The organism is Novosphingobium sp. YAF33, assembly GCF_052113265.1.
In the GTDB taxonomy this organism is placed as follows: Bacteria; Pseudomonadota; Alphaproteobacteria; order Sphingomonadales; family Sphingomonadaceae; genus Novosphingobium.
The window spans coordinates 1-92,078 of record NZ_JBFRCW010000018.1; the positions used below are offsets into that span (position 1 = coordinate 1).

Sequence of the window (92,078 nt, forward strand, 5' to 3'; positions counted from 1 at the left end):
CGCGGTACATGACGCTTGAAACGATGGCCCCGCTCAGCGACAATCCCATTGTCATGCTGTCGGCAGTACCCGGCTCATGATCGGCTCAGGCTGAGGCCGAAAAGCAAGGTGGTCCAGAAAAGCTACACCACCTCTCGGGACACGATCCCTTCATGCTACGCGCGCGCAGCTAATGGCGGGACCTGCGTTGGACCTGCCCGGATGCCTTGCAGCGGCCGGAAAAAAATTTTTCGAGGCTGCGCTCGGCTACCCACAATTGGGGAAATTCGACCTGCGAATCATCGGCAGTCGTGACGCCCGGTCGGTGAGAATGCCGAATCGGATTCGGCGCGCCTTGTCGGCTGTTCCGGAGTTCGGCTGCGTCTAGACGGCAACCCGCCCGCAAGTCAAAAATTGACTGCAGCGGCAACGTACCAAAACTGGAACGGCAAAGCTGGTGGCATGCGGGATCGGCGCTTGACCGGGGAACCATCCCCTCCTGAAACGGCCTGGCGCGGCGCTGTTGTTTCGACATTGGAAGCCACGAGACAAACTTCGGCCGAAACCGGAGTTGGATCGAAAAGAGGATGATCGCTGGCGATGCAACTCGACGATTACCGCCTGCTGGGGCGCTCCGGCCTGCGGGTCTCGCCGCTGGCCTTGGGCACGATGACCTTTCGCGTGGGCGCGGGCGCGTGGGGCAGCAGTGACGAGGAGGCGCGCCGGATGGTCGATCTCTATATCGATCGCGGCGGCAACTTCATCGACACCGCAGACTTCTATGGCCAGATGGGCCAGTCCGAAGTCCTGCTGGGTGAACTGCTGAAGGGCCGGCGCGATCGCCTGGTGGTCTCCACCAAGTACTCGCTGACGACGAGGCCCGGCGACCCCAATGCCAGCGGCAATCACCGCAAGAACATGATCCGCTCGGTAGAGGACAGTCTCAGGCGGCTGGGTACCGACTATATCGACTTGCTCTATCTCCACATGTGGGACTTCAACACGCCCGTGGACGAGATCCTGCGCAGCTTCGACGATCTCGTCCGCCAGGGCAAAGTGCTCTACATCGGCCTGTCCGACACGCCGGCCTGGCAGGCCTCGCGCATGCAGGCCATTGCCGAGTTGCGCGGCTGGACGCCGTTCTGCGCGCTGCAGATCCCCTACAGCCTGATCGAACGCACCGTCGAACGCGAGCTGATCCCGATGGCCCGGGAGATGGGCCTGGGCGTTTCGCCCTGGGCGCCGCTGGGCCAGGGCCTTCTCACCGGAAAATACACGCGCGCCGATCTTGGCGGCGGCGACATGGACGAACTCGGCTCGCGCAAGGCGATCAATGCCGCCACGGGAAAGCTGACGGCACGAAATCTCGATATTGCCGACCGGGTCGTCGAGATTGCCGGCGAAATCGGCTGCACCCCGGCGCAACTCGCCCTGGCCTGGACCCTGACTCATCCGGCCGTCGCCTCGCCTGTGGTCGGGGTGCGCACCCCGGGGCAGCTTGAGGACAATCTCGGTGCACTGGCATTGGAAATCGCGCCCGAGCAACTCGCGAGGCTCGACGCGGCCAGCGCGGTGCCGCCGGTCTTCCCGATCGATGTGCTGCAGGGACCAGCCCGGAGCATGATGTTCGGCAACGTGAAGCTGCGTGATCGGGTATAGGCGCGGATCGGAATCCTAAGCGGCGGAGAGCAAACGCGCGGCGCCAGCCAGTTGGCCGCCGAGCAGCGCGCGACGTTCAGGGCCAAGGCGCTCCGAAGGGCCGGTCAGCACCAGAGTGCCGAGCGGTCGCTCGTCCGGCCCGAGCACGGCCGAGGCGATGGCGACCGCCCCGGCGACGATGTCCCCGTCATTCACGGCATAGCCCCGCGCACGCGTTGCCGCGAACTGTGCCTGCAGATCCGCGTCCGGCGGCGCAGAGAGCAAGTCGCGCTGTTCCGGCGCGCTCAGATAGGGCAGCACCGCGCGCGCCGTGGCGCTCCCGTGCGAAGGCACGACCATGCCGACCGGGGGTGCCATGCGCAGCACTTGCGGGCTTTCCAGAGCATCGATCACCACGAAATGGCCGCCGTCGGGCACGGTGAGATAGGCCGTCTCCCCGGTTGCCGACCGCAGCGTTTCGAGCACCGGGCGGGCGCGCTGGCGCAAGTCGTTGCTGGAGTGCGGCGTGCGCGCCAGGGTGAGTATGCGCAGCGTCAATTCCCACTTCGCATCGCCTGCGGAGCGGATCCAGCCCGCATCGGCCAGCGTCATGAGGTCACGCTGGACCGCGCTTTTGTCCGCCGCCAGCAGGCGCGCCAGCGCACTGACGCCGATCGGCTGCGCGGCGGCCACCGCTTCGAACACCTGCAGCATGCGGCCACCACTCTGGCCCCGCTTGACGGCCATGGGGGGAATCTCCTATCATGTCACTATTCAATACATCGTATCACTAAGTAATACAATAAAGTGAGCGTTGCAAGGAGAGTGTTGCATGACCAGGCCTCACGCATTCACCGTCGGCCCCCTTGGCGAGGGTATTCCTTTCGGCATCCGGATCGGCGCCCTCACGCTCGCCATGCTGGAGGATGCCGATACCCGCCAGCAGATAGACGCCCTGTTCGTCGAGCATGGCATGATCGTGTTCGAGGACGTGGAACAGAGCGACGAGATGCAACTGGCGATCAGCAGCTGCTTCGGCCCGCTCAAGGAGCATCCGGTCAAGGCGGTCAGCCGCGTCGATTCCAGCCGGCTTCCCGGCGTGATCGAAATTCGCAGCCGCCGCGGGCAGGGCATTGTCGAAGTCGACGGCAAGCAGCTCTCGCACTGGCTGCCGTGGCACTTCGACCATTGCTATAACGACGAGCTGAACCGCGCGGGCGTGCTGCGTTCCGTCGAGCGGGTGGAAGAAGGGGGCATCACCGGCTTCCTCGACGGCGTGGCGCTATACCGCATGTTTCCCGAGGACTTGCGCGCGCGGATCGAGGGCACGGAAGTGGTCTACAAGCTCTCCACCCAGTACGACCGGCTCAAGTTCGGCAAGCCGGCCCGATATCGCATGGTCGAACCCAAGCCGATCCCCGCATCCTTCGACGAGCAGGTGGCCAGGATGTCGCGGGCGATCCACCCTTCGGTCTGGACGCGCGCCAGCGGCGAGAAAGTGCTCCATGTCTCGGCCTATATGGCCGAGGGCCTTGTCGGCAACGAGACGCCCGAGGGCGATGCCCTGCTGGAAGCGGTCTGCCAGGAAATCAACCGCCTGGGCGGCGCCTGCAGCTACCATCACAAGTGGCGCGAGGGCGACATGGTGATCTGGGACAACACGCGGATGCTGCACTGCGTTTCGGGCAACGACCCGGACGAGGAGCGCCTGATGTATCGCACCACCATCGCCGGCGATTATCGCCTCGGCCGCTGGGAAACGACGCCGGTGGAACAGAATTCCGCCGACGCCATGGCCTGACGGCGAAACAGCGAAGAAGCGGGAGAGCATCGATGGCCAGGATCGACGTGAACGGGCTCATGCTGGACTACGAGCTGCTCGGCGAGGAAGGCGCGCCTTCCTTGGTCATCACGCCGGGCGGGCGCTACGCACGCGACACGGCCGGCGTTCCGGAACTGGGGGCGGAACTGGCGCAGGCCGGCTACCGGGTGCTGCTCTGGGACCGTCCCGGTTGCGGCGCATCCGACATCGCCTTCACCGCGCCTTCCGAATCCGTGATGAACGCGCAGGCGCTGGTCGGGCTGGTCGAGGCGCTGGGGCTCAAGGACATCCGCATGGCGGGTGGATCTGCGGGTTCGCGGATAACGCTGATGGCGGCGGCGCGCATGCCGCAGAACGTCCGCAAGATCGCGATCTGGTGGCTCAGCGGCGGACCGGTGGGGCTGGCCGGGCTCGCCTGGTTCTATTGCGGAGACCAGATCGCCGCCGCCTCGAAAGGCGGGATGGAAGCGGTGGCGGCGCTGCCGAGCTGGGCCGACCAGACCGCGCGCAATCCCCGGATCCGCGACATCCTCCTGGCGCAGGATGCGGAAGCCTATATCGATACCATGCAGCGCTGGGGCAAGGCATTCGCCTATAGCGACGAGACGCCGATACCGGGCATGACGCCTGCGGACTTCGCGGCGCTGACGATGCCGGTCATGACCTTCCGCTCAGGAAAAAGCGACATGGCCCACACGCGGCGCACCTCCGAATGGGTGCACGAGCTGCTGCCTTGCTCTTCGCTGGTGGAGCCACCGTGGAGCGATCAGGAGTGGAACGACGTCTCCACCTTCCCGATCGACACCGCGAAGCGCCGCGGCCGCTTCGAACGCTGGCCGCTGCTTACACCGATGCTGACCGAATTCTTCCGGGACTGACCGGGCCGCCCTCCGCCCCCAATACGTGATCGAGCGCAGCCCCCAGATCCGCCTTCGACCAGAGCGTCAGCAACACGGTATAGATGTGCAGGACGGTGCGGAGGCCCTCCTCTTCCGCCACCAGGGGGTCGTGCGGGCCCAGGATCGCCGCCCCGCCGGGCAGCCGCCGCAGCAGCACCTTGTGGAGCGCCAGCACCCGCGCTGCGCCCATGACCCCGACGTGGACGAAGAAGTGGCGCTTCAGTTCCTCGGCGTCGATCCCAGCGCCGCCCTGCGCGCGGTATTCCTGCAGGAACAGCATGAGCAGCGCGTCGAGATCGTTCTCCAACATCCCCGTATGCGCCGCGCTCAGACAGCCCCAGAGCGCGGATCCGAAGGTAATCTGCGCGACCCCGCCCCAATCCAGCAGCCCGCAATGAAGAACCTGCCGATCGTCGCGCCAGAACCAGGCATTGTCGATATGGGCATTCCAGTGGCAGAGCGCGATCAAGTCCCGATTGCCGAGCAGATAGGCCGCGAGCCTGTCACGGTTTTCCCCGATGCGCAGGACATCGCGCAGGACGCGGTCGTAGAATTCGGGCGCCCGTAGCGCCGGCGGCAGAAGCTGCGGCAGGTCCGCCGCGAACTGGCGGCATCCCTCCACTGTCCTGCGCAGCGCTGCCGCGTCGCCGGTCACGCGCTCGACGCCGGCGCCAGCGGGATCGAAGGGGAAGCGCTGCTCCATATCCGCGGTCAACCGCCCGGCCTTGTGCGCAGCGGCGAGGCGCGCGAGCGCGGCGATCAAGGCGCGATAATAGGGCAGCGGATCGTCGATCTCGTGATCCCGGCATTTCTCGCGCTGCGGCTCGATGTCGTCCCGGCCGAAAGCCACGCGCGCGGTGATGAGCAGGCCGGTGCCGCTGGCATGGTCGAAGTCACCAAAATAGGCCCTCGGCACATGAATGGGAAAACCCGGCGCGCGCGAGACGGATGCGAAGCGCGCCTCGCTTTCCATCTCGTGGCGCGCATGATCGCGGCGGCTGTCGGTGAAATCGCGCGAGAACTTCACGAAGAGATCGCGCTGCAACCCCGGCTCCTCCAGCGCATAGGCCACTGACAGGAACAACTTGTGCCCGGTGCTGCCACCCGGACAAGGCTCCAGCCGGATGATCCGGGTGACGCTGTTGGCAGGAGAGATCGAACCGAAGGCGTGAAAGGCCCGCGTGAGGAACGCCGCGCCGCCAAGACGCAGCGCCGCCTCGTGCGCCGGCATGAGGACGCCGGTGTCGTCCCCCCGCGCATGGCCGGTCGCCTCTACCGCGCCGCTGACGGCGCCAATTTCCGCTTCGCCCATGCGGTCAGGCAGACGGTCGAGGCGGAAGTCGCAATGGGCGGCGGTCTGCTGCAGTTCGATCACATTGCCCTCGGGGTCGCGGCCATAGACCGATTTGACATGTCCCATATCGATCGGGGCGGGCGCGCCGAACGTCATGCCCAGCGCTTTCAGGCGAGCGTATTCGCCCTCTATATCGTGCGTCACGTCGATGCAGAAATGCGTATAGCCCCTGTCCTGCGGGGAAAGCGGCTCGGTGCGACCCGGCGGCGCCTGGAACTCGAACAGCTCGACATAGCAGTTCCCCGTCCGCAGCATGGCCCCTCGCGCCGCAGAGCCGAGCACGTCGATCAGAGCGTCCAGCACCGGCTCTTCCTTCCAGCCGAAGGGCTCGCCCACCAGTTCGAAACCGAAGGCATCGCGGTAGAACGCGATCATCCGTTCGAGATCGCGGACGTGGACGGAAACGTGGTGAATTCCTCGGATCATGGCTGCCTCTTGCGGGTCCTGCGTCCCGTCGATTGCCCCAGCCCCCGCCCCGGAACAACCGTGTCGCCGCGTGCTGGCGCGGGCAGACAAGTCGCGGTGCATGTCCCGTCATCGGGCAGCGAGGCGCCAGCCGGTAAAGGATGATCCGGTAAGCCGATGGAGAAAGGTCATCCAATGGGCAGCACAGTGATTCAGGGCGCCAGCATCTGGGATGGCACCGGCGCCGATCCGTTCACCGGAGACGTGCTGATAGAAGGCAACCGTATCCGCGCCGTCCTGCGCGGCGGCGGACCGTGCCCGCCGGGAGCGGAAATCGTCGATGCTTCCGGCCTGTTCCTCATGCCCGGCATGACCGAGGGCCATACGCATCTTTCCTTCGAGAACGTGACGCGCACGGAGGATCTCATCACCCCCTCGCCGGAGCGGCAGGTCTTCACCGCCGCACGCGGCGCCAAGGCCCTGATCGATGCGGGTTTCACCAGTGCCTATGGCGCTTCGGAAGCGAAGCTGCGGCTTGCCGTGGCGGTGCGTGACGAGGTCGAGGCCGGGCGGCTTCCCGGCCCCCGCATCCGCGCGGGCGGGCTGGAGATCAGCGTCACGGGGGCAATGGGCGACGAGGGCAAGGAACACGATCCGCGCATTGGCCCTGCCACGATCGTCGACGGTGTGGAGGAGATGCGCCGCGCCGTGCGCCTCCATTGCCGCGAGGGCGTGGACAATGTGAAGCTCGATGTCTCCGGCGATCCCTTCTATCCCTCCACGCCCGCCCACACCACGCCGATGACGTTCGAGGAAATCCGCGTCGCGGTGGAGACGGCGCATGCCTATGGCCGCAAGATCAACGCCCACACGCGCTCGATCGCCGGCTCCAAGGCCTGCCTGCGCGCCGGGGTCGATGCCCTGTTCCACTGCGAATATGCCGACGAGGAACTGCTGGACATGATGGAGGAGGCCCGCGACCGGATGTTCGTGGTACCCACGGTCGGGCTGTTCCACCAGATCCTCAAGGGCGAAGCCTCCGCATTCGGCCTCACGCCCGAAGTCGGCGGATATATGAACATTCCCGAGCTGATGGAAAACTCCATCCGCACGCACACGGAACTGCGCAAGCGCGGCGTGCGCCACCTGATCGGCGGCGATTACGGCTTCGGCTGGAGCAAGCAGGGCGCACAGGCGCGGGACCTGCAGTTCTTCGTCGAATACTACGGCTACAGCCCCGCCGCTGCACTGGTCTGCGCCACCCGCAACGGCGGCCTGGCCATGAGGGCACAAGGCGATCTCGGCACCCTGACCGAAGGGGCGCTGGCCGACCTGATCCTGGTCGACGGCGATCCACTGGCGGACGTCTCCGTGCTGACGGAAACCGCCAGGCTTCTCCTGATCATGAAGGACGGCCAGATGCACAAGAACGACAGCGGCGCCCGCGCGAAAGCATCGCCCGCCGGCCGCAAGGTGGAGAAAGTGGGATGAAGCCTGAGCCAGACACTCTCGCGCTTGGCGAGGCGCGCTGCCCTGCGGAAAGCACGCAGGACATCATCGCCCGCGACCGGGTTCCCGCCCCGGACTGGGCGACCTCGCAATCCTACGAATACCTGGGCAGCCAGGACATATCGAAGGATCGCTACGTCGATCCCGCGTTCCAGAAACAGGAATTCGACAAGCTCTGGACCCGCACCTGGCAGATGGCCTGCCGCGAGGAGCACATTCCCGAAGTGGGCGACTATTACGTCTACGACATCGGCCCCTACAGCTTCATCGTCACCCGCGTGGCCGAGAACGAGATCAAGGCGCATTTCAACGCCTGCCTTCATCGCGGCACCAAGCTGAAACCGTCGAACACCCTGGGCAGCGGCAACCAGATCAAGTGCCCGTTCCACGGCTGGAGCTGGAACCTCGACGGCACCAACCGGAACATCCCCTGCCAGTGGGACTTCGCCCATGTCGACCCGGAGCGGATGCGCCTGCCCGATGCCAGGGTGGAGTGCCTGGGAGGCTTCGTGTTCATCAACATGGACCCCGACGCGCCCACGCTGGCAACGTACTTCGGCCCGGAAATCATGAAGCATTTCGAGGCCTGGAAACTGGAGGACCGATACATCTATCTCCACGTCCAGAAGAGCTATCCGGCGAACTGGAAGCTGACGGTGGAAGCCTTCCAGGAGGCTTACCATGTGCTCGACACCCATCCCCAGGTCGCCCCGGCCAACGGCGACGTGAATTCGCAGTACGACGTCTATGGCCAGCATGTGAACCGATTCATCTCCACGCTTGGCGTGGTCAGCCCGAACCTGGCCGGCAAGTACAGCGAACAGGACATCATCGACAATTTCACGCTGGGAGACAGCTCCGCGCTGGGCGGCAGCAAGCCGCGGCTGGCCCCGGGCGAGCGCGCGCGGCAGGTCATGGCGGACATGTTCCGCGCCATGTTCGAAAAGGCTGCCGATGCCGACCTCAGCCAGGTTTCCGACACCGAGCTGCTCGACACTTATTCCTATACGATGTTCCCCAACCTCTACGTCTTCCCCGGCATTTCCCTGCCCATGCTCTACCGCTTCCGGCCCGACGCCCGCGACCATCGCCGCTGCATCTACGAGGTCATGTTCATGCGGCCGATCCCCCGCGGCGGACGCCGCCCGGAAACCGCGGAAGTGCAGATCCTGGACGACGACCAGTCCTTCGCCGAAGCCGAAGGGATGGACCCCGGTTTCGGCCGCATCCTCGACCAGGATACCGACAATCTCCATGCCCAGCAGGAGGGCCTGGAAGCCAGCGCCAAGCCCGGCATAACGCTTGCCAACTATCAGGAAATCCGCATCCGCCACTTCGAGGACGCCGTGGACAGGTACATGGCGATGGAGCCGTTCAGGCCCCAATGGTAATGCGGGAAAGCGCGCAGCAGGGCGGCGGAAGAGGCACGACGCCGCAGCCCAGGGGAACCGAAACACCGGGGCCTTGCCCGAAGGACTTTGCGTGACCAAGTCCGTCGCCGCCTTGCAGGACCGGTTCGAGCAGACCTCGGGGCAAGTGTTCCTGACATCGATGCAGGCGCTCGTGCGCCTGCCGCTCGACATGGCGCGGCGGGACCGGGCCGCCGGGCGCGACACGGCAGGCTATGTCACCGGTTATCGCGGATCGCCGATCACGACGCTCGATGCGCAATTGTGGTCGGCCAAGGCCTTGCTCGACGCGCACCGGATCCACTTCGAGCCCGGCCTGAACGAGGAACTGGCCGCCACCAGCCTGCGCGGGACCCAGCAAGTGGACTGGTTCGGCAAGCCGCGCTTCGATGGCGTGTTCGCCCTCTGGTACGCCAAGGGCCTTGGCGTCGACCGCGCCTGCGAAGCGCTGAAGCTGGCAAACTTCGAGGGCACTCACGCAAACGGCGGCGTGCTGGTGGTTGCGGGGGACGATCATGCGGCCAAGTCCTCGGCTTCCGCACACCAGTCCGAACACACGCTGATCGCCGGATTCCTGCCGATCCTGGCGCCTTCCACCACCGACGAGATCATCGCCTATGGCCTGCTCGGCTGGGAGATGTCGCGGTTCAGCGGCCTCTACGTCAGCCTCAAGGCCGTCACCGATACGCTGGACCTGACCTCCTCGGTCATCCTGCCCGATCTGCGGATCGAGCGGCCCGACCGTCCGGCAGGGGTGGATCTCAACATCCGCCGCAGCCTGCCGCCGCTGACACAGGAATCGCTGGTGGTGAACGAGCGCCTGCCTGCGGCCGTCCAGTTTGCGCGCGCAAACGGCCTCAACCGGGTGCTCATCGCGCCCGAGCGGCGCAACCTGGTGATATTGACCGCGGGCAAGCCCTATCTCGACGTCTGCGAAGCCTTGCTGGCGCTTGGCCTCGACGCCGCCCGATGCCAGGCCCTCGGCATCGCGCTGGTCAAGCTGGGCATGACCTGGCCGATGGACGAGGCGTTCCTGCGCAGCACCTGCGCCGGCGCGCGCGAGATCCTGGTGGTGGAAGAGAAGCGCCCGGTGATCGAGGAGCAGCTGGCCGCCGCCCTATTCGCCATGCCCGGCCCGCGTCCCCTCCTTCTCGGCAAGCGGGACGAGCAGGGCCGCGCGCTGCTGCCGCTCGACAATGTCCTGGATGCGGGACTGGTGCGACGCGTCCTCGTTTCGCGTCTGGCGGGGCTCGGCGTTCTCGATGGGGCTGCCCGCGACGCCGCCGAGCGGCTTGCCACTCTGGAAGCGGCAGCGGCGGAGCCAGCCCGAGCGGTTCGCCCGGCCTACTTCTGTTCGGGCTGTCCCCACAACACCAGCACCCATGTGCCCGAGGGCAGCCTGGCAATGGGCGCAACGGGCTGTCATGGCCTGGCCGCCTTCATGCCCGAGCGCCGCACGATGAATGTGGTCGGCATGGGCGCCGAAGGCCTGCCCTGGCTGGGCGCCCAGCATTTCACCGAGACCGGGCATGTCTTCTCGAACATGGGCGACGGCACTTATACGCATTCGGGCATATTGGCGATCCGGGCAGCGCTGTCGGCCTCGGCGAACGTGACGTTCAAGATCCTCTACAACGATGCCGTGGCGATGACCGGGGGCCAGCCGCTGGAAGGCAATATCCAGCCGGAGCAGATCGCCGCCGAATTGATCGCGGAAGGCGTCGATCCGGTGGTCCTGGTCTCGGACCGGCCCGAGCACTGGCGCGGCAAGCTCCCGGCGCAAGTCCGCGTGCTCGATCGCGACCGGCTGGACACGGTCCAGCGCGACCTGCGCGCGGTGCCCGGCGTCTCCGCCATCCTCTACGAGCAGACCTGCGCCAACGAGAAGCGCCGCCGCCGCAAGCGGGGCGATGCGCCCGATCCGGACATGCGGCTCTACATCAACCCCGCCGTCTGCGAAGGCTGCGGCGATTGTTCGCGCCAGTCCAATTGCGTCAGCATCACCCCGCTTGAAACCGCCTTTGGGCGCAAACGCGCCATCGATCAGTCCGGGTGCAACAAGGACTACAGCTGCGTCAAAGGCTTCTGCCCCTCGTTCGTTTCCGTGCGCGGCGCCCGGGTCGCGCGGCGCGGCGCCGATATGGGCGCGCTCGAACCGCTGATCGCAAGCCTGCCCGAACCGGCGCTCGCCGCTGTCCCGGATAGCTATGCCATGCTGGTGACGGGGATCGGCGGCACCGGCGTGCTGACGGTGGGCGCTGTGCTGGGCATGGCCGCGCATATCGAGGGCAAGGCGGCCAAAGTGCTCGACATGACGGGCATGGCGCAAAAAGGTGGCGGGGTGATGAGCCACATCCGCTTCGCCGCGGATCCTGCGCGCATTCCGAGCGCCCGACTGGGYACCGGCCAGGCCGACCTGCTGCTCGCCTGCGATCTCGTGGTCGCCTCTGCCCCCGATGTCGTCAGAACCTTGCGACCGGACAGTCGGGTGATTGCGAATGTGGATGTCGTGCCGACCGGCGAATTCCAGACCCGCAAGGACCTGGACTTCCGCGCCGCCACCTTCCTGCCTGCCATCGCCACACGGGTCGGGGAGGGAAACGTCGCATCGGTGCGCGCGCTCGCCCTCGCGGCCCGGTTGATGGGCGACACGATCTTCACCAACCTGCTGATGGTCGGCTTCGCCGCGCAGAAAGGGCTTTTGCCGGTGAGCGTGAGCGCCATTGCCGTGGCGGTGCGGCTGAACGGCACCGCCGTGGAGGCCAACTTGCGCGCGCTGGCGCTGGGCCGGATCGCTGCGGCGTTCCCCGAGGACCTGGAACCCGTCGCCAGGCTCGATCCGGTTTCGCCCATGCCCGCCGATCTGGAAACCCTGACGGAAAGCCGCAGCCGCCACCTCGCCGCCTATCAGGACGAGGCCCTGGCGGCAGACTATCGCGCGTTCCTGCATGACATCTCCGGGCGGCTGGCGGCGCGCGGGATCGCCGATCCGCAGCCGTTTCTCATGGCCGCGGGAGAGCAGCTTGCCCGCCTGATGTCGTACAAGGACGAGTACGAAGTGGCACGGCTCTACACCGCGCCGGCGTTCCGGGCCGGACTAGCCGCGCAGTTCGACGGCGACTACCGGCTGGAGGTCAACCTGGCCCCGCCCCTCCTCGCCTTCCGCAAGGATGCGAAAACAGGAAGACCGCGCAAGATCGCGATGGGGCGCTGGATCTTCCCCCTCTTTGCGCTGCTCGCCCGCATGAAAAGCCTGCGCGGCACCCGGCTCGACCCTTTCGGCATGACTGCGGAGCGCCGCATGGAGCGGGCGCTTATCGGCGAATATCGCGGACTGATCTGCTCGCTGGCGGATTGCATGACCGAGGACGGACTCGCCACCGCGACCGAAATCGCCGCATCGGCAGCGCTGATCTGCGGGTTCGGGCCGGTGAAGATGGCCGGAGTCGCCGCCTATCGCGAACAGCTCGGCCCCTTGCTGAAACGGTTCGATGCCATCGCCACTGGCGCGGCGCCGAGACAGGCGGCGGCCTGACCGCTCAATAGCCGTTAGGCGCCACTTCGACGCGCAGCCCGTCCAGCTCTTCCCGCAAGCGGATCTGGCAGGAGAGCCGGCTGTTCGGCTTCTGGAATTCCGAAACGAGGTCGAGCATTTCCGCCTCGATCGCATCGGCACTGCCGACTTTCTCCATCCAGGCATCGTCGACATAGACATGACAAGTCGCGCAGGCGCAGGCGCCCCCGCAGTCGGCCAGAATGCCGCTCACGCCGTGCGTGCGGCCCACTTCCATCAGGGATTGGGACGGCTCCACGCCCTCGAACTTCCGCTCCGCGCCGCCTTCCTCCACGAATGTCACTGTCACGCCCATCGCCATCACGCCCCTTCGCCCAGAGCCGCGGCACGCGCTGCCATCAGCTCCCTGAAATGATTGACCGGATCGCCCGCGGATATCCCCCCATCCACGGCGAGCACGGTGCCGGTGATCTGGGCCGACCGGCCGCCGGCGAGGAACAGGACCGCCTGCGCCACGTCTTCGGGCGTACCCTGGCGCTTCAGCGGCTTGTTCGCATCCCACACCGGCTTCATGGCCACCTGGATACGCGCGGCCGCCTCGAGCGATGCGCCCGGGGGCGCGAAGGCATTGAGATCGGTGGGAATATGACCGGGGGCCAGGCAGTTCACCCGGATGCCATATTGCGCCAGATCGATCGCCATGGACTTGCTGGCATGGATCGCGGCCACTTTCGAGGTGCGATAGGCGAGCATGGCCAGACCCGGAATGAGCCCGGCGATGGACGTGTTGTTGATGATAGACCCGCCGCCGTTCCTGGCCATATGCCGCGCGGCGCGCTGCGTCCCCAGGATCACCCCCAGCACGTTGACGCGCATCACCTGTTCGAAATCCACAAGATCGTCGTCGAGGAAATCGGCGCTCGGCCTGCACGAGACGCCGGCATTGTTGAACATCACGTCCAGGGCGCCGAACCGGTCGACGGCCGCCGCCACCAGCGCGTCGATGTCTTCAGTCCGGCCGACATCCGCCTTTCGGAAGATCGCGGCCTCCCCCAGGGCAAGGGCGGCGGCCTGTCCGGCCTCCTCGTCGATATCGCCGATCACCACCCTTGCGCCTTCGGCCACGAACAGCGCGGCGGTCGCGCGGCCGATGCCCCGCGCCGCGCCGGTGATCACGGCGACTTTTCCTGCCAGCTCCTGACCCAAGTGCCGCTCCCTCATGCCCGCTTGGAGAAGGCGATCGGCAGGCACTCGATCGAATGCGTGGCGACCGTGGGCAGGTACTTCAGGTCCCCCGCCGGAACGGTCAGCCTGAAATCCTCCATGCGCCGGATCACCTCGCGCGCCGCCACCCGGATCTCCATGCGCGCCAGCGACAGCCCGATGCAGCGGTGCGAACCGCCTCCGAACGAAACGTGACGGCCCAGGTTGGAACGCTCCATGTCGAACGTGCGCGGACAGGGAAACACGTCCTGCTGGTCATTGGCCGAGGCATACATGAGCAGCAGGTGCGCGCCTTCGGGCAGGCTCCTGCCGCCCAGTTCCACCGGCCGCGTGGTCATGCGCGAAAGGCCGCGCACGGGCGGCTCGATCCGCAGAAGCTCCTCCACGAAGCGCGAGAGCAACCGGTCATCGTCGGCGGATTCCTTCAGCAGTTCGGCGACCTCCGGCTGCGTGGCCAGGATGTAGAGCATGTTCGACATCGCCGTCGCCGTCGTTTCGTTGCCCGCGATCATCAATGCGCGCACCAGCGAGACGGCTTCCCCGAAAGCAAGGGTGGGGTTGTCCTCCCCTTCCGCCCGGGCGTGGACGAGATCGGAGATCATGTCCTCGCGCGGGTTCGCCTCACGGTCGCGCATATGGGCGATCAGGAAGTTCTGGAGGTCGCAGATGTCCCTGGCATTGGCGATCATCTGCTCGCGGTTCTGCATGCGGCCGATCTGCTGAGTCACGGCGATGGACCAGCGCTGGATCTTGTCCGCGTCGTAGACGTCGATGCCCAACTGCTCGCAGATGACGCGGATGGTGACCGGCACCGCGAAGTCCTTCACCCCGTCGCACTCTCCCCGATCGATGAAGCCCTCGATCGTCTCGCGCACGATGGTCTCGATCAGGGGTTCCAGCTGCCGGACACGGTGGGCCGAAAAGGCATTGTCCATCAGCTTGCGGATGCGTGTGTGGTAAGGCGGGTCGGACATGATGGCGTCGGGAAAATAGCCCTGTCCGTCGCGTTCCAGGATCTGCTGGAACTCCTCGAAGAAGCCGGCCGCATATTGCGCCTTGTAGCCATGCTCAACCGAATAAGTGATCGGATCGCGCTGGACGGTCTGGATGTCCTCGTAGCGCGAGACCAGGTACATCCGCAGCTTCTCGTCGTAATGGACGGGATCGAGCGCCCGCATCGCATCGTAATAGGCCGTGGGCTGGGCCGAGATGGCCGGATCCGTCAGCGAGGCACTGCCCAGAAGCGCCGATCCCTGCGCCGCGGGGCATTGTCCCGCCTCACGGGGAGCGGGGCCGGTGACCTGAGTTTCAGCAGCAGCCATGTCGTATCTCCGCTTTTCAGAGGCTTGCAGCGGCACCGGCCGCCTGCGGAAGCACGCGGTCCGCGACGAGCGCCTCGGTTGCCAGGAACTTGGTGGTCGTCCAGCCGCCGTCCACGGCGATGGATTGTCCGTTGATGTAACTGCCCTCCGGCGAGGCCAGGAAGAACACCGCATTCGCCACGTCCTGAACCGTGCCCTCGCGGTCGAACGGGGTCATTTCCTGGTTGAGGCGCCGGAATCCCTGCAGGTCCCAGTGGTCGCGGGTCATGTCGGTCTTGATGACGCCGGGCGCCACCAGGTTCGAGCGGATGCCCTGCGGTCCGTACTGGGCGGCCAGCGTCTGCGTCAGCCCCACCAGCGCCGCCTTGACGGCACAGTAGATGCCTCCGTCCAGCCCGCCGATCAGGCCGAAGGTCGAGCCGACCGTGACGATCGCCGAACCCGGCCCGAGCGCGGGCACGGCCTCTCGGCAGAAACGGAACGTGGCCTTGAGGCTGATGTCGATCACTTCGTCCATCGCTGCGTCGTCGGTCTGGTGAACGGGCGCCCAGCGGCCGGAACCGGCGTTGTTGACCAGGCAGTCGAGCCGGCCGAACCTGTCGAGCGCAAAACGGACGGCGCGGGCGGCGCTTGCGGGCTCGGCCACGTCGAGCGAGAGAGTCTCCACTTGCGTCAGGGGCGACAGGGTGCGCGCCAGAGCATCCAGCTTTTCCTGCCGCCGCGCCACGGCGACGATCCGGTAGCCCGCCGCCGCGAAACGATGCGCAATCGCCTCGCCGATGCCGGCGCTGGCGCCGGTGATCAACACGACCGGCGCGGATGCCGGATGATGCCCCGAACCCTTGCCCAAGCCCGCTTGCTCCCTCATCCGCCATCCTGCTCCGTGCTTCCGGTTTCCGGACGCAGCGCCTGCCTGCAAGGGCTTGGGCCACGTCCCCAGTGCCGCCACTTAGCCCGAGGGAAGAAGACATCGCCAAGGCAAAACGTGCCTTCGCAGAGCGCTGACAGGTCAGAGCAATTGCCATGGCAGTTTCCGGCAAGGCCCATCGATCGCGCGGCGGTATCTCGCCCACAGGCGCTTGCCGTTGCTGATGCAGGCATAGCGGATCACTCTGGGGCAACTTAGAGTCGAACCGAACTGGGGAAGGTTCCGGCAAGGACAACTTGCGGAAAATGCCAGGCGGGGAGGACCATCTGAAGACCTATCGCAGCCGCTCGCACGTTTCCGGCACAGGCACGGCCGGTCTCGCTTCGCCGACGGCCATGGCCGTGGCTATGGCAATCACCGCGCTGACGCCTGCGCCGGCTGTTGCGCAGGAGGAGCAGCCGACCGCCACCGCCCCGATCGGTCCCGACGAAAGCGGCGTCATCGTCGTCACGGCGCGACGGCGCGAAGAAAGCCTGGCCGACGTGCCGATCTCGATCACGGCAATCGGAGCCGAGGATCTCGTCTCGCGCGCGGTGGTGACCGATGCCGATCTCCAGCGGACGGTACCCGGCCTGACGATCCGCCAGACGCAGGGCAACAATTCGCTGACTTACTCCCTGCGCGGGCAGAGCGCGGACATCTTCAGCGGCTCGCCTTCCGCAGTCGTCACTTACCTGAACGAAGTGCCCATGCCGGTGAGCGGCGCCTCCACCTTCTTCGACCTGCAATCGGTGCAAGTGCTGAAAGGGCCGCAAGGCACGCTGTTCGGCCGCAACGCAACGGGCGGCGCCGTGCTGTTCACGTCGGCCCGGCCGACCGACAGGTTCGAAGGCTATCTGCGCGGCCGCTACGGCAATTACGACCGCCGCGAAGTCGAAGGCGCGATCAACATACCGCTGGTGGCGGACAAGGTGCTGCTGCGCGCCGCCTTCAACCTGACATATGCAGACGGATATATCCGCGATCTCTACACAGGGGAGGACCTCGGCAGGGTCAATCGCGAAAGCGGCCGCATTTCCCTGACGCTCAAGCCCACGCCCGACCTCGTCAATACGACGGTGGTGCAATATGCGCGCAGCGGAGGGAACAATACCGGCGCCTCCTATACCTACAGCGTCTACGGCTGCGGAGAGACGAACAACGGCTTTGCCCTGTCGTGCAGCGCGGGCCTGCTGTTCGGCCCCTCGCTGGACGGCGTGCTAGGTCCGGGCGCCTGGGCACGGTACCTTGCCGCGCATCCGAACGCCTATGCTCCGGGCCTGATCGCCTATGTCGAGGAGCAAAGACGTCTCGGCCTCTACAAGACCAACCACCCTGCCGGAGCCGATCATTTCGGCGAGAACTGGAACGCCTCGAACACGACGGAGATCGAGCTGGGCGGGGACTTGCGGCTGCGCAACATCTTCGGCCTGGTGGATTCCTACACGGATTCGCAGCAACCCCAGCTCGGCGCGCCCTTCGCCACCATCCTCACCGCCAATGCCCCCGCAGGCGAGTTCGGAAACGTGGAGGACCTGCGCTCCTATTCGGAGGAACTGCAGCTACAGGGCAAGGCTGCCGACGGCGCGCTGGAATTCATCGTCGGGCTCTATCTCCAGCGGCAGAACACCAGGTCGCTCTATCCGCAGACCTATTTCGATCTCTCCCCCAATCCCGGTTTCCCGACTTATGCGGTCAACCATTTCCGCATCAAGAACCACACCGACGCGCTCTACGCGCAGGGCACTTACGATCTCGGACGCATCGGTGCGCCGGGCTTCCGGCTGACGGCCGGGCTGCGCTACACGCGCGAGCGGGTCTACGGGGTGCAGCTTGCCGGATCGGACAATTTCGGCCCGCCCCAGCAGAAGCGCACCTACCAGGATCCGAGCTGGGAAGTCGGCCTGGAATACAAGCCCGATGCCGACTGGCTGCTCTACCTCAAGACGCGCGGCAGCTTCCGCAGCGGCGGCTACAACGGCACGCTCGATCCGGTAGGCATCGTCACGCTGGGCGGCAGCAACTTCTTCGATTCCGAAACGACGCAGGACATAGAGGCCGGCGTCAAGTACGGCGGCCGCGCCTTCGGCCGGCCCGCCTCGCTGAGCCTGGCGCTGTTCAACCAGTGGATCCAGCACGTCCAGCGCGTGGAGTTTCCGGATCCCGACGGCCCTGCAGGTCCCCTTGCCTCCATCGCCTTCACCACCAATGTGCCGGCCGAGCGGGTGCGCGGCATCGAGGCCGAGGGCACGGTGATGCCCATGGAATGGCTGCGCCTCGGCGGCCAGCTGGCCCTGACCGATGCGGACTTCACCCGCAACCAGGTGGAGCTGTTCGGCAGCACCTACTTCTACGGCCCGGTTGGCGACACGCCCAAGGCCTCTGGCACCGGCTGGGCGGAAGTGATCCTGCCGGTGGCGCAGGATGCCGGCGAGATCAGCCTGCGCGGCGAAGTCTATGCGCAGACCGGCCAGTATTTCTCGAATGCCGCGGCCAGCGTCTCACCGCGCACGAAGCTGCCCGGCTATGCCCTGGTGAACAGCCGCCTCAGTTGGAAGAAGATCATGGGTTCGGACTTTTCCGCGGCGCTCTATGGCGAGAACCTGTTCGGAGAGGACTATTTCGTGGGCGGCATGCAGCTTGCCGTCGCGCTGGGCCACAACGGCGCCGTCGTGGGCAAGCCGCGTACCTACGGGCTGGAGCTGTCTTACGCATTCTGACCGGGCCCACGACCGGGCCTCACGACCAGCCTACTGTCGCCGGGCCCACGAATGAGCTATGGTAGATCACAATGCCGCAAGAGCATTTCGGAGAAGGATAAGCAGATGCCCGTTCTCGCGTTCGACATGACCACGGCGAACCACGAATCCCGGCGGTTCGAATTTCGAGGCACGAACAAGGCGGACTACTACGACGGCGATCTGGTGCCCCTGTCGTCGCATAATATCGACGTGCGGATCGAGAAGAGCCTCGCGGGCGAATACACGATCTGCAAGGAAGTCTCGCGCTCGGGCCTCGCGTTCCGGCGCTCCTGGGGCCACATCCGCAACGACAAGACCAATCTGGTGATCTTCTGGTTCCTGCGCCGGGGCCAGATGACCATCTCCCATGCCGGCGGCCGGCACGTCGTGAACGCCGGCGAATGTGCGATCACGCGCTCCACGCGGCCGTTCTACATGGAGCTTGTCCCGCCCGAGAACAGCGAGCTGGAGGTGATGCACGTCGTCGTCCCCTCCCACAAGATCTACGCGGTCCTCAGCGAGAACATCGAAGCGGGCCGCGCCTTCCCGGCCTCCAGCGGCGAACTGGCCCTGACCGACCGCATACTCGAACTGGTGTTCGAACAGGACGACCAGATCGACCAGGACATGGCGGAGCAACTGGTGCAGGCGCTGCTCACCGGCATCAGCAAGACGATCACGCGGCTTTCAGGAAACCCGCCCGCGCGCGAAACCATCTGCGACAAGCGGATCGGCGACATCACCCGCTACATCAACCAGAACTTCGCCAATCCCGATCTCAATGCCCGGATGGTGGCGGACAGCTGCGGCATTTCGCTCCGGTACTTGTGCCATGTGCTGAAGAAGAGCGCGCTTTCGTTCTCCAACCTGATCTGGGACAAGCGCATGACCACCGCGCACGACTGGCTGGGCGACGAGAAGATGCAGCACTACGCGATCAGCGAGATCGCCTATCTGGCCGGGTTCAAGAGCAGCGCGCATTTCAGCCGCATGTTCAAGTCACGCTACGGCCTCGCTCCGCGCGAGTATCGTGGCCATCCGTCCATCCCGGCATAACGGCAACGGACCTGTCGAGCCTCTTCCAGATGGTAGCCTAAGGCATTTCCACCTCGATCCATCCTTCGACAAGGCGAACCGCATAAGTAGCGATGGGGCGTTTTGCCGGCGGGTTTCTGGGCTTTCCGCTTGCCAGATCGAAGCGCGCGCCGTGGATGGGACAGGCGATCCAGCCATTGCCCATCCGGCCACACTCCAGCCGCTCCTCCGCGTGGGAGCAGATGTTGGACACCGCGAAGAACCGGCCGCCGACATGGCAGATCAGGATGGACCTGCCTGCCAGGTCGACGGCTTTCTTCTCGCCCGGCGGCAGGTCGTTTTCGTGCAGGGCGCGCAGGAATGTGGGCTCGGTCATAGGATCGCAGGTTCGCTCGCCATGGCTGGGTCGCCTCAGCGCTAGCACGGGCCGGGCCTTGCGCGCTGTGCTGACGTTGCACTCTGTCTTGCCGGACGTTGCAGCCGCTGCGGCACTGCTTGCGGGGCCGGAAATGGGGCCGTAGCGACCGGATGCAGAAGCTGCGCGATCGCGCGATGCTCAGGAGGGAGGACAGGATGCGGCGAAGCCCAAGATCCGCAGGATCCGGTCGCGAGAAGCGCGGCGCCGCCAGGCCGAAGCAGCCCCCCGTGGTAGCCGGCGAAGTCGATCTCGGCCTCGCGCTTTCCATCTACGGCAAGCGGGAGGACGGCTCGCTGGTGGAGATCGGCGATCCCGCCTCGCCGCTGGCCCATCAATCCGCCGCCGGCACCTGGCCGACCGAACAGTGACGACCGAACAGTGACGAGCGAACAATGAGGAGCAACTGGCACCGTGTCCTTTGAACTCAACCGCAAGCTCGCGGCCCAGCGCGCTCCTCTGCCCACGGGGGCCGGGATCGACGCCGTCACCGCCGAGATCATCCGGGGCGCCTTCGAGACGGTGTGCTTCGAGGCCGCGACCCATCTCGGCCGCGCGGCGTCCTCGCCGATCATAAACCAGTCGAACGAGCGCAATGCCGCGATCGTGGATGCCCACGGCCGTCTTGCCATGGGCGCCATCGGCACGCCGCACCTCACTTTCGTCAACCCGATGATGGTGCGCTGGGGCCTGATGAACTTCGAGGCGTTCGACTGGGGGCCGGGCGATGTCTTCCTCGCCAACGACCCCGACCACGGCGGCGGTCATCTGCCCGATTACTGTATCTATGCGCCCGTTTTCGACGATGCGGGCGAGCTGATCGTGGTGCAGACGCTTCAGGCCCACCAGGGCGACACCGGCGGCAAGGACCCCGGCGGTTTCACGCTGGAGGCCACCGACATCTTCACCGAAGGCGTCTCCTATCCCTGCCTGAAGCTCGTGCACCGCGGCGAGCCGCGCAAGGACGTGCTGCGCATGGTGGAGCGCAACAACCGCTTTCCCTCGTTCGCAGGCGATCTCGCCGCCATGATAACCGGCGTCCAGAAAGGGGCGGCGCGGTTGCAGGGTCTGATCGGCCGCTATGGCTCGGACCGGGTGAAGGCGGCGATCAATCACTCGATCGCTCACACCGCCGCGCGTTGCCGCGAGGAAGTGTCCGGTTGGCGGGACGGCACGTACGAGGCCGCCGTCTTCATCGACCACGACACGGCGGGAACCAAAGACATCCGGGTCCAGGTCGCCTGCCGCGTGGCGGGGGACCGGCTGACGATCGACCTCACCGGAACCGACGCGCGGCCCGAACTGGTGGGCGTGTGGAACACTTTCGCGAACACGCGCAGCTATATCATGACGCAAGTCGTGGCGGCGATGGCGCCGGACATCGTCAAGAACGAAGGCTTCTTCGATGCCGTGGAGATGATCGTCCCCGAAGGCTCGATAGCACAGCCGCCGCCGAACAAGCCTGCCGCGCTCGGCTCTTTCCATCCGGCCTGCGAGATCACCGAAGCCGTGTGCCTCGCACTCAGCAACGTCGCGCCGCAGCGCTCCGCCCCCCAGCTCTACAAGATCGGCATGCCCAATGCGGTGATCGGCTTCGACGAAGCCGGCACGATGTGGATGGACCAGGGCGTCGATTGCCGCTCGATGGACGTATCCGCCGTGCCGGGGATCGACGGCTGGGGATCGTGTCCGGTCAGCCTGGGCAGCCTGATCCTGTCCGAGGCCGAGGATGCCGAAACGCGCTATCCCATCCTCAACATCAGCCGCGAGATGACGACCGACGCCGGCGGCGCCGGGCAGTGGCGCGGCGCGCCGGGCAGCCTCAACGTCAAGCAGGTGCTGCAACCCGTCACGGCGATGGCCTGGATGGTCTCGGCCGACCACCCCTTGCGCGGCATGTGCGGCGGCGAGGACGCCATTCCCTATTCCAACCGGTTCGAGGTGGGCACGCCGAACGAATACCGGATCGAGCAAACCGCCCAGGCCATGCTCCCGGCAGGCGCGGTGATCGCCTATCAGCATGGCGGCGGCGCGGGGTTCGGCCCGCCGCTGGCGCGCGATCCCGAAGCGGTCAAGGAGGACGTGCTGGACGAATACGTCAGCATCGAGGCCGCGCGCAGCCGCTACGGCGTGATCCTCAAGGGAAGCATCGAGGAATACGACCTCGAAGTGGACCACGATGCCACGGCGGCGCTGCGCCGGAACATGACCATGGCTGCGGCTGCCTGAGGGGGGAAACGATGGGCTATCGCGTCGGCATCGACATCGGGGGCACGTTCACCGACTTCGCCCTGCTCAAGGGTACGGAGGTCCGCCTCCACAAGAACCTCTCCACGCCGGAAGACCGCTCGCTAGGCGTCATGACCGGGCTGCAGAAGCTGGCCGACATGGAAGGCCTTGCGCTCGGGGACTTTCTGGGCGCCTGCGACACCATCGTCCACGGCACCACCGTCGCGGACAATACCCTGATCGAGATGAACGGCGCCGTCACCGGCCTCATCACCACCGAGGGATTCCGCGACGAGGTGGAGTACCGCCGGGGTTTCAAGGAAGACATCTGGGACGTCCGCCTGGAGCCGCCCATCCAGATCGCCCCGCGCCGCCGCCGCCTGACGGTGCCCGAACGCATGTTGCATGACGGGACGGTGCACAAGCCGCTCGACGAAGCGGCGGTGCGCGAGACTTGCGCGCGGCTGCGAAAACAAGGCGTGGAATCGGTGGCGATCTCGCTCCTGTTCTCCTTCGTGAACCCCGCCCACGAAAGGCGCATCGCGGCGATCCTGGCCGAGGAACTGCCCGGCGTGCAGGTCTGCGCCAGCCACGAAGTGCTGCCCCGCGCGCCGGAATATGACCGGACCAGCACCACGATCGTCAACGCCTATGTCGCCCCGCGGGTCTATTCCTATCTCGAAAAACTGGTGAACCGCGTCAGGGACGCCGGCTATGCCCGGCAACTCATGGTCATGCAGGCGAGCGGCGGGGTCATGACCGTGGACTATATAGAAGGCGCGCCGATCCGCGTGCTGGCCTCGGGGCCGGCGGGGGGCGTGATCGGCTCGGCCCATGTCGGATCCGCCAAGGGCTACCGCGATATCCTGTGCGTCGACATGGGCGGAACCTCCTACGACATCTCCGTCGTGCGGGACGGCAGCGCGCCGGCCGAGGCGGGCTGGAACATGCACCACCGCTACCTGATCGGCGTGCCCATGGTGAAAGTGGAGACCCTGGGCGCGGGCGGCGGTTCGATCTGCCACGTCAGCGGCGGCGCGCTTCAGGTCGGCCCTGCCTCGGCCGGATCGGAGCCGGGACCGATCTGCTACGGGCGCGGCGGCAGCGAACCGACGATCACCGATGCCCTGGTCATGCTGGGCATCCTCTCGACCGACGCGGGTTTTGCCGGGGGCAGCTTCTCCCTGTCGCGCACCGGCGTGGACGAAGCCTTTGCCGCGCTGGGGCGGGAACTGGGCTACGGCGCGGAGCAGGCCGCCTTCGACTGCTGGCGCATGGTCAATGCCAGGATGTCGCAAGGCGTGCGGCGGATCACCGCGGGCAAGGGCATGGATCCCGCCGGAATGGTCATGCTGGCCTATGGCGGGAACGGCCCGGTGTTCGCGGCGATCCAGGCCGAGGATCTGGGCATCGCGCGCGTGCTCGTGCCCAAGGCCTCGCCGACGTTTTCCGCCCTCGGGACGCTCGTGGCCAATCCGAGCATAGACGAGGAGCGATCCTACATCGTGCCCGCGCTTGCCGCCGACAAAGACCGCCTGCGGGCGATGTGGCGGGAACTCTCCGATCGGGCGCAGCGCCATTTCGAAGCCGCGCAGTTCGCCGCCGAACGGATCACCGCGCGCTACCAGATGAACATGCGCTATCCCGGGCAGAATTTCGCGCTGACTTTCGACATCCACGCCGGAGACCGGCTGGGCGACCTGGCCTTCGTCGATGAAGACCTGCCCGCCCGCGCCATCGCGCTGTTCAACCAGCGCCATCAGGAAGAATACGGCCACATTCGCGAGCACGAACTGCCCGAGATCACCGGCGTCCGTCTCGCCAGTTCGGTGGAGACGCCCTCTCCCGCGGTAGGCAGGGGAACCAGCGTCGCCGCCCATGCCCCCCAGCCGGCCCTGATGCGCCGCGCCAACCTGGGCCAGGGCTTCGAGGAAACGCCGATCCACCGGGGTGCCGAGCTTGGGCCGGGGCACGAAATCCTTGGCCCCGCGATCATCGAGGAAACCTTCACCACCATCGTCGTCTACGCCGGCTGGAAGTGCCTGGTCGACGATGCGGGCGATTACGAACTGGTCAAGACGAGCAAGAGCAGCTGACGCAATCCCGCGCTGGGGACAAACCTTTTCGCGCGGGTTCTCAGCGCAAGGCACCTGCTTCGTGGAGGCAGGCCTGCTCTTCCGCCGAAAGCCCCATGATCTCGCCCAGCACATAGCCATTGTGCTCCCCGAGGCGGGGCGCCGCGAGCGTGATCGCGGCCGGGTCCGACATGCGCCATGACGGGCCGAGAACCGCGCGCGGCTGACCGTCCTGATCCTCGACATGACGGTAGAACCCCCGCACCCAGAGGTGCCCGTCGCCGATCAGGTCCACCGAATTGGCGCTCTTGGCGGCAGCTATCCCCGCCGCCTGCAACGCAGCGGCAAGCGCGGCGGCATCCTGCTTGCGCGTCCACTGCGCGATCAGGCCGTCCAGCGCGGCCTCGTTGGCCTTGCGATCCGCAAGCGCGGCGAAACGCCGGTCCTCGGCCAATCCCGGCACGCCGATGCGGGAAGCCAGCGCCCGCCACTCCGCATCGGACTGGACGGCCAGCGCAATCCAGTCCTCTCCGGTGCAGCGATAGAGGCCGTGCGGCGCCATGTCCGCATGGCGATTGCCGTCGCAGGCAGCCACCCTGCCGTTCAGGCTGAAATCCATGACCGTATCGCCGATCAGGCTGGTCAGGGTCTCCACCGCGGAGACGTCCACGAACTGGCCTTCGCCGGTCGCCTCGCGGTGACGCAGCGCAACCAGCGAGGCGAAGGCCGCCGCCGCGCCGAAGCTGGAATCGGCATAGCGAACATTCATGCCGGAAGGCGCCTCGCCTTCGTAGCCGACCAGCGAACTCATCCCGCTGAGCGCCACGAAGCACGGCGCATAGCCGGTCTGGTAGGCGAGCGGCCCATCCGCCCCATACATGCTCATCGATGTGAGAATGATGTCCGGACGCACCGCCCTCAGGGCCTCGTAGCCCAGCCCCAGCCGCTCCAGCGCGCCGGGGCGCATGTTCTCGAGCACGATGTCGCATGTACCCGCCAGCCGCTTGAGCAGCGCCCGTCCCGCCTCGCTCTTCATGTCGATCTGGACCGACAGCTTCTGCGGATTGACCGCCATGAACCCCGGCGCCTTGTTCACATCGCTGACGCCGTAGCTCCGCGTCACGTCCAGCGAGCCCAGACTCTCCACCCGGATCACCTCGGCGCCCAGGAACGCCAGCAGCTTGCCGGCGTAGGGTCCGGCCCAGACTTTGGTCAATTCCAGCACACGGACCCCGGCGAGCGGCCCCTTTCCGGCCGCCTTGCGGGCTGGCGGTCGCGGCGGGCGATGATCCGGCGGGCAGTGGTCCGGCGGGCAGTGGTCCGGCGCGGCGCTCCCCAGTTCGGGAGCCGCCGCCACGATCCTGGCGGGGGTTGCCGCGAGCCGGTAGCCGACGGTCGGGAACAGCGCGCTTCCCGCCCCGCCCGGCAGTTCGGCGCGGGTGAAGTAGTTCCGGTGGCGGACTTGCGGCGATTGGCCGAGATCGCCCATGTCGTTGATCGGGACCAGCGTGATGCCGCTGGCCTGCGCCGATGCCGCCGCCTCGTCCTTGTCCAGCCCGGCCAGCCAGCCCACCATGTGCTTGCGGCAAGCCGCGATGCGCTCCGGCGATAGCCCCCGCTCCAGCCAGTCGGCCGGGAAGTCGCGCAGTTCCTCGGGGTCTCCCATCAGGCCGCGCAGCGCATGCCAATGGCCCGGCGTGGTCAGGAACACGTAGATGAACCCGTTGCGGCACGGGAAGATGCCGCCCGGCCCGCCAAGGTCGAACTGCCGCCGGCTCTCGCTGACGTCCATGTCCCCGGCGATCATCTGGCCGAGCACGTAATCGAGCCGTCCCGCGAGCACCTCCTGCGCCGAGACGTCGATGAAGGTCCCCTGCCCCGTTCGCCCCTGCCGGTGCAGCGCCGCGGCAAGGCAGAGCGCGCTTTCGAGGCCCGCCTCGTAGCTGGCCAGGAAGCGCCCTGGCCCCTTCAGCGGCGGCCGCTCGGCATCGGCGGCGCTGGGCGTATGATAGCCCAGGCCGCTGGCGTGCGTGACGATGAGGTCCGTCGCATGGGCGCGCTCGGGTGGTGGGTCCAGCCCGAACGGCGTCACCGAGCATAGGATCAGGCCGGGATGCTCCTCGCGGAACGTGGCGGGAGAGAGGCCGAGCGCGGTGAGCCAGGCGCCGCCGTGGTCGTCGATCACCGCGTCGGCGCCGGCCAGGAGCCGGTCCAGCCGCAGACGCCCCGCACGCGTCGTCAGGTCCAGCACCAGCGACTGCTTGTTGCTGTTGAGGTAGGCGAAAAGCCCGCTGCATCCACTTTCCGGCCGGTCATGCAGGAACGGGCCGAGGCGCCGGGTCGGGCTGCCTGCGGGACGCTCCACCTTGATGACTTCCGCGCCGAAATCGGCCAGCAGCTTGCCGCAATATTCCCCCGCGACCTGCTCGGCCAGTTCGACGATCCTTAGCCCCTTCAAAGCCGACACGTCCGCTCCCCCTGCGCGCTGATGCTGTCTCGTCTTGCGGTATAGGCCGGGGCCGGGCGGGCATAGTTGTCCTGATTTGCAGCCGCACCAGCCCGAGAACGCAGTGAGTGAAGAAGGGCAGCGAAGGCGCGGCCGATCATGGCTAGGCCAGGCAGGGAACAGAACGGGAGGATGGCGATGAGCGACATTTTCGACGTGATCGTCGTCGGTTCGGGTGCGGCCGGGCTGACTGCCGCCCTGCGCGCGCACGATCTCGGCCTGCGGGTATTGGTGGTGGAGAAGGCGCACAAGTACGGGGGCACGTCCGCCACCTCGGGCGGCGTCGCCTGGATCCCCAATCACGGGCTGGGCGGCACCAGCGACACGCGCGAAGAGACGCTGACCTACCTCGACGCCGTCATCGGCGGGCCGATCGATCGCGACCGGCTGGAAGCCTATGTCGACACCGGGCGCGAGATGCTGGACTGGCTCGGGCGGGAGGGCATCGCGATGATGCCGATGCCCTGGCCGGACTACTTCGCCGAACTGCCCGGATCGCGCAGCGACCGCAGCCTGGTGATGCCGCCCTGGGACGGTCGCCTGCTGGGAGACAGGTTCCCGCTGGTGCGCGAGCAATATCCCCGCTTCAAGCTGTTCAACCGCTATGCGATGAACCTGGAGGAAACCTTCACCATCGCCGCCCGCAGTGCCGGCTGGAAGCGCATGATCGCCAGGGTTGTCGGGCGCTACTGGAAGGATCGCAGCACCCGCAGGATCACTCGCCGCGACCGGCTGTTCGTTTCCGGCGCGGCGCTGATCGGCCCGCTGCTCGCCAGGCTCTTCGAGAAGGGCGTCGAGATCCGGCTGGAGACCGGGCTGGAGCGGCTGCTCGTCGCAGACGGCAAAGTCACCGGCGTCGCGGTGAGCCATCGCGGCCGCCGCCATGAGATAGAGGCCCGCCACGCCGTGGTGATCTGCGCGGGCGGGTTCGAGTGGAATCAGGCGCTGCGCGATCGCTTCTATCCGGTCAGGACCTCGATCTGGTGGAGCAGTACGCCGCAGGGCGCGAATGCCGGCGAGGCGCTGATCGCCGCCGAAGCCATCGGCGCGGCCACCGAACATACCGGCGAAGGCTGGTGGGCACCGACGATGATCCTGCCCAGCCGCTCCGCATCCAATTTCGAGGAAGTACACCAGGCGGTGTTCGACGTGGGCCGTCCCTACAGTGTCTGCGTCAACCGCGAGGGGGACCGGTTCGTCAACGAAGCCTGCTCCTACGATCGCTTCGGCGCGGCGATGGTGGCCGATCAGCGCGCGACCGGTGCCAACACGCCGTGCTGGCTGGTGTTCGACGCCGCCTTCCGCAGGAAGTTCACGGCGGGCGGCATCCTGCCCGCCGCGATCATGCCGGACCGCGCGATCCCGGTCGACTGGTGGGATCACTATATCTTCCGGGGTGACACCGTGGGCGAACTGGCGCGCAGGATCGACGTCGATCCGGTCAAGCTGGAAGACGTGACGCGCCGGATGACCGAGTATGCCCGCAAGGGCGAGGACCCCGAATTCGGCCGCGGCTCGACGATCTATGACAAGACCTTCGGCGACCCTACCTGCAAGCCCAATCCCGCACTGGGCGCGATCCGCGAGGCGCCCTTCTACGCGGTGCAGATCCACCTGGGCGATCTGGGCACCAAGGGCGGTCTGAAGGCGGACCGCCAGGCGCGCGTGATCGATACCGGGGGCACACCCATCGCCGGCCTCTATGCGGCCGGAAACGCCGCCGGAAGTCCATTCGGCCTCAACTATCCCGGCGCCGGGGGGACGATCGGCCCGGCCATGGTGTTCGGCTACATCGCCGCGAACGACATCGCGCGGCGGGCCGCCATGCGCGAGGCCGTGGACGTGCGGGAACCGGCGACAATCTGAGCGCGATCCCATTCTTGCAGGAGGGCCCATGGCCTCTATCACCGTCGAAAGGATTGCGAACCTGGCCGTGGTACGGCTGGCCCGCGCCGAGGCGCGCAACGCGCTCACCGTCGCCATGGCGCAGGAGCTGACCGCTGCGCTCGCCGGCGTGAGCGCCGACGATGCGTGCCGGGTCGTCGTGCTGGCGGGAGACGGCGCGACGTTCTGCGCGGGCCTAGACCTGAAGGCGGCGATTGCGGAAGGGCCGGAAAACGCGCCGGAATGGATGGCGCTTCAGGAAGTGTTCTCGGGCCTGATCCGGCAAATCCGCAAGATGCGCCAGCCGGTCATCGGGGCGATCCAGGGGGCGGCGGTGGGCGCCGGTCTGGGCATCGCGCTCGCCTGCGACGTGCGCATCGCCGCGCCGTCTACGCAGTTTATGGTCGGAGCCGTGAAACTGGGCCTCAGCGCGGGCGAATGCGGTATCAGTTATCACCTGCCCCGCCTGATCGGCGCCGGCCGGGCCTTCGAAATCATGCTGACCGGCCGCCCCGTAAACGGCGAGGAAGCGCTGGCTATCGGCCTCGTCAGCCATCTGGCAGAACCCGGCAGCCTGTTCGACCGTGCGCTGGAAGTGGCACGAACGATCGCGGCCAACGCGCCTTATGCCGTCAAGCACACCAAGCAGGTGATGTGGGCCAATCTCGATGCCCCGCTCCAAAACGCCCTGGAACTGGAGAACCACGTCCAGGTCCTGGGGTTGCTAACCCAGGATTTCGCCGAGGCCGCCCGAGCCTTCGCCGAAAAGCGCGCGCCCGTTTTCACCGGCCGGTAGCGGCGGGATGGCGCGAAGAGGGTGGTGTCAGTTCACTGCCAGTCATTGCCGCCGCAGGACCGCAAGCCGAGTGATGGGCCGAAGTCGGCCCGACATCTGGACGGGCCGCCGAATGAGCGTCCTTGCGCGAAAAGGAGAAGACGATGGCTGAAGCGGATCGCCCGAACCCGGAGGACATCATCCTCTACGAAAAGGATCCCGCCACCAAGATCGCCACGATCACGCTCAATCGTCCGGACCTCCTGAACGCACCCACCACCGCGGCGCGGCTGCGCTATGCCGATCTCATCCACCGCGCGAACGTGGACGATGACGTCAAGGTGCTGGTGATCCGCGGCGCCGGCAACAACCTGGGCGGCGGCGCAGACCTTCCCGAGCAGGAAGAGATGCTGGCCGCGGAAGGCGAATATTCGCTGCTGCACGAATTCCGCATCGGTGCGGGGGAAGACGTCCGCTACCCTCCCAAGGGCAGCTATCGCTATCTGGCGCAACTGACGCAGCTATACGCCAATTCGAACTTCGGGTGCCGCACGCTGCAGGACTTCAAGAAGATCAGCATCCTGGAGGTGAAGGGCTATTGCTACGGCTGGCACTTCTATCAGGCCGCCGATGCCGACCTGGTGATCTCGTCCGACGACGCGCTCTTCGGCCACCCCTCGTTCCGCTATGTCGGCTGGGCCCCGCGCATGTGGCAGTGGGCCCAGATGATGGGCCTGCGCAAGTTCCAGGAGATGGTCTTCACCGGACGCCCCTTCACCGCAAAGGAGATGCAGGACTGCAACTTCCTGAACAGCGTGGTCCCGCGGGACCGGCTCGAGGCGGAAGTCGCGAAATATGCCCATGCCTGCTCGATCACGCGGCCTACCGATGTCGTCTTCATGCAGAAGACCCTGTTCGAGACCTACAAGCAGCAGCAGGGCGAATACATGGGCTCGATCATGACCGCATGGCTGGAATCGATGCTGGCCCAGGTGAAGAACGATGCCGACGAATTCACGCTCAACAAGGAGACGTTCGGCCGGGGTCTCAACAATGCCGTGAAGGACAACGATTCGCTCTACCCGCCCGAATGGCGCCTGAGCAAAGGCGGTCGCAAGGCGGCGGAGTGAAACGAGCCGGTCAGTAGGGAACCGCTGCGGCGGCGAGGGTTGAAGAGTTCGGCGCCGAAGAGTTCGGCGTTGGGGCATTCGCTACCGGGGCTATCGAAACGGGCGCGCGGGGGGCTTCCAGCTCGCCCACTTCGGCTTCCTTGACTTCAGCCGCTGCCCGTGCGGCGGCGGCCGCGGCTTCGGAGGCTTTGTCCGGTGATGCCGATCCCGGATCGTCGGACAGCGGATATTCCGCTGCGGAATAGGCCTCGTCGAAGCTCTGCCCTTCGGCGCCATATGTCGCAGCCTGCCAGAGCTGGCCGTCCGCGCCTGCGCCATGGTCGTCCTGGCTTTCCAGCCATCGCGGCATGCCCTGGCCGGTGAAGCCGGTGTCGCTGACGAAAGAGGCTCCGCTTCCCGATTCGCCATAAGCCGGATCGTAGGCGGGCAGCGCATCCGAAGAACCTGGCCGTTGCGCGGCTTCCTCCGGCATCTTCATATGCGTGGGAATCACGCTGGTCGCCGCGAACCCGAGGGCGGCAGCACCCAAGGCACCCGCTGCGACTAGAACGTAACTGGGCAAAGCATCGGCTCCGGCTTGCCCCCCTCCTCCCTCTCAACGCGGCTTGCGCCCGGCCGTTCCTGGGCCGCTGCAATTCGCCTAGTGCGCGCTGGCGCCTGCTGCGCCGATCCCGGTTTCCGACCGGATGCGCTGTGCCGGATAGCCGCTTCTATCCACCGCCGCCCGCCCGGACCGATCCAGCAGCGAGACGATCCAGATGGTGAAGAAGGCCAGCGGCATCGAGAACAACGTGGGCGAGGAATAAGGGAACACCGGCTCTGCATTGCCCAGCACCGTCACCCATACCGTGGGCGAAAGAACCGTGAGCACGAGCGCGAGCGCCAGGCCGAGCGAACCGCCCCAGACGACCCCGCGCGTCGTGCAGCCCTTCCACAGCACGGACAGAAGCAGCACGGGGAAATTGCCGGAAGCCGCCAGGGCGAAAGCCAGGCTGACCATGAAGGCCACGTTCTGCTTCTCGAAGAGAATGCCCAGCACGATCGCGATTGCGGCGAGAACCAGCACCGTACGCCTGGAAATGCGCAGTTCTTCCGCCGAGCTGGCCTGTCCCTTGCGCAGGACCGAGGCGTAGAGATCGTGGCTCACCGCCGAAGCACCGGCCAGCGTCAGCCCCGAGACGACGGCCAGGATCGTCGCGAATGCCACGGCGCAGACGAAGCCGAGGAACAGATTGCCGCCGATCGCGTCGGCCAGATGGAGAGCCGCCATGTTGCTCCCGCCGCGCAGGCCGCCCGTCAGCGGGTCCAGGAATGCGGGCTCGGTAGCGACCATGACGATGGCGCCGAAGCCGATGATGAAGGTGAGCAGGTAGAAATAGCCGATCCAGCCCGTGGCCCAGAGCACCGACTTCCGCGCCGCCTTCGCATCGGGCACGGTGAAGAAGCGCATCATGATGTGCGGCAGCCCCGCCGTACCGAACATGAGCGCCATGCCGAAGGAAATCGCCGAGATCGGGTCCTTGATGAAATTGCCCGGCCCCATGATCGAGCGGCCCTTCGCTGCCGCCGAGGCCGAGTCGGCCCCGGCCTGCCCGGCCAGCATCGTCTTCACTTCCACCGCTTTGGCGAAGAGGGCGTCCGGCGAAAAGCCGAAGCTGGCCATGACGGCGAAGGCCATCACGGTGGCGCAGCCCAGCAGCAGCACCGCCTTGATGATCTGCACCCATGTCGTCGCGATCATGCCTCCGAACAGCACGTAGAGCGTCATGAGCACGCCGACGATGACCACGGCATAGGAGTAGGGCAGGCCGAACAGGAGCTTGATCAGCTGCCCGGCGCCGACCATCTGCGCGATCAGGTAGAACAGGACGACCGCCAGCGTGCTCAAGGCCGCGAAAAGCCGAACCGGGGTCTGCGCGAAGCGGAACGAGGCGACATCGGCGAAAGTGTAGCGGCCCAGGTTTCTCAGGCGCTCCGCCAGCAGGAACAGGATGATCGGCCAGCCGACCAGGAAGCCGGTGGAGTAGATCAGCCCGTCATAGCCGTCCGCGAAGATCTGCGCCGAGATGCCCAGGAACGATGCGGCCGACATGTAGTCGCCGGCGATCGCCAGGCCGTTCTGGAAGCCGGTGATGCCGCCGCCCGCCGTGTAGAAATCGGCGGTGGTCCGGGTCTTGCCCGCCGCCCAGCGCGTAATCATCAGCGTGCAGAGCACGAAGGCGCCGAACATGAGGATGGCGGGCCAGTTCACGGCCTGCTGCCGGGTTTCCTGCGTCAAGGCATCGGCCAGGGCGGGCAGCGGCAGGCAGCAGGCGGAAACGACAGCGGCCCAGCGCGTCATGCGGAACGGCGCGATCACTGTTCGGCATCCTTCCTGATGGCCTGCAGCAGCGGATCGAATTCGCGATTGGCGCGGGACACGTAGATCCCCGTCAGCGCAATGCCCACAAGGATCACGCCCAGACCCACCGGGATCCCCCAGGTCGTCACATGGTTGCCGATCGGCGTCGCCAGAAGGTCCTTGCGGAAGGCGATGGCCAGGATGTAGCCGAAGAACACCACCAGCATCACCCCTGTCAGCGTCCAGCTGAAGCGCGACCTTCGGGCCACCAGCGCGTGATAGCGCGGGTCTTCGGCAACACGCTGCAACGCGCCGCCTGCCGGTTCTGCAGGATCCATGCTTCGCACCCTCTCTCGCCATTATTGCGGCGGATGCTATGCCGAATTTCCCGGAATATCTAATGTTTAATGCGCAGCCGCGACGGGCCTTCCGGGCCATGTCCGCCCGGCAGCCGGACTGCGCGGCCAGCCGATGCCGCCGCCGAAAGCGCAGTACGAGGAAAGAAGCCGGCCGGGGCAGTTGGCTTTCGTCAGGGTGATCTTGGCCCCGGCCGGTCGGCGCGCCTGAGGCTAAGCGCCGGAGTTTTCGCGACCCGCGGCTTCGTAGTCTATGCCGAGCTGCTGCAGGTAGGAATCGTACTTGCCCGGATCGTAGTATTTGGGCTGCATCGCCGGCCGGATCTGCGCCATCGTGCGCGCATTGCGGTCTATCGCGGGCATGTCGGTGGCGGCGATGAGCGGATCGTACTTCTGGTCCTTCAGCTGGACATCGCGCATCCAGCCCTTGGCATCGGTGATGAGCTGCGGCGTGGTGACGAGGTCGAGTATCGTCATCGCCACTGCCTTGGCGCCGACCACGGTCCCCTTGTGCGCGATCGGCGTGGCCATCRCCATCGCGGCGGTGGCGTGGTGGAAGATCACGTTCGGCACGTTCGCCGGATAGCCGATGGTCACGGTGGGCACCGTCCACATCACGTCGCCGATGTCGTCCGAGCCGCCGAAGCTGGCATTGCCGCGGGTGTCCGGTGTCGAAAGCGGCGCCACCTTGTCGGGCAGCGGCTCGACCTTGAGGTGGTTCTTCACCTGCACGGCCCGGGCAAAGCCCTGGTCCGCGGCGGACCATTGCGGAACACCCACCGCCTCGATATTGGCATAGAGTGCCTCTGCCAGGGGCTTGTTGCCGTAGTTCGGCGCGGCGAAGCCCAGGACCTTGCGGCTCACCGTCGTACCCGTAGCCAGCGCCGAGGCTTCGGCCACCTGGTTCCCGGTCTCATAGAGACCGCGCAGCGCGGCGAAGTCCTTCTCGCGGAAATAGTACCAGCTGCTGGCCTTGTCGGGCACGACATTGGGCTGGCCGCCGCCATTGGTGATGACATCGTGCGAACGCTGCGTGAGCGGCAGATGCTCGCGCCGGAAGTTCCACATGACGTCCATCAGCTCCACGCCGTCCAGCGCGCTGCGGCCTTCCCACGGCATGGCCGCGGAATGCGCGGTCTTGCCTTTCCATTCGTATTCGACCGAGATCATGCCGGTCAGCCCGAGATCGCCCCAGCCGGTGCCGAAACCGGTGTTGACGTGAGCGAAGATCGACGCGTCGACATCCTTGAACAGGCCGGCGCGCACGTAATAGGCCTTGGTTGCCAGCAGTTCCTCGGCAACCCCCGGCCAGAGCATCAGCCGCCCCTGGATGCCGTGCTTCATCATGACCTGCTTCGCGGCAAGGGCCGCGGCCACCATCAGCGGCATGCCCGAATTGTGCCCCTCGCCATGCCCCGGCGCGCCCTCGACCAGCGGCTTCACGTCCGCCACGCCGGGAACCTGGGACACGCCGAGCAGCCCGTCGATGTCGCTGCCCAGCGCGATCTTCGGCCCGCCGGTCCCCCATGTCGCGGTGAAGGCCGTGGGCACGCCGGCAACGCCGCGCTCCACCTTGAAGCCGTTCCTTTCGAGGATCCCGGCAAGATATTCGCTGGTCTTCACTTCCTGGAAGCCGGGTTCGGCGAAAGAGTAGATCTCGTCCACCATGACCTGGATCTGCTTGCGCTGCGCCTCCACGGCGGCGCTGACTTCCTGCTTCAGCGCCGGATCCGCAGCCGCCTGGGCGGCGCCGGGCAGGAGCGAGGCTGCCGCAAGGGCGGCGACGACAAGGGCTTTCTTGCGCATTCGGTTCACTCCGCCGGCTTCGTCAGCGTGGGATACTTCACCCCGAGCTGGTCGAGGTACGAGGGGTACTTGGCGGGATTGTAGTAATACTTCTCCATCAGCGGGCGGTAGAGCTGCATGTTGCGCTCGTTCAGCCAGATCGCGGGCACGTCCTTGTCCGTAAGGACAGCCGCGTAATTGTCCGTCTTGAGCTGGACGTCGGTGAAATAGGCCTTGGCGTCAGTGACCAGCTGCGGTGTGGTCAGGATGTCGAGCACGGTCATCGCCACGGCCTTGGCCCCCGCTTCCACGCCCTTGTGGGCGATCGGGGTCGCCATCGCAAAGGCCGAAGTGGAGTTGTGGCCGATCATGTTCGGGATGTTCGACGGGAAGCGGATGGTGATCGTCGGCACGGCCCACATGATGTCGCCGATGTCGTCGGAACCGCCGCCCGTGGAAGGCTTGCGGTTTTCAGGCGTGGAGAGTTCGGTGACCTCGTCCTTCAGCGGCTCCATCTTGCGCTCGTTGAAGGTCTGCGCGGCCTTGGCGAAAGCCTGGTCGTCGGCGCTCCATTTCGGCATGCCCACCGCCTTGATATTGGCATAGGCCGCCTCTGCCAGCGGCTTGTTGCCGAAGTTGGGCGCCGCATAGCCGAGCGTCTGCTGGCTCATCGTCGTGCCGGTGGCCAGAGCAGCGGCCTTGGCGATGTCGTTGCCGGTTTCGTAGAGCTTGCGGATATCGTCGAAGGTGCGTTCGCGGAAGAAGTACCAGATGCTGGCCTTGTCCGGCACCACGTTGGGCTGTCCGCCGCCGTTGGTGATGATCATGTGCGAGCGCTGGGTCAGCGGCAGGTGCTCGCGCCGGAAGTTCCAGGCGACATCCATGATCTCCACCGCATCGAGCGCGCTGCGGCCTTCCCACGGCATGCCCGCAGAGTGCGCGGTCTTGCCGTGGAAGGTATATTCCACCGAGACCATGCCGTTGCCCCCCATCTCGCCGTAGCCGGTCGAGAAGTCCGAGCTGACATGCGTGAAGATCGAGGCATCGACATCCTTGAACAGGCCGGCGCGCACGTAATAGGCCTTGGTTGCCAGCAGTTCCTCGGCAACGCCCGGCCAGAGCATCAGGCGGCCTTCGAGCCCGTGCCTGGTCATGACCTTCTTCACCGCGATGGCCGCGGCCACCATCAGCGGCATGCCGGCATTGTGCCCCTCACCGTGCCCGGGCGCTCCTTCTACCAGCGGCTTGAGGTAAGGCAGGCCGGGGGTCTGCGAGACGCCGAGCACGTCGTCGATGTCGCTGCCCAGCGCGATCTTCGGGCCGCCCTTGCCCCATGTGGCGGTGAAGGCAGTGGGAATGCCGGCAACGCCGCGCTCCACCTTGAAGCCGTTCTTTTCCAGGATGCCGGTGAGGTATTCGGACGTCCGGACTTCCTGGAAACCGGGTTCGGCGTAGCTGAAGATCTGGTCCACCATGACCTGGATCTGCTTGCGCTGGGCCTCCACTTCGGCGGAGACTTCGTCCTTCAGCGCCTGAGGCGCGGCGGCATGGGCCGGCACGCTGCCCAGCCCGGTGGATAGGAGAGCGGCTGCAAGGGCGGCCGCGAACGCCGGGCGCTTGAACGTCTTCATGATACGATCATCCTCTCATGGAGCGTTTTCCACCGGGCACTGCCGCCCGATGGAAAAACGCGGCAATTGGAAACTCAGAACTCGACCTTGGCGGACATGCGGAAAGTGCGGCCGATCACATCGTAGCGGCTCCGGTTGGTCTGGGCGTAAGCCGGCACGTTGTTGCCGTCAGGCCCGTTGCCCACGAGCACGGGGTCCTTGTTCAGCAGGTTGTTGACGATGAAGGTCAGGTGCCCGACCCCGCCCATCGCCGGGAACTTGAAGTCCACCGAAGCGTCGAAATAGGTCGCGCCCTTGATCGAGTTGTCATTGATCGTGCGGTATTGCGCGGTGCTGACCGGGCAATCGCCGTCGCATTCGATCCAGTCGTTGCCGTAGACCCCATCGGTGAAGCCGCGCGCCACCAGGTTGAAGCTGACCGGGTCGATGTCGTAGAAGGCGCTCAGTCGGTAGACCCAGTTGGGCGAGGCATACGTGCCGCTGGTCAGGACGCCGGCATAGTCGATCGGGAAGCTGATGCCGTCGTCGACGACGTTCTTGATGTAATGGGTGGTCTGCCCGTGCAGGCGCAGGGTGCCGGGGCCGACCGGGACCGCGTAGCTGGCCTCGATGTCGAAGCCGCTGGTCTTCTGGCGCGCGAAGTTGATCGGCGTGAGGTCGATCGTGCTGAGCTGCCCGTTCACGAAATGGATGTTCGGGCAATAGGAGCTGATCCCCTGCTCATAGCACAAGTCCACGGTCTGCTGGGCGGTGATCGAACCGATCGCGTCCTTGATCCGGATGGAATAGTAATCGAACGAGAGCGAGAAGCCCGGCAGGAACGTCGGTTCGAACACGGCGCCAAGAGTCCAGCTGTCCGCGACTTCGGGCTTCAGGTTGCGATTGCCGAAGGCGTTCTGCACGAATTGCAGCGATCCGGTCTGCGGGGCATCGGCGCCGGTCGGGATGATGACCGAATTGGTGCGCGCGGTACCGGCGGCGAACAGTTCCTCCAGGTTGGGTGCGCGGATGTCGTGGCTGATGTTGCCGCGCAGGCGCAGGGAGTCGATGGCCTGCCAGTTGGCGCCGACCTTCCATGTGCCGACCCAGCCCGACGTCGAGTAATGCGTGCCGCGCGCGGCGGCATTGACGTTCATGCCGTCGAAGATGGGTACGTCGAGTTCGAGGAAGCCCTCGTAGACGTCGTACTTGCCCTGGTTCACGCGGAAGTTGCCGTAGAGCCAGCCGGAATTGTACTGCGGATCCACCGAACCGTCGATCTGCTCGCGCCGCCATTCGACGCCGGTGGCGAAGGCCAGGTCTCCGGCCGGCAGCGCAAAGGCCTTCCCCGAGATCGTGGCGGCGGCAACGTCCTGCTTGATCGTCTGGTGGCGCAGCGGCTGGTTGCCGTCGTTGTAGATGTAGTTGAGCGCTTCCTGCGAGGGACCGTCGGTGCCCAGCCTGTCGATGGGCACGCAGCCGTTACCCGGATTGGTCAGGGTGGAGCGGCAGACGATATTGCCCGTACCGTCGAACACGGCGTCCTGCGCCAGGGCCATGCGGGAATTGAGCCAGGTATTGGTCAGCTCCTCGCGCGCCTTGGTCACGCCCTTCTGGTAGTAGACATCCCAGTTCATGGCCTTTTCGAACATGTCGAACTGGCCCTTGGCGCCCACGACGCCGCGATAGACCTCGCGCTTGATATTGCTGCCCGGGATCGGGAAGCCGGCATTCGACGTGCCCACCGTGATCGAGGACAGCCCTTGCGCCGCCATCGCCGCGGCAACGGCGGGATACTGGCTGAGCAGGTAGGCATTGTCGGCCGCGATGGAAACGCCGGTGCTGGGCGTCTGCTGGTACGAGCTGGCGCTGACCGAGCGGTTGTAGGAGAACTGCCCGAAGATCTCGATGTCCGGCGTGATCTCGAAGCCGGCGCGCTGGAACAGGCTCAGTCGCTCGTCGAGGGGGACCAGGGTATTGGTGCCGAGGTGGCCGTCCAGCGTGGTCTGCCAGTCGCCGCCGATCATCCAGGGGCTGGAGACGGTTCCATACGTGAGCTGGGCGGTCTGCCCCTCGCCCAGGAAATACGTGCCGCGCAGCGGTCCGCTGGAGATCAGACCGCCGGCCGTGTAGCCGGCCGGGCCGATGCCGCTGCCGACCAGGCGCTGCGGCGCGCCGTTGGTGCCGTCATAGGCGGGGTTGTTGATCTGGAAGTAGCCGCTGTCGTTCCAGTCGCGGTTGATCCCCTCCTCGCGGGTCTGCTTGAAGTAGGACACGTTGGTCAGCAGGTGCAGGCGGTCATCCAGCAGCGAGAAGCCCGCGGTGCCGGTGAAACGGTAATTGTACGCGTCGCCATAGGTGGAGAGGCCGGTATCGACCCCCAGCTTGACGCCTTCGTATCCCGTATCGAGGATGAAGTTGACCACGCCGCCCACCGCGTCCGAACCGTAGGCGGCAGAGGCGCCGCCGGTGATGACTTCGACGCGCTTCACCAGGTCCTGCGGGATCGTGTTGATGTCCACCGTGCCGCCCACGGTCGAGGCCACTGAGCGCTGCCCGTCGACCAGCACCAGCGTACGGCCCACGCCCAGGCCGCGCAGGCCGATCGAGTTGATGCCCGCACCCGCGTTCGACAGGCCGCCCGAGCTGTTGCCGGACGTGCCGCTGCCAGCGATGGCGGGAAGCTGGTTCACGAAATCGGAGATGTTCGCAGGCGCCTGGGCGGCGATATCCGCCTCTCCCAGTACCGCCACGGGGGTCGGCGCGCTGTAGCCGTCGCCGACGATGCGCGAGCCGGTGACGACGATATCGTTGACCGGTTCCTCATCGACCGCAGCGCTCTGGGCCAGCGCCGGCGTCGCCACCAGCAAGGGCGCCGCCACGCCTGCCAGCAGCAGGGCACGGATCGAGCGCGCTGAAAAGGTATCCATATTGCCTCGGCGCCGCGAGGTCTGGACTGCATTGCGCATCGCGAAAACTCCCTGTGACTGTTTCTCGCCACAGGCGCCCTCATCCCGATGGATGGAGAACTGGCAGCCCCGGACAGGCGCGCGAACACGCACCGCCCTCACGGTGCCTTGTCGACGCCTAACTGTGTCGGAACCCCTGTTCCCCGCACCCGCCAAATCCGCGGGCACTCCATCATCCGGCAATGTCCGCTTCGATGTCGGTTGCTCCCGACCCGGACTGCTGCCTGACTACTGCGATACTATCCGCAAGGGTGCGAACGATCCCACGAAAGTTCAGGAGATTTTCACCCCCTCGTGACGGATTTCATCACCGATTAGCAATATCGCGCAAGAAAGATGCATCCGCTCTCGCGAAGACGCACGTTCCTGAAATCAACCATGACCTGATTCGCGAAATGCAGTGCAGCATCGCACCTAAGGGCTGGGACTTTCACGAGAGGCAGCGCACCCGCGCCGGAATTTCACGTCCTTGCGATCGTTTGCGCAGGATTCCATCACGGCGCGGTGCGGCCGGCCCGATAAGTTCGGGGAAGCTGCGTCCGGTTTCGGCTAGGCTTGCTGCAAGAGCGAGACAAGCGCGGCGAACAGGGGCCGCCGTCTCGTTGTCCATCGAACGTCCGCTCCCAGGGGAACCTTCCAAGATGTCCATCGTCGCCCGCATGAAATCCATTCTCGCCGCCGGTTGCGCCCTAGCCTGCCTCGCGCCCATGGCCGTGGCGGCGGCACCGGCCGCGGTGGTCTCGTCGCCGGACGGGGCCCTGCTTCCGGTTCTGGTCGACGCCGCCAAGGGGCGGTTGCTGCTGACCCTGCCCGCGGCCGACGCGGAGGGTCTGTCGGGCCGCTACCTGTTCACGCAGGCGATCAAGACCGGCCTCGGCTCGGCAGCGATCCGCATCGACCGCGGCATGCAGGGCGATACCAAGATCCTGGTCTTCCGCCGCATGGGCGGCAAAGTCGCGGTACTGTTCGAAAACCCCCGCTACCGGGCGAGCGGCGATGCCGAAGTGGCCAAGGGTGCCCGCGCGAGCTTCCCCTTCAGCACGGTAGCCATGCTCGAAGTGGTGAGTGAAGCGGGCGGCGGCGTGACGGTGGATGCGACGCCGCTCCTCACCAGCGACGCCATGGACCTTGCCGGCGCCATCGGCGAAAGCGCCAAGGGCTACAAGCTCTCGGAGAAGCTGAGCGCCCTCGACCCGGCGTCGGTCAAGGTCTTTCCCCGGAACGTCGAGTTCGAAACCGTCCAGACCTTCACCGCCGATAGCGCGGGCAAGGAACTCGACGTGCTTGCCCCGGATGGCCGCGCCGTGAGCGTCACCGTCCATTCCTCGCTGGTGGCCCTGCCCGAGCCCGGCTTCGTGCCGCGCAAGTTCGACATTCGCTCCGGCAGCCACGCCACCCAGGTCTACGATTTCGGCACGCCGCTGGGCAGCCCGATGCTGGTGGAATATGCCAACCGCTTCCGGCTGGAGAAGACCGACCCCACCGCGGCCCGATCGCCGGTGAAGAAGCCTATCGTCTTCTACATAGACAGCGCCGCGCCCGAGCCGATCCGCTCCGCCCTGGCGAGCGGCGTGCGCTGGTGGGCCGATGCCTTCGACGCAGCCGGCTTCATCGACGCCTTCCAGGTGGCCATCCTGCCCGCCGGCGTGGACCCGCAGGATGTGCGCTACAACGTGGTCAACTGGACCGACCGGCAGAACCGCAGCTGGTCCTACGGCGGGGGCGTGATCGATCCGCGCACCGGCGAGATCGTGAAGGGCGTGGTCGTGCTGGGCGCGCTGCGCGTGCGGCAGGACATCACCGTGTTCGAAGGCCTGGTCGGCACGGCGCAGAACAACACCGGCGGCGCCAACGACCCGGTTCGCGTGGCCCTCGCTCGGATCAGCCAGCTGGGCGCGCACGAAGTGGGCCATGCCATCGGCTTCGTGCACAACTTCAAGGCCAGCCTGCAGGACCGCGCCTCGGTGATGGACTATCCGGGGCCTAAAGTGGGGATCGCCGACGGCCGGCTGGACCTCGGCGATGCCTATGCCACAGGCATCGGCAAGTGGGACAAGTTCACGGTAGACTGGCTATACGGCCAGCCGGCACCCGGCGTCGACGGCGATGCCGAAGCAGCGGCCAAGGCCGACGCCATTCGCAAGGCCGGCCTGATCTACGGCACCGACATCGACGGCCGCGCCCCCGATCTCGCGGTGCCCGGCGTCAACATGTGGACCGAAGGGCAGGACACCCCCGCCGATCTCGCGCATACGATGGCGGTACGCCGGCTCGCGCTATCGGGCTTCGGTCCGAACGTGTTGCTGGCGGGTGAGCCGCTCTCCAACTTGCGCCGCAAGTTCGTGCCGATCTGGCTGTTCCATCGCTATTCCATCGACGCCACCGGCAAGCTGGTAGGCGGGGTGAACTACGAATACGCGGTCGTCGGCGATGGACGCGAGACGCCCCGCCCGGTCCCGGCCGCCGACCAGATGGCGGCGATGGATGCGCTCATCGCCACGCTCTCCCCCCGCGAACTGACGGTTCCGGCGGCGCTCTCCATGCTGCTGTCCAGCGGCACGAGCGCCCGCACCGATGCCGAGGCAGCGCCCGAAGTGCTGCGCGGGGCCGGATCGGCAGTGTTCGATCCGCTCGTCGCCGCGCAAGTGGGCGCGCAGATGACGCTCGACAGCCTGCTTGCCCCCGCGCGCCTGACGCGCCTGCACATCCAGCACGGCTACGATACCGCCCAGCCCGGCGTCGCCACGCTGCTCGACAAGCTGTCGCCCGTCATCGCCGCCCATGGCGATGCGGTTTCGCGCCGGATCGCCCAGACCGCCCTGCTGGCGATCGCCTCGGCCCGGCGCGATCCGGAGACGCCCGCAGACGTGGCCGCGCTGCTGGACGGTTATCTCAAGGATACCGCCAAGGGCTTTGCCCGGGCCAGGAGCGGCTCCGAGGACGGCCTGTGGCAAGTCTCCATGGCAGCCCTGCTCGGCGATCCCGAGCGGCTGGAAACCGAGATCGGCAAGCTCAGCCGCCCGCGTCCGCCGATCCCCGCCGGCATGCCGATCGGGGGCGAAACCGGCTGGTTCGACAACATTCTGTCCGAATAACACCTCAGACCCGCACCTTTTGTTTGAAATCGAAGGGAAACCCGGCACTATGGTTTCGAAACAAAAAAGAGGGGCGCTCATCAGGATGGATATGCAATCCAGCAAGCTGCATTGGCTTGAGGCAGCACGCGGCAAGCCAATGCAGCACGAACTGGACGACACCGACCTTCGCCTGATGCGCGCGCTCGTTTCGGACGGCCGTGCATCGGACGTGTGGCTGGGCGAAAAAGTGCACTTGTCCAGCACCGCCGTGGCCCGCCGCCGCAAGATCCTGGAGGAAGCGGGCTACATCACCCATTACTCGGCCAACCTCAACGTCCGCGCGCTGGGTTACGGGACATTGGTGATGGTCTCGATCGAGCTTGTCTCGCAGGCCGAATCCGTGCTGCAGGACTTCGAGAAGGCCGTGCTCGACAGCCCCTCGATGCAGTTCTGCGCCTTCGTCACCGGCGATACCGATTTCCTGATGATCCTCAATGTCCAGTCGCTGGAAGACTACGACATGATCTACCGCAAGGAACTGTCGGTGCTGCCGCATGTCCGCCGCATCCGATCGAGCTTCGTGCTGCGCGAAGTGGCCAGCCGCCAGATCGCGCCGGCCATCCTCAACCGGCCGCTTCACGCCGCGAAGTAGTCGCCCCGCGCCGGTATTCCGGCCGGGAAAACCGACAAGGCGCGCGTCTGCCGCGAAACCGCCCGATGCCTGGCGACGTTGACCTGTCGTCAGATCGGGAGAGCGATGGATGACCGAGCCGCATTTCAGGCCCACGATGAAGATGGCCGCAGCCGCGAGGCGCGGGCTCCGCCTGCGCGAAAAGTTCGGCCGCGGCGGGACCAAAGTGGGCGTCGAGCGCGCGCACCAGCTGGCCGGCCGCCACGATCTTCGCGCAGGCGACGTGAAGTCCATGCACAGCTACTTCGCCCGTCACGCCGTGGACAAGGACACCGCGACTCACAAATGGAATTCCAACAGCGACCCTTCGGCCGGGTTCATTGCCTGGCTGCTGTGGGGCGGGGACGCCGGCAGGGAATGGGCCGATCGCAAGGCCAGGACGCTTGAAGCCTGATCCAGGAAGAGGAACCGTCATGAAGCTCTATTACGCACCCGGCGCCTGCAGCCTTGCCGACCATATCGCGCTGATCGAAAGCAAGCTGCCCTTCACCACCGACAAAGTCGATCTCAAGGCCCGCACTACCGCCGAAGGCGAGGACTATACTGCCGTCAATCCCAAGGGCTATGTCCCGGCCCTCGGCCTCGACGCAGGGGGTGTCCTGACGGAAAACGTGGCGATCCTGGGCTATATCGCCGACCGGGCCGGAAACCTCATGCCGCAGGGCCCACTCGGCCGGTTCCGGGCGCTTGAGGCCCTCGCCTATATCTCGACCGAATTGCACAAGAGCTTCGCGCCTTTCTTCAAGCCGGGCTCCTCGGACGAGGCGAAGTCCGCCGCGAAGACCCAGCTTGGCAAGCGTTTCGGCCTGTTCGAGGATGCGCTGGCCAGCCAGGAATTCGCGCTGGGCGATCAGTTCGGCGTCGCCGACTGCTACCTCTTCGTCATGCTGTTCTGGGCCAGGGAGAAAGTCGGCCTCGACCTGCCGCCCCACCTCTCGTCCTACTACGAGCGTCTCTCACAGCGCGCCGCGATCCTGCAGGCGTTGGCAGAGGAGGGGCTAGGGGCCTAGGGGACTAGGGGGCTAGAAGGCTAGGCGGCCTAGAGTCAGGGTCTGGCCCGGGCCGTCATCCGCCGGGCATGAAGCCATCGTCCCGGTCGGAGGCGGTGGGTGCGCTGATCGCATCGCAGATCGCCCGAAGCGCCGGTTTCAGGCCTTCCTCGTAAGTCGGATGATAGAACGGCATGGTGAGCATCTGGTCGGCGGTAAGGCCCTGGTCGATGGCCAGCGCGAACAAATGGGCACTGTGCTCCACGGCCGGCCCGACCATCTGGACCGCCAGCAACCGGCCGTCTTTCGCATCGGCATCGATCTTCACGCAGCCCGCGTTCGTGGCGAAGACCTTGGCGCGTCCCTGGTCTTCGTAGGAGGCGGCGCCGCGCACCGTTGCCGCGCCTTCCGGCACTTCGCCGACCCGGGCCATGGCGGGCGAAGTGAACATGATCGAGAGCGGCGGCATGCGGCGCCCCGGCTTCACTTCGGGAAAGCGGGCGGCGTTGCGACCGGCGATGGCGCCTTCGGCCTGCGCCTCGTGCAGTACCGGGCGGCCATGCTCAGCGTCACCGGCGATGAAGATGGCCTGATCGCCGCACTGCATCGTCCGCGGGTCGGTCTTCGGCGCGCCGTGCTTGTCGAGAGCGAGGCCGGTGGTTTCCAGCCCCAGATCGGCAAGCTGCGGAGGGCGGCCGGCTGCGGCCAGGATATGGTCGAAAGTCGCATCCCCCCTGAACTTCCCCGTCCAGGACAGGCGGACCTGCTTGCCCGAGGCTTTCGCCGAGAGCTTCACGCCGAGATGGACCGCGAATTCGGCTTCCAGGCATTGGCGCAGGCTTTGCGCGATTGCCTCGTCTTCCAGTCCGGCCAGGCTTTCGCCTTCGTCGAACACGGCAACGTCCACTCCCAGCCGCGCCAGCGCCTGCGCCAGTTCGAGGCCCAGGGGGCCCGCGCCGATCACACCGACGGAGCCGGGCAGCGCCTCAAGCTCGAACAATGTCTCGTTCGTCAGCACGGCATGACCGACTTCGCTGAGAAAATCGGGAACCGAGGGTATGGCGCCGGCGGCGATCACGACGGCTTTCGCCGTGACGCCGGTGCCGTCGTCGATGACCAGCTTGCCCGCACCTTCGAACCGGGCGCGTCCCTTCAGCATCGTGCCCTTGGGCAGCTTCTCGAACTCGGCCTTCACGCCGGCCACGAACCCGTCCCGCAGCGCCCGCAGCCGCGCCATGACCGCGGCGCCATCCACGACAGGCTCCGCGCGGACGCCGAAGACTTGCGCGTGCCGGGCCGCATGGGCCGCCTGGCCCGCGGCGATCAGAAGTTTCGAAGGCATGCATCCCACCGTGGTGCAGGTGGTGCCGGCAAAGGCCGGATCGATCAGCAGCGTGGAGGCGCCATTGGTCCGGGCCGCACGCTCGGCAGCAAGGCCCGCCGTGCCCGCGCCGATGATGGCGACATCGCAGGTCCGGTCAGTCATGCCGGGCCGCGCCGCCATGGCTGTTCCAGCGGGCCCTGTCGCCCGGCTGCCGTATCTTCGTCATCGCTGTCTCCTTTGCCTGGAACAACTCGCGAGGGCGCCAAGTGTTCGCGCCTTCTGGCGGGACTTGCGGCTCATGAAGCAGGCGGCCCAGCCAGCGGCCCCGTGCGGGCCATCATATGCAAATCCTATGCGACCGGCCCCAGCCTCGTCTCGAATGTTTACGGCGGATGGGGCTAGCGGGGCTGCTGCAATCGCTTCCGCCGCACCGCGCGGCGATGGGCGTGCAGGAGCATCACCATGCAGGACATCCTCTGGATCGGCCTCTTCCTGACCTTGCTGGCGGCGAGCCTCGGCTACGCGGCGCTGTGCGACAGGGCGTGAGGAGCAGGCAGCCATGACCATCGATCTCTGGCTGGGCGCGGGAACCGCGCTCGGTCTTCTCGTCTACCTCGTTGCCGTGCTCGCGCGGCCCGAACGCTTCTAGGAGGCGATCCCATGACCTATCAGGGATGGCTGCTGATCGCAGCTTTCGTCTGCCTGCTGCTGGCGCTTGTCCGGCCGATGGGCCTCTGGCTCTTCGCGCTCTACGAAGGCCGCCGCACCCCGCTCCACGCCGTGCTCGGCCCGGTCGAGAGCGGTTTCTATCGCCTTTCCTGCATCGATCCGCAGGAGGACCAGTCCTGGCGGCGCTACGCCGTGCACATGCTGATCTTCAACGCTGTGCTGCTCCTGCTGACTTATCTCGTGCTGCGGATGCAGGCGCTGCTGCCGCTCAACCCGCGCGGCCTTCCCGCCGTGGGCGAGCACCTCGCGTTCAACACGGCGGTCAGCTTCACCACCAACACCAACTGGCAGAGCTACGCAGGCGAATCGACGATGTCGAACCTCAGCCAGATGCTGGGCCTGACCCTGCACAACTTCCTATCCGCCGCCACCGGCATAGCGCTCGCCTTCGCACTGTTCCGCGGCTTTGCCCGAAGGAGCGCAGCGGGCATCGGCAATTTCTGGGCCGACATGACGCGGGTGACGCTTTACCTGCTGCTGCCGCTCTGCACCGTGCTGGCGCTGTTCTACATCGCCAGCGGCGTGCCGCAGACCCTGGCGGGATCGGTCGATATCACGACCCTGGAAGGCGTGAAGCAGACGCTGGCGCTCGGCCCCGTGGCATCGCAGGAGGCGATCAAGATGCTGGGCACCAACGGCGGCGGCTTTTTCAACGCCAACTCGGCCCATCCCTTCGAGAACCCCTCGGCACTGACGAACCTGGTGCAGATGCTTTCGATCTTTGCGATCGGGGCCGGGCTGACTCACGCTTTCGGCAAGGCCGTGGGCGATGCGCGCCAGGGCTGGGCGATCCTGGCCGCGATGATGGCGCTGTTCCTGGCGGGCACGGCCGTGACGTACTGGCAGGAAGCCGCCGGCAACCCGGTGCTTCATCATCTCGGCCTCGGCGGCGGCAACATGGAGGGCAAGGAAGTCCGCTTCGGCATCGCCGCTTCCGCGCTGTTCTCGGTTGTCACGACGGCGGCGAGCTGCGGCGCGGTCAATGCCATGCACGACAGTTTTACCGCGCTCGGCGGGCTGGTTCCGCTGTTCAACATCCAGCTCGGCGAAGTCGTGGTCGGCGGCGTGGGCGCGGGTATCTACGGGTTCCTGCTGTTCGCGATCCTGGCCGTTTTCGTGGCGGGGCTGATGGTCGGGCGCACGCCGGAATATGTCGGCAAGAAGATCGAAAGCCGCGAGGTCAAGCTGGCGGTGCTGGCCATCGCCGTCCTGCCGCTCGTCATCCTGGGCTTCACCGCCCTCGCCTCGGTCCTGCCCGCCGGGCTGGCCGGACCGCTCAACAAGGGACCGCACGGATTTTCCGAGATCCTCTATGCCTTCACCTCCGCGGTCGGCAACAACGGCTCCGCCTTTGCCGGGCTGACGGCCAATACGCCCTTCTATGACGGCATGCTGGGCATCGCCATGTGGATCGGCCGCTTCTTCATCATCATCCCGATGCTGGCCGTGGCAGGCAGCCTCGCCGCCCGCAGGCATACCCCGCCCACCGCGGGCAGCTTCCCCACCACCGGCCCGCTCTGGACCGGCCTGCTGATCGGCATCGTGCTGATCGTCGGCGGCCTGACCTTCCTGCCCGGCCTCGCCCTTGGCCCCGTTGCCGATCATCTCGCGATGATCCGCGGCCAGCTTTTCTGAGGATCAACCCATGGCTCGATCCGCCAAGACTTCGCTTTTCACCGCAGACCTGATCCTCCCCGCGATCGGCGATGCGTTCCGCAAGCTCGACCCGCGCGAACTGATCCGCAATCCGGTGATGTTCACCACTGCCGTCGTCGCCGTCCTGCTCACGATCCTGCTGATCGCCGGGCATGACGGACTGGCCGCCGGCTTCAAGATCCAGCTCGTGCTCTGGCTCTGGCTGACCGTGCTGTTCGGCACGTTTGCCGAGGCGCTGGCCGAAGGGCGCGGCAAGGCGCAGGCCGCGTCCCTGCGCGCCGCCAAGGCCGAACTGACCGCCAGGCGGCTGAAGGGAGACGGCCTCGGCGCGGACGACCGCTACGAGGAAGTGCCCGCCAGCGCCCTGCGGCGCGGCGACGTGGTACTGGTCCGGACCGGCGACCTCATCCCCTCCGACGGCGAAGTGATCGCGGGCGTCGCCTCGGTCAACGAGGCCGCCATCACCGGCGAGAGCGCCCCCGTCATCCGCGAGGCAGGCGGCGACCGCTCGGCCGTGACCGCCGGCACCCGCGTGATCTCGGACGAGATCCGCGTGCGTGTCACCGTCCATCCCGGCCAGGGGTTCCTCGACCGCATGATCGCGCTGGTCGAAGGCGCGGAACGCCAGAAGACCCCCAACGAGATCGCGCTGACCCTGCTGCTGGTGGGCCTGACCATCATCTTCCTGATCGCCGTGGGCACGATTCCGGGCTTTGCCAGCTATGCCGGCGGCACGGTGCCGGTGGCGATCCTGGCCGCCCTGCTCATCACCCTGATCCCCACCACCATCGCCGCGCTGCTTTCCGCCATCGGCATTGCGGGGATGGACCGTCTGGTGCGCTTCAACGTGCTCGCCAAGTCCGGCCGCGCGGTCGAGGCGGCGGGAGACATCGACGTGCTGCTGCTCGACAAGACGGGCACGATCACCGTGGGAGACCGCCAGGCCAGCGAGTTCCGCCCGGTCGGCGGCGCCACCATGGCCGAACTGGCCGAAGCCGCGCTGCTCGCCAGCCTGGCCGACGAGACGCCGGAAGGGCGGTCGATCGTCCTGCTCGCCCGCGAGACATGCGGACCTGGCCCGGACGCGCTGCCCGAAGGTGCGACCGTCATACCCTTCACGGCGCAGACCCGCATTTCCGGCATCGACACCGATGAACGCATGGTTCGCAAGGGCGCGGTCCAGGCGATCCTGCGCGCCCATCCCGAGGCCGCCGCCACCGCCGCCGCCACCGAATTACGCCGCGTGACGGACGAGATCGGCCGGGCGGGCGGCACCCCGCTGGCCGTCGCTGCGAACGGCCGCCTGCTGGGCGCGATCTTCCTCAAGGACATCGTCAAGGCCGGCATCCGCGAACGCTTCGGCGAACTGCGCGCCATGGGCATCCGCACCGTCATGATCACCGGCGACAATCCCCTGACCGCCGCCGCGATCGCTGCCGAGGCCGGGGTGGACGACTTCCTGGCCGAGGCCACGCCGGGGGACAAACTGGCGCTGATCCGCAAGGAACAGCAAGGCGGACGCCTGGTCGCCATGTGCGGAGACGGCACCAACGACGCACCGGCACTGGCGCAGGCGGACGTGGGCGTCGCCATGAACACCGGTACCCAGGCCGCGCGCGAAGCGGGCAACATGGTCGATCTCGACAGCGACCCCACCAAGCTGATCGAAGTCGTGGGCCTCGGCAAACAGCTGCTGATGACGCGCGGCGCCCTGACGACGTTCTCGGTCGCCAACGACGTCGCCAAGTATTTCGCGATCATTCCCGCCATGTTCGTGGCGCTCTATCCGGGGCTCGGCGTGCTCAACGTCATGCGCCTCGGCACCCCGGAAAGCGCGATCCTTTCGGCGATCGTCTTCAACGCCCTGATCATCCCCTGCCTGGTGCCGCTGGCGCTGCGGGGCGTGACGTATCGGCCGATGGGCGCCGGCCCGCTGCTGGCGCGCAACCTGGCGCTCTACGGGCTGGGCGGACTGATCGCCCCCTTCATCGGCATCAAGCTCATCGACATGGCCGTGAACGGCCTGGGCCTCGCCTGAGGAGACATGGAATGAACCGGGATATCCTTTCGTCGCTGCGTCCGGCCCTCGTGATGGCAGTGCTTTTCGCGCTGCTGCTGGGCCTCGCCTATCCGCTGGCCATCACCGGACTGGGGCAGTTCCTGTTCCCCGCCCAGGCGGGCGGCAGCCTGATCGCGGAACGCGGCAGGATCGTCGGCTCCTCCGTGGTGGGGCAGGCCTTCATTACGGAACGCTACTTCCACACCCGCCCCTCGGCAGCGGGCAAGGGCTACGACGGCCTTGCCTCCTCCGGATCGAACCTCGGCCCCGCCTCGCGCGTGCTGGCCGAGCGCGTGGGGGACGACATTCACGCGCTGCAGACTGCGGCACCCGGTCGACCCGTTCCATCCGACCTGGTGACCACCTCCGCCTCGGGGCTCGATCCCGACATCAGCCCCGAGGCGGCCTTTTACCAGGTGGACCGCGTCGCCCGCGTCCGCAACCTCGATCGCGCGGCGGTCGAGACCCTGGTCGAAAAGTCCGTCGAGCGGCCGATCCTGGGCTTTCTGGGCGAACCGCGCGTGAACGTCCTGATGCTCAATCGGCGGCTCGATGCCATCGGCCGCAAGCCCGTGCCGTGACCGAAGCCGATCGGCCTTCACCCGAAGCCCTCCTGCGCGCCGCGGCGCGGGAGGGACGCGGCCGCCTCAAGATCTTCCTCGGCGCCGCGCCGGGGGTGGGCAAGACCTGGGAAATGCTGACCGAAGGCCGCCAGCGTCGGGATGCCGGCGCCGACGTCATCGTGGGCGTCGCCGAAACCCATGGCCGGCGGGACACCGAGGCACTTCTGGGCGGCCACGAGATCATCCCCCGGCGACAGGTCGATCACCGGGGCCATGCGCTGGACGAGATGGACCTCGACGCCATTCTCGAACGCTGTCCCGGCCTGGTGCTGGTCGACGAACTGGCGCACAGCAATGCGCCCGGCAGCCGCCATCCCAAGCGCTATCAGGACGTGGTGGAGCTGCTCGACGCCGGGATCGACGTCTATTCCACGCTGAACATCCAGCACGTCGAGAGCCTGAACGACGTCGTCGCCTCCTTCACCCGCGTCCGCGTGCGCGAGACGGTGCCGGATTCGATCCTCGAACAGGCCGAGATCGAAGTGGTGGACATTCCCCCGGACGAGCTGATCGAGCGGCTGCGGGACGGCAAGGTCTATATCCCGCATGAGGCGACGCGGGCTCTCGGCCACTTCTTCTCGAAATCCAACCTCACGGCCTTGCGCGAACTGGCTCTGCGCCGCGCGGCCCAGGCGGTCGACGCGCAGATGCTGGAGCACCTGCGCGCCCATGCCCTCGCGGGCAGTTTCGCCGCGGGCGACCGGATCATGGTCGCCATCGGCGCGGATGCCCACGCGGCCGGGCTGGTTCGCGCGGGCAAGCGCCTGGCCGATGCGCTGAGGGCGCCCTGGAGCGCGGTCCATATCGAGACCCGGCGCGACCGCCAGTTCCGCGAGGAAGATCGCCGCCGGTTGGCCGAAGCACTGGCGCTGGCCTCCCGGCTCGGCGCGTCCACCGCCAGCATTCCGGCCGTCGGTGTAGTCGAAGGGCTGCGCGACTTCGCCCGGCAGGAACGGGCGACCCAGTTGGTGATCGGCCAGATCGCGACTGGCCAGATCCTGACTGGCCAGATCCTGCCCGGAAAGTCTCACCGCTCCCACTGGCGCGTGCGGCGGCGCGGATCGGCGGTGGACCGTCTGCTGGGCAGCATCGGCGACGTGGCGATCCATGTCCTGCCGTTCGCGGCGGAGCCCGTTCCGCGAGGCCGGAGAGAACGTGGCCCGCGCCGACGCTGGGGGCCGCCGTCGCACTATCTCTGGTCCCTGCTCATGGTCGCCGCAGTGACCGCGGCCGGGCGAGTGCTCGTCGAAGTGCTCGATCTTGGCAATATCGCGTTGCTGTTCCTGGTGCCGGTCATGTTCGCCGCCGCGACATTCGGCCTGCGCGCCGGACTGTTCACCGGGCTCGCGGCCAGCCTCGCCTACAATTTCTTCTTCCTGCCGCCCACCGGCACACTGACGGTCAGCAACCCGGAGAACGTCGTCTCCATCCTCGTCCTCCTGGGCGTGGCCTTTGCCACCAGCCAGTTCGCAGCCCGCGTCCACGCGCAGGCGGAGCTTGCCGGATCGAGCGCGCGCCAGAACGCCGCGCTGGCCGGCTTCTCGCGCCGGCTCACCGCCGCGGCGACGCAGGAGGCGCTGCTCCAGGCGATCTGCGCGGAAGTCGCCCGGCTGCTCGACGTGAAGACGGTGCTGCTGCTCCCCACCCCCCAGGGCCCCGAGCTTCGCGCCGCCTTTCCGCCCGAGGACCGACTGGGGCAGATCGAGATGGCCGCCGCGCAGTGGGCGCTGGACAGGGGTTTGCCCGCCGGACGCGGCTCCGCCACGCTGACCGCATCGGACTGGCTGTTTCACCCGCTGCGCACCGCGCGCGGTGTCCTTGGCGTACTCGGGATCGCCCGGAGCGACGCCCGCGACCCGCTCCGGTCCGACCGACTGCCCCTGTTGATGAGCCTGCTCGATCAGGCCTCCATCGCTTTCGACCGCATGGCGCTGGAAACGGAGCATTCGCAGGCGCCCCGGATCGCCGCGCCGGACGGGTTGAACGCGGCCTTGCTTTCCGCGCTGGACCAGGATCTGCGCAGCCCCCTCTCCGCAATCGTCGCCGCGGCCCGGGACATGAAGCGCCGTCCCTCGGCAGACCTGGCAGGCTTCATCGAAGCCGAGGCCGCCCGGCTCGACCGCCTGGCAGCTGCGCTCATCGATCTGGCCCGCCTGGAAACCGGCGCCCTGCCCGTACAAGCCGAAGCGACGGACCTGTTCGGCGCCGTCGCGGATGCCTTGCACGAAACCCGCCGGTCACGGCAGGATTCCGGCGTGACCATAGACATCGCGCCCGGCATGCCCCCCGTGCGGGTCGACCCGGTGCTTCTGCGCCATTGCCTCGTCATCCTGCTGGACAGCGCCGGCGGCGCCGCGGAACGGGAACTCCTGATCCGCTGCCGCCGCCTGCCCGACGCGATCACGCTCTCGATAATCGGGGCCGCGCCTCACCACGCCACCGGGTCCGCGCGCGTTCAGGGCATTGTGAAAGCCTTCGCCCGGGCTATGGATCTGTCGGTGGAAGCGGCGGGCGATGACGCGGCCCCGGGCCCCGGCTTCACCATTCGTATTCCCGCAGCGCTGATCGGCGTGCCTCTCGATAGCAAGGACCTTCCATGACGGCCCCGAAAGTCCTCATCGTCGACGACGAACCGCACATTCGCTCCCTCGTGCAGAGGGCCATGGCGGACGCGGACTATGCCGTTGTGGCGGCGGAAAACGCGCGCGAGGCGCTGGAACTGCTGGCGCAGGAGGAGCCGGACCTCGTCCTGCTCGATCTCGGCCTGCCCGATCGCGATGGCCTGGAACTGGTGCCGCTGATCAAGCGACATGGCGACAAGGCGCTCATCGTCATTTCGGCCCGCGACGCGGTAGAGGAAAAGGTCGCCGCGCTCGACCTTGGTGCTGACGACTATCTCACCAAACCCTTCGACATCGCCGAACTGCTCGCCCGCGCCCGCGCGGCGCTGCGAGGCAGAATGACACGCGGCAGCGGGAACGGCCGCGTTCTCGTGATAGGCGATCTCTCGATCGACCTGGCCTCGCGCCGGATCGTGAAGGGCGGCCGCGAAGTCCGCCTGACCCCCAAGGAATATGCCGTGCTGTCCCAGCTCGCGGAATTCCCCGGCCGGGTCATCACTCACGACCGGATCATGGCACGAGTCTGGCCCGACGCCGCAGAACGCCATGTCGAATACTTGCGCGTCCTGGTCCGGGCCTTGCGCCAGAAGCTGGAAACCGACCCCCAGCGCCCGCGGATCATCGGCAACGACGCGGGCATCGGCTACCGCCTGCGCCTTGCGGAAGACCTCTGATACCGCGTTCCGCGTTCCTAGCCACTCGCCACTCGCCACCGGCCGATCAGGCGCGGTTGGTGAAGCCTTCGACGTTCTTCGTGACGACCGCGGGGCCGGTGAGCGCGCGAACCTCCACGCCTTGCAGCGATACGTTGCGCACGGGGAGTTCGCTTGCCCCGGCGATCGCGCAGACCGAGCGGGCATGGCCGACTTGCACGTCCCGAACGTGAAGCCCGTCGATGGGGGTCAGCTTGCGGACATACGTGGGCAGCAGGGTCTTCCACTGGTAGAGCACGTCCGTCTCCACGGCCAGAACGCTACCGGCCAGCGTCGTGGCCGTGACGTTCGACATGTGGATGTTGCGGACGAAGCCGCCCCGGCGCTCGTTGGTCTTGACGAACAGCAGGTTGTCGATCGGCACTGCCGTGCCGTCCTTCTTCTGCCCGTCTCCCACGAAGTGGCAGTTGTCGACCCAGACGTTCTCGATCCCTGCCGATAGCTCGCTGCCGATCGCCATCAGTTGATGGCCGTTCACGATGCGGCAATTGCGCATGACGATGTTCTTCGCGGGCACGCCCAGTCGCCAGGCGTCCATGTCGCGTCCCGATTTCACCGATACTGCATCGTCGCCCTGGTCGAACTGGCAATCCTCGATCAGCACGTTCTGGCTCATCTCCGGATCCACGCCGTCGTTGTTGTGGCCATGCGCGTGGATCCTGACCCGGCGGATGACCACGTCGCGGCAAAGCAGCGGATGCAGGGTCCAGAACGGGCTGCCCTCTATCGAAATGTCCTCCACCAGCACGTTGCGGCAGCGGTTGAACTGGATGAAATGCGGCCGCAGGTTGTTCTCACCCACCGCCATCTGCCGCTCGGCCACCGGCCTGTCGCTGCGCGCCATTTGATAGAGCGCGATCAATGCGTCCATATGCGCCTTGGGGCGGGCGTACCACCGGCTCCAAAGCTCAAGTTTCGCCTGGAGCTTCCCCGGCCCGCTGATCGCGACGTTGTGGCACCCATAAGCATAGATCAACGGCGAATAGTTGTAGCATTCGATACCTTCCCACGATGTCTGCACCGCTGGCAGATAGTCCTGCGGATCGTCGGAAAAGAGCAGCGTCGCGCCTTTCGCCAGGTGAAGATTGACGTTGCTGCGGAGGTGGATCCTGCCGGTCGGCCACAGGCCCGGCGGAACCAGTACCGTGCCGGCCCCCGCAGCGCTGGCCGCTGCCACCGCCTTGTCGATGGCCATGCCGGTGCGCTGCTGGTCGTCCTGCCGCGCGCCGAAATCGGTGATCGGGAAGATCCGGCTCGCGGAGAAATCGGGCACCTCGATATCGGGCATGGCAAAAGGCGCCTTCACGCGCACACGCCGCTGCCGCGGGGCCGTTCCGCCAGCGGCAGCGAGGGCGGGCATGGTCAGCAGCGGCGCGGCGCTCGCCGCCTGGAGCAATGTGCGGCGGGAAAGGATGCGGTTCAACGGCCTGGCTCCTGATCAGCTTCGATAGATGGGCACATGGCGAGCACCCGGCACGAACGGCGCCGGCTCCGGCCCGCGCAGCGGCTTGACGATGATGTTCGCGAACCAGGGACGACTGACCCGGTCGGCTGTCTGCCCGACCAGCAAGCCGGCCATGCCCTTTCCGTAAAGCCCGTCCCGCGCCGTGAGCACGGGCTTGCCGTCCAGCAGGGCCGTGATCTCTTCGCCCTGAAAGCGCAGGCCCAGGTCATGCCAGCGGCCCGGACGCAGCGTCGGCACGGCGCCATGGGCGAGCAGCAACTCGCCCCCCTGCGAGGCGCCCGCCGCCTTGCCGAGAAGCGCCTGCTGTTCGGCATCGCCGACCGGGGCCTTGGGATCCTTCTTCCCGCGAATGGCGACCAGACGGCAATGGCCCCCGTCGGCGACTTCAAAGAAATAGCCCTTGGGGATGAAGCCATAGCCGGTGCCGACATGGTTGATCCGCCCCATGATGCCTGCGACATCCCCGGCGCCAAGCCAGACCCGGCTCGCGATCTCGTAATCGGACCATGCCGCGTCGCCCAGGATCGTATAGGGCCGCCAATCCGGCGCCCAGGAGATCGTGGGCACCGGCACGACCTGCCGCAGACACTGGCCCTTGCCGTCGGGCCGGTCGGTGAGTTCGAAGACGCCGGCGATATCGGCCGTATATCGCGGCAGGTACCCGCTCGCTTGCGGCGCGGGATAGTCGCCGAAGCGGTCGTGATAGGGAAAGGGAAAGGCTTTCGGCGCCGGGATATCGGAGAAGGCGCCCTTCTGCTGGCCGGTGGTGGTCGACAGCGAGTAGATCGCGTCCGGCTCCAGCATGACCGAGACGCTGCCGCCTTGCGGGTGGAGATCCGCCTGCCGGGCGAACTGATCGCGTGCGGTGCTGCGCCAGAGGCAGAGCGGCCGGCGCACAAGCCCCGGGCCGATGTCCAGCCGGATGCGCTGCTGCCCTTGAGCGCCCTTCGTCTCGATGATCGTGCTGAAGTTGCCGTCCGGCGATTTCAGCGTGACGAAAGAGCCGCCTTTCGCCAGCACCCCGCTGCCGCCCGGCACGTAAGTCCAGCCGATCTCGGTGAACTGCCCGTAATGCGCATAGCCCCAGAGCGCCTCGCGCACCCGGTAGTGCCCGCTCCATGGCTCGTGCGCCAGCAGGGCTGCGGGGTCTTCGGCGTAAGGCTCCAGCGGATAGAGCGCGGCGATGTCATACCAGTTGACGATCTTGGTCGCGCCGCTGTCGATATAATTGCGATTGAAGCATTCGACGATGCCCAGGGCGCAGTCGAAACCCTTCTTGTAGACGTGGTCCTCGCTGTTCCAGATCGGCTTGCCCATCGCCCTGGCGGCCGCGCGTACCTCCGGCGTGGTCTTGAAGTTGGAATGGAACGTGTGAGCGCTGATGATGTCGATCGAGTCCCGCAGCTCCTTGTCGGCCAGCATTTGCGGCACGAAATCCAGCTTCCATTCGGGCCAGTTGTCGAAGGCATGCAATTTGACCTGCCCGAAACCGCGCGTTCTCAGCGCCGTCTTGAAAGCCTTGGCGAAAGCGAAGGAGACGCCCTTTTCGTTGCGGACGCCGATCGCGTCCAACTCAAGCCCGTGAATGCTGCGCAGGCCCTCCAGCCATTTGAGGTAATAGTCGACGGTATCGGCCGAGAAGAACTTGGCGTCGCCCTGTCCCGGCATTTTGTCGAAGTGCCCCCCCGCATCCCCCAGCCAGCCGGGCGCGCTCCAGGCCGTGGCATCGAGACTGAGACCGGGATTGCGCGCCTTCGCCTCCTTCATGATCCACCAGGTGTAGCCGCGGCCGTAATCCAGATCGTCCCGCGCGTGCATGTGGCTGGGCATGGACCCCTGGGTGGCATTGCCGTCGCCGGGGATCTCCACGAGCAGGGCGCTGACCGATGCGCCGAACCTGGGCTTGAAAAGCAAGTCGAGGATCTGGCTGCGCTGCGGCTCGGGATAGTCCTTGAGCAGCACGGAAGTGGCACCGCCGCCGTTCACCACGCCGATCCCCTCGAAGCGCTCGCCCGGCCGGTCCCCCCGCAGCCTCAACCGGGTTTCGCCAGGCTCCACGCTTTCGCGTGCCATCGCGGGGAAGCTGCGCAAAGCGGCATAATGCAGGGCGGCAAAGGCGCCGACCAGGAGGTGCCGGCGCCTGCCGCTATCGACCGTGCCGTCTGCTTGCCGCGGCCATTTCCGCATCCTCTACCCTTCTCCGCCGCAACGTCACGCAGTCCCTGACCGCGCCCGCAGGATCGTTTGTGCCAACGCTGGCACAACCAAGGCTGGCACAATTGAAAGGGCTGCACAATCGCTCTTGTGCCGCGGAACGCCGCAAAGCGGCCGAAAGGCGGATCAGCGGCTGGAGAGCGGCTTTGGCGAAGGGCGGCGCCGCGGCCGTCTGAACCAGAACGACCACAGGGTGAAAGTACCCAGCATGGCAAGGCCGAGGCCGGAGAGCGTCATGACCAGGCGAAACGGCAAGCCGCCCACTTTTCCGGCATGAAGCGGGTAGAGCGCATTGTACGCCGTCACCCTGCCGGAGAGATCGGCGGCGTCGCGGGCCGCGACGATGCGGCCGGTGTCCGCCGCGAACCATACCGTCGTGCGGCCGTTCGGCAACCATTCCCCCGGACCGCGCATCCGCAGGGTTATCAGCCCGCCATCGGCGCGCGGCAGGGCAAGGCTGCGCACTTCCGCAGCGGGGAAGCGCCCGCGCGCGGCGCGGATCATCGCTGCCCAGTCGAGATCGTCGGCCAGCGCGGCTGCCGGTGCAGTGGGCGGCTTCAGCGCCCGGTCGATCTCGCCGGGCGCGCCCGGGCCGAGGATGACGGCGGCCAGCGGCCGGAACACGAGCACCGTGCCGGTCACCAGCGAGAGTGCCAGCAAGGGGGCGATGACGATGCCCAGGTCGCGGTGCTGGCGCACGATGGACGGGCGCGTCATGCGGGCAGGCCAGAGCCGGAACTCGAATGTCCGGCGCGTCCGCCACCACAGGATGGTCCCGCTGATGACGAAGAACAGGCCGCAGAGACCGGCGATCCCGATCACGGTTTCGCCCTCTTCGCCCGCGAACAAGTGCTGGTGGAAATCGGAGAGCCACAGTTCGGGCCGTGCCCACTGGCTGCTCCAGTCGAGCACCGGATCGCCGGCCTGCGTGACATAGGCCCCGGCGCCGCCCTTGTAGGCCAGCCGGTCCAGCCCGAAGTCCGCATTGGCGAAGGTGATCGACTGCGGCCGCCTGGCCGGATCGGCCATGAGCCTGGCGGCCGTCGCCGCCAGAACTTGCGTGCCCTGCACTTGCGCGTCGCCGGCATGAGGCAGCGCGACCCAGGCATCCCGATGGACGAGGATCGCGCCCGTCAGCCCCATGATCGCCAGCAGCAGGCCGACCAGCCCCCCGGTCCAGCGATGCAGGGTGTCCAGCAGCTTCATCAGAAGCGGTAATCCCAACTCAGCGTGAAGTTGCGGCCGCGACCGGCGAAGAAATGGGCATTGTCGGTCGGGCGCACCGTCTGGGTGTAGTAGTCGATGTAGAAGGTGTCGAAGATATTCTGCGCCGCCAGCGTCACGCCGCCGAAGCGCGTATCGTAGCGCAAGCTGAGGTCGGTAACGTCGTACCCGCCGAAGCTGTAGGTCTCGTTGTAATCACCCGGCGCCCGTTCGAACTTGTTCGAAAGGAAGAACTGGGTCTGGACCCGTGCCGAGACGGCGCCCTGGCGGTAGCTGGCCGCCAGGTTGAGGCGATCGGGCGAGATGTTTGCCCCGTCGAGATCGCGGTCGACTTTGTCGATGCCGTCGTCCGAACCGTCGGTGCGCCCGATGAGGTGGGCATAGCCGGTGGAAAGCGTCAGCCCCGGCACCGGGGTCTGGGCCGAGAGGTTGATCTCCAGCCCCTGGATCTCGACGCGCTGGCGCTGCACCTCGAACACGCCGCCGCTCTGCACCAGCAGCGAGCCGTTCTTGCTGGTCGACCAGAAATAGGCCGCGCTGGCATCCAGCGGACCGCGCTTCACCTCGACGCCCAGTTCGCGGTTGTTCGACACGATCGGGCTGATGTTGACGTAGTTGTCGATGTCGACGCCGGGCCGGCTGACAGCGCGCGCGATGCGGCCGACGTCGGGCACCGTATAGCCCTCGGCATAGCTGGCATAGGCGCGGATGCCCTTCCACGGCTCCAGGATGACGCCGCCGTTGAGCAGGTTGTCGCTGAACTTCGGCGTGCCGCCCGAAACCGCAAAGCCGCCGCCGTAGCTGGCGAGCGTGCGATAATCCTCGACGGTGATCCGCACGTCCTCATGGCGCACGCCGGCCGCAAGGTGCAGCACGTCGTCCAGCAGGGCGAGGTTGAACTGCGCGAAAGGCGCCAGGCTGCGATATTCCGCCGGCGGCACCCACGAACGATCCGTGGCGATCAGGCGCTGCTCGGTCTTGTCGAACAGCACGTCGAGACCGACGATGACGGTCAGCGCCTCCAGGCCGGGCACCTTGCGTTCGTAGGAGAACTTGCCGCCAAATTTGCGGCTGCGGTTCTGGGACTGGTCGAACAGGGTTCCCAGCGGGGCGATCGCGGCATCCTGGAACGTGGCGATCGGGGCGATCTCACCGCCGTAAGTGTCGCGCGAACGGTTGAGGAAGCCCTGAAGCATCAGGTTGCCACCCCAGAGCGCGGTATCCGTATAGGTCAGCGCCGCACTTTCCGTGCGATTGGTGGCCGGCACGCCCGGCGGGGTGCCTCGAACCGAGGTCGTGGGCAGGTTGCGCGTGTAGTCCCCATTGGCGGAGACGTAGTCGCCCTCGCCCTTGAGCTGAAAGCGGTTGACCATGAGATCCAACCGCGCCGTATCCGATACCGCATAACCGAAGCGGCCGAACACCGACCACGAGCGGCTGTCCTGAGTCTCGCCCTGGGTCAGGTCGGTGCCGATGCGATCCCCGTGCCCATCGTAGAACACGCCGCGCTTTTCGAAGGCCCCGCCGACCGTGGCGTCGAAGCGCCCCTGCCGCCAGCCGACCAGGCCGGCGACTTTGCCGCCCATGCCGTCATCGCTGAAGCCCGTGTCCGAATTCCCCTGCACCAGCACGCGCCCGGAAATCCCGTCCTGCCGGGGCGGTCCCACCGTCACCTGGTTGACGATGCCGCCGGTGCCGCCGATCCCCTGCAGGGCGTTGGAACCGTAGATCACTTCCACGCGGTCGACGAAGAACGGATCTATCGAGAACCCGTCACGCGCGCCGTCGCGCAGCGGTGCCGTTTGCGGAATGCCGTTGATGGCATAGAGCGGCGAGCGCCCGCGCAGCGTCTCTCCCGCGCCGGACAGCTTCTGCCGGGTGGGCGAAAACGAAGGCGTAAGCGCCGAAACCGCATCGACGATAGAGCCGCCGATGGCCACCTGCTGGCTGAGCGCGGCGTTGTCGATCACGTCGACCGTCATCGGCAGGGTGTTGATCGGCAGCGCGGTGCGGGCCGCCGTGACCACGATCCCTTCGTCCAGCCCCTGGTCCGGTCTGAATTCCTGCGCAGCGACGGGCGCCGCGGTCAGCACAAGCGGCAAGACGAGCATCGAATGACGGATCATGATTTTTTGAGGCCTCCCTTATCGGGCGGCCTTCTAACGCCATCCCCCTCGAATGCAAGTCACTCGCATTAGCGACTGCAGCCAAGTGACAGCGGGAAGCGGCCCGAGGGCAGCAAGGGCTGCGCGAAGGCCCTTCATGTCGCTTCAGGTTCCTCTCGGATTACGCGATACCGCGCCTGTCGTCGCCGGCCACACGCGGCGGGCGAAAGACATGCCGGAGCGGCCCCGACTCTCGAAGGCGAGAGCGAGGCCGCTCCGTTCATGCTCAGCGCTTGGGGCGCTTCACTTGCAGCGCCTTACCGGTCCAGCGCACTTCGGCGTCGAACGTGGTGGCTTCGGCCACGCTCTGGCCCGGGGCGATCCACTTGACGCGAACCGTGCGGTTCTGCGGCATGCCGACATAGCCCTTACCCTCACGCGCGCCGATGTTGACGGTGCCGCTGGCATCGTCATAGCGCACCGGAATGCGTTCCCACGCACCGTCGCGGTACTGCTGCGAACGGCCGTCATCGTTGTAGACCGAGAACGCTCCATTGGTGCCGGTGTAGACCACCAGCGTAATCGGCGCGTCGGGCTTCTCGTCGGTATACTGCATCACCGGGCCCATCGGCACGATGGAGCCGGCGCGGACGAACAGCGGCATGCGCTCGGCCGGGGCCGAGATGGTGGCGCTGGAGCCGCCCTGATAGGTCTTGCCCGTGCCGAATTCGTACCAGGTCACGCCGGTGCCGGGGAAGTAGACCTCCCGCTCGCGCGCCTGATAGGTAGTGACCGGGGCGACCAGGAAGGCCTTGCCGAACAGGTACTGGTCGTTGGCCTTGCGGGCCTTCGCATCCTCCGGGAAGTCCATGACGAGGCCGCGCATGATCGACCCGTCCTTCTGGTACGTGTCCGCGCCCAGTGTGTAGATGTAGGGCATCAGGCGGTAACGCAGCTCGTCATACCACACCATCGAGGCGCGCATGGGCGACCCTTCGGGCGAGATTTCGTAGATCTCGCGCCAGGGCTGCTCGCCATGGCTGCGGAACAGAGGGCTGAACGCGCCGAACTGGAACCAACGCAAGTTCAGTTCGCGCCATTCGTCGAGGTCCGCCGCCTTGGGCTTTTCCGCCGCAAAGCGCGGTTCGACCGAGAAGCCGCCGATGTCGTGCGTCCAGTTGGCAAGGCCCGACATGCCGGTGTTCACGCCGGCCGAGATCTGCGCGTGCAGGTCGTACCAGCGCGTCGCCACGTCGCCCGACCAGACTGCCGCGCCGTAGCGCTGCAGGCCGCCGAAGCCCGAACGCGTCAGCAGGAACGGACGCACGTCCGGCTTGAAGCCGCGCCAGCCTTCGAAGAACGAACGCGCGTTCATCAGCGGGTAGGAGTTGAAGAACTCCGTCGCCGGACCCATCGCCGTCGGGCCCATCGTATCGATGCGCTTCTCGATCGACAGGTTCGAATGCATGTCGGGTTCGCTGGCGTCCGCCCACCAGGCGTCGAAGCCGAACTTGGCGATGCGATCTTCCACCTGGCGCCAGAAGATCTCGCGGCCCTTGGCCGAGTACGGATCGTAGAAGGTGTTGGCGAAGCCCGGGCCGACCCAGTCCTTGTTACCCTGGCGCAAGTTGCCGTGGTAGATCGCGCCGGCCGCGTCCAGTTCCTTGAAGGTATCCGTGGTCGGATAGAACTTCGGCCAGACCGAGATCATGATGTTGGCATGATCGCCGTGCACCGTGCTGACCATCGCGGCGGGATCGGGGAAGCGGCTGGGGTCGAACTTGTGGCTACCCCAGGAATCGTCCGTCCAGTAGCGCCAGTCGAGCACGATATTGTCCAGCGGATACTGGCGCTTGCGGTATTCCTCCACAACGCCGGTCAGTTCCTTCGCGGTGTCATAGCGCTGGCGCGACTGCCAGAAGCCGTAGACCCACTTGGGCATCATTTCCGACTTGCCGGTCAGCTGGCGATAGCCGGCGATCGCGCCGTCCATATCGCCGCCGGCGCCTTTGTTGTCGCCTCCGGCGATGAACCAGTAATCCTTGTCCCGCGCGACTTCGCTGGTGAACCAGACCGAATGGCGGTCGGCCTCAGGCAGCGGATCGTTGTGGAGCAGCGCCATGTAGCCCGCATTGGGATCCCATTCGATGCGGATGTGCGCGGGCTTGCCCGCCGTCATCGGCACTTCGAAATTGGCGTACCAGGGGTTCCAGTTCTGGCGCCAGCGATCGAGCTTCAACTCACCGTCGACGTAGACCTTGTAGTAGCTGGAACCGTAGAGCTGGAACTTGTGCGTGCCGGTCTTGTCGGGCTGGAGGTCGCCCTCCCACACCACTTTCTGCGTCTGCACGGCGTTACCGGCGGTGTTCTGGCCCTGCTCCGACGCGACCGTCTTGGCTTTGCCGGCTTCCGGCCATTTCGCCTGATCGTCCAGGAACTGGTAGTCCACCGTGGCTTCCTGGCGGGCGACCGCCAGCTTGTCGTCCAGGTAGTACTTGGCGGAGAAGCCCGGCTTGCCGCCGCTCGTCACCTTCATGCCGCCGCCGGGAGCCGATGCGTCGCCTACCAGCGTATAGGCGGCGGGGTTGCCGAAGCGGGTGATGCTCTCGTTATCCCAGAGCAGGCCGTAGCCCTTGCTGGAAACGAGGAAGGGCACGCCGATGTCCATGTTGTGCTGGGCGAGTTCGACGTCCTCGCCATTGTAGTCCATCACCGCCTGCTGGTGCTGGCCAAGGCCGTAGAGGCCTTCGTCGGTGCCGCGGTTGAACTGCTGCGAAACGGTGACGTAGGGAGTGCCGTCCGCCTTGGTCTGGGTGAAGACGGTGGCGGCCGATTCACCCAGCAGTTCCTTGCCCGCCGCGTCCAGGAAGCGCACCTGCCCGCTGGCAAGGTCGATATCGGCGGTGGCCTTCGCGGCCTTCACGGTAACGTGGCCGTCGTTCTGGCTGACGGTGTACCGGCCGGCAGCCGGCGGGTTCGGCGCCATCAAGCTGGCGCTGGCGGCCGGGGCCTGCATACCGCGCGCATGGGCGACGACGTGGAAGATGCCGTCGCCATGCAGGGTCACTTCCACGCGATCGGAAGGGCCGCTCTGCGGGGTGACCGCCACACCGCCCGGTACGTTTTCGACGCCCGCTTCGGCGGCCAGCGCGACTGCCGGCAGCGAAAGGGCGGAGCCCGCCAGCAGTGTTGCCATCGTGAATTGCTTCATGTCATGATCCCCTGCCCGCCTTCAGCGGTCACTTGCGTTTATTTGGAAGAATAGAAGCCGGTGGTGACCTTGATCACCTGCGGCCGGTCGATAAGGTTGATGCCGTAGTCGGTCTGGTCCCCGTTCCAGACGCGCGTGGTCACCCACTTGCCATCCTTGAACGTGCCTTCCTCCACGGCGACGATCACGCCGTTGCTCTCGCCCTTCGCGGGGGAGAAATTCACGCGTACGTGATCGCCCATGATCAGGTATTCGGTGTCCGAAAGCTGGGCCACGGCCATGCCGCCCACCGGCTGGTCGGCCCAGGGTGCGGGCTTGGTGGGGATCCAGGTCCAGTCCTTCTGGCCGAACTGCCACTGGCCCCAGTCGGCGGAGATCTTCCACTTACCCATCACCGTTTCGCGGGGCGAATTGTCGTCCGGCTTGGCAGTGCCCCAGGTGGGACGCGACGCGGCGATCCGGGCCCAGTCGCTGGCGATCGGGGCCAGCGTGCCATAAGGCAGCGCGAAAGCGGCCAGCGTCTCCTTGTCCAACGCTGTCGCGCCCAGCGGATAGTTGAAGTAGCCGGTGTCATCCATGCCGAACGGCGCGAAACCGATGCCGCCGCGGCCGATGGTGGCCCAGAAGAAGCGCGCGAATTCCTTCGCGTTGCCGATCTCCGGCACCATCAGCGCATTGTCGGGACGGGTATACTTGTCCAGGTACTGGATCACGTTACCGCTGTTGCGGTCGTAGATATCGGGCGCGGCGAAGTCGATCGCGGGCGCGCCGGCCTTCCAGATGTCCAGCACGTCCCACTGCGGGCCGCCGCTGGCGACACCGGTGAGATCAGGAACGTTGGACGGCCCGGCGAGCGAGGCGTTGACGTACATCGGCAGTGGCTTCACCGCCTTGCCCGCCTGCGCCAGCGCATCGACGAACTGGGCGACGTACCAGGTGTTGAACGCGCGCGGTGCCTGCTTGCCGAAGGCCGCTTCCCAAGTGCCGGACTTGCCGGTCTTCTTCGCCAGCGCCGCCGGAATCGGCTTTGCGAACAAGGCATTGGCTTCGGCCGAGAAATCGCGCGGCACGCGGTAGGATCCGGTCTCATTCTCCGGCTGGACCATGATTACGGTGTTCTGCCGGTCATGATCGCGCAGGTATTCCATCACCTTCACGAAAGCGCGCCGGTCGGCAGCCATGGTGTTCTGCGACAGCGGACTGAGCACATAGTGGTCCGAACCGTCGGGCGCCTTCATGCGCGGAAAGCGCTTGTTGTCCAGCTTCACCCACGAAGGCGTGTAGCTGGGGCTGGTGTTCTTCCAGGTGCCGAACCACAGCAGCACCACGCGCTTGTCATGCGCACGCGCGGCGTCGAGCAGTGTCTGGAGGTACGTGAAGTCGAACTTGCCCTCGACCGGTTCCACCTGTTCCCAGGCGACCGGGATTTCCAGCGTGTTCGCGTGGATCGCGTCCAGCACCGGCCAGACGGCATCGAGCGATCCGGCATAGTTGCTGGAATTGTTCGCCTGAGCGCCCAGCATCAGGAACGGCTTGCCGTCCACGATCAACGCGTGACGGCCGTCCCGGCTTTCCATGCGCGGGATCTGCGTTGCGGCATCCTGGGCATGGGCAGGTGTGGCCACGCCAATGGTGGCCACCAGCATGAGCGATGCGATGAAGTCTTTGCTTTTCATTCTGTCCCCTCCGCAGGCCGTGGATCGCCATAGACGATGCCCCGGCCATCCGTGCCAATGTAGATGCGCCCGAACTGGCGCGGGTCGCCGGAAATCACGCGGATGCGCAGACCCCACTGATGGGCCTCGTCATTGATCCGCTGCCACGTTGTGCCGCCGTCGATGGAGCGCCAGACCGCCCGCAGCCCACCGGCCGAGCCCAACGCATAGAGCGCCGCCACATCGCGGCCCGGCGCGGCTTTACCAAGGCCATAGCGTTCGATGGCAATGGCCTGCCCAGTCCGGGTCCAGCTTTCCCCAAAGTCGGTCGAACGATAAAGCACGCCGTTCAGATTGAGCCAGAGCGCGCCCGCCCGGTTGGCATCGGCCAGAATCGGCGCAGGCGCCTCGCGGTTGTTGTTGCGCGCTGAGGAAAGGTCGGCCGGCAGGCCCTTGCCCGCGACCGCATGGAACTGCGCGCCGCCATCATCGCTGCGCACCACGCGATTGTTCGCGAAGTCAATCGCGTAGAAGCGGCGGGCGTCCTGCTTGTCGGCCGTCACACGCACGCGGCTCGGCAAGCCGGTGACGGGTTGCCATGTCGCGCCGCGATCACGGGTGATCCGGGGCTGGTCGGTCTCGACCAGGAAAGTCCCGCCATCGGCTGAGACGGTGATCGCGGCATCGCCCGTCGCTTCCGGCAGCGGGCTGCCGTCAGCATGTGGCGTACCCTGCGGCACGCGCAGCGGCGTCCATGTCGCACCGCCATCCGCCGACCATGCCAGCGAGGTATCGGGCACCACCGGCGCATGCGTATTGCCACTGCGCACCATCACCAGCGGCGCACGGCCGCCGAAGTCCAGCGTATTGGTGTTCGACAAGAACGGATTGACGTGCTGGCTGGCGGGCGAGACGGCAAAGTCGTCGTGCCGGAAACCGCCGATGTCCCCGAAGCCGGAAACCAGATGCGCGCCGCCTGTGGGGCTGACGAATGTGATGATCGCCGTTTGCTCGATCCCCTGAGTCCACGGCGCCCAAGCCATCGTGCCCGGCTTCTGCAATTCGTCGGTGGCATAGACCGTCGCGCCCGTCACATAGGCGGCATGGTTGGCGTCGAACGGGTCGATCGCAAGGCCCGCGATCCAGTGCCCGAAATTCGCCTTACCCCCGAAATCGAGGAACGGCGTTACCGACACATCGCGGGTCGAGCGCTTCCACAATTCGTCCCAATGCGCGCCGCCATCATGGCTGAGCCACACGGTATCGACCGGCTTGCCCCGGTCCACCGTGCTGACGGCGATGGTCTGCGAGTCGGACGCGGCCACCGCAACGCCCATGTAGCCACCAACGGGCGCGTCCGGGCCCTTGATCGGCGTCACGTCGCGCCAAGACCCGCGCGCCGGATCGAAGCGCCACACCGCGCCGCGCGTAATGCCGTTAGGGCCGATGCCGTCGCAATAGGTGATCGTCAGCAGTCCATCGCGCCCGATCACCGCCTTTACCGGCAGCAGATCACTCGCCGGGCCGCCCGCAACGGCGCGCCACGTCCTGCCGCCATCGTCCGACCGGAACAGATGGCGCTCGCCCGGATCGGCGCTGCCCACGAAAACTCGGCCGCGCACTTTGGTATCGAACACCACGAACGAAAGTCCGCCGTGCGTCTCGCGCCGATTGGCCGGCAGCCCCAGCCCCGCGAGCGGGAAGGCATCCAGCTTGCGCCAGTTCGCGCCCGCGTCGTCGCTGGCCCAGAGCCCCTGATGACGTGAGCCGAACAGCAGGCGATCGTGCGCGAACGGATCGATGGCGAGCCGTTCGCCCAGCCCGCGCCCGTTCTCGTTGCCGCCCATCGCGAAAGGCACGCGCGTCTCGCGCCAGGTCTTGCCGTAGTCGGCCGAGCGGAAGATCGCAGCCGGCGCGGACCGGTTCATGCCCGCGGCAAGATAGACCGTTCCGGCATCGACAGGATCGGCGGCGATGCTCTCGATTCCCATGAAGCTGCCTTCGGCAACGCCGTCCTGAAGCGGAATCCACGTCCCGGCGCGCGCATCCCAGCGATAGGCGCCGCCCATGTCGCTGCGCAGCCATGCAAGGCCCCGCTCCACCGGGCTGAACACCAGGCCGGGGGTAAAACCGCCGCCGCCCACGCGCACGCTGCGCCAGTCGTAAGGAACAGCGTCGGAGGACGCCGACGAGAGATGGGTGCCGGCGTCCCTTGCAACGACCGGTCCGCACGCTGCCGCTACTGCGCCAACCGCTGCGATTGCGAACGAAATCGATCGCGCGCTCATTGCCCTACGGATGCCCACGCCCCCATTCATCCTCTCGCTTGAAGAAGCCGACGCGCTCGTTGACGCGCCTTAACATTCATCAGCTCATATCGATAACGCTAACATAACAGAAGAAAAATGACGGTCACGCAAATAGTTCGGCGGCTATTACGGGAGCAGGCCACGACAAGATCAGGAATTTAGATGGCTGTCAGGCCAGGCTGAACCAAGTTAATACCCGTCGCTGAACGGACGCTTCCGCTGCGTTCAGCCCCAGCTGGGCACTGGCGGGCGCATCGCCGGCCGGCGCCTTGGCGCGGCATCGGACTGGCGACGTACCAGCTTGTAATCCACCTCGATCCGCAAGTCGCCGATCTGGTCATTGCGGTCGTTGCGCAGCAATGTCACCAGCAGTTCCACCGCGCGGCGGCTCATCTCCATGATAGGCTGCTGGATCGTGGTAAGCTCGGGCCAAATCGTCGTCGCCAGTGCCACGTCGTCGAAACCGCAGACGGTAAGATCGCCCGGCACGTCCAGACCGCGCCGATGCGCGATTGCCACCGTTGCCGCCGCCATATCGTCGTTGCTGGCAAAGATCGCCGAAGGCTGATCCTCCAGCGAAAGCAGCTCCTCGGCTGCATCCAGCCCGGATCGGTACGTAAAATAACCCTGGGCCACCAGAGCCTCGTCAAAAGGTATCGACGCTTCGGCCAGCGCCTCGCGATAGCCTTCCAGCCGTGCGCCGCTGGCGGAAAGTTCGGGATGGCCGACGATGAAGCCGATCCTGCGGTGACCCAGTTCGATCAGGTGCGCGGTCATCTCGCGCGCCGCGCTGCGATCGTCGATCATGATCGTGGCGATGCCTTCATGCGGCACCGCCGTCGTCACCGCCACGGTGGGCGTGTCCGTCTGGCGCAGGACCAGGAGCACCTCGTTCGCCTCGTTCAGCGGCGGCGGCAGGATCACGCCGTGAATGCCGCCGGCCACCATGCGTTTCGCGGCGAGACCCAGGTCCTCCCCGTCCTCCACTTTCTGGACGATGATCTGCACATCCGAGCGCCCCGCCTCCTCCAGACTGCCCACGACAAAGGCGCTGAGGAATGCCTCCGATGGGTTCGAATAGAGCAGGCCCAGCCGCAGTTGCGACGCACCGGCCAGACTGCGCGCGGCCCGGTTCGGCGCATAGTTGAGCTTCGCGATCGCGGCATTCACGGTATCGCGCGTGGACTGCCGGACTTTCTGCTCGGAGTTGATCACCCGCGAGACGGTCATCATCGACACCCCGGCAAGCGCGGCAACGTCGACGATCGTCGGCGCCTTGGCCTGACGGGGCTTAGAGCTGCGGCGTTTGCGCTCACTTTCGGACATGGTCACCGTCTAGCACGTCTGCTGTCGGTGGAAAGCGGATGCTTGATCGGGGCCGAAAAATCGCATTCGCCGCTTAATGGTAGCGCAATCATCGTCAACGGCTCCGGAGCCCATTTCCAGTTTCCTGCACGGCGGCGCCAGCGCGCTGCTCTCCCGATTCTGCGAATACAGCTTCGGCAATGATCCCGAAAGCGGACCAGAGACAACATGCAAACCATTGCTATAGCGTAAATGGTAACGCTCCCAATTTTGTTGCCCGCGTTTCAAATCTATTCTATCGAATCACATCGAAGATCGCTTGGGGCGACGAGTCTGCAGGAGGGGGCACATTCTCCACTGCAGAGTTCAGGAGGGGAATTATGCGTAAATTGAGCTTTCGCACGCACGCCAGCGTCATTTGCCTTGGCCTTTCGACCGCCGGCATCGTGCCTTGCGCCATGGCGCAGGATGGCACCGCCCAGGAAACGCCGGTCGCCGATACGGACGCCATCGTCGTCACCGGGCGCCGCGCAGCGCTTCAGTCCGCGGATGACCGCAAGAAGAACGCCATATCGATCGTCGACTCGGTGGTCGCTGACGATGCGGGCAAATTGCCCGACAACTCGATCACCGAAGTCCTTCAGCGCGTTCCGGGCGTCACCATAGTCCGCTTCCAGTCGCTGAACGATCCCGATCACTATTCCGCCGAGGGTTCGGGCATCCAGATCCGCGGCCTGTCCGGCGTCGCGTCGCGCCTCAACGGTCGTGACATCTTCAGCGCCAATGGCGGGCGTTCGCTGCAGTTCAGCGACGTCACGCCCGAACTGATGCAGGCTGTCGACGTCTACAAGTCCTCCACGGCCGACCAGATCGAAGGCGGCACCGGCGGTTCGGTCGATCTGCGCACCAAACTGCCCTTCGACTACGGCTACGGCCTGCACTTTGCCGGCACGGCCGACGTCAGCATGGGCGATCTGTCGCAGAAGACGGACTACTCCGCTTCGGGCCTGGTTGCCGGCAAGTTCGACACCGGCATCGGCGATCTCGGCTTCGTATTCGACTACGCGCACAGCCAGTTGTCCACGAAATCGCAGTTCGTCCGCATGGAAGAGTTCTATCGGACGAACATCCAGGGCAATGACTACTTCATCCCGGGCGGCTACACTTACGGCGAGGAAAATTACCAGCGCAAGCGTGACGGCATCTACGGCGCAGTCCAGTGGGCGCCGACTCCCGAACTGACGCTGACCGGCATCTATTTCCAGTCCAAGTACAGCAACACGGACTCCGAATACGGCTCGTTCGTCACTTCGCAGAACCTTGCCGTCGATCCTTCGCAGAGCGTGTTCGACGACAACGGCGGGCTGATTTCGTCGCCCGCGGTATTCCAGCGTGACGCCGCAACGGGCCTGCCTACCGGCGCCGCGATTTCAAGCGGCGGCACTTCCGCTTACTGGGAGGGCAAGAACAAGACCGAGGACATCTCGGGATCGCTGACCTGGGCCCCCACGAGCCTGCCGATCGTGGTGCAGGCTTCCTACCAGCACACCAAGTCCACCGCGACGGTCGATCGCATTTCGGTGTTCCGCACCGTCGACTTCCCCACCAGTTACGGGCTGGACCTGAGCGGCAGCCTGCCGCAGATTTCCGTACCGGCGGGCACTCAGGCCGCGTTGCTCGACCCTGCCAACTATGCCTGGCAGGCGGTCATGCCGCATAACAATGACAACTCCGGCAAGATGGACACCGCCCAGGGCGACCTGACATGGGACGTCGGCGAAGGCTTCTTCAAGTCGGTGAAAGTCGGTGGTCGGTGGTCGAAGCGCACCGAGCGTGACCTGGACAACGGCTACGCCTGGTCCGCGCTGGGCCAAGGCTGGAACGGATCTCCCGTGGTTTCCTTTGCGGATGGCCGTGCGGGCGACTACGAAACCCACGTTTTCAAGAATTTCTTCCGTGGAGACGTTCAGCTACCCGGAACCCAGTATTTCCCCGCCCAGGATTTCATCCGCAACACCAGCGTCCAGGGCTTCTTCGACCTGTACGGCGGCGCGCCGGGACGCACGCCGGGCTTCATTCTGCCCAACGATCAGACCGACTTCAGCACCAAGACGCTGGCTGGCTACGCGATGGTCAATTTCGGCACCAATTGGGGAGAATCCGAGCTGTCGGGTAACGCCGGTGTGCGCGTCGTAAACGTCAAGAATGACAGCACGGGCTATTTCCAGCAGACTTCCACGCAATTTTCGCGCAACGGGGCGATCTTTACGCTCGCCAATGCCGCCGAAATTCGCGACGACGGGGCGGAATATACCCGCGTCCTGCCCGCGGTTAACCTGACTTATGCCCCGGCCGACGCCATCAAGATCCGTGCAGCGTACAACATCACGATGGACAACGCCTCGTTCTACGACTTGCGCGCATCGGGAACCTTGGGCGTGAACACCCTGTCCGGCTCCGGCAACGGAGCGCCCGACACTTTCGCGAACTACACGACGACCAGTGGCGATCCGACCCTCAAGCCCACCATGTCGAACAATTTCGACCTCTCGCTGGAGTGGTATCCCAAGCCCGGCACGACGCTGCACGTCGCCGGCTTCTACAAGCGAATCAAGGACCTTGTCGTATTCGGCGCCGCCCAGCGCCAGGTCACGGTGCAATTCGCCGACGGCACTTCGGAACAGGCCCTCGCCACCACCAACGACGCGCACACCTCCGATGAAACGGCCACGGTCAAGGGCATCGAACTTGGCGGCCGCACGTTCCTCGATCAGCTTCCGGGCTGGCTCGCCGGGATCGGCGTGGAGGCGAACTACACCTTCATCGACAGCAAGAATCCGGGCGACCTCTACTTCGATATCGACGGCGTCCAGCGTAACAACGTTCCGTTGAAGGGGCTTTCAAAGCACAATCTCAACGCCGCCTTCCTCTATGAAAAGGATCCGTTCTCGCTGCGCATCGCTTATAGCTGGCGTTCGAAATATCTGCAGTCGACCACGGCAAGCGGCACGAACAATACTTACACTTATGTGGACGCATCCGGCACATCCAAGAGCGTGGCGACCAACCTTCCGGTTTATGGCGCCAGCTACGGGACGTTGGACGCGGGCCTGACGTTGCGCGTCAACGAGCACTTCAACGTCCAGCTCCAGGCGCAGAACATCCTGAATGCAACCCAGAAGACGCTCATGGGCGGAAACCCCGGAGGCGAACTTTACGGGCGCAGCTGGTTCCAGAGCGATCGTCGCTACCGAATGGGTATCAACGTCACGTTCTGATAAGTACAAGTCGGGCGGACCAGGCGGTCCGCCCGATCTGCGTTGGGGAGATTGGCGCGATGCGTGCCGAGGCGAAGCAGGTTCTCATAGTCGGAGGCGGCACGGCCGGTTGGCTGACCGCCGGCTACCTTGCCAGGACACTGGGTGCAGACCTGCCCGGCGGCGCCCGCATCACACTCGTCGAATCTCCGGAAATCGGCATCATCGGCGTGGGGGAAGGCACCTTCCCCACCATCAGGCGCACCCTCGCGCGGATCGGCGTCCCCGAAAAGGAACTGCTCCGCCGCTGCGAAGCGACATTCAAGCAAGGCGTGAAATTCGTCGACTGGCTGCACCCGGCGGGACAAGGCGCTCAGGCCAATTACCTCCACGGATTTCAGGAAGCGGACGACCGCAAGGGCGGGCCGGAGTATCTCCCCTACTGGCTGCTGGGCGAGGCCGGCGACACGCCTTGGGACGAGGCCAGCACCCCCCAGAAGCGCACGGTGGACGCCCTGCGCGGGCCTAAACTGGCGTCTCATCCCGAATATGCTGGCGTGATGAACTACGCATTCCATTTCGATGCCGGCGCTCTGGCAGAGCTACTGCGCGATCAAAGTGTCGCCAATGGCGTGCGGCACATATCCGACACCGTGGTGGAGGTTTTCTGCACCGAGGACGGCGCCATCTCCGGCGTCCTCACACAGAACCACGGCGTGCAGGAGGCTGACCTCTACATCGATTGCACCGGCTTTCGCGCGGAACTGATCGGCAAGGCGCTGGGCCAGAAGTGGAAAAGCTGCACGGACGTGCTGTTCTGCGACAGCGCGATCGCCGCACAAGTCCCTTATGGCGCGCCGGACACGCCGATCCAGTCCGCGACGCTGTCCACCGCCCGCGATGCGGGCTGGATCTGGGATATCGGTCTCCAGACGCGCCGCGGCACCGGCTACGTCTATTCCTCCGCCCACTGCGAGCCCGAGGAAGCGGAGCGCACCTTGCGCAGCTATCTCGGCGCACAAGGCGAGGTGGTCACGACACGCCGCTTGCGGTTCGACGCCGGCTACCGCGAAGTGAACTGGCACAAGAACTGCGTGGCCGTGGGCCTTTCCAGCGGCTTCTTCGAACCGCTGGAAGCTACCGGGATCGTCTTCTCGGAAATTGCCGCCGGCGCCATTGCCAACCTCTTCCCCTGGGCCGGCGACTATGAGACCTCCGCCCGTCAGTTCAACGCCATCATGCTGCAGCGGTACGAGCGCGCGCGGGACTTTCTGAAACTGCACTACAGCCTGACGAGGCGCGTCGACTCCGATTTCTGGATCGACAACGTGCGCCAGGAAACCATTCCGGACAGCCTTCTCGAACTGCTGGATAGGTGGCGCCATCGTCCTCCCAACGAAAAAGACTTCAATCCCAACATAGACGTGTTTCCGGCCACCAGCTGGCAATGCGTGTTGTACGGCATGGGCTGGAAAACGGACATGTCGGCCCAGGCCGGGGTCATGCGTCTTCGCGCCGAAGCGCGGGAGGCGTTCGAGCAGGTGCGACGGCAGAGCGGCTTCGCCGTGGAGAACCTGCCGGATAACCGTGCCCTTCTGCGCCAGTTGCTCGCGGAGCCGGCGGGATCGACGGTGCAGGCCTTTGCCGGCGCGGCGGGATAGGTTTGCATCCCCACATTGACCGGCGAAGGCCCATGCGGCGCCGCTGCGCCTGAAATTGTTTGCGCTACCATTCCGTTCGATAGCGGATCGGGATCTGCTGGAAGAGGATTTATGAAAGCCACTACCCTGTCACTCTCCGCTCTCGCCTGTGTTCTGGCAAGTCCGGCGCATGCCGAGGGGAACGGCCCCCAGCGCTCGGTTCGTATCGATGCCGCCGCAGACGCGGGGCCGGTCGACCGCTTTTTCGATCTCTCGGTCGGTTCCGACTACCCCGGCACGCTGAAGCGTTCCGATAGCCAGGCACAGCTGCAAGTGGTGTCGAAGGAACTCGGCTTTCGTTACATCCGCTTCCACGACATCTTACATGATGTGCTCGGCACCGTGCGCAAGGTGGACGGGCGGATCGTCTATGACTGGACCGAGATCGACGCGCTTTACGATGCGCTGCTGGCGAAGAACATCCGGCCATTCGTCGAACTGGGATGGACCCCGGCGGCGATGCGCACCTCGGACCTTCAGCTGTTCTACTGGAAGGGCAATACCTCGCACCCCGACCCGGCGATGTGGCGCGATCTGATCCGGACGTTCGTGACTCACATGCGCGAACGATATGGCGCTGACGAAGTGCGCAGTTGGTACTTCGAGCTGTGGAACGAGCCGAACCTGGACGGTTTCTGGGAAGGCGCCGACCAGCGCGCCTATCTTGACCTCTATCGCGATACCGCCAGAACCATCAAGGCGATCGACCCCCGGCTTCGGGTGGGCGGCCCTGCCACCGCAGGGGCGGCCTGGGTGCCCGAATTCCTCGACTACGCCCGGCAGAACCAGCTTCCCGTCGATTTCGTGACGACCCACAGCTACGGCGTCGAAGGCGGATTTCTGGACGAGCAGGGCAAGCAGGATACCAAACTTTCGCCCTCACCCGATGCCGTCATCGGCGATGTACGCCGTGTGCGTGCGCAGATCGAAGCCTCCGCCTTCCCCAGCATTCCGCTCTATTTCACCGAGTGGAGCACCAGCTACACCCCGCGCGACTTCGTGCATGACAGCTATATCAGCGCACCGTACATTCTCACCAAGCTCAAGAAATCGGCCGGCCTGGCCCAAGGCATGAGCTACTGGACCTACACCGACCTTTTCGAGGAACCCGGCCCGCCGCCCACCCCGTTCCACGGCGGCTTCGGGCTGATGAACCGCGAAGGCATCCGCAAGCCGGCCTGGTTCGCCTACAAGTACCTCCATGCCCTGCGCGGCCGCTCGATTCCGGTGGCCGACGAATATGCACTGGCATCGCGCAGCGGCAGGGCCATTGCCGCCGTGGTGTGGGATTGGCATCAGCCGGTCCAGGCACTCAGCAACAAGCCGTTCTACACCCGCCTGCAACCATCGCAGCCCAGCGAACCGGTGGAATTCCGCGTCGACCATCTCGCGCCCGGCAGATACCGGATCGTCACCCGCCGCACCGGCTACCGTCACAACGATCCGCTCTCGCGCTACATCGACATGGGCATGCCCGGCTCCATCGACGCCGCCCAGATCGCGCTGTTCCAGAAGGACACCGCCGATCTTCCGGAAACGGACAAAACCATCTCGGTCGGCCGTGACGGCACAGCGCGGATTGCCCTGCCCATGCAGACCAACGACGTCGTGCTGGTCACGATCAACCCCGCCTGAATCGCCATTTTCCGCGGCAGACCTCATTTCGCAACGACCAGGGAATTCTCGTGAGCTTCACGCGACGCACCATCTTCAAGGGCGCCCTCGCCGGCGCCGCGCTTCCCGCATTGCCGCACGCGCTTGCCGCCGGGGAAACCGCCCATGCCGCCCAGACTCCTCCGACATGGGGATCGGGAGCCGAAGGCCAGCGCAAGGCCGACCTCGGCAATGGAACCTATCGCAATCCGATCCTTTCGGGCGACCATCCCGATCCCACGATCCTGAAGGATGGGGACGTCTATTACATGACGTTCTCTTCCTTCGACTACTACCCCGGCCTGGTAATCTGGGAATCGCGCGACCTGGTGAACTGGTCGCCGATCGGCCCGGCGCTTCGCAACAACCTGGGCAGTGTCTGGGCGGTCGATCTGATCAGGCACAAGGGCCGTTACTTCATCTACCTGCCCGCCGCACCGGACGGCAAACCCTGGTCGATCTACGTGATCTGGGCGGATGACATTCGCGGGCCCTGGAGCGAACCCATCGATCTCGACATTCCCGGCTGCATCGATCCCGGGCACGTCGTGGGCGAGGACGGCAGGCGCTACCTTTTCACCAACGGCATTCGCAAGGTGCGCCTCACCGACGATGGCCTGGCCACCGACGGCCCCCTCGAGAAAGCCTACGATCCATGGCGCTATCCCGATGACTGGATCGTCGAGAACTTCGCGCCCGAAGGCCCCAAGCTCATGCGGCACAACGGCTGGTTCTACCTGGTCACCGCCATTGGCGGCACGGCCGGTCCGGTAACCGGACACATGGTCATCGTGGCACGGTCGCGGTCCGTTCATGGACCCTGGGAGCATTGCCCGCACAATCCGATCGTGCGCACGCAGAGCACGGCGGAGCCCTGGTGGTCGCGCGGCCATGCCACTTTGGTCGAAGGCCCGGCGGGCGACTGGTGGATGGTCTACCACGGCTACGAAAACGGCATGCGGACTCTCGGCCGGCAAACCCTGCTGGAGCCGATAGAATGGACGCCTGATGGCTGGTTCAGAGCAAAGGGCGGCGATCTGTCGCAGCCGCTGGCCAAACCAGCCGGCGGAAAGCTGTCGCCTTCCACGCTCGCGCTCTCGGACGATTTCTCGCAGGACCGCATGGGCCGGCAATGGACGTTCTTCGCGCCGACCGGCAACGAAACCCGCGCCGCCTATCGGGAAGGCGGCATGGTAATCACCGCCAGCGGCACGTCGCCCGATGACTCGCCGCCGCTGACCTGCATTGCCGGCGACCGTCGCTATCAGGCCGAAGTGACACTGGACCTGCTGGGGGAGGAGGCCGAGGCGGGCCTTTTGCTATTCTACAACCACAAGGCCTATGCCGGCCTGGGCTTCACATCCAAGGTGTTGAAGCTCTTCGAATATTCCCAGGAGCTGACCTGGGCCGGGATCGCCCAGAACGCGCGGAGCATCCGTTTGCGGGTGACCAGCGACGAGAACGTGGTCACCTGGCACTATTCGCACGACGAAGGCCGCACCTGGAAGCGCCACGATACGCGCATGGAAGTCTCCGGCCTCCATCACAACACCTTCGGCGGCTTCCTCAGCCTGCGCTTGGGGATCTACGTGGCGGGCAAAGGCTCCGCCCGACTGCGCGACTTCCGCTACCGCGCCAACAACGCGGTGGCATGACGGCAATCCATGGTGGCTGGGCCCTGTTCCTGATTTGCGCTTGATCGGCTGACGCGAGACGGCCGCGTCGCAGCTGTTGCGGAAATGCGATGCGCCGATCTCGCGCCCGCGTTCCGGGCCTCACGTCAGTCGGGCATCGTTTTCCGCGAAGAACTGCTTGCGTTCGAGCCGCGAGACCGAATCGCGGGCCACGGGTGCCTTGGCGCCGTTGAGCAAAGTGACGGTGCGATTGCGGCCGTCGGCCTCGACAGAGGCGATGGCGCCGCGGGCCATCCACCAGCTGCGATGGACTTGCTCGCCAGGGCAATCGTCCATCTCGCTGATGGCATCGCGAAGCCGCATGAAGACCAGCTCCGAGCCGCGAACGCCATGGACGCGGACGTAGTGGTCCTCGCTTTGCAAGGCGATGACGGGGCCATGGAAGCCGGGCGAAAGACGGCGGAGAAGGCGCGGCTCGGCCTTTTCATCGGGCGTCGAAATGCTCCCAGGTGCTGCCCGAGCGACGGGCGCGGGCTCGGGAGCCAAGGCGGCAGGCCGATCCTTCGGCGCGAGGGCCGCAGCCAGGTGCAGGTCCACGGCGCGCGCCCAGATGGCAACCCCCAGAACGCCGATCGCGCTCAGCATCGCGAAAGGCAGAATGCCGCCGAACCCGTCCAGCCCGTGGAAAAAGGCCCCGGCGCTCCAGGACCACAGCATGGCGAGCGGGAAGCTGGACAGGAACACGCCCGAATAGACCAGCATCCTCTTCGGCAGCGCGGTGGCATCGGCGATGCTGGTCCAGAGCAGGATCGAGGGGCGCACCAGCACGTAGGCGCCCATGAGGTGCATCCACCAGCGCCAGACCCGACCCATGAAGTCGGCCTCCAGATAGGTACCGAAGGGGCCGAGGAAACCGATTATCGCCGCGACGATTGCCATGGCCCAGAATTCGATCAGGATTCGCCGCAACCAGTTCACGCCAACTCTCCCTGCCTGCGACGCGCCAATTGGAAAACCGCCGTGTTTCTGCCGGCTTGGCGTCGTATCCCCCTGCGTAACGTAAAACCGATTGTCCGCCAATCGCCGCCTGTCACCTGAGCTTCGACAACGCCGCCGGCAAGTGGCTCGCGGCATCGCAGCACAGGATACTATCATGGTCACCGAACACTATCGCCCCCTTGTCCTTGCCGGAGCGCTTGCCGTCCTGGCGCATGTCGTCGCCTTCGCCGTGGCGCTTGCCTGAACAGCAACGATGATCGGCACATTCTTCACCGGCGAGCAGGCCCTGACGGTCTGGCTCTGGGCGTTCGTGGCGACCGGCGTGATCGCCGGGATCGTCAGCGGCTTCTTCAAGGCCCGGAAAATCCAGCCGCGCGGCTTCAAGTGGAAGATCCTGCGCAACGAGGCCATCGTGGCGGTGATCACGCTTGCAATCTCGGGCAAGATCATCGGCTCGGCCTCGGCCTGGCTCAAGACGCACGGCTGGATCACGTTCCAGAGCGGAGCAGCGCCCTGGTGGATGATCGCGCTGGAATTCGGCGCCTACTTCTTCCTGTTCGACACTTACTTCTACTGGCTCCACCGCTGGATGCACAAGGAGCCGGTCTATAGCTGGGTCCACAAGCTCCACCACAAGTCGACATCGCCGAACCTGCTGACCACCCTGTCGGTCAATCCGCTGGAATCGATGATCAACGGCGGCTTCGTCCCGCTGTTCCTGGCCGTCTTCACGGTCCACCCCGCCACAATGGCGCTGATCCTGCCGACCAATATCATCATGGGCCTCTACGTCCATTCGGGCTACGAATTCCTGCCGCGCTGGTGGAACCGCAATTGGGCCACGAAGTGGTTCATCACGGCCACCTTCCATGACCAGCACCACCGCTACTTCACGGGCAACTTCGGCGGCTACACCACGATCTGGGACCGCCTCTGCGGCACCATGCGCAAGAAGTACGAAGCCGATTTCGATGCGGTCAAGGCCCGCTCCGCTCGGCGCCCGGCCGCCCCCGCACTCGCGGAGCTGAGCGCCGAGCGCGCCGAAGCCTGACCGACCCAAAACCCACGCGAAAAGACACAACGATCGGCCGGAAAACGGCCACGAAGACGGGAGAGTGACAGATGAACGTTCGGGCAAGAACGAGCGCCATGGTCCTGGCGGCGGCTCTGGCGGCTACCCCGCTGCTGGCCGCACCGGCCGACACCGTCCGCGCCCGCGTGGACAACTACCGGGAACTCGGCGCCGCCTTCAAGGGTGTCAACGACGGCCTGCGCGGCAGCGAAGTGCAGACCGTGCTGATCGCGCAGTCCGTCCGGCAGATCCGCAATGCCTCGCGGGGGCAATACGAGTGGTTTCCGGCAGGATCCGGCCCGCAGTCCGGCGCCAAAACCCGCGCGAAGGCCGAGATCTGGTCCCAGCCCGCGAAGTTCAAGGGCGCGCAGGACGCTTTCGCGAAAGCCGCCGACGATCTGCAACGCGCCGTGACCGCGAAGGATGTGGCCGCAATCCGCCTCAGCGCGCAGAAGCTCGGCGGGACCTGCAAGGCCTGCCATGACGCCTTCCGCGCGCCCGAGCACTGAGATGCGGCTGGACACCGGCATGGCCCGGAACGCTTCCCTGGCCGCTCTTGCAGCGCTGGCGGGACTGGGCGCGGCATCGCTGCCCGCTTCGGCCCAGCCCGCGGATCTCCCGATCGCCGCGGCGGACGGATCCCCCTTCCCCCCGGGCGTGCGCGTCCGCAAGCTCGGAAACGCCAGCGTCTATACCGATGCGAAAGGCAAAGTGCTTTACGGCCTGGACATGCGCACGCTCCTGCGCTGGGCGCCTGATCCGGCCCGGTTCTGCGATGCGGATTGCGCGCAAAACTGGACGGCGCTGGCTGCCCCCACGGGCTCCACCGCGAACATCCGCTATCCCGCCGGCTTCGAGAAGACCGCCGATGACCGCTTCATGGACCCGCGCAAGGCCCCGGACTGGACCGTGATCGACGGAGCGCAGGGCAAGCAATGGGTCTACAAGGGCTGGCACCTCGTGTTCACGCGCGCCGGCGCGAAGGCGCGCCCTGCCGACGGGGATGGCGCCGACGGGAACGACGCCGACGCCGACGCCAACGAAAGGCGCTGGAACACGCTGAAATACGTGCCGCCGCCGCCGAAACCAGCCGCTCCCGGCGTCGTCACCACGGCCTTCGTCGACGGCGCCTATGCCTTTGCCGACCGGGAGGGCCGCGTGCTGTTCACGGGCAAGTGCGAGAGGGACTGCGCCTGGCGGCCGCTTCCGGCACCCATGGCGAGCAGCGGCCTCGGCGAATGGCAAGTCAGTCTCGCCGGTGACGCGCCCGAATGGACCTTCAAGGGCAAGCGCGTCTTCGTCGGCGCCGCCGGCGGTTCGGGCACTGTCCCGTCCGGAGGCCAGATACTGCGACCCTGACAACGACGACAAACGGGGAGAGGCAAATTGGACAGAGGAAAAACAGGGCTGGGCCTGATGTGCGGCGGGGCCGCCATTGGCGTGGCAGCGCTCATGGCGCTGACCGGCTCACTCTCGATGGAAGCCCCGGCGCGCGCCGAGGCGCCGCCGCGCGCGCTGCCCGCCCCGCCGCCGGGCGGGGTCATGGGCTTCGTGGTCCAGGACTTCGTGCCGCCGGTGATCCAGGGCATGGACGCCTGCCCCAAGGGCACCAGCCCCAAGGTTCGCGACATCTATCTGGCCTCGCTTCCCGCCGACGAACGGGCGCGGCTGGAGCGCAAGGAAAACGAACCCGAACTCACCAAACGCTGGCAGGCCACCGTGTTCGGCGCCGATGGCACCAACATCTGTTCGCAGCCCGACAAGTTCGACAGGCCGCTGCTCGCGACCGTGCAAAGCGCTGATGCGGGCGGGCTGGATCTGGACGGGGATGCGCCCGGCGAAAGCTGCTCGCACGAAGAGTTCACCGCCCCCGACGGGCGCACCGGGATCGACAACCAGGAATACCGCGTGATGGGCTGCACGCTCGAATGGCGCGGCAAGGACGGGATCGGCGGCGACCTCCTCACCGGCATGCGGCAGTTCCACGCCTCGGACGAGTGGACGCAGGTCATCCTCCTGCGCGGCGTCGACAGTCTGGAAAACGACGACGATGTGGAAGTGATCTACGCCAACACGCCCGATCGTCCGCAACTGGACAGTCACGGCAACTTCCTGCCCGGCTACAGCTTCACGATCTCCGACAAGCCGCCGCGCCATCGCAATGCCCTGCACGGCCACATCGTGGGCGGCGTGCTGGTCACGGATGCGCAGGACATCAAGCTGGCGCAGACCTGGGGCCAGGGCGGCGCCCGCGACATCCGGGGTGCGCGGACCGCCTACGATTTCCGGCATGCCAAGCTCAGGCTCGCCTTCCAGCCGGACGGATCGCTGCGCGGCCTTGTCGGTGGCTACCGGCCGGTATTCGACGTGATCCAGAGCCCCGCGATTGGCGGTGCCGGTGCGGCTCTGGCTGCCGGTATCGACTGCGCGGGCACCCTGGCGACCTTGCGCAAGTATGCCGATGGCATTCGCGATCCGAAAACCGGCGCATGCTCCGGCGTATCCAGCGCCATGAACCTCTACGCCGTCCCCGCCTTCATCAACGACGTGCCGGCTCCATCTGCCAGGATCGCGCCTGCCGGGACCGCACATGCCGGGAACAAGACCCTATGAGCCCGTTTCGCACCGTGCCGCTCGGCATCGCGGCGGTCACGCTCGTCGCCACGCTCTGGCTGGCAGGCACCGCATCGACTTCCGCGCCCGTCCATGCCGAGGCCAATGGCTCTCCGGCGCTGCTCACGGATCCCCAGGTGGTCGGAATGCGGCGCCTGACCGAGGCGCAATACCGCAACAGCATTGCCGACATCTTCGGCAGCGACATCCGCGTGGCGGGCCGGTTCGAGCCGATCGTGCGCCCCGCGCACCAGCTCATCGCCTCGGGCGCCCGCAGCTCGGCCATTACGCCGTCCGGACTGGAGCAGTTCGACGCCATGGCCCGTGAGATCGCCCGGCAGGTCTTCGACGAAGAGCACCGCGCGCAGTTCACCGCCTGTGTCCCGGCCGATCCCGCGGGCGCCGATGCGTCATGCGCGGGCCGCACCTTGGCGCCGCTCGGCCGCCTGCTGTTCCGCCGCCCCCTCAGCGAACAGGAACTGGCGCTTTACGTCCGCATCGCCGGGGAAGGTGCCGGTCCCACCAGGTCCTTCGCGAAAGGGCTGGAACTGGCGCTGGGCGCGATGCTCGTCTCGCCCTTGTTCCTCTACGTGGTGGAGACGGCCCAGCCCGATCCCGTGCGCCCCGGCGTGATGCGTCTGGACGACAATTCTCGCGCCGCCCGGCTCAGTTTCATGCTGTGGAATTCGGCGCCGAATGCCGCCCTGCTCGATGCGGCGGCCGCGGGCAGGCTGACCGATCAGCCGCAGCTTGCCGCCACCGTCCGCCGGATGGTCGCCTCGCCCCGCTTCGAGCAGGGTTTGCGGGCCTTCTTCTCGGACATGCTGCTGTTCGAGAAGTTCGACGAGCTGGCCAAGGACCCGGTGATCTATCCCTATTTCAACCAGGACGTGCTCCAGGCCCTGCCCGAGCAGATGCTGCGCACGATCACCACGCAATTGCTGGACGGCGACGGCGATTACCGGGAGCTGTTCACCACCCGCAAGACCTGGATGAACCGGGCGCTGGGCGCGCTCTACCGGGTGCCGGTCAGCCAGTCTCAGGGCTGGGTGCCTTACGAATTCACGGCCGAATCCGATCGTTCGGGATTGCTGGGCCTCGCCGGGTTCCTGGCTATGTATTCCCATTCCGGACGCAGCTCTCCGACATTGCGAGGCCGGGCGATCCGCGAACTCCTGCTCTGCCAGCCGGTGCCCAATCCCCCCGGAAACGTGAACTTCACCGCCGTGCAGGACACGGGCAACAAGGCGATGCCCACGGCCCGCATCCGCCTGGATGCCCATACCACCGATCCGGTCTGCGCCGGGTGCCACAAGATCACCGACCCCATCGGCCTCCCGCTGGAACGCTTCGACGGGATCGGCGGCTTCCGCACGTTCGAGAACGAGGCTGCGATCGACGTCTCGGGCGAAATGGACGACACCCGCTTCACCGGCGGCGACGGGCTGGGCAAGGCCATTGCCGCGAGCAAGGACGCCACGCTCTGCGTCACGTCTCGCGCACTCGAATATGCGACCGGGCGCCCCAGCGAGGACGGCGAACTGATCGAACGGCTCGAAGGCGGCTTTGCGGCCCAGGGCTACCGGTTGCGCCAGTTGATCGAGACGATCGCGAGCCTGCCGCAGACTTACGAAGTCCCCACCGAAAGCATCAAGGCCGGCACCACCCTGGTGGCGACGCGGCGCTAGAGAGGAAACCATCCATGGCATTCGACATCTCGCGGCGCCTGGCGCTGAAAGGCATGATGAACGGCGCCGCCATCACGGTGGGCGTACCGCTGCTGGACATCTTCCTGGACGGTAACGGCGTGGCGATGGCTGCGACCGGCGCTCCCGTGCCGGTCCGGTTCGGCACCTGGTTCTGGGGGCTGGGCGTCAACCCCAGCCGCTGGTTCCCGGACAATCCCGGACCCGGCTACGACCTCAAGCCGGAACTGGAAGTGATCAAGGACCATGCCCACAAGATCAATATCCTGGGCAACTTCAACGTCATGCTCGACGGCGCCCCCAACCTACCCCACACGTCCGGAGGCCCCGCGATCCGCACCGGCCGCGCCCTCACGGCCGAGGGCGGCCTGCCGGGCGAGAGTTTCGACGTCACCATCGGCGACCGCATCGGCACCCGCACCCGGTTCCGCAGTCTCGAAACATCTGCATCCGGCGATCCCCGCAACTCGCTGAGCGGGCGCGGCGGCGGCAATCTCAATCCATCCGAAGGCTCTGCGGCCGGGCTGTACAAGCGCCTGTTCGGCACCGGCTTCAAGGATCCGAACAGCGCCGATTTCACGCCCGACCCCGAAGTCATGGCGCGGCGCAGCGTGCTCTCCGCCGTCACCGATCAGCGCAAGGCGCTGGAGGGCGCGGTGGGCGCGGCCGACCGGCAGAAGCTGGACCAGTACTTCACCTCGGTGCGCCAGCTCGAAAACCAGCTCGATGTCGAACTCACCCGGCCGCAGCCCCTCCAGGCCTGCCTGGTGCCGCAGCCTGTCGCCGACCGCGCGATCAATGCCGAGATCGAGAACGTCGTCGCCAACCATGCGCTGATGACCGATCTGCTCGTCATGGCACTGGCCTGCGACCAGACCCGGGTGTTCAACATGATGTTCAACAACGGCGCCTCCTCGCTCACGCGGATCGGCAGCACGATCACGCACCACCAGCTCACCCATGAGGAAGCGCTCGACAACCGGCTCGGCTACCAGCCCGAGGCGACCTACTTCCTCAACCGCATTTTCGAAGCCTGGACCTACTTCGTCGCCGCGCTCGACAAAGTGCAGGAGGGCGACCGGACCTTGCTCGACAATACGCTGGTCTTCGCCCACTCCGAGACCGAATTCGCCAAGTTCCACACGATCGACAACATTCCCATGATGACCGCCGGCAGCGCCGGAGGGCGAATCAAGACCGGCATCTATGTCGACGGGTTGGGCACGCCGATCAGCCGCGTGGGCCTGACGCTCCAGCAGGTCATGGGTGTACCCATCGACAAATGGGGCGCGAAGAGCATGGAGACCGGGAAGTCGATCGGGGAACTGGTCGCATGAAGGTGCGTGCATGGCTGGCGGCACTGGCCGCGATCCCGCTGCTGCCCGTCCCGGCCGCGGCCGAGGGACAGGCTGCGCCCCGGGAGGCCCGCGCGCGCCTGGTCGGCACGGTGCTCAAGTCCGCCTCGATCGACCGGGAACTCGCGTTCTACCGGACGGCCTTCGGCATGACGCTGGCCATGACGCTCGATCACGGCCAGCGCCGCGAATACATGCTGCGGTTTTCCGCCGATCCGGGCGAGGCCGGGCTGATCCTTGTCCACGACAGCGCGCCCGGCGCCCCGGCAAGGCTCACGCATGGTGACGCCTTCGATCGCATCGTCCTGCGTGTCACGGACATGGACGGCCTGCTGGCCCGTCTCGACGCCGCCGGGATCGCGCATCCCCCGGCTCGCGAAGTCGCTCAGGGCTACCGCGTCCTGCAGCTTGAGGACCCCGAAGGCTATTCCCTCGAAGTGATCCAGAGCACGCGCGCCGCAGGAGCACCGCGATGAGCATTTCGCGCAGACAGATCCTCGCGCAGGCCTGCGGGCTCGGCATGGCGCTGGGCGGCAGCGCATTCGGGGGCCGCCTGAATGCCCAGGCGAATGACGCGGCCGCCAGGCCCGCCTGCTACGACCCGGCCGCGCTGCCCTATATGCAGAAGAGCCGAAGGCGGGCGCTCGGCTATGTCGACGCCTCGACGAACCCCGCCCGGCGCTGCGGCCTCTGCGCGTTCTTCACCGGCACGTCGGCCGCCTGCGGGAATTGCCAGATGCTGTCCGGTGGCCCCGTGGCGGCCGGCGGCCTGTGCCAATCCTTCGCGCCGAAACCCGCCAAGTGAGCGCGGCGGCCGGCATCCGGGTGTGGGACCTGCCGACCCGCCTCTTCCACTGGCTGCTCGTGCTGCTGTTCGCGTTCTCCTGGTGGAGCGCGGAGAATCGCCACATGGACTGGCACTATCTCTCCGGGATCACCCTGCTCGGCCTCCTGGCGTTTCGGCTGCTGTGGGGGCTGTTCGGATCGAGCACCGCGCGGCTGGCCGCGCTGTTCGCTTCCCCGCGCGCCGTCGGAAGGTATCTCGGCGGGCAAGGCACGCCCCGGGCGGGGCATAACCCGCTCGGCGGTTACAGCGTGCTCGCCATGCTTGCCTTCCTGTCCCTTCAAGTGGGTACCGGCCTCTTCGCCACCGATGTCGACGGTCTGGACTCCGGGCCGCTGTCCTTCCTGGTGTCGTTCGATCAGGGCCGTCTCGCCGCCGAGATCCATGCCTTCAGTTTCGACGCATTGCTGGTCCTGATCGGGCTTCATCTGGCGGCGATCGCCTTCTACGCCCTGTTCCGCCGGCGCAATCTGCTTGTCCCGATGCTGACCGGGCGCGATCGCGGCGCTGGAGCGGAAATCGTTCCCATGAAACCGGCCCGGTTCGGCGCTTTCGTCATCGCCGCCGGACTGGCCGCCCTCCTGGCCTGGCAGGCGAGCAAGGGCTTCGGGCTCTAGGCGTCCACCACCGATCCGGCAGGCCTCAGCCCGTTCGACGCTTCACCCCATGCGCGCGAGACCTTGCCGATCAATTCGCAAGGCCCGGGAACGAGGCGGCCCCACGGTTCGTATAGTTGGTTCATGACCATGGACCGCCACTCGATATGACATTGGAAAAGAAAGTGCTTTTGGTCGAGGACGAGGCGCTGATCCGCGTGATCGGCACTGACGCGCTCGAAGAAGCCGGGTACGACGTCCTGGAAGCAGGCAGCGCCGACGAGGCGCTCGAGATCCTGGAAGCCTACAGCGAGGTCCTGGTACTGTTCACGGATATCCGCATGCCGGGAAGCCTGAACGGACTGGAACTGGCCCGCATCGTCCACGAGCGATGGCCCAAGATGAAGCTCCTGCTGACTTCCGGCGACACCTGGCCGTCGGAAAATGAAATCCCCGACGACGGCCGCTTCCTTCCCAAGCCCTATTCCGTCGAAACGCTGCGCCGTGAAATCGACGAGATGACCAGAAACTGCAGCCCGACGACTTAGGAGAGCGCTGAAGGCGCGCGCTTCCCGACCCCGGCGTCGGACAAGGCCAAGGACAGTTCTTCCACCGAATATGGCTTGTGAAGCAACCCGAAACCGTGCTGGTTGTTATTGGCAAGAACGTGGCTGTACCCGCTGGTGAGCACGACGGTAACGCCGGGCCACCGGTCCCGGACGCGCTGCCCCAACTCCACCCCGTCGATGCCCGGCATCACGACATCGGAAAAACACGGCGTCGATTCGCTCGCTCGCCGTCTCCAGGATGGCGATGGCCGAAGCGGCATCGTTGGCGACGAGGGTCTCGTATCCCAGGTCCCGAAGCAGGTCCGACGCGAACTCGCCCACTTGCTCGTTGTCTTCGACAATGAGAATCCGGCCTTCCGCAAGCCATGATCCCTGCTCGGCATCGTCCCCCTGCGACGAAGCCGGGGCCTCGACTTGCGGCAGGTACATGATGAAAGTGGAGCCCTGCCCCAGCATGCTCCGGACCTCGATCTCGCCGCCCGATTGCTTGGTGAACCCATAGACCTGGCTCAGCCCCAGGCCGGTTCCCTTGCCCACCGCCTTGGTGGTGAAGAACGGCTCGAAGATGCTGTCGATCTGATCGAGGGCAATTCCCGAACCCTCGTCAGTGACCGAAATGCGCACGAAAGATCCCCGCGGATCCGTCATGCCCTGCATCGGCAGCACGCCGTCGAACGTGTCGATCTCCACGACCAGGCGCCCTTCGCCGTTCATCGCGTCGCGCGCATTGACGGCCATGTTCACGAAGGCCGTCTCGAACTGGCTGGCGTCCACTTCCACGAAACAGGGCGAGCGCAAGGACGTGACGTCCACCGACACCCGCGAGCCGACCACCGTGCGCAACATATCCGAAATGGCGCCGATCTTGTCGCCGACCTCGAACACTTCAGGCGTCAGCGCCTGGCGGCGCGCGAAAGCCAGCAGTTGGCCAGTGAGCTTGGCGGCCCTGTCCGCGGTGTCCGAAATCGCCTTCACGTATTTCTGGCGCTTTTCCGGCGTCAGCTCGCGGCGGCTGAGCAGATCGGCAGAGGAGCGGATGATCGTCAGCAGATTGTTGAAATCGTGCGCCACGCCGCCCGTCAACTGGCCGATCGCATCCATCTTCTGCATGTGCCGAAGCTGGCTTTCGGATTCCGCCAGCTCCCGCGTCCGGGCCTCCACCCGCTCTTCCAGAGTCTCGTTGAGCTGGCGCAGGGCGATCTGGACCTGGTCCTGCTGCTGCTCGGCCGCGCGCAGCGCCGCGCACGTATCGCGAAGCTCCGCCTCGCGGGCGCGCAGCGCTTCTTCGGCAATCGTGCGTTCCAGCAGGTCGGCCGCCTGCCGGGCGAGAATGTCCAGGAGCCTGAGGTCGCGCTCGGACGGGCGATGGGGCTTCGTCCAGTGAGTCGAGATCATCCCGAGCAGCGTGCCCGAACGCGACAGGAGCGGCGTGGTCTGCGCCGAGCGGATACCGGCACGGCGGAAAGCCATGAGGTCATCCGTGCCGGCGATCTCGCTCCATTCCTCGAAATCGGGAATGATGGCCCTCTGCCCGAACCGCAGCGCCATCGTGCAACTGCTCAGCGCGCTCGGACTGACCCATTGCCAGAAGGTGATCGCCTCTTCTGGCAAGCCGCGGTGGCACAGCAATTGCAGTTTTCCGCCGTTGCCCGAAGGGTCGCCGTAAGGGCACAGCAGTTGCATGGTCCCGAACTGCGAGCCGGTGATGGCCACCGCAGCATCCACGATCTTGCCGTAGAGTTCGACCAGGTCATGCTCGGCTATCAGCTCGACGCTGATCCGCTGGAGCAGGTCGATGTCCGACAGATCGGCGTTTTCCTCGGCCGGCGCCGACAGGGGGGAGCGGAGCAGATCGGTCATTTTCTCGGCACTCAAGAGCGTTCCCGCGCGATGGCGTGGCAGATCGATGCTAGAACCATATGCCCCGGAAGTCTGTCCACTTCTGCCCATAAGCGACGGACCGGATGGAAGTTTCCTGATGGCCGGCCACCGCACGATTTTCGTCGCAGGGCGGGGAAGGCAGACCGCGCGGGAATTCGGCCTTCGGGAGGCCGCTCTGCCCGAAAGATCCACCCTCGTCGTAAAAAATGCTGCGGGTATCGGCTCCCCGATGGCCTGCCGGATAATTCGGTGCTATGGGCCGGCGGATCAGGGATTCCGGTCCCAAGAGGTGCTCCGGATATAAAGTGCGCCTTTGATACCATTAATACAATCAATGAAGGCGATTTCCGTGTTCATAACGGCAAAACGCTCGATTTGGGGACAGGTTTTTCAGAACGCCCAAAAGCGCAAATTGGCATTTTTGAATTTCAGAGTATGGGTTACTAGAATAGTTCGCTTAGATTTTGATTTTCAATGCCCCTTGCATCTTACGATCAGTCCCCGGCCATCGTGTTCCCGACAGGGAAACCGCGTATTCAAAGCTGATTGTTCTTCCGTCCGGCGTGCCGCGTTCAAGCGCACGGGCGAATTCTCACCGAACGCAGTGAAGGTACGTATTTAGTCATGTCGTTTGACAGAGGAAATCGCGGTAACGGTCGCGACAGGTTCGGCGGTGGTAACGACCGTTTCGGTGGTGGCAACGACCGTTTCGGCGGAAACGATCGCTTCGGCGGCGGTAATGATCGCTTCGGCGGTGGAAACGACCGCTTCGGCGGCGGCGGACAGCGCGGCGGCGGCTTCGGCGGTCCGCGCGGCGGCGGCGCACCTGCACAGGTAATCGGCCAGGGCAGCGGCGTGGTGAAGTTCTTCAACACGGATAAGGGCTTCGGCTTCATCCAGCGCGACGAAGGCGGCGACGACGCTTTCGTGCACATCAGTGCCGTGCAGGACGCCGGCCTGACGACGCTCGCCGAAGGCCAGACGCTGGAATTCCAGCTGGTGGAACGCGGCGGCAAGGTCTCCGCAACCAATCTCTCGATCGTGGGCGAAGTGATCACCGCCTCGCGCCGCGAATCGGCACCGGCCCAGCGCCAGTCGACCGGTGAACGCGCCAGCGGCACGGTCAAGTTCTTCAATGCTGCCAAGGGCTTCGGCTTCGTCAGCCGCGAAGATGGCCAGCCCGACGCATTCGTGCACATCAGTGCCGTTGAGCGTTCGGGCCTGTCGGGCCTGCACGAAGGCGATCAGCTCGAGTTCGAAATCGAGATCGATCGTCGCGGCAAGTCCTCGGCCGTCAATCTGGTCCTTCGCTGAGTTGCAGGCCTTGGCCCGTTTTACGGGCCAAGGCCTTGACAGCACGTCGAATATTGACTGGACCCGCTTCTGCCTGGTTTGACCGAGGAGACTCGGCAACCAGGCGAACGGTTGTAGGTGCATCGCTGCGTTATTATCTGTAGCCTGCCGGCTTCAGGTAATGACCCCTGTAGCGCGACAGCCCCATGGCGTTTTGCAGGCATGTCAGGCAAGGCATTTACAGACCCCTGTGTCTGTCCTGGCGGAGCAACCGCCACGGATGGGACATATGGGATATAAGGCGAACGAATGAGTAACGAAGATTTTGGCGCGGAGAACGACGCTCCGCTGATCGATTCCAGCCGAGGCTCGGTCGAGCGATTGATCGCGCGCGCCAAGCGCCTTGGGGTCATTTCGGTCAGCGAGTTGAACGCTGCCCTGCCCCAGGACGAGATGTCTTCCGAGCAGATCGAAGACGTCATGGCCGCCATCTCGGAGATGGGGGTCAAGATCGTCGAGAACGAAGACGATGATGATTCGTCCGATTCGGAGGCGGATCAGGAAGCCGACGACGATCGCGACGGCGACGGCGCGTTTGCAGAAAGCGGCGAAGGCACCCGCCGCCGCACCGCCGACAGCAAGAGCACCGAATCGCTCGGCCGCAGCGACGACCCCGTACGCCTCTACTTGCGCGAAATGGGCGCCGCGGAAATGCTCAGCCGCGAAGGCGAAGCTGCGATTTCCAAGCGGATCGAAGCCGGCCGCGACATGATGATCCTGGGCCTCTGCGAGAGCCCGATCACGTTCCACGCCATCATCCAGTGGTCCGAAGCGCTCAACAACGGCGAGATGCAGCTGCGCGAGATCCTCGATCTCGACGCCATGCTCTCGAAGGAGCCCGCGCCGGAAAGCCTGTCCGAGGACGGTGAAGGCGACGACGACGGCGAGATCAGCGAAAAGACCGCCGGACCCTCGTTCAAGGACGAGGACGAAGTCGAGGAAGAGTCCGGCGACGAAGTCGACGAGGACGGCAACCCGATCCCCAAGCGCGAAGCCGAGGAAGAGGAAGAGGACAACACCCTCAGCCTCGCCCAGATGGAAGC

The 92,078-nt window shown here is 66.1% G+C and carries 65 protein-coding genes; 40 read left to right on the plus strand and 25 right to left on the minus strand.

Annotation, left to right across the window (positions count from 1 at the left end):
* Positions 1 to 579: 579 nt before the first annotated feature.
* Complete coding sequence (locus AB4Z00_RS23875; RefSeq protein WP_442047493.1) at positions 580 to 1,638, plus strand: aldo/keto reductase; 1,059 nt, start codon at positions 580 to 582, stop codon at positions 1,636 to 1,638.
* A gap of 15 nt (positions 1,639 to 1,653) precedes the next feature.
* Here AB4Z00_RS23875 and AB4Z00_RS23880 read toward each other — a convergent pair whose 3' ends face one another.
* Positions 1,654 to 2,364 (minus strand): IclR family transcriptional regulator, encoded by a 711-nt coding sequence (locus tag AB4Z00_RS23880; RefSeq protein WP_442047494.1) that lies wholly within the window; start codon positions 2,362 to 2,364, stop codon positions 1,654 to 1,656.
* Positions 2,365 to 2,449: 85 nt separating this feature from the next.
* Here AB4Z00_RS23880 and AB4Z00_RS23885 point away from each other — a divergent pair, with 85 nt between their 5' ends.
* Both AB4Z00_RS23885 and AB4Z00_RS23890 read left to right on the plus strand, forming a co-directional pair.
* Entirely contained in the window at positions 2,450 to 3,418 is a 969-nt protein-coding gene (locus AB4Z00_RS23885; protein WP_442047495.1) for a TauD/TfdA dioxygenase family protein, read from the plus strand.
* A gap of 32 nt (positions 3,419 to 3,450) precedes the next feature.
* Complete coding sequence (locus AB4Z00_RS23890; protein ID WP_442047496.1) at positions 3,451 to 4,317, plus strand: alpha/beta fold hydrolase; 867 nt, start codon at positions 3,451 to 3,453, stop codon at positions 4,315 to 4,317.
* Here AB4Z00_RS23890 and AB4Z00_RS23895 read toward each other — a convergent pair.
* Positions 4,283 to 6,118 (minus strand): VOC family protein, encoded by a 1,836-nt coding sequence (locus AB4Z00_RS23895; protein ID WP_442047497.1) that lies wholly within the window; start codon positions 6,116 to 6,118, stop codon positions 4,283 to 4,285. The genes AB4Z00_RS23890 and AB4Z00_RS23895 overlap by 35 nt on opposite strands.
* 174 nt (positions 6,119 to 6,292) lie before the next feature.
* On the opposite strand from AB4Z00_RS23895, the gene AB4Z00_RS23900 reads away from it, so the two are divergent.
* The 3 genes from AB4Z00_RS23900 to AB4Z00_RS23910 all read left to right on the plus strand — a co-directional run bounded on the left by AB4Z00_RS23900 (position 6,293) and on the right by AB4Z00_RS23910 (position 12,550).
* The gene (locus AB4Z00_RS23900; RefSeq protein ID WP_442047498.1) at positions 6,293 to 7,588 is read left to right on the plus strand and encodes an amidohydrolase family protein; all 1,296 of its coding nucleotides are present in this window, start codon (positions 6,293 to 6,295) and stop codon (positions 7,586 to 7,588) included.
* Entirely contained in the window at positions 7,585 to 8,997 is a 1,413-nt protein-coding gene (locus AB4Z00_RS23905) for an aromatic ring-hydroxylating oxygenase subunit alpha (RefSeq protein ID WP_442047499.1), read from the plus strand. Before AB4Z00_RS23900 ends, AB4Z00_RS23905 begins: the two co-directional genes overlap by 4 nt.
* A gap of 91 nt (positions 8,998 to 9,088) precedes the next feature.
* Positions 9,089 to 12,550 (plus strand): indolepyruvate ferredoxin oxidoreductase family protein, encoded by a 3,462-nt coding sequence (locus tag AB4Z00_RS23910; RefSeq protein ID WP_442047500.1) that lies wholly within the window; start codon positions 9,089 to 9,091, stop codon positions 12,548 to 12,550.
* Positions 12,551 to 12,554: 4 nt separating this feature from the next.
* Here the strand turns inward: AB4Z00_RS23910 and AB4Z00_RS23915 are convergent, their stop codons facing one another.
* The 4 genes from AB4Z00_RS23915 to AB4Z00_RS23930 are packed head-to-tail and all read right to left on the minus strand — an operon-like array spanning position 12,555 to position 15,925.
* The gene (locus AB4Z00_RS23915) at positions 12,555 to 12,884 is read right to left on the minus strand and encodes a 2Fe-2S iron-sulfur cluster-binding protein (protein ID WP_207913001.1); all 330 of its coding nucleotides are present in this window, start codon (positions 12,882 to 12,884) and stop codon (positions 12,555 to 12,557) included.
* Positions 12,885 to 12,889: 5 nt separating this feature from the next.
* A complete protein-coding gene (locus AB4Z00_RS23920; RefSeq protein ID WP_442047501.1) occupies positions 12,890 to 13,735 on the minus strand; it encodes an SDR family NAD(P)-dependent oxidoreductase in 846 nt (281 codons plus the stop codon).
* 11 nt (positions 13,736 to 13,746) lie between these two features.
* Entirely contained in the window at positions 13,747 to 15,075 is a 1,329-nt protein-coding gene (locus AB4Z00_RS23925; protein WP_442047502.1) for a cytochrome P450, read from the minus strand.
* A gap of 16 nt (positions 15,076 to 15,091) precedes the next feature.
* Positions 15,092 to 15,925: an SDR family NAD(P)-dependent oxidoreductase gene (locus AB4Z00_RS23930; RefSeq protein ID WP_442047503.1), complete on the minus strand. Its 834-nt coding sequence runs from the start codon at positions 15,923 to 15,925 to the stop codon at positions 15,092 to 15,094.
* A gap of 323 nt (positions 15,926 to 16,248) precedes the next feature.
* On the opposite strand from AB4Z00_RS23930, the gene AB4Z00_RS23935 reads away from it, so the two are divergent.
* Together AB4Z00_RS23935 and AB4Z00_RS23940 are read left to right on the plus strand one after the other, a co-directional pair.
* Complete coding sequence (locus AB4Z00_RS23935; RefSeq protein WP_442047504.1) at positions 16,249 to 18,702, plus strand: TonB-dependent receptor; 2,454 nt, start codon at positions 16,249 to 16,251, stop codon at positions 18,700 to 18,702.
* Between the two features lie 105 nt (positions 18,703 to 18,807).
* Positions 18,808 to 19,779 carry an AraC family transcriptional regulator gene (locus AB4Z00_RS23940; RefSeq protein ID WP_165921433.1) on the plus strand — a complete coding sequence of 324 codons (972 nt, stop codon included), beginning with the start codon at positions 18,808 to 18,810 and terminating at the stop codon, positions 19,777 to 19,779.
* A 37-nt stretch (positions 19,780 to 19,816) separates the two neighbouring features.
* On the opposite strand, the gene AB4Z00_RS23945 is transcribed toward AB4Z00_RS23940, so the two are convergent.
* Positions 19,817 to 20,134 carry a Rieske (2Fe-2S) protein gene (locus AB4Z00_RS23945; RefSeq protein WP_442047505.1) on the minus strand — a complete coding sequence of 106 codons (318 nt, stop codon included), beginning with the start codon at positions 20,132 to 20,134 and terminating at the stop codon, positions 19,817 to 19,819.
* Positions 20,135 to 20,403: 269 nt separating this feature from the next.
* On the opposite strand from AB4Z00_RS23945, the gene AB4Z00_RS23950 reads away from it, so the two are divergent.
* Genes AB4Z00_RS23950 through AB4Z00_RS23960 form a run of 3 tightly spaced genes read left to right on the plus strand, consistent with a single transcriptional unit; the run spans position 20,404 to position 24,498 of the window.
* Entirely contained in the window at positions 20,404 to 20,544 is a 141-nt protein-coding gene (locus AB4Z00_RS23950; RefSeq protein ID WP_165921434.1) for a hypothetical protein, read from the plus strand.
* A 43-nt stretch (positions 20,545 to 20,587) separates the two neighbouring features.
* Positions 20,588 to 22,402 (plus strand): hydantoinase B/oxoprolinase family protein, encoded by a 1,815-nt coding sequence (locus AB4Z00_RS23955; protein ID WP_442047506.1) that lies wholly within the window; start codon positions 20,588 to 20,590, stop codon positions 22,400 to 22,402.
* 11 nt (positions 22,403 to 22,413) lie between these two features.
* Positions 22,414 to 24,498 carry a hydantoinase/oxoprolinase family protein gene (locus AB4Z00_RS23960; RefSeq protein ID WP_442047507.1) on the plus strand — a complete coding sequence of 695 codons (2,085 nt, stop codon included), beginning with the start codon at positions 22,414 to 22,416 and terminating at the stop codon, positions 24,496 to 24,498.
* 40 nt (positions 24,499 to 24,538) lie between these two features.
* Here the strand turns inward: AB4Z00_RS23960 and AB4Z00_RS23965 are convergent, their stop codons facing one another.
* Positions 24,539 to 26,944 (minus strand): CaiB/BaiF CoA transferase family protein, encoded by a 2,406-nt coding sequence (locus AB4Z00_RS23965; RefSeq protein WP_442047508.1) that lies wholly within the window; start codon positions 26,942 to 26,944, stop codon positions 24,539 to 24,541.
* A gap of 177 nt (positions 26,945 to 27,121) precedes the next feature.
* On the opposite strand from AB4Z00_RS23965, the gene AB4Z00_RS23970 reads away from it, so the two are divergent.
* The 3 genes from AB4Z00_RS23970 to AB4Z00_RS23980 all read left to right on the plus strand — a co-directional run bounded on the left by AB4Z00_RS23970 (position 27,122) and on the right by AB4Z00_RS23980 (position 30,772).
* Positions 27,122 to 28,849, plus strand: coding sequence for an FAD-dependent oxidoreductase (locus AB4Z00_RS23970; protein WP_442047509.1), 1,728 nt, complete (start codon positions 27,122 to 27,124; stop codon positions 28,847 to 28,849).
* A 28-nt stretch (positions 28,850 to 28,877) separates the two neighbouring features.
* On the plus strand, positions 28,878 to 29,663 hold the full coding sequence (locus AB4Z00_RS23975) for an enoyl-CoA hydratase/isomerase family protein (protein ID WP_442047510.1): 786 nt from the start codon (positions 28,878 to 28,880) through the stop codon (positions 29,661 to 29,663).
* Between the two features lie 143 nt (positions 29,664 to 29,806).
* The gene (locus tag AB4Z00_RS23980) at positions 29,807 to 30,772 is read left to right on the plus strand and encodes an enoyl-CoA hydratase/isomerase family protein (protein WP_442047511.1); all 966 of its coding nucleotides are present in this window, start codon (positions 29,807 to 29,809) and stop codon (positions 30,770 to 30,772) included.
* A gap of 10 nt (positions 30,773 to 30,782) precedes the next feature.
* On the opposite strand, the gene AB4Z00_RS23985 is transcribed toward AB4Z00_RS23980, so the two are convergent.
* The 6 genes from AB4Z00_RS23985 to AB4Z00_RS24010 form a co-directional block, all read right to left on the minus strand.
* Positions 30,783 to 31,334, minus strand: a complete 552-nt coding sequence (locus tag AB4Z00_RS23985) for a hypothetical protein (protein ID WP_442047512.1) — start codon at positions 31,332 to 31,334, stop codon at positions 30,783 to 30,785.
* Positions 31,335 to 31,412: 78 nt separating this feature from the next.
* Positions 31,413 to 33,113: a cation acetate symporter gene (locus tag AB4Z00_RS23990; RefSeq protein ID WP_442047548.1), complete on the minus strand. Its 1,701-nt coding sequence runs from the start codon at positions 33,111 to 33,113 to the stop codon at positions 31,413 to 31,415.
* A 14-nt stretch (positions 33,114 to 33,127) separates the two neighbouring features.
* Positions 33,128 to 33,451, minus strand: coding sequence for a DUF485 domain-containing protein (locus AB4Z00_RS23995; RefSeq protein ID WP_314466757.1), 324 nt, complete (start codon positions 33,449 to 33,451; stop codon positions 33,128 to 33,130).
* A 231-nt stretch (positions 33,452 to 33,682) separates the two neighbouring features.
* A complete protein-coding gene (locus AB4Z00_RS24000; RefSeq protein WP_442047513.1) occupies positions 33,683 to 35,275 on the minus strand; it encodes an amidohydrolase in 1,593 nt (530 codons plus the stop codon).
* A 5-nt stretch (positions 35,276 to 35,280) separates the two neighbouring features.
* Positions 35,281 to 36,885, minus strand: coding sequence for an amidohydrolase (locus AB4Z00_RS24005; RefSeq protein WP_442047514.1), 1,605 nt, complete (start codon positions 36,883 to 36,885; stop codon positions 35,281 to 35,283).
* 74 nt (positions 36,886 to 36,959) lie between these two features.
* On the minus strand, positions 36,960 to 39,833 hold the full coding sequence (locus AB4Z00_RS24010; RefSeq protein WP_442047515.1) for a TonB-dependent receptor plug domain-containing protein: 2,874 nt from the start codon (positions 39,831 to 39,833) through the stop codon (positions 36,960 to 36,962).
* A 641-nt stretch (positions 39,834 to 40,474) separates the two neighbouring features.
* Here AB4Z00_RS24010 and AB4Z00_RS24015 point away from each other — a divergent pair.
* The 4 genes from AB4Z00_RS24015 (at position 40,475) to gstA (ending at position 44,611) form a co-directional block, all read left to right on the plus strand.
* Positions 40,475 to 42,928 (plus strand): zinc-dependent metalloprotease, encoded by a 2,454-nt coding sequence (locus AB4Z00_RS24015; protein WP_442047516.1) that lies wholly within the window; start codon positions 40,475 to 40,477, stop codon positions 42,926 to 42,928.
* Positions 42,929 to 42,977: 49 nt separating this feature from the next.
* Positions 42,978 to 43,562 (plus strand): Lrp/AsnC family transcriptional regulator, encoded by a 585-nt coding sequence (locus AB4Z00_RS24020; RefSeq protein WP_207913003.1) that lies wholly within the window; start codon positions 42,978 to 42,980, stop codon positions 43,560 to 43,562.
* A gap of 109 nt (positions 43,563 to 43,671) precedes the next feature.
* Positions 43,672 to 43,995: a hypothetical protein gene (locus tag AB4Z00_RS24025; protein WP_442047517.1), complete on the plus strand. Its 324-nt coding sequence runs from the start codon at positions 43,672 to 43,674 to the stop codon at positions 43,993 to 43,995.
* Positions 43,996 to 44,014: 19 nt separating this feature from the next.
* Positions 44,015 to 44,611: a glutathione transferase GstA gene (gstA, locus tag AB4Z00_RS24030; RefSeq protein ID WP_442047518.1), complete on the plus strand. Its 597-nt coding sequence runs from the start codon at positions 44,015 to 44,017 to the stop codon at positions 44,609 to 44,611.
* 55 nt (positions 44,612 to 44,666) lie between these two features.
* Here the strand turns inward: gstA and AB4Z00_RS24035 are convergent, their stop codons facing one another.
* A complete protein-coding gene (locus tag AB4Z00_RS24035; RefSeq protein WP_442047519.1) occupies positions 44,667 to 46,076 on the minus strand; it encodes a dihydrolipoyl dehydrogenase in 1,410 nt (469 codons plus the stop codon).
* A 397-nt stretch (positions 46,077 to 46,473) separates the two neighbouring features.
* Here AB4Z00_RS24035 and AB4Z00_RS24040 point away from each other — a divergent pair, with 397 nt between their 5' ends.
* From AB4Z00_RS24040 to AB4Z00_RS24065, 6 genes are read left to right on the plus strand one after another with little or no spacing between them, the layout of a single operon-like run.
* The gene (locus tag AB4Z00_RS24040) at positions 46,474 to 46,563 is read left to right on the plus strand and encodes a potassium-transporting ATPase subunit F (protein ID WP_132267089.1); all 90 of its coding nucleotides are present in this window, start codon (positions 46,474 to 46,476) and stop codon (positions 46,561 to 46,563) included.
* 11 nt (positions 46,564 to 46,574) lie between these two features.
* On the plus strand, positions 46,575 to 48,278 hold the full coding sequence (kdpA, locus tag AB4Z00_RS24045; RefSeq protein ID WP_442047520.1) for a potassium-transporting ATPase subunit KdpA: 1,704 nt from the start codon (positions 46,575 to 46,577) through the stop codon (positions 48,276 to 48,278).
* Between the two features lie 10 nt (positions 48,279 to 48,288).
* Entirely contained in the window at positions 48,289 to 50,337 is a 2,049-nt protein-coding gene (gene kdpB, locus AB4Z00_RS24050) for a potassium-transporting ATPase subunit KdpB (RefSeq protein WP_442047521.1), read from the plus strand.
* 11 nt (positions 50,338 to 50,348) lie between these two features.
* The gene (gene kdpC, locus AB4Z00_RS24055) at positions 50,349 to 50,939 is read left to right on the plus strand and encodes a potassium-transporting ATPase subunit KdpC (RefSeq protein WP_442047522.1); all 591 of its coding nucleotides are present in this window, start codon (positions 50,349 to 50,351) and stop codon (positions 50,937 to 50,939) included.
* Positions 50,936 to 53,581 (plus strand): DUF4118 domain-containing protein, encoded by a 2,646-nt coding sequence (locus AB4Z00_RS24060; RefSeq protein ID WP_442047523.1) that lies wholly within the window; start codon positions 50,936 to 50,938, stop codon positions 53,579 to 53,581. The genes kdpC and AB4Z00_RS24060 overlap by 4 nt, the downstream gene beginning before the upstream one ends.
* Positions 53,578 to 54,276, plus strand: a complete 699-nt coding sequence (locus AB4Z00_RS24065; RefSeq protein WP_442047524.1) for a response regulator — start codon at positions 53,578 to 53,580, stop codon at positions 54,274 to 54,276. The genes AB4Z00_RS24060 and AB4Z00_RS24065 overlap by 4 nt, the downstream gene beginning before the upstream one ends.
* Positions 54,277 to 54,322: 46 nt before the next feature.
* On the opposite strand, the gene AB4Z00_RS24070 is transcribed toward AB4Z00_RS24065, so the two are convergent.
* The 8 genes from AB4Z00_RS24070 to AB4Z00_RS24105 form a co-directional block, all read right to left on the minus strand.
* Complete coding sequence (locus tag AB4Z00_RS24070; protein WP_442047525.1) at positions 54,323 to 55,738, minus strand: glycoside hydrolase family 28 protein; 1,416 nt, start codon at positions 55,736 to 55,738, stop codon at positions 54,323 to 54,325.
* Between the two features lie 15 nt (positions 55,739 to 55,753).
* The gene (locus AB4Z00_RS24075; protein WP_442047526.1) at positions 55,754 to 57,967 is read right to left on the minus strand and encodes a hypothetical protein; all 2,214 of its coding nucleotides are present in this window, start codon (positions 57,965 to 57,967) and stop codon (positions 55,754 to 55,756) included.
* A 153-nt stretch (positions 57,968 to 58,120) separates the two neighbouring features.
* Positions 58,121 to 59,200, minus strand: coding sequence for a PepSY-associated TM helix domain-containing protein (locus tag AB4Z00_RS24080; protein WP_442047527.1), 1,080 nt, complete (start codon positions 59,198 to 59,200; stop codon positions 58,121 to 58,123).
* Entirely contained in the window at positions 59,200 to 61,344 is a 2,145-nt protein-coding gene (locus AB4Z00_RS24085) for a TonB-dependent receptor (RefSeq protein WP_442047528.1), read from the minus strand. The genes AB4Z00_RS24080 and AB4Z00_RS24085 overlap by 1 nt, the downstream gene beginning before the upstream one ends.
* A gap of 265 nt (positions 61,345 to 61,609) precedes the next feature.
* A complete protein-coding gene (locus AB4Z00_RS24090) occupies positions 61,610 to 64,534 on the minus strand; it encodes a TIM-barrel domain-containing protein (RefSeq protein WP_442047529.1) in 2,925 nt (974 codons plus the stop codon).
* Between the two features lie 38 nt (positions 64,535 to 64,572).
* Positions 64,573 to 66,210, minus strand: a complete 1,638-nt coding sequence (locus tag AB4Z00_RS24095; protein WP_442047530.1) for a DUF5597 domain-containing protein — start codon at positions 66,208 to 66,210, stop codon at positions 64,573 to 64,575.
* Positions 66,207 to 68,477 carry a WD40/YVTN/BNR-like repeat-containing protein gene (locus AB4Z00_RS24100; RefSeq protein ID WP_442047531.1) on the minus strand — a complete coding sequence of 757 codons (2,271 nt, stop codon included), beginning with the start codon at positions 68,475 to 68,477 and terminating at the stop codon, positions 66,207 to 66,209. Before AB4Z00_RS24100 ends, AB4Z00_RS24095 begins: the two co-directional genes overlap by 4 nt.
* A gap of 246 nt (positions 68,478 to 68,723) precedes the next feature.
* Positions 68,724 to 69,824 (minus strand): LacI family DNA-binding transcriptional regulator, encoded by a 1,101-nt coding sequence (locus AB4Z00_RS24105; protein ID WP_442047532.1) that lies wholly within the window; start codon positions 69,822 to 69,824, stop codon positions 68,724 to 68,726.
* A 359-nt stretch (positions 69,825 to 70,183) separates the two neighbouring features.
* Between AB4Z00_RS24105 and AB4Z00_RS24110 the strand changes: the two genes are divergently transcribed.
* The 4 genes from AB4Z00_RS24110 (at position 70,184) to AB4Z00_RS24125 (ending at position 78,068) form a co-directional block, all read left to right on the plus strand.
* Positions 70,184 to 73,081 (plus strand): TonB-dependent receptor, encoded by a 2,898-nt coding sequence (locus AB4Z00_RS24110; RefSeq protein ID WP_132267111.1) that lies wholly within the window; start codon positions 70,184 to 70,186, stop codon positions 73,079 to 73,081.
* 59 nt (positions 73,082 to 73,140) lie between these two features.
* Positions 73,141 to 74,721, plus strand: coding sequence for a tryptophan halogenase family protein (locus tag AB4Z00_RS24115; protein ID WP_442047533.1), 1,581 nt, complete (start codon positions 73,141 to 73,143; stop codon positions 74,719 to 74,721).
* 111 nt (positions 74,722 to 74,832) lie between these two features.
* The gene (locus AB4Z00_RS24120) at positions 74,833 to 76,395 is read left to right on the plus strand and encodes a GH39 family glycosyl hydrolase (RefSeq protein ID WP_442047534.1); all 1,563 of its coding nucleotides are present in this window, start codon (positions 74,833 to 74,835) and stop codon (positions 76,393 to 76,395) included.
* 50 nt (positions 76,396 to 76,445) lie between these two features.
* Positions 76,446 to 78,068 carry a family 43 glycosylhydrolase gene (locus tag AB4Z00_RS24125; protein ID WP_442047535.1) on the plus strand — a complete coding sequence of 541 codons (1,623 nt, stop codon included), beginning with the start codon at positions 76,446 to 76,448 and terminating at the stop codon, positions 78,066 to 78,068.
* 120 nt (positions 78,069 to 78,188) lie between these two features.
* Here AB4Z00_RS24125 and AB4Z00_RS24130 read toward each other — a convergent pair whose 3' ends face one another.
* Positions 78,189 to 79,025 (minus strand): LytTR family DNA-binding domain-containing protein, encoded by an 837-nt coding sequence (locus AB4Z00_RS24130; RefSeq protein WP_442047536.1) that lies wholly within the window; start codon positions 79,023 to 79,025, stop codon positions 78,189 to 78,191.
* A 274-nt stretch (positions 79,026 to 79,299) separates the two neighbouring features.
* Here AB4Z00_RS24130 and AB4Z00_RS24135 point away from each other — a divergent pair, with 274 nt between their 5' ends.
* The 10 genes from AB4Z00_RS24135 to AB4Z00_RS24180 all read left to right on the plus strand — a co-directional run bounded on the left by AB4Z00_RS24135 (position 79,300) and on the right by AB4Z00_RS24180 (position 87,780).
* Positions 79,300 to 80,097: a sterol desaturase family protein gene (locus AB4Z00_RS24135; RefSeq protein ID WP_442047537.1), complete on the plus strand. Its 798-nt coding sequence runs from the start codon at positions 79,300 to 79,302 to the stop codon at positions 80,095 to 80,097.
* 71 nt (positions 80,098 to 80,168) lie between these two features.
* Positions 80,169 to 80,627 carry a c-type cytochrome gene (locus AB4Z00_RS24140; protein ID WP_132267121.1) on the plus strand — a complete coding sequence of 153 codons (459 nt, stop codon included), beginning with the start codon at positions 80,169 to 80,171 and terminating at the stop codon, positions 80,625 to 80,627.
* Positions 80,628 to 80,646: 19 nt separating this feature from the next.
* Entirely contained in the window at positions 80,647 to 81,477 is an 831-nt protein-coding gene (locus AB4Z00_RS24145) for a hypothetical protein (RefSeq protein ID WP_442047538.1), read from the plus strand.
* A gap of 27 nt (positions 81,478 to 81,504) precedes the next feature.
* The gene (locus AB4Z00_RS24150; RefSeq protein ID WP_442047539.1) at positions 81,505 to 82,731 is read left to right on the plus strand and encodes a hypothetical protein; all 1,227 of its coding nucleotides are present in this window, start codon (positions 81,505 to 81,507) and stop codon (positions 82,729 to 82,731) included.
* Positions 82,728 to 84,419 (plus strand): DUF1592 domain-containing protein, encoded by a 1,692-nt coding sequence (locus AB4Z00_RS24155; RefSeq protein ID WP_442047540.1) that lies wholly within the window; start codon positions 82,728 to 82,730, stop codon positions 84,417 to 84,419. Before AB4Z00_RS24150 ends, AB4Z00_RS24155 begins: the two co-directional genes overlap by 4 nt.
* Positions 84,420 to 84,433: 14 nt before the next feature.
* Positions 84,434 to 85,774, plus strand: coding sequence for a DUF1552 domain-containing protein (locus AB4Z00_RS24160; protein WP_442047541.1), 1,341 nt, complete (start codon positions 84,434 to 84,436; stop codon positions 85,772 to 85,774).
* Positions 85,771 to 86,268 (plus strand): VOC family protein, encoded by a 498-nt coding sequence (locus AB4Z00_RS24165; RefSeq protein WP_442047542.1) that lies wholly within the window; start codon positions 85,771 to 85,773, stop codon positions 86,266 to 86,268. The genes AB4Z00_RS24160 and AB4Z00_RS24165 overlap by 4 nt, the downstream gene beginning before the upstream one ends.
* The gene (locus AB4Z00_RS24170) at positions 86,265 to 86,597 is read left to right on the plus strand and encodes a high-potential iron-sulfur protein (protein WP_442047543.1); all 333 of its coding nucleotides are present in this window, start codon (positions 86,265 to 86,267) and stop codon (positions 86,595 to 86,597) included. Before AB4Z00_RS24165 ends, AB4Z00_RS24170 begins: the two co-directional genes overlap by 4 nt.
* Positions 86,594 to 87,253, plus strand: a complete 660-nt coding sequence (locus AB4Z00_RS24175) for a cytochrome b/b6 domain-containing protein (protein ID WP_442047544.1) — start codon at positions 86,594 to 86,596, stop codon at positions 87,251 to 87,253. Before AB4Z00_RS24170 ends, AB4Z00_RS24175 begins: the two co-directional genes overlap by 4 nt.
* A 146-nt stretch (positions 87,254 to 87,399) precedes the next feature.
* The gene (locus AB4Z00_RS24180) at positions 87,400 to 87,780 is read left to right on the plus strand and encodes a response regulator (RefSeq protein ID WP_442047545.1); all 381 of its coding nucleotides are present in this window, start codon (positions 87,400 to 87,402) and stop codon (positions 87,778 to 87,780) included.
* 105 nt (positions 87,781 to 87,885) lie between these two features.
* Here AB4Z00_RS24180 and AB4Z00_RS24185 read toward each other — a convergent pair whose 3' ends face one another.
* Complete coding sequence (locus AB4Z00_RS24185) at positions 87,886 to 89,661, minus strand: ATP-binding protein (RefSeq protein ID WP_442047546.1); 1,776 nt, start codon at positions 89,659 to 89,661, stop codon at positions 87,886 to 87,888.
* A 645-nt stretch (positions 89,662 to 90,306) separates the two neighbouring features.
* On the opposite strand from AB4Z00_RS24185, the gene AB4Z00_RS24190 reads away from it, so the two are divergent.
* Both AB4Z00_RS24190 and AB4Z00_RS24195 read left to right on the plus strand, forming a co-directional pair.
* Positions 90,307 to 90,996, plus strand: coding sequence for a cold-shock protein (locus AB4Z00_RS24190; protein WP_132267139.1), 690 nt, complete (start codon positions 90,307 to 90,309; stop codon positions 90,994 to 90,996).
* A 288-nt stretch (positions 90,997 to 91,284) separates the two neighbouring features.
* Positions 91,285 to 92,078 (plus strand): RNA polymerase sigma factor region1.1 domain-containing protein (locus AB4Z00_RS24195; RefSeq protein ID WP_442047547.1); only part of this gene is annotated, 794 nt, incomplete at its 3' end.

What these genes read in the sequence shown, in the direction of transcription:
- AB4Z00_RS23875 (WP_442047493.1), top strand. Translation starts at nt 580, where the DNA reads ATGCAACTCGACGATTACCGCCTGCTGGGGCGCTCCGGCCTGCGGGTC.
- AB4Z00_RS23880 (WP_442047494.1), bottom strand. Translation starts at nt 2,364, where the DNA reads ATGGCCGTCAAGCGGGGCCAGAGTGGTGGCCGCATGCTGCAGGTGTTC.
- AB4Z00_RS23885 (WP_442047495.1), top strand. Translation starts at nt 2,450, where the DNA reads ATGACCAGGCCTCACGCATTCACCGTCGGCCCCCTTGGCGAGGGTATT.
- AB4Z00_RS23890 (WP_442047496.1), top strand. Translation starts at nt 3,451, where the DNA reads ATGGCCAGGATCGACGTGAACGGGCTCATGCTGGACTACGAGCTGCTC.
- AB4Z00_RS23895 (WP_442047497.1), bottom strand. Translation starts at nt 6,118, where the DNA reads ATGATCCGAGGAATTCACCACGTTTCCGTCCACGTCCGCGATCTCGAA.
- AB4Z00_RS23900 (WP_442047498.1), top strand. Translation starts at nt 6,293, where the DNA reads ATGGGCAGCACAGTGATTCAGGGCGCCAGCATCTGGGATGGCACCGGC.
- AB4Z00_RS23905 (WP_442047499.1), top strand. Translation starts at nt 7,585, where the DNA reads ATGAAGCCTGAGCCAGACACTCTCGCGCTTGGCGAGGCGCGCTGCCCT.
- AB4Z00_RS23915 (WP_207913001.1), bottom strand. Translation starts at nt 12,884, where the DNA reads ATGGGCGTGACAGTGACATTCGTGGAGGAAGGCGGCGCGGAGCGGAAG.
- AB4Z00_RS23925 (WP_442047502.1), bottom strand. Translation starts at nt 15,075, where the DNA reads ATGGCTGCTGCTGAAACTCAGGTCACCGGCCCCGCTCCCCGTGAGGCG.
- AB4Z00_RS23935 (WP_442047504.1), top strand. Translation starts at nt 16,249, where the DNA reads ATGCCAGGCGGGGAGGACCATCTGAAGACCTATCGCAGCCGCTCGCAC.
- AB4Z00_RS23940 (WP_165921433.1), top strand. Translation starts at nt 18,808, where the DNA reads ATGCCCGTTCTCGCGTTCGACATGACCACGGCGAACCACGAATCCCGG.
- AB4Z00_RS23945 (WP_442047505.1), bottom strand. Translation starts at nt 20,134, where the DNA reads ATGACCGAGCCCACATTCCTGCGCGCCCTGCACGAAAACGACCTGCCG.
- AB4Z00_RS23960 (WP_442047507.1), top strand. Translation starts at nt 22,414, where the DNA reads ATGGGCTATCGCGTCGGCATCGACATCGGGGGCACGTTCACCGACTTC.
- AB4Z00_RS23970 (WP_442047509.1), top strand. Translation starts at nt 27,122, where the DNA reads ATGAGCGACATTTTCGACGTGATCGTCGTCGGTTCGGGTGCGGCCGGG.
- AB4Z00_RS23975 (WP_442047510.1), top strand. Translation starts at nt 28,878, where the DNA reads ATGGCCTCTATCACCGTCGAAAGGATTGCGAACCTGGCCGTGGTACGG.
- AB4Z00_RS23980 (WP_442047511.1), top strand. Translation starts at nt 29,807, where the DNA reads ATGGCTGAAGCGGATCGCCCGAACCCGGAGGACATCATCCTCTACGAA.
- AB4Z00_RS23990 (WP_442047548.1), bottom strand. Translation starts at nt 33,113, where the DNA reads ATGACGCGCTGGGCCGCTGTCGTTTCCGCCTGCTGCCTGCCGCTGCCC.
- AB4Z00_RS23995 (WP_314466757.1), bottom strand. Translation starts at nt 33,451, where the DNA reads ATGGATCCTGCAGAACCGGCAGGCGGCGCGTTGCAGCGTGTTGCCGAA.
- AB4Z00_RS24005 (WP_442047514.1), bottom strand. Translation starts at nt 36,885, where the DNA reads ATGAAGACGTTCAAGCGCCCGGCGTTCGCGGCCGCCCTTGCAGCCGCT.
- AB4Z00_RS24010 (WP_442047515.1), bottom strand. Translation starts at nt 39,833, where the DNA reads ATGCGCAATGCAGTCCAGACCTCGCGGCGCCGAGGCAATATGGATACC.
- AB4Z00_RS24015 (WP_442047516.1), top strand. Translation starts at nt 40,475, where the DNA reads ATGTCCATCGTCGCCCGCATGAAATCCATTCTCGCCGCCGGTTGCGCC.
- AB4Z00_RS24020 (WP_207913003.1), top strand. Translation starts at nt 42,978, where the DNA reads ATGGTTTCGAAACAAAAAAGAGGGGCGCTCATCAGGATGGATATGCAA.
- AB4Z00_RS24025 (WP_442047517.1), top strand. Translation starts at nt 43,672, where the DNA reads ATGACCGAGCCGCATTTCAGGCCCACGATGAAGATGGCCGCAGCCGCG.
- gstA (WP_442047518.1), top strand. Translation starts at nt 44,015, where the DNA reads ATGAAGCTCTATTACGCACCCGGCGCCTGCAGCCTTGCCGACCATATC.
- AB4Z00_RS24035 (WP_442047519.1), bottom strand. Translation starts at nt 46,076, where the DNA reads ATGACTGACCGGACCTGCGATGTCGCCATCATCGGCGCGGGCACGGCG.
- AB4Z00_RS24040 (WP_132267089.1), top strand. Translation starts at nt 46,474, where the DNA reads ATGACCATCGATCTCTGGCTGGGCGCGGGAACCGCGCTCGGTCTTCTC.
- kdpA (WP_442047520.1), top strand. Translation starts at nt 46,575, where the DNA reads ATGACCTATCAGGGATGGCTGCTGATCGCAGCTTTCGTCTGCCTGCTG.
- kdpB (WP_442047521.1), top strand. Translation starts at nt 48,289, where the DNA reads ATGGCTCGATCCGCCAAGACTTCGCTTTTCACCGCAGACCTGATCCTC.
- kdpC (WP_442047522.1), top strand. Translation starts at nt 50,349, where the DNA reads ATGAACCGGGATATCCTTTCGTCGCTGCGTCCGGCCCTCGTGATGGCA.
- AB4Z00_RS24065 (WP_442047524.1), top strand. Translation starts at nt 53,578, where the DNA reads ATGACGGCCCCGAAAGTCCTCATCGTCGACGACGAACCGCACATTCGC.
- AB4Z00_RS24075 (WP_442047526.1), bottom strand. Translation starts at nt 57,967, where the DNA reads ATGCGGAAATGGCCGCGGCAAGCAGACGGCACGGTCGATAGCGGCAGG.
- AB4Z00_RS24080 (WP_442047527.1), bottom strand. Translation starts at nt 59,200, where the DNA reads ATGAAGCTGCTGGACACCCTGCATCGCTGGACCGGGGGGCTGGTCGGC.
- AB4Z00_RS24085 (WP_442047528.1), bottom strand. Translation starts at nt 61,344, where the DNA reads ATGATCCGTCATTCGATGCTCGTCTTGCCGCTTGTGCTGACCGCGGCG.
- AB4Z00_RS24090 (WP_442047529.1), bottom strand. Translation starts at nt 64,534, where the DNA reads ATGAAGCAATTCACGATGGCAACACTGCTGGCGGGCTCCGCCCTTTCG.
- AB4Z00_RS24095 (WP_442047530.1), bottom strand. Translation starts at nt 66,210, where the DNA reads ATGAAAAGCAAAGACTTCATCGCATCGCTCATGCTGGTGGCCACCATT.
- AB4Z00_RS24100 (WP_442047531.1), bottom strand. Translation starts at nt 68,477, where the DNA reads ATGAGCGCGCGATCGATTTCGTTCGCAATCGCAGCGGTTGGCGCAGTA.
- AB4Z00_RS24105 (WP_442047532.1), bottom strand. Translation starts at nt 69,824, where the DNA reads ATGTCCGAAAGTGAGCGCAAACGCCGCAGCTCTAAGCCCCGTCAGGCC.
- AB4Z00_RS24110 (WP_132267111.1), top strand. Translation starts at nt 70,184, where the DNA reads ATGCGTAAATTGAGCTTTCGCACGCACGCCAGCGTCATTTGCCTTGGC.
- AB4Z00_RS24115 (WP_442047533.1), top strand. Translation starts at nt 73,141, where the DNA reads ATGCGTGCCGAGGCGAAGCAGGTTCTCATAGTCGGAGGCGGCACGGCC.
- AB4Z00_RS24120 (WP_442047534.1), top strand. Translation starts at nt 74,833, where the DNA reads ATGAAAGCCACTACCCTGTCACTCTCCGCTCTCGCCTGTGTTCTGGCA.
- AB4Z00_RS24135 (WP_442047537.1), top strand. Translation starts at nt 79,300, where the DNA reads ATGATCGGCACATTCTTCACCGGCGAGCAGGCCCTGACGGTCTGGCTC.
- AB4Z00_RS24140 (WP_132267121.1), top strand. Translation starts at nt 80,169, where the DNA reads ATGAACGTTCGGGCAAGAACGAGCGCCATGGTCCTGGCGGCGGCTCTG.
- AB4Z00_RS24145 (WP_442047538.1), top strand. Translation starts at nt 80,647, where the DNA reads ATGGCCCGGAACGCTTCCCTGGCCGCTCTTGCAGCGCTGGCGGGACTG.
- AB4Z00_RS24155 (WP_442047540.1), top strand. Translation starts at nt 82,728, where the DNA reads ATGAGCCCGTTTCGCACCGTGCCGCTCGGCATCGCGGCGGTCACGCTC.
- AB4Z00_RS24160 (WP_442047541.1), top strand. Translation starts at nt 84,434, where the DNA reads ATGGCATTCGACATCTCGCGGCGCCTGGCGCTGAAAGGCATGATGAAC.
- AB4Z00_RS24165 (WP_442047542.1), top strand. Translation starts at nt 85,771, where the DNA reads ATGAAGGTGCGTGCATGGCTGGCGGCACTGGCCGCGATCCCGCTGCTG.
- AB4Z00_RS24170 (WP_442047543.1), top strand. Translation starts at nt 86,265, where the DNA reads ATGAGCATTTCGCGCAGACAGATCCTCGCGCAGGCCTGCGGGCTCGGC.
- AB4Z00_RS24180 (WP_442047545.1), top strand. Translation starts at nt 87,400, where the DNA reads ATGACATTGGAAAAGAAAGTGCTTTTGGTCGAGGACGAGGCGCTGATC.
- AB4Z00_RS24185 (WP_442047546.1), bottom strand. Translation starts at nt 89,661, where the DNA reads ATGACCGATCTGCTCCGCTCCCCCCTGTCGGCGCCGGCCGAGGAAAAC.
- AB4Z00_RS24190 (WP_132267139.1), top strand. Translation starts at nt 90,307, where the DNA reads ATGTCGTTTGACAGAGGAAATCGCGGTAACGGTCGCGACAGGTTCGGC.